This is a genomic window from Alkaliphilus peptidifermentans DSM 18978 (genome assembly GCF_900101495.1).
GTDB lineage: Bacteria > Bacillota > Clostridia > Peptostreptococcales > Natronincolaceae > Alkaliphilus_C > Alkaliphilus_C peptidifermentans.
Genome location: NZ_FMUS01000023.1, coordinates 1 through 86,602, shown reverse-complemented (window position 1 = coordinate 86,602; position 86,602 = coordinate 1). Strand labels below are relative to the sequence as shown.

The window sequence follows — 86,602 nt, the reverse complement described above, 5'->3', positions numbered from 1 at the left end:
TAAGGCTAGAAGATTTATGAAAACTGAAAAAGGTAAGCGTTACTATAAACGCAGAAAAGAAACCGTGGAAAGAATCTTTGCTGACGCAAAGGAATTGCACGGCCTTAGGTATGCCCACTATCGTGGACTCCATTTAGTTCAGATGCAGTGTTTAATGACTGCTACTGCACAAAATATCAAAAAAATAGCCACTAAGCTATCAAAAGTCCAGGAATAATCTTGGGTTTTTGATAGTTTAGTAGCAGAAACAATTAAAAATTTCATTTAAATCAATTTACAAAGAATTTAACCACCAGATTAGATAAAATCTGGTGGTTTGTAATCAACCTCAGGAATCCTATTATAGATAGGATTCCTTTTGTATCTAGTAGACTTAATACTGAAACCCAATTTTCCCATACAGGAGTCTGTAAATAACTTCGTCCTTAAAAAATAGAAACTTTCTGAGAAGATATACTGATGAGTTTGTTTAGAAAAATATTTGATTTTATATTTGAAGTTTTTAAATTTCATGTTCTCTCACCCGTGAAGTTTCAATGGCAGCGTTTAAGGCAAATAGCAAGGCATTCGTAACAATAAAGTTAATATAACATAGATTTACTATTAAAATATTTATAATTTTCAGATAATAATGTTGAAAATTGTACTAATTTGTCGTAAAATGTAAATATAGGATAAATTGAAAAAAATAAGTATTCCTGTAAGTACATATATAATAAAAAAGCGTCAAAACATTTGTATGAAGCAGAAAGGAGGGTTTTTAGGTTAATATGATTTAATGTATATAATAGTATGGAGGGAGGAAAAAATATGACTAATAGGCTTAAAGGATTGACTGCTAAATTATCTATAATCATTATAATTGTACTAATTATGTCTTTTTCTATTACTTCGTATATTGTAAGAGATACTATAAGGGACGAGGTATTGAATCAATGGAAGGCCCATAACTTAAAGCTAGTTAATGTTTATTCCCAGATGCTTGATGAAAATAATATTCAAGGCTTAATAAATAAAATTGATAGTGAGAATAATTTAGCTTATGCACTATTTATCGACTCTAACTTAACTGCTGTTGCCCATAGTAATGTAGATAGAATAGGTATAAAATTGGATGATGAAGGAAGTATAGCTGCAGCACAAAAAGGACAGGAATATGCCGATTTCTTCCATTACTCTGTGACAGATTCTCTTGTTTTAGATATATTAACTCCAATATATATAAATAATGAATTAATTGGAGCCTTGAACATAGGGGTAGCTGTAGATGTTGCTACTTTAAACAACATATTAAAGGATAGTTTACTAAGAGTTGTTATAACATTTGTTTTAGTAGGTATTGTTTGTATAGTAGCTTTAATTATTGTATTTAGATATTTGCTTACAAGGCCAATAATTAGCCTAGCGGATATTCTATTGAAATTATCAAACTACGATCTATCCTTTGATGAAAGTGAGGCTATTAAATACATAAACAGAAAAGATGAAATAGGAACTATAACAAAGGCTCTAATGACTATGCAAAAAAATATGATATCACTTATAAAGCAAATCACTGATACTTCACATCAGGTGGCAACTTCATCTGAGGAATTGACTGCAATTAGCCATGAGTCTTCAAAAGCATCTGAGGAGGTTGCTAGGGTAATTGAAGAAATTGCTAAAGGGGCAACTGATCAAGCTAAAGATACTGAGCAAGGTGCAGGACACATTGTTATACTAGGTGATATTATTGGAAAAGAGCAAAAGCTTGTGGAAGAGTTGAATGTTTCTGCCAGTGATGTAAATAGGTTGAAGGACGAAGGGTTCCAAATACTTGAGGAACTTATCGAAAAAAATAATGTTAGTAATACAGCATCTAAAGAAATCAGTCAAATAATTGTCGAGACCAATGAAAGTGCTGAAAAAATATCCACTGCCAGTCAAATGATAAAGAGCATTGCAGAGCAAACTAATTTATTGGCTTTAAATGCTGCAATAGAAGCCGCTAGGGCTGGTGAAGCGGGAAGAGGCTTTGCTGTAGTAGCAGATGAAATAAGAAAGCTTGCAGAACAGTCCAATGGTTTCACTGAAGAAATCGAAAAAATCATAGGTGAGTTAACACAAAAAACAGGCTATGCTGTGAATACTATGGGTAAAGTTGAGAAGCTGGTGACATCTCAAACGGAAAGTGTGATAAATACTAACAACAAATTTAAAGGTATTTCGCAGTCAATAGAAAGCATGAAAATGATTTTAGAGGACTTAAATTTATCAGGTAAGAGGATGGAAGAAAAAAAGGACGAAATTATTCAAATAATAGAAAATCTATCTGCAATATCTGAAGAAAACGCTGCAGGAACAGAAGAAGCATCTGCTTCTGTTCAAGAACAAACTGCATCTATTATTGAAATTGCCACTTCATGTGAAGATTTAGTAAAGCTAGCTGAGAATATGAAAAACAGTGTTAATAAGTTTAAAATATAGGCGTTATTGCCAGTGGGCTGATACTACAGAAAAGATTTATAAATATAAACACAAAGGGAATCCTATTATAAGCTAGGATTCCCTTTGTGTTTATAATCTGGTTTATGCTACTAAAATGGTCCATAATTAATCATTACTGAAAGTGCTACTAAACTCATCCCAATCACAGTCCATATTAAAAACAAGGGGAGCATAAACTTAACCCATTTTTCCCATTTGATTCCTCCAATTGCCAATGCAGCCATAAAATATCCAGAGGTGGGGCTAATAACATTAGAAAAACCATCTCCAAACTGAAATGCCAATACAGCTGTTTGTCTAGTTATACCAACTACATCTGCCATTGGAGCCATAATAGGCATTGAAACAGCAGCCTGACCACTACCAGAAGGAACAATGACATTTATTATACTCTGTACAAAAAACATTCCAATTCCGCTCAATACTCCAGGCAGACCTTGAACGATCCTTGCCATACTATATATTACTGTATCTAAAATTGCTCCCTCATTCATTACAACCATAATGGAGGTTGCTAATCCAATGATTAAAGCTCCATACACCAACTCTTGAGCACCCTTGATAAATTCTTCAGCAATGCGGTCAGCTTTTAATCCTCCAACTATTCCCGCTGCTATTCCCATTATTATAAATAATGCAGTTAACTCAGTAATATAGAATCCTAACTTGGCTACACCAAGGCCTAAAATCACTAACCCTAATACCAAAACTAACATAACCATCTTATGCCTTTTAGTCATTTCTGTTAACTGACTTATATCTATATTTTTTTGTCGCTTTTTATCCTCTTCATATGTTAAGCTTAGCTCAGGATTAGCCTGGATTTTAGCAGCATATCTATAAACATAAATGATTGCACTGCCCAAAATTAGAACGTAAGCAAGCATACGAAAAACAAATCCTGAGAAAAGAGGGAGTCCAGCAATTCCTTGGGCTATTCCAACTGTAAAAGGGTTAGCAAAAGCTCCGGCAAAGCCAGCTCCAGCCCCTAACAATACCAAGGCAGTTCCAGTTATAGAATCGAAGCCCAGTGCAATAGCTAAAGCTATTACAATAGGGTAGAAGGGTAGGGCCTCTTCGGCTGTTCCTAGAGTTGCACCTGCCAATGAAAAAACCAACATTACAACAGGAATAATCAATTTCTCACGACCTGACATTTGTTTTACGGTAGAGCCGATCCCTGCATCAATAGTACCTGTTGCCTGTATAATACCAAAGGCACCTCCAATCATAAGAACAAAAAATATTATGTATCCTGCCTCATTCATCCCTTTGGGTATGGATTGAAAGAGTCCAAAAATTGATACTGGGCTTTGTTCTACATAATGGAAACTTTCGGGAACTACAAAAATTCTACCTGTTGCAGGGTCCTCAGCTCTATCAAATTGACCAGCTGGAATGATATAGGTTAATGCCGTCATAATAATAATTACACAAAATAGTAAAACATAAGTATGAGGTATTTTAAATTTTTTCATTATATCTCTCCTTAATTTTTAATTTATTTATGTTTAATTTATTTCTTTGTATTGAATGATTTAACTACATAGATTTTTAATAAGATTAAAATAAATTTCTGTCGCCATGATAATTTCATCAATACTACAAAACTCATCATTTGCATGGGCTTGATTAATATTACCAGGCCCTAATACAATACAATGAGTGCCTAAATTATTACTAAGAAGTGCTGCATCACTCCAACCCGGAAAATCCTTAGGCACCTGATTTTTTCCTGTAATGGACTGAACTATCATTAATGATTCTTTAACTAAAGTTTCTTCAATATCGATGCAGTGGGGCGTGTTGCCTAAAGAAGCAGTAGCATCACTCATTCTCCTCAGTTCAAAGCTTCCTCCTGTTACCTCAATAGCATTATTTGCAATAACTTCTATTTCTTTATGGATATCTTCTAATGTTTCATTTGGCAAGTACCTTCTGTCGATCCTTACTATACATTCATCAGGTATAATATTGGGGTCATTTCCACCCCTTACTATACCTACATTTATGGTGCCACTGCCTAATTTTTCATATAGTCTATCTTCTATTTTAGGTGCTAGTTCATTCTTTATTAGTTGAATAAATTCTGCTGCAATATATATAGCATTAATTCCTTCATGTGGCCTACTACCGTGACCAGATTTTCCCTTGAAGACTACTTCTATCCATTCCATTCCCTTGTGAACTACTGAGACATTTAACTCAGTTGGTTCGCCAATGACAGCCATCTGGGGTCTTATATTAGTTGATTTTATAATAGATTCTGTACCCTTAGAACATTGTTCTTCATCGATAACACCAGCAAAAATGACTCCCTTTGATAGCTTAAGATTGGATCTTTTAACCGCAATCATAGCAGCCAACATTGCAGCTATTCCTCCCTTCATATCGACACTACCTCTACCATGAAGCTTATTGTCCTTTATAAAGGGTTCAAATGCTTTGTAGTCCATATTGAAACCAGGAATTGTATCGGTATGGCCATTGAACATTAACGCCAGCTGCTTGTCTTGTCCATCTATTTGTGCATATACGTTAGGTCGATCTTGTACAACTTCCTCTGTCCATGATTGGATGCCCTCATCAGTCATTTTTTCTTGAATCCATTGGGCGATATTGTATTCTTGTTTTGTTACATCTTTGTGACTTTCAATTGATATAAGCTTTTTAGCTATTTCTATTACCTCTTCATCAGATACTAAATCTTTAATATGCATTTTTTCACTCTCCTTCTAAATATGCTCCACTTAAACATATGTTTATATGTTTAAGCATATAAACATATAAACCAAGTGAGTTTCTGTATTATCAACATAAAATATCACCTCCTTAAATAATATTTAGTTATAACTTATATTTATGTTTATAAGTTTAAGATTATCAACGCATTAGATAAAAATATACATATTCCAAAACTACCATCCAACAAAATACAAAATTGATTCTGCTAATGATGTTAGCTTATACATATTAGTCGAATAATAAATCTCTTTGCCCTCTTTCCTAGAAGTAAGTATACCAGACCTTTTCATGATCTGTAGATGATGGGAAATTGTAGGCCGGGAGACTCTGCAATTATTAGCTATTTCATTTACATTCATCTCATTTTTCCCTATTAAAAATAGAATTTCTAACCTGGTTTCGTCCGATAAAGCTTTTATTACTTCAATATCAAATCTATTTTCATTAATTCCTGACATATTTCACCTCTATATTTTCAAGGAAGAATTGTTTTGTTTCAATACAAATATAATGTTATAGGTTAAGAAGTTTTTTAAATCACTAATATTACTACAAGATTAATAGGGTCCATATTCGATGATAGTAGCAATAATTAGTAATACGCCTCCTAGTATACACCAAATTGCAAATAAAGGAAACATCCACTTAGCCCATTTTTTCCATTGAATTCTGCCGATTGCCAATGCTGCCATAAAATAACCTGATGTAGGGCTGATAACATTTGAAAAGCCATCTCCAAATTGAAAGGCTAATACTGAAGTTTGACGTGTTACGCCAGATAAGTCTGCTAGAGCAGTCATAATAGGCATTGATACTGCTGCTTGACCACTTCCGGAGCTAATAAACAGGTTTATGACACTTTGTGCAACAAACATAGCTACTGCACTAAACATAGGTGGTAAACCTTCAATCCCTTTAGATAATACAAAAATAAAGGTGTCCATAATATTTCCATACTCCATTACAACCATAATGCCTTTAGCCAAGCCAATGATAAGGGCACCATAAACTAAGTTTGATGACCCTTTAATGAATTCCAACGCTATTCTACCAGAACTCAGATTGCCTGCTATACCACATAGGATACCCATAATCAAGAATATGGTGGAAATTTCAATAACGTAGAAGTCTTTTTTAAATACTCCATATACTAAAATACCCAAAAAAAACAACATAATACTTACTACTATTAGGTCCCGCTTTGTTAAAGAGGGTAAACCATCAGTACTAAAGCTTCTTTTTCTTGACTTATCCTGTTCAAATGTTGGACTAAGACTTGGGTTCTTTTTTATTTTTATTGAATAGTAATATACGTAGAGAATTGTAGTGCTTACAATAACTAAATAGCATAGCAAGCGAAATAACATACCAGAAAACAATGGAATATCAGCTATTCCTTGGGCTATTCCGGTAGTGAAAGGATTTAAAAAGCCTGCTACAAAACCTGAGCCAGTGCCCAATAGTATCATTGCTACTCCTGTAATGGAATCAAAGCCTAAGGCTAATGCTAGTGTAATAAAAATGGGGTATAATGGTAACACTTCTTCTGCCATGCCCAGTATAGCACCAGCCAAAGAGAAAACTATCATTACCATAGGAATAACTCTTGTCTCTTTACCTATGTTTTTTCTTACTACAGCACTAATTAATTTATTTATGGTTCCAGTAGCATTGATAATACCAAAACTACCACCAATGATTAGAACAAATATAACGATATCCCCTGCCTGCATCATACCATCGGGGATTGCCTGAAAGAGCTTAAAGGGTGAAACTGGCGATGCTTCTACAGATCTATATGTACCGGGAACAACATATTCAATTCCTGTATCTAAATCTACTTGCCTATTAAAATTGCCGGCTGGAATAAAATACGAAGCTAATCCTAAAGCAATTATGATATAGAATATCAATACATATGCATGGGGAATTTTAACCTTCATGAAGAACCTCCATTTACCCAATTCATTTTGTTATGTTTAAACATTTCAACATGTTAATTAAAATTCCTTCTAATTTATAAAAAAACTTTTTATATTTTCATGAAGTAGATATAATATATAGAATTGAAGAAAAAAAATATCTTATAAGGTTCGTATGGAAGAACTCAAGAATTTAAAATTCAATTGGTTTGGATTTATACAAGTAGGGTTTCGTATTAAAAAAAAGAACTGAGGCGAATAGTTTAAGGATGTAGAAAGAAAGACAATGAAAAGAGGTACTATAATTATTAATAGATAATTATAACATTTAATGGTATATTAATACTAAAAAAAGGTATAAACATAAATAAAAGGAGGCTATAACATGATTGATATTAATTTAAAGGAAGGTATGAGTCATTCTATACAAAAGAAGGTTAAGTATGACGATAGCGTTACCTTTGGTAGAACCGGAATGGAAACATTATTTTCAACTACTGAACTTACTACAATGATGATAGAAGCAGCTGTTCAACTTGTAGGTAAAAATATACCCGAGGGCTTTGTTTCGGTGGTTAAAAAAATTGAAGTATTCCATGAAAAGCCGACTTTACAGGGAGTAACAGTAACAATAGAGGCAAAGATTGATGAAATTAAAGGAAATACATTATATATCTCTACACATTGCTTTGATGAATTAGGAGAAATAGCCCAAGGTATGCAAGAACGACACATTGTAAATAAAAAAGCACTCATCAATAGAGCTCATGAGAGAGCAGAAGTTCTTGAAGGGAAAAAACGCTAAATTAAAAAGGGGATCCATCTTAGATCCCCTGAGGTTTTATTCTGTTTTGATAGCTTCAATGGCACTGAGCTTCATGGCTCTTCTTGCGGGATAGAATCCCGAAATAATTCCCACCAAGGTTGTAAAGAGGATGGTGGAGAGGCTAAGCCATAGTGGAATGATGGAAATACGACTCCCATGCATAAAATCTATCACTTGTGATCCCACAGTGTTTAATAAATAAGAGGCAAGATAACTAAATGCTATTCCAATAATCCCCCCCGAAAATCCAATTAGGGCAGCCTCCAGTAAAAAAAGTCTACGAATATCTGAAAGGGAGGCTCCGATTACCTTCATAATGCCTATTTCTCTAGTTCGTTCATAGATTGACATTATCATTGTATTGGTAATTCCTAAGGCGGCAACCAGGAGTGAAACAGCACCTATACCCCCCAGCACAGCCTGAATTACTGAGGCTGTGTTTTGCATAGACTCCAAATAGTCCGTTAAACTATAGGCATTGTATCCCATGTCTTTAATTTGATTTTGAATGTTTGTTACATCTTTAATATCCTTAACCTTAATCATAATACCTTCATAGCCTTTATTCTGATTGGATTGACCAGAATTTCGATTGTTTTTCTGATTACGATTGTTTTCATCTATCATCTTTTTTAACTGATCAATTGACATGAAGGCATAATAGTCATTATTGTAATCTCCTTCTTTAAGTATACCTACTCCATTAACTCGATAGCTTTTTGTAGGTTTAGCATCCTCTGAATAATCATCGAAGCTTAATTCTAATCGATCCTTAAGACGGTCTACATTAGATTCATTTGAATCATGGTAACGATAGGAGTATCTTGAACGTTCATCTTGAAATCTCCAGGGAGCATTGACTCCAAATACGATGGCATATGTATCACCTGTTTCCAACAATCTTCCTTCACTGGCTTCAAACTCAAAGATCTCCATGGTCTCTGGTCTAATCCCCTTAACCGACATATAGGAATAATACCTGCCGGATGTTATTTTAAGATGGGTTTCTAAAACCGGTGTAACTGCCTCAACTCCAGCAATAGATGAAAAGGAATTTACAGCTTGATCATCTAATTCTTTTGGTTGGTCTCTTCGTTTAGTAGGACTGTCATCCCAGTAATAATCGTAGGGAGGATTTACATTAATAATATTTAAACTGCCCATACGACTTATTTCTTCTTTAAAGCTTTCATTCATTCCGAAACCAAGAGACACCATAATTACAATGGATGAGGTACCTATTATAACCCCAAGTATAGTTAGGAAAGTACGGAGTTTTCTGCGCCATAGATTTTTAAAGCCCATAATAATTAAATCAATAGACTTCATCAGCTTCCATACCTTTCTTCTTTTTTATTCTCTTTCTGATTAAAAATCCTCCAACAGCTATTAGGATTATTACTAAAGCCCATACAAATTTATTTTTTAATATTATTTTAAACCATGGTTCATCATTAAACTCCGGAGGAAAATCCATCCAATCTTCAGGAAATTGCTCCATCTCCATTATATTAATAGATAGTTCCTTTATTACCTCAATATAATCTCCTGCTGAATCTTCATATGAAAATATGATATTTCCCTCCAGCAGCCCTGGGTTAATTGGAGTTATATATGTATCATAATAATCACTACGACCAGATTCAAGGTTTCCAACAAAATATTGACGACTTTGGGTTTCAAACTCACCCTCCAGTTTAATCATTAAATTATTTAAAGTAACCTTGCCTGTATTATAAAACTCTAAAAATATAGTTATAGAATCTCCGACGAAGGCCTCTGGGGGAAGACTAATAGTACTTACCTCCAGTCGAGAGGGTTGAACCACTGGTATACCAATAAGCTCCGTTGCCTCATATTTATTTCCATCACTATCTTCATATTCAAAGTTTGCTGTAATAGTATAGGTTTTAGCCTTTGCATCGGGTATTGCATAAAGAGTTAGATTTTTTTTAACCTTACTTTTTGGTTGAATAGAGTCTATATAAAAGGTATTGCTGCTGTTAACAGGTGTAAAGACATTGCCGGTTTTGCCATCTTTTTCCGTTTCTTCATCTGCTGTCAAGAATACTTTAATGTTTTTAATAGATCTTGTTGCGTTGGTATTTAAAAAAGAAACTGATAAATCAAAGTTGTCACCAGCTTTGATAATATTTGGCTTAAATACATACTGATCAATAATTATTTTGGGAGTAGTGTTATCACTGCTGCTTCTATCAACATTAATTCCTACATATTGCTGAATTGATTGAGTTTCGCCATCTGTTCCCTCATCATATTCCACCTTAATTAATAGGGGATGATTTTGCTTCGAAGCCTCCGATGAAACATAAAAATTAAACTGCTGGCTTCTGGTTTCATTAGAAGCCAAAGATTGAATTACTCTGATGTTTTGACTTTTGGGAAGGAGAACTTCTTTTCCGTCAACAGAAACTCGTACATTCCGTGCAGTAGTTTCACCTGTGTTGGTGACATCGAAGCTAATCAAAAAGGAATCGTTGGGGTCTAAGCCATCGGTGGGGGCTTCTATGTTGATTATTTCTATTTGAGGGCCTCGTCCCAACTCATTACCTACTGGAATAAAAAATATGTGCTCATCACTTTGAGTTCCATTTTTTGTATCCTCGTACTTTAATTTTAAGGTTAAAGGATGGTTACCATCTGTTATTCGTGCAGAAGCATGCAAATCAAAAAAGACAATAGTATCCTCTCCACCCTTTAGCTCTTTAACATATCGGTTATTGGTATTATTAACGACGGTGATACCGTTATTTGTCAAACCCACTAAGGAAACATGAATATTTTTTGCTTCTAAGGATCCACTATTTTTTAAGTGGACAGTCATTTCGGTACTTCCACCAGCTTCAAGCTTCTCAGGAGAAAACCTCATTCTGTTAATCATTACCTTTGGCTGTACTTTTTCATTAGTTACATTGACGTAAATTGTCTCTGTTGTACTAAAGATATCTCCTTGAGAATTGACAAAATCAAATTTGAATTTTACAGCATAGGTATCAGCTGCAGCAGTGTCCTTAACCCTAAGCTTGTACATAATTTCTTCGCTTCTGTTTACTGAAAGGCTAGAAATAGAACGTCTTAAATTAGCTTCTTCTATAGCAAAGGGTTGATTTTCTATTTCATCTAACAGAAGGGTGACGATTATGTCCTTTGCAAAATAATTACTGCTATTTTTAACTGTTAGGTCTAAATCAAAGCTTTCACCTGCATCAGCAGAGGGTATCTCCAGGTTTTCAATAACTAAACGTGGAACATCCTTTTTCGAGGTTGCAGGTGGGTCAGTGTCGGATGTATCTCTGACATTGGTTATATTGCTATAATAACTGGGAGAAGTAACTTCAACTCCGCCTTCATTGTATTTTAAGAGAAATGGAAAGTGATTATCTCCACCAAAATAGAGCATATCGACGGTAATAGAAAAGGAATCACTATCTGCAACTGAACCTTTATAGATTGGTTCTGGCACCTCAAAATAGGCAAAGGAAGATGTCCCATCAGGCACAAGACGAATGTTGCTGATGGTGTCACCTGTATTATTAGTAATATCAAATCTTTGTTTAAATCTGTCGCCTTTGTAAATAGGGGTATTTATTCTAGTGTGATACTCATTGACCTGATATGAATCTTTAATTACAAAATCTTTGCTGTTGCCAAAGCTAAAGGATAAACCTTGAGTACTGAGGATTACTGTTATTAATAAAAAACTAAGTATTTTTTTCACTTACAAAGCCTCCTTATTTTCTGTTGTATCTTCTATTTTTTCTATGTTACCGTCTCGGATATAGATAATTTGATCTGCATAGTGGGCAATTTCTATATCATGGGTAACAATTACTAAGGTTTGATTATTTTTTCTTGCCATAAAAGTAATGAGGTCCATTACTTCTTGTGTGGTTTTTGTGTCAAGGTTTCCAGTTGGCTCGTCAGCAAAAACTATTTCAGGAGAAGCAATAAATGCCCTAGCAATACTAACACGCTGTTGTTGACCACCACTCATCTGATTCGGCCTATGGTTTAATCTGCCTTCTAAGCCCACTGCCTTTAAAAGATTGGAGGCCCTTTGATCTCTAACCTTTCTTCGTACACCCTTAAAGGTTAATGGAATACTTACATTTTCCAGAGCTGTTAACATAGGCATAAGATTATATGATTGGAAGACAAAGCCAATATTATTCTGTCTAAATTTAGCTAATTTTGATTCGCTCATTTTTCCAATCTGTGTATTTTTTATTATTATCTGGCCTCTGCTGGGCTTTTCGAGGCCAGCCAGCAGGTTTAACAGGGTACTTTTACCAGAACCAGAGGTACCAAGTAAACAATAAAACTTTCCTTTTTCCATAGTTAAACTTATATTTTCTAAAGCAACAATTTTTTCTTCACCCATCCTGTAATATTTACTAACATTTTTTACTTCTATTAAACTACTCAACGTATTCACCCCCTTTTGTCACATGCGTATGTATTGCGCACTTAAATAGTTATTATTTGAAATAGATAATAAATATGTTAAGTGTACTATTGGTTATCACATATACAGTATACATAAATATTCAATACTAGTAAATATATAGCATATTGAGATAAATATGGAAACATATATATTTAATACTTAATTGAATCTGCTAATATTAGGAATAATCTATGGTGGATAGAAGATAGATATTTCTCTATACTATTAATATACATAAAATAGTTGGGAAAGGAGATTCGAATGATAACCAGACTATTCTTAATTGCAGTTACACCAAGCATTGCATTAGGCGCTGCTATTTATCTTACAGACCGTTATGATCGAGAGCCCTTATCATTACTAGCAAAAATATTTGTTTATGGGGCTCTAACGGTTATACCAGTTTTTTTTGTAGAAAAAGTGTTACTTATGTTCAATATATTTCCTGGTATATTTGGAATCGCATATTCAGCATTTATCGTAGCTGGTTTTACAGAAGAATATTTTAAAAGGTGGGTTGTATTAAAGGGTGCATTTAATAGTAAGCATTTTAATGAAAAATTAGATGGTATTGTGTATTGTGTATTTTCAGCTTTGGGCTTTGCAACCATAGAAAACATTATGTATGTTGTTTTTAGATTTACAGGTAACTATTATGTAGGTGTTATGAGAGGAATACTATCAGTGCCTGCCCATACGCTATTTGCAGTTACAATGGGATATTATTTGTCCTTGGCAAAATATACTGAGGATCCAAAGCTTAAAAGTGTTTATTTTTCAAGGTCCCTAATTATTCCCATATTACTTCATGGGTTATTTAATTTCATTTTAATGGCTCAGGTGCCCTATCTTATGATTTTGTTCATTCCATATGTAATATATCTGTGGAGAATGAATTTAATTAAGCTCAATAAATATACAAAAGAGAGTCGAGATGAATTTAATAGAATTAACGATGACGAAATATAATGTAAAAAATAACTATCTCTGATAAGATAATAAGTATGTAAATAAATCTTCATAAAGGGGGCTTTTAGATGCTTAATAATATAAAAGCAGCTATTTTTGATTTAGATGGAACTCTTATTGATTCCATGTTTGTATGGGAAAAGATAGATGTGGATTTCCTAAGTGAAAGGGGTATTGATGTACCCGATAATATAGGGAAGATAACTGAAGGGAAAAGCTTTACTGAAACTGCAATGTATTTTAAGGAAACCTTTGCACTAAGTGAATCTGTGGAAGAGATTAAGAATCAATGGATAAAGATGGGTCTAATCTATTATCAAAATAATGTTGAAATGAAACCAGGAGCAAAAGAGCTTTTAGAGACTCTAAAGGATAATGGAATAAAAATGGGCATTGCAACAAGCTGTAGTCGAGATTTATTGGAGGCAGTTTTAGATCAGCACAACCTACATAAATATTTTCAATCTATTGTAACCTCATGTGAGGTGAAGAGAGGAAAGCCTTATCCAGATGTTTTCTTAAAGGTTTCAGAAGAATTAAATATCCATCATAAACATATTTTAGCCTTTGAGGATACAGTGGCAGGTGTATTAGCAGCTAAAGCCGCTGGGATGAAGGTGGTGGCTGTTTATGATACCCACTCAGAAAAACATACACATGAGTTAAAGGAAACAGCTGATTACTATATAATATCGATGGAAGAACTTTTAACAGTAGAAAGTAGTGTTGGATAATAAAGGATTCATTCCAGGCAATAAAAAAGCAGAGAGATAAACTTCTCTCTGTTTTATGTATGTCTTTATTGAGAATTAATTAGTTTTTGCAATAATTTTAACCATTTCTTCAATCGTTGCATTTGTTGGAATTAAAAAGGTTCCAGATTTAAGCTTAACATCAAGGTTTAAATCTTCAGCCTTCTTTATAAAATCGCCAGTATTTTCTATTAAGCCGTTATCATGGAGAAGTTTGGCGATACCAACGCCAGGAGTTCCATTGGGAATAGTAATTTCTTTAACTTCAACTACAGTAATTGGAGATGAAGTATCTTCTACTTCAGATTCCACTTCTACTACCTCAAATTCTTCATTGGCTTCCTCTTCAGCATCAATTTCTTCTACATCTTCTACATCTTCTTCATCTTCAGTGATAATTACTACAGGATCATCAGACTCTAGTTTTGACTCGGTATTTTCTTCAATTACATTTTTAGGAATTTCAGCTGCAGAAACATCCCTACTGAAATTAAACCAATCGCCTAAATTAAAGGCAACAACTGCAAACATAGCCAGTACAATTACAAAAGCTAATAAAACATCTGTAAAATCATGTATCCAATCCTTAAATTTTTCCATTTTTGCTTCAATCCTTTCTGCAGTCCCTTATAGTCTAAGAATACCATATAGAAACTAATGATTTCAACTGGAGACCAATGTAAATTTGATATTTATAAAACCAACAATAGAAAAAGAGTAATTATTTGTGGATATTAGAGTGCTTGTAAACAATAATAATGATAAAAAAGAGATGAAATTAAAGTGAAGTTTTTTTGATTAAGGAAAAATATTAATGTATTTCCTTAACAATCATTTATTACAATGTTGAAGGTATGTAAATTTATAACCTCAAGTAATTACATATTATTTATTCAAACAGTTATAATATCGAATAAAGGGTAATATACAATTAGTAATAATATTGTTTAGGAGGGATAATTATGGCAAAGAAAGTAAAGAAAATAGCTGATATAACAGAATTAGAAAAAATAATAAAAAGATCCAACAAAAAGCCGGTTTTCATATTTAAGCACGATGATAAGCTACAAGATAGTGAAGATGCTTATCAAGAATACATCAATTTCATAGAGGATACAGAAGATGATATTGTTTTTACAGTAATATATGTTAGGGAGGAAGTAGAGGTTTCTGAAGCAGTGGAGGAGCTTTTAGAGGTAACTCATGATGTTCCACAGCTTATACTGGTGATGGATGAAGAAGTAGTTTGGGATGATATAAAGGATAATATTAATTTTGATAATCTTATTGAGGTTATTAATGAATTTATCATGGTTTAGTTAATCAATATCCCCTGATTAAGAACACCCTTAGACTTAAATAGTTGCTTTCATATTATTGCAGTGTTAAAATATATAAAGGAGCAAAAAGAAAGGCGTCAGGGGGATTAATTGTGAAAAACGAAATAATTGAATGGATTAAAACCATTGTGCTGTCGGTAGTAATTGCATTATTAATAACAGCTTTTATAAAACCAACCATAGTAAGGCAGCATTCCATGAGCCCTACACTTCAGGAATATGACTTTTTAATTATTAATAGACTTTTATATAATAGAACTGCTCCTCAAAATGGTGATATTGTTGTATTTCAATCGACACTGAAGACAGCTATGGGTAAAGATAAGCTTCTAATAAAACGAATAATAGCAGTTCCGGGAGATGAACTCCTAATAGAGGATGGAATAGTCTACTTGAATGGTAGGATTTTGGATGAACCTTATTTAGTGAATGGTTATACTGAAGGAAAAGCAACCGAAGGAAACACTATATTAATACCTGAGGGTAAATTATTTGCAATGGGAGATAATCGAAATAATAGCATGGATAGTCGTGATGAAGTTATTAGCCTAGTAGATATCGACGATATTGTGGGTAAAGCTTTTTTAAGACTTTATCCCTTAAATAAAATAGGGTTTTTAAAATAGGTAAATCTCCTAATAGTTTAGGAGGTTTATTTGTTACAATGATAAATATGAGATAAAATTACCTATGTTGCAAAAAAAATGCAGGATATAATAAAAAAAGGTCGAAACTCCATATAAAGTATAAAAGCCAAAGGTGATGAAAATGAAAAGAAAAGTGCTTATTATAAATGACTCTAAATTTGAAGCACTGGTTTTATTAGACCTACTTACTAAGCTTGGATATAGTGGAGAGATTGCTGACGAATACAATGCCCTAAAAATTATTGATAAATTTAAACCAAATTATATTTTTGTAAACTACATAATGAAGGAAACAACTGGAGATAAGTTTATTAGAAGTATAAAGGCTAAGTATAAAAACATCAATTGTTACCTATCCTCCTGTAATCAGCTGGAATTGTCAAATTTCAAAGACTCTATAGATATAGATGGAGTTATTCAAACACCTGTAACCGTTAAAAATCTATTAAACATGATTGAAACAAAATCAAAGGATATCTTGTGTAGAGTCTGTAGTAAAAAAATAGAACCTAGTTTTCTACATTGTCCTTATTGTGGAGAAAAGGTGTAATGATTAGATAAACTTTTTGTTTAAACCAACTCATAAAAAAAGCTAAAAAAACAAAAGCTATATTTGAAAAAACATGAGGAGGTTATAATTATATGAAGGTTAGAGATGTTATGACAAGTAATATAACAGCTGCTGATTCTAACACATCAATATCTGAGATAGCTAAAAAAATGAGAGACTTAAATATTGGTGCTATTCCCATTTGTGATGAACAAAATTATCCAATAGGCATTGTGACAGATAGGGATATAGTAATAAGAGGTGTGGTTGAAGGACTCACCAGCAATGATAATGTTGCACAGATAATGTCTAAACAGGTAATATACGTTACTCCCGACATGCATGTTCATGAAGCAACAAGACTAATGGGAGAGAATCAAATTAGAAGATTACCTGTAGTAGAAAATGGGAAAATTATAGGAATGGTTTCCATAGGAGACTTAGCAGTGCAAAACATTTATGAAGATGACGCTGGGCATGCCTTAAGTGAAATTTCGACACCAAGTAGACCTATGATGTAGGTTAAAAAGTTCCTGTAATAAGCAGGAACTTTTTCATTATATAGCGAAAGAATTATGAATATATAATTAATAGAATAAGTAATTAGACAAAATTATAGGGGGATATTTATGTCAAATAAAAACTCATTTACTAATAATAGCCATAGTATAAAGGCAATGATAAACAACGATTTACTGGAATTACCAAAAGGTACAAAATTAGAAGAAATAGCAAAATCATTTAATGAAAGTGGTAAAAATAAGTTAGTAGCTGCTTTAGTTGATAACGAGCTGAAGGAATTAAATTATGCTATAGATGAAGACTGTGAGATCAAATTTTTATCAATTATGTCAACTATAGGTTCACGTATCTACCAAAGAAGTTTAGTTTTCGTTTTTATTCGATCATGTATGGAGCTTTTTTCAGGCTGCAAGGTGTCGGTAGAGCATTCCATAAGCGGTGGTCTATATTGTGAGGTACACTATAAGCGTACTATAGATGAGAAGGATACGGAAAGAATTAATGAGCGTATGAAGGAAATAATTGCTGAGGATGTTCCATTTATGAAAACTAGAATCCCTGTTGATGAGGCTAAAGAGATTTTTAGAGACTATGGACAAACTGGTAAAGTAAGATTATTAAAGTATAGAGAAAAGCCATATATAAATCTATATCAGAATGGTTGGCTAAAGAACTATTTTTATGGATATATGGTGCCATCTACTGGATATCTTGATGAGTTTAATTTACATTATTATAAGCCCGGTATAGTAATTCAATTTCCGAAAATTGAGTTAAAGGGTGAAATTGGAGAATTTAAGGAGCATCCTAAATTATTTAAAGTTTTTCGAGAAGCAGAAAAATGGGGTGAAATACTAGAAATCGATTATGTTGCCTCTTTGAATGATTTAATTGTTTCAAAAAAAGAAGGCGAATTTATTCGTATTGCTGAAGCTTTACATGAAAAGAAAATTGCAGAAATTGCTGATATGATTTCAGAGCATCCTGATAAAAAAAGAGTTATTTTGATTGCAGGACCCACTTCCTCTGGCAAAACTACATTTGCCCAAAGGTTAATGATTCAATTAAAGGTAAATGGAATAAAACCTGTATCTATTTCACTTGACGACTACTTTGTTGATAGAGAAAAGACACCACTAGATGAATATGGAGAGTATGACTTTGAATCTTTATACGCCATCGATCTAGACAGTTTTAATAGAGATCTTACTGCATTGTTAAGTGGCGACGAGGTGAAACTTCCACATTTTAATTTTCATACAGGAAAACGCGAATATAAGGGCAATACATTGAAGATTATGGAAAACCAACCAATAATTCTGGAAGGAATTCATGCCCTAAATGATGAGTTAACAAAATCGATTGAAAAAAGTAAAAAATTTAAAATTTATATAAGTGCATTAACTCAGTTGAACGTTGATGAACATAACAGAATTCCAACAACCGACACCAGATTAATTAGAAGGATAGTAAGAGATTTTAAATATCGATCTAATGATGCCGTTAGAACTCTCTCGCTTTGGGAATCTGTTAGACGAGGAGAAGAAAAGAATATCTTTCCATTCCAAGAGGACGCGGATGTAATGTTTAATTCAGCATTATTTTATGAATTGAGTTTACTAAAGAAAAGTGCAGAGCCTTTATTAAGACAGGTTGATTCAACAAATCCATATTTTTCAGAGGCAAAACGTCTATTGAAGTTTTTAAGCTACTTTGTAGCACTTGAAAATGAAATAGATATTCCACGAACCTCCATATTAAGAGAGTTTATTGGAGGTAGTGCTTTTAATTAAAAATATTTGACTTTTATCTTATTATTCTATATCGTTATCCTGTAAATAAAAATATGGATGGTGAGAATGTGGAAAAAAGAGTAAAGGAAATATTAGATAAAAACAAGAAATACATTGAAGGGGGTAATTTACCTACATATATTCCTGAGTTAAGAAATGCCAATAAAGATGCCTTAGGTATATATATTTCAAGTCTAGATGGAACAGAGTGGGGTGCAGGTGATTATATGTATCCATTCACAATACAAAGTATTTCCAAAGTTGTAACCCTACTTATTGCTCTTCAGGATAGAGGGGTGGAAATATTTGAAAAGGTAGGAATGGAACCTACTGGAGACGCATTTAATTCTATGATGAAGCTAGAGCTTATCCAACCGTCAAAGCCTTTTAATCCAATGATTAATGCAGGGGCAATAGCTGTTACCTCGATGATTTTTGGTAATTACGAAGAGCGCTTTGATAAAATATTAGGTTTTTTCAGGAAAATTACTAATAATCCTAAATTAGATATAAATCAAAAGGTATATTTATCTGAAAAAAGAACTGGTGATAAAAATCGTGCAATGGCTTATTATATGAAAGATGTCGGGGTGTTACAGGGTGATGTTGAAGAGCACTTAGACATATATTTCAAACAATGCTCTATTGAAGTAACCTGTCGAGATATTGCAAATATTGCTGCATTTATAGCCAATAAAGGGGTATTACCAAAAACAAATGAAAAATTAATATCAGATGAGTATATTAAGATTGCAAAAACCTTTATGTTTACCTGTGGAATGTATAATGCTTCTGGCGAATTTGCAATCAATGTCGGGATACCATCTAAAAGTGGTGTTGGTGGAGGAATTATGTCAGTGGTTCCAAATAGGATGGGAATTGGAGTTGTAGGGCCTGCATTGGATAGTAAAGGAAATAGTATCGCTGGAATCAAAATCTTAGAGGACTTATCCAATGAATATGATTTATCCATTTTTTAAAGTATTACATTTTTTTAATATAATTTTTGACAAGAAAATCAAAAACCAATATAATTAGATATAGATGTAACAAAAGTGTAATATTAAAATAAAAAGGGGAAAACAAACATGAAGGATATACTTGTCTTAAGAGAGTTAGAACAAATCAAAGCAATTTCTCATCCCTATAGAGTTGATGTGTTTGAATGCTTTGAAGGTGATCAACCACAATCTGCAAAACAAATTGCCGATAAACTAGGAGAGCCTCATGCTAAGGTTAATTACCACATTAAGAGTCTGCTGAAGGTTGGTATACTGGAACTTGTAGATGAAAAAGTAAAATCAGGGATTATTGAAAAATATTATCTTCCAGCTGCAAAAATGCTAGTGATTGATAAGAACTTTATGCAACAAATGGATGATGATGTTGTACAATCTTTAAATCAAGCGATACTTTCAATTTTCGAAAAAATTAGTGACGATTTTTATAAAGCAGCAGAAAATCCAATGGAATACAAGAAATTTATTGTACATCATAATGAGATATATATGACACCAGATGAAATGAAGGAAATAATAGGAAAAGTAGACGATTATGTAGCTGAGCTTATAAAGGATAAAAAGGGTGAAAAGGGAGATAAAAATCTTCAACCCTATAATTTTGCACTTCTTGCAACACCAAGAGTGATGAAAAAGCGTGGATAATCCACGCTCATTTTTTTAATGCATGAAATGCTTTTATTATTGTAAAGGAATCGATAATAAGTCCTATGCAATAGAGGGATAAACTCCATGTTCTATTTAGAAAAATATAAGAATACCATTTTACTAAATTAAAATCCCATAAGGGTGATAGTATGCAAAATGTATATATTTTAATAAGTATTGTTTTAATATTATTTGGGACAGTTGGAATTTTCACTGCAATGTTACCAGGTCCAGTATTAGTATTGTTAGGTGTTGTCATATACAGTTGGGCTACTGGTTTTGCTATAATTTCCATGAAGGTAATTATATTTTTTGCACTATTAACATTAATTGGTATATTAGCAGATTATCTAGCCTCCTTCATTACGGCAAAGAAGTTTGGAATAAGCCGATTGGGTTTCATCGGAATGATGATTGGTGGAATTGTTGGTCTTATTATATTTAATATTTTGGGTTTGCTTTTAGGGCAATTTTTTGGTGCTATATTAGGAGAGCTATTATCAGGTAAATATTTTTCAAAGGCGGCACTTAGTGGGAGTGCTGCTATTATTGGCTACTTCATTAGTGTACTTATCAATATTACTGTGGTAGGGATAATGCTGGGATTCTTTGTTTATCTCATTGTAAAGGGTGGGGTCATATGAGTAATATTAATACAAAAAGAGTATATTCTATTTTATTATTAGGGGTTATAGGAATCTCTTTTTCAGCTATACTAATTAGAAATGCCACTGCACCTGCAAGCATTATTGCAATGTATCGGATGATAATTACATTTTTTTTATTTATACCAGTTGCTCTTGTAAAAAGCAGGAATGAACTTGCTAAGACAGAGATAAAGGATTACATACTATGCTGTATTAGCGGGATTTTTTTAGCACTACATTTCATCTCCTGGATTACATCACTATCTTATACAACTGTAGCGTCATCTACAGTTCTAGTAAGTATGCAGCCTATTTTCACCTCATTAATTGCATACTTAATTTTTAAAGAAGGTTTGAGTAAAAAAGGTGCTATTGGGATGACCATTGCTATCTTTGGCAGTGCAGTAATAGGAATTTCAAATTTTCACTTAGGTGAAGGCAGCATCTATGGAGATACTCTCGCCTTAATGGGAGGGCTATTTGGAGCTTTATATATTACCATTGGAAGAAGCATGAGAAAAAAGATTTCAAATTTAACCTATGGTTTTCTTGTATATGGAAGCTGTGGTCTGGTTATATTGATTATTAACTTAACATTAAAGGTACCTTTGATAGGCTATCCTGAGAAAGATTATATGCTATTTGCATTAATGGCTATTATATGTACCATCGGAGGACACACTGTTTTAAATTGGGGATTAAAATACGTTGAAGCCAGTAAAATATCAACCTTTATGCTGGGAGAACCTGTGGGAGCAACTTTGTGGGCAATTCTTCTTCTTCGAGAGTATCCAAGCTCAATGCAAATTATTGGTGGAATTATTATTCTATTTGGCTTGTATATTTTTATAAGTACATCCTTGAGGGAGGATAAAAGCAAAAAGAAAATAGTGAAGGAAGGACTTGAATTGGAAAGTTAAACAAAAATCTCTTGTTTGTGACAGTCACTTTGAGTATGTTTTTAAAAATATCAAAACAACGATAAAAAATAATCGTTGTTTTTTTTGTGTCTTATTTTGGAGATTAAAAGAGCATAAAAATAATCATACTATAGCAAAGGGGCCAGTATATTTAATAGAGTTATCCAACAACAGAGAAGCTCTTAACAATAAAAGGCTACAGAGCTATAGGAGATGTGTTATAATGAAAAAAATAAAAAGCATTATATTAGAATGGATAGAAATTATTGCTATAGCATTTATTATTGCATTGGTGGTTGAAACCTTCTTTTTTAGTTTTGCAGTGGTACAAGGTCAATCGATGGAGCCTACCATTAGTAATAAGGATAGGTTGCTTGTAGTGAAATACCCTTTCTTTAGGAACTCAATAAAGGAAGGAGATATAGTTGTTTTCAACCCACCAGGGACTACTGATGAAATATTTATAAAACGAGTGGTTGCAAAGGGAACCGATTCATTTACTATCTCAGATGGTTGTTTATTTATTAATAATGAAGAAGTAGCAGAAGATTATATTTATGAAGATGAATATTTAGAGAGATCGTATCAATTTATTAATGGAGTGATACCTAAGGATGCAGTTTTTGTTCTTGGTGATAATCGAAATGATAGCAATGATAGCAGAAGCTTTGGATATATACATAAAAATCAGATAATAGGTAAGGCAGCCATAAAAATTTGGCCCATTAGAGAGGTACGTGTGTTTTTAAATCCCTAAGAGACGGAGGGATACTTAATGAATCTAAAACAAGATATTATAACATTTAGTAAAACAATTGGAGTGGACTTAATTGGTTTTACATCTGCAGAACCCTTTGAAGAGATAAGAGCAACTCTAGAAGATAGAAAAAAGAGAAATTTACTATCGGGCTTTGAAGAACAAGATTTAGAGAAAAGAATAGACCCACGGAGGACCATGGCTAATGCAAAATCCATAATTGTAATAGGACAATCCTACTATTATAATTCTCAGTATGAGGAGACTAAATATTATGGAGACTTAGCAAGGACAGCATGGGGAAGGGATTATCATTTAGTATTGGCTGGAAAATTAGATGAAATTTCTAACTTCATTAACAGTCGAGTAAGGGACTTTCAATACAAAGGATATGTCGATACTGGGCCTTTAGTAGATCGTCATTTGGCCTATAGGGCAGGGCTAGGCTGGTATGGTCATAATGCTACATTAATAAATGATGTCTATGGCTCGTGGTTTTTTATAGGGTATTTGATAACAAATATTGAATTAGAATCAGATAAACCTCTGGATACAAAATGTGCTGGCTGTAACATCTGTATAGAGCAATGCCCTGGAGGCGCAATTGAAGAACCCTATATAATTAATGCAAAAAAATGTCTTTCTAACATTCTGCAGCAAAAAAGTGACATACCTATTGAGAAAAGAAAGATTCTTGGAAGGCGTCTTTATGGCTGCGATATATGTCAGACTGTCTGTCCTCATAATAAAAATGCTAAAGAAATGACAGGGGAGGATTTTATACCCTCTATTCTGCCCAATAAAATTGATCTAATAAAATTGTTAAATATATCAAATAAAGAATATAAAGAATTATTTGAGACAAATGCTTCTGGATGGAGGGGGAAAAGGGTACTACAGAGAAATGCTATAATTGCCCTTGTGAATTATGGGGATAGAAATATTGTTCCACACTTAATAAAGCTTCTAAAAGATAACAGACCAGAAATTAGAAGATACGCCCTATGGGGAATTATTCATCTTGATAGGAGTATAGGCATAGAATTGGCAAAAGACTTGTATACCATCGAAACCGATGAAAATAATAAAAAAACTATTGAGGATTACTTTTTATTATAAATTCATAGTGTAATAAACTGTCCCTTTTGAATAGGATGATAATAGATTTATTTATTATCATTTAAGTCAGGAGGGATTTGCTTTTGAAAAAATTTCCTGAATTGTCCCATGGGCAGTTAAAAAGAAAATGCGACATAGAAATATTTAATTTTAATACCACTGATGAGCTAGAAGAGCTACAAGGAATAATGGGCCAAACCAGAGGGGAACAGGCCATGAAATTCGGGCTATCCATTGAAGAAAATAGCTATCATATTTATATGAGCGGTTCAAAAGGCACCGGCAGAACCACCTACGCTAAATCGATTATTGAGAAGGTGTCGAGAGAAAGGCCAGTTCCTGACGATTGGTGTTATGTTTATAATTTTAATCAACCAGATAAGGCATTAGCCTTAAATATGCCAGCTGGTATGGGAAGGGATTTTCAAAAAGATATGGAGGAAATGCTTGGAGAGTTAGTAATACAAGTTTCACAAGCCTTCAATAGTGATGATTATGATAGACAAAGAAATGAGATATCAAAAATATTCCAGGAAGAAAAAAATCGTTACCTTTCATACTTGACCAATTATGCCAAGGAAAAAAATTATGTAATAAAATGGAGTAGCACAGGCTTTATATTCAAACCTCAATTAGGAGAAGAGGAATTGATGGAGGATGAGATAGCTCAATTAGATGAGTCAGCTATAAGTGAATTAGAAAAAAACAAACAGGAGGTTGAAGAGGTAGCTTTAGAGGTTTTATTAAAAATAAAAAATCTGGAGCGTACAGCAAAGAAAAAACTATTGCTCTTGGAAACAAGAGTGGGTTTATTTGTTGTAAAGCCCATTGTTAGCTTGTTAATAGAAAAATATAGTCAGTGTAATAAAGTTGTTAATCACCTTCAAAAAGTAGAAGCAGATCTTGTGGAAAATATTTATCAATTTGTTTTAGATGAAGATGAAGAAATAACTTCTGATTCACAAAAAGTTATTAATGACGGATTTTTGAAGAGATATAAAGTTAATCTTTTCATAGATAACAGTAAAACTGCAGGGGCTCCAATGATTATAGAGTTTAATCCTACTTTGAACCGTTTGACTGGGAGTGTTGAATATAGTAATGAAAATGGAATTATGAAAACAAATTTTCTACAAATAAAGCCTGGTGCAATACATCATGCAAATGGAGGGTATTTAATACTGGAGGCTCATAAACTTTTATCTAATCCGTATTCATGGGATACTCTGAAAAGAATTATACAAACAAAGGAGATAACAGTTGAAAATGCAGCAAGTCAATTGGGAATTATAGATGTTACCTCAATAAAGCTAGAACCAATTCCAATACACCTTAAGGTAATACTTATAGGAAGCGAATACCTTTATTATCTGCTAACACATTATGATGAGGATTTTCAAAAACATTTTAAAATACTAGTTGATTTTAATGATGAAATGGAGAGAAATAAAGAAAATGAATTAAAAATGGCACAATTCATACGTAGCTATACTAAGGCAAAAAACCTAAGACCCTTTGATAGAGAAAGCGTCGGGAGATTGATAGAGTATAGTTCGAGACTTGTAAGTGATCAAAGAAAAATGTCAGCAAAATTCAATAAAATTCTAGAAATAATTGTTGAGGCCAATTCATGGGCAGCAGTCAATGGTCATAAAATCGTCAGTAAAATAGATATGGAAGAAACAATAAAAAACAAATACTATCGAATAAATAAGCATAAGGAAAAAACGGAAGAAGCCTTTGAAAGAAAGACAATTTTAATAGATGTAAAGGGAGAAAAAGTAGGTGTTATAAATGGGTTGTCGATAATAAATGTAGGAGACTATTATTTTGGTAAGCCTAGTGTTATAACAATAACATCCAATCCTGGTAGGGAGGGAATTATAAATATTGAAAGAGAGGTAAATTTAAGTGGAGATATCTACGATAAAGGGGTTTTAATTTTATCAGGATATCTTTCAGAAAGATTTGCTCAAGAGGGTCCATTAACCTTATCGGCGAGAATATGCTTTGAGCAATCCTATGGAGGTGTAGATGGTGATAGTGCCTCTAGTGCAGAACTATATGGTTTGTTATCCAGTATTGGAGGGATTCCCATTAAACAGTATATTGCTGTTACTGGCTCCGTAAATCAAAAAGGTTATATTCAACCAGTGGGAGGTGTGACTGAAAAGATAGAGGGATTCTATAATATTTGTAAAAATAGAGGGTTAACAGGAAGACAAGGAGTTATTATACCTTATCAAAACATAGAAAATTTAATGCTTTCCGATGAAATAGTTGAGGCAGTAAGGGAAAATCAATTTCATATATATGGAATTAAACATGTAAACGAAGGTATGGAAATAATTATGGGGGAAGAAAATGAAAAAATTATAGCTAAAGTCAAGAAAAAGCTAGATTTTTTCAGAAAAGCCACTGATGAGAAAAACATGAATGTTAAATAAATAACGAAAAAGTCCTTGGTGTGAGGGCTTTTTTCTTTTGTGAAAAGAATTCAATTTAATTGGAGATGATCTCTATAACTATTGAAATAAATTCAATTTTACAATTTTTTATAGGAAGAAGGATTTTTAAAATTTATGTAGTATTCTTATAATATGTACTTCACAGAAATACAATCAAAGAAATAAGTTAATGATATAAACTATAAATCTTAGGGAGGTTTTAATAATGGAAGGACAAATGAAAGTAATTATTAAGGCAGAAGCAGGAGAAGGTGCTGAATTATCGGAAATGAAAATTCCACAAATAGGACCAAAGGATGTTTTGGTAAAAGTGCTGGCAACATCTATATGCGGTACAGATTATCATATTTATAGCTGGGATGAATGGTCTAAAAAACGTATAAAGCCTCCATATGTTATGGGTCATGAATTTGCTGGTGAAGTAATAGAAATAGGAAAAGATGTAACAGCCATTAAGGTTGGAGATATAATTTCTGCAGAAACACATATAGTATGTGGTGTATGCGATCTTTGTACAACTGGAAATGCACATATATGTAAGGATACAGCTATTTTAGGTGTAGATACCAATGGTACATATGCTGAGTATGTGGCTATACCTGAAAGCAATGCATGGAAAAATCCTAAGGGTATAGATCCTGCATATCTTGCTGTACAAGAACCTCTTGGAAATGCTGTACATACAGTTATGGCTGGTGAAATTATTGGTAAAACAATAGCAGTAGTTGGTTGTGGCCCTATAGGCATTATGGCTGTTGCAGTAGCCAAAGCAGTAAGTGCAGCAAAGGTAATTGCTATTGAGGTAAATGAATATAGACTTGATTTGGCAGGTAAGCTTGGAGCCGATATTCTAATTAATCCTTTAGAGGAAGATCCAGTTAAAAGAATTTTAGAAGAAACAAATGGATTGGGAGTAGATGTTGTTGCAGAGATGTCTGGAAATGCACTTGCAATTCAACAGGCATTAAAGTACATTAAGCTGGGAGGAAGAATGTCTCTACTGGGAATTCCAACAAAAGAAGTGTCTATAGACCTTGCCAATGACGTGGTTTTTAAGGGAATTACAATGCAAGGAATAGTTGGAAGAAAAATGTATGATACATGGTTCCAGGTGAAAGGATTAATTGAATCTGGCAATTTAAATTTAGAACCAATAATTACCCATAGACTTCCCATGGAAGACTTCAAAGAAGGATTTGAACTGATGAAGCAAGGAAACTGCGGTAAAGTTGTTTTATACCCAAACAATGAAATATTAGATAATTTTAGAAAATAATTAAAGAAAGTAAATGTGGGTAGATTATATTATGATATACTTTCGTAAATAATGTTAATATACAATAAAGATTTAAGGAGGAGAGAAAATGGAGAATATACATGAACTAAATTTCTTAAAGGAAAAAATACAGGAATTGAAAAATGATGGTGTATACCGTAAGCTTCCTATTTTAGAGGGAGCTAATGAATCTGAGGTTATTTTAAATGGGAAAAAGGTAGTTAACCTTTCTTCTAATAACTACTTAGGTTTTGCTAATCATCCACGATTAAAACAGGCGGCCATTGAGGCAGTACAGAAATATGGAGTAGGTGCTGGTGCCGTACGTACTATTATTGGTAATATGGATATTCACGAGGATATGGAGAAGCTTTTAGCAGAATTTAAGCGTGAAGAAGCAGTTATGGTTTTTCAGTCGGGCTTTAACTGCAATGCTGGTACTATACAGGCGGTTACAGAAAAGGGAGATCTTATTATTTCAGATGAATTGAATCATGCCAGTATTATAGACGGTGCTCGCTTAAGTAGAGCTGATAAAACTGTTTTTAAGCATGCCGATATGAATCATCTAGAGGAAGTATTAAAGGAAAAACGAGATAATTACCGAAACATACTTATAATAACCGATGGAGTTTTTAGTATGGACGGAGACATTGCACCTCTACCTGATATAGTAAAGCTAGCAGAAAAATACAGAGCTATGACTTATGTAGATGATGCCCATGGTTCTGGTGTGCTGGGGGAAAGTGGTCGTGGAACAGTTGATCACTTTGGTCTTCATGGTAGAGTCGACTTTACTATTGGAACATTGTCAAAGGCAATTGGTGTTATTGGTGGATATGTTGCTGGAAGTGAAACCATGAGAGATTGGTTAAGCCATAGGGGTAGACCTTTATTATTTAGCACATCCTTACCACCAGCAGCCGTAGGCCCAATTATGGAGGCTGTACGTTTATTAATGAGCACTACAGAATATACCGATAGACTTTGGGATAATGCAAAGTATTTTAAAGAGAAAATTAGCAACTTAGGCTACAATATTGGTAAGAGTCAAACACCCATTACTCCTGTAATTATTGGAGAAGAATCAAAGACTATGGAATTTAGTAAAAAGCTATTTGATAATGGGGTATTTGTCTCAGGTATTGTATTCCCTACAGTACCTAAAGGAACTGGGCGTGTAAGATGCATGGTTACTGCGGCACATTCAAAGGAACAGCTGGATCGTGCAGTTGAGGTATTTAAAAAGGTTGGCGAAGAAATGAAGGTAATCTAAAGGGGTGAAAAAATGGTTAGACATATTACTTGTCTAACCATTTTTTATTCTATTCCAACTGATTTTTTAAAGGCATTAATATCTGTATCAGGATAAACAGCAATTCTTTTAAGTCGTAGTAAATCATCATTTAAGTATACTCTGCCTGATTTTGTTGTAAAAGCCATTCTAATACCTTGGGATTTTAATAGTTCTATAGTATCTTCATTGTATTGACCGTAAGGATATGCAAAATAAGGGCTTAAAGTAACCTTCATATTGGTTTTTATATCTTCCTCCAGCTCCCCATCTTCCTTTAACAGAAGATAGCTTTTCTTATTATCTATGTAATGTAGATTATGGGTATGGTTAGCATACTCGAAAACATCCAGCATAGATATCAAATTATCTCTACTTAAATACTGTAAGGTTTTAGGGTTAAAGCCTTGATCATACTCTTCAATCAAGCCTGTAATTAAAAAGATAGATCCCCGTAATCCATAACTCTTCATAATAGGGTAGGCATACACATAATTACTCAAGTAACCATCATCAAAGGTAATAACTACACTATTTTTTGGTAGTTCAATTTTTCCCAATAAAAACTGCTCAAGCTCGTATAGGGTTGGAGTATAAAAATCATTATCATGTAATATCTGCATTTGAGCCTCAAAGGACTCAACACTGATTATTGATGGGTTCTTACTTGTAATATCAGAAGCCTTCAATAAATGATGATACATCAGTACTGGTATTCCATCATCGGTTGAAGCTTGAGAAATTGGATTTGCTCTAAAAACAAAGAATAACAAAATAATACAAACAGATATAATGGATAGCTTCATATATTTTCTCATAAAAAGATCCTCCATTTACTAAACTTGATGTAATTATATGAAAAAATACAAAAAGTGTCAATCTATAAAAAAATATGTAAGGTTACCAATTATTTAGGCGGCTTATCATAAAATCTATTGGAAAATTTTAAAACTAGAAGAATAACGCTGTTTCGTTTAATTCCCAAAGAAGTTGGAGATATTTTAAAGATATAGTAAAACATCTGGAGGGGTTTTATGGACAGCAATTTCAAAAAGAAAATAATAATAATTATCATAGTATTGGGGATTTCCTCTATACAAATTGGGTGTAGAAATCAAGAAAATGAATCACAGGAAACAAAGGTAGCTATAGAAGTAATTGAACTAACAAAAGGCCAAATTAAAAGCTCTGTTACTTTATCAACTCAGCTTATGCCCATTGATAGTGTTATGATAGTGGCAAAAACTCCTGGACTTAAGGTAACGAGACTAGGGGTTAAGGTGGGTGACATTGTAACAGAAGGAAGTTTTCTGTTTGAACTAGATAAGACTATGGCAAGAAAGCAGGTTGATCAAGCAAAGACAAACTATGATATGGCAAGAAAAAATTATCAGCAACAAAAACAATTCATTGATTATGAGAATGAAAAGCTAGAGGAACAGATTCAGGTATATTTGGACTATAGCAATAAAATGAAGCCCTTCATGAATGTCGAAGATACCATTCCTCAACACACTGTACCAAATGAAGTGCCTCTGCAAGGGGCAGAAATACAATTAGATCAGGCCAGAGCAGGTTACTCAAATGCCCTTCAGCAGCTGGAAGAATTCGATTATTATTCCCCCATAGAAGGTGTTGTTTCACAGCTAAATATTACTGAGAATCAGGTCGCCTTAGGTGCTCAGCCAGCTGTTATTATAGCAAATACAAATTCATTGAAGGCAATGCTGCAGGTAAATAGTAGCTTACTTAGTAAATTGAAGGTAGGCCAAGAGATTATAGTAAAATTCAAAGAGTTGGAAAATATTGGTAAAATAACTTCAATAAATTCCATTGCTGACCAACGTCATGGACTTTTTACCGTTGAGATTGCAATAAATAATACTGAGGGAATCTACACTTCTGGGACATTTGCTACTGTCGACATTATTTTAGATGAAAAGGAGGAGGCCATTATAATTCCAAAGGAAGCAATGAAAATGGAAGAAGAGCTTGCCTATGTATTTATAGTAGAAGAGGGTAAGGCGAAAAAAATACATATTAAAACAGGTATAGATGGCGGAGATGTGATAGAGGTGGAAGAAGGATTATCTGTTGGAGATAAGGTGGTAATAAAGGGACAGCATTATGTAGAGGATAAGACACCAGTTATGGTTAGAGGTGATGTAGATGAGGATAATTAATTGGGCCGTTGAAAAGTATGTTTCGGTAATTATGTTGATGGCATTAATCATTCTAATGGGATCCGTTTCAATGTTTAAATTATCACTTGATTTATTACCAAGGATGAATGTACCTGTAGCAGTTGTGAATGTTCAATATCCAGGAGCAGGTCCATTGGAGATTGAGAATATGGTCACAAAGCCATTGGAGGAAGCAGTTGCAATGGTACATAATGTAAAGAGAATTACTTCTACCTCTATAGAAGGTAGTTCCAGTATCATTGTAGAATTCAATCAGGGGACTAATATGGAATTTGCCACATTAGAAATACGAGAAAAAATAGATTTGATTAAAAATTATTTACCAGAAAATGTGTCAAGTCCAATGGTTTTAAAAATTGATCCAAATGCATTACCAATTATGCTTATAGGAATAACTGGCAATTATAATCTAAATGAGCTACAGCAATTATCAGAAATACATATTAAACCACGATTAGAAAGATTAACTGGCGTGGCTGCAGTTAATCTTTCTGGCGGCGTAGAGGATATAATCGAAATTAGAGTGAATTCTCTTGCATTAAATAATCTAGGGCTAGATATTCGTCAGCTTACAGGGTTAATAAGAGGTGAAAATATTAACCTGCCAATAGGGGAAATAGGTGATGGTAAAGGAACTAAGCTGGTAAGATCCATAGGAGAATATAATGACCTAGAGGAAATTAAAAATTTAGCTATACCCTCTCCTACAGGAACAACTGTACCACTTAAGGAAATAGCAGCTATTACTTTATTGAATAATGAATCAATGGAAATTGCTAGGTTGGATGGAAAACCTAGTATAAGAATTACTCTACAAAAACAACCTGTAGCTAATACTGTTAAGGTGGCAAATGATGTAAATAGCGAGCTGGAAAAGCTAAGGGATCTTTTGCCCGGTGTGACCATAGAGCCAATTATAGATCAATCAGTTTATATTAAAAAGGCAATTGGAAATGTTGGTAAAACAGCTATTTATGGAGGTTTTCTTGCTGTATTAGTTCTTTTTTTATTTTTAAGAAATGGAAGAAGTACAATGGTTATTGCTTTAGCAATTCCCATTTCAATACTGGCCACCTTTGCATTAATGTACTTTTCTAATTTAACCTTAAATTTACTATCCCTTGGAGGCTTTGCGTTAGGCATTGGTATGCTTGTCGATAACGGTATTGTAGTTACAGAAAACATTCATCGATTTAGAGAAGAAGGTAATAGCAGTAGTGAGGCAGCCATCAATGGAACAAAGGAAGTTGCTATGGCTGTTATAGCCTCAACCTTTACTACATTAGCTGTTTTTTTACCTATTGTATTTGTTGAGGGAATGACAGCCGAGATTTTCCGTGAACTGGCTCTAACAGTTGCATTTGCATTACTTGCTTCACTGTTGGTATCTCTTACACTAGTCCCAATGCTGGCATCACGGATGCTAAACAATAGAGTAGCTAAAAACCAGAATAATGAAACATGGTTTAATAAAATATTTAATGGGGTAATTAAGAAAATAAACAGCATATATCTAAAAGTATTAAAGTGGAGTATTTCTCATAGATTAATAGCAGTACTATTAACGCTATTATTTTTTTTAGCAACAATTTCTTCATTATATTTTGTTGGAGCTGAGTATTTTCCAGAGTTTGATGAGGGTACTTTTAATATTGATATAAGGCTACCTCAAGAAGCAACTATAAATGATACTGTTGAGATTGTAAATGAGATTGAAGGCATATTGAGAAATAATGAAGAAGTTGAAAGTATTTTTACCAATATTGGTGGTGGAGATATTTTTCATGCTTCCAAATTAAGAAGAAAGAATAGAGCATCCATCGATGGAAAACTAGTATCGACTCCAAAACGGAAGGATACAACTGCTGAGGTTGTCGATAAAATTAGGAGGAATATTAATTCAATTGCTGGAGCAGAAATAAAAATTTCAGCATCTTCATCAGTAATGTCATTTGGCTTCGGAGGTGCTCCTGTTGAGGTGGAAATTAGAGGGGATGATATAGAAACTCTACAAGATATTTCAAAGGATATTGTAGAAATAATTGAGGGAGTAGATGGAACAAGGGAAGTATCATCAAATTTTCAAGAGGGAAATCAACAGCTGGCGGTAAAAGTAAATAGAGATATTGCAGCAAGATATGGTTTGCAAGGAATTCAGGTGGCATCAACTGTTAAGCAATTAATAGAAGGCTCTACAGCCACAATGCTAAAAAACTCTGGAAAAGAGATTAAAATTATTATAATGGGAGAAGAATTCTTGCGTGATAGTATAGAAAACTTTGTTAATATACCCATATCAACACCCTTAGGAATAAGTATACCTTTGCAACAGGTAGCTGAATTTGAAATGGTAAAGGGCCCCAGTACCATTAGGAGGAGGGATCAGGTCAGAACGGTTACAATAAATGCATCTATCCTACAAAGAGATCTTAATAGTATAATAAAAGATATACAAAGTAAGCTAGAGAGCTACTCTTTTCCACCTGGCTACTCCTATCAATTTAGAGGACAAAGGGAGCAATTAGAAGAGGCCTTTTCTAGTTTGATTTTAGTCGTTATTTTAGCTATATTATTGGTATATATGATATTAGCATCACAATTCCAATCTTTTTTACATCCATTCACCATAATGATGTCTGTACCATTGGCCTTTTCTGGAGGGGCGCTGGGACTATTTCTCACGGGAAGGGCCTTAAGTGTTCCTGCCCTTATAGGGGTTATTGTTTTGGCAGGCATAGTTGTAAATAATGGAATTGTATTAATAGATTATATAAATGTATTAAGAAAAAAAGGATTGGAAAGAGAAAAAGCTTTAATAGTAGCTGGAGAAACACGTCTAAGACCAATTCTTATGACAAGCTTTACAACGATACTTGGTGTTTTGCCTTTAGCACTTGGGTTAGGAGAAGGTGCTGAGGCTCAAGCTCCTATGGCAACTGTAGTAATTGGTGGACTCTTCGTATCAACATTATTAACCTTGGTAATGATACCAGTGATCTATTCCTTACTTGATGATCTACAGGTGAAATTTAAAGTAAATTGAAATTGATATGACACAATATAAGGATGTGGGGGAATTGCTAGTTGGTGTTTGTAATTTAAGATTAATGTTATTTGAGGTAAATTCATTGAAGGAAAAACGACATATAATAAAAAGTGTAATAGAAAGGGTAAAGACAAGGTTTAATGTTTCCATTGCTGAGGTGGGAGAGATGGATAAATGGCAGGTGGCAGAGATCGGGTTTTCCTGTGTAAGCAATAGCAGGAAACATGCAGATGAAGTAATTAATAGTGTAGTAAAATTTATTGAAAGAGATGGAAGATTTGACATAACCAACTGTGATGTTGAAATATTGTAAAATCTTTGAAACTCTGTTCTACTAGGGGGCAGGATATGCAGAAAAAAGCTTTAACTAAAGAAAAAATAAAAGTAGTACTTAAAAACCTTCATGACTTATATGCTGGGGCAGAAAGTGAACTTGATTTTAATAGTCCATTCCAATTATTAATTGCAACAATTCTAGCAGCTCAATGTACAGATAAAAGAGTGAATCAAGTTACTTCTAAGCTGTTTAAAGCATACGATAGCCCAGAGGATTTTTTAAAGCTTACAGAAGAAGAATTGGGAAATTGGATTCATAGCTGCGGCTTTTATAGAAGTAAAAGTAAAAATATATTAGCTACCTGTAGAATACTTGTAGATAGATATAATGGAGAAGTACCGGAGGAAAGAGAACAGCTTATGGAGTTGCCGGGAGTCGGTAGAAAAACAGCCAATGTTGTTATAAGCAATGTATTTGATAAAGATGCCATAGCTGTAGATACACACGTTTTTAGAGTTTCAAATAGGCTAGGACTAGCTAATGCAGATGATGTTTTAAAGACAGAGGAGCAGCTGATGAAAAATATACCTCAAAACCTTTGGTCAGAAGCACATCATTGGTTGATTTACCATGGACGAAGAGTTTGCAAGGCAAGAAAACCCCTATGTGGGAAATGCTTATTAAGTAATGAGTGCTTATACTATAGGGAAAATAATAAAGTATGAATATAAAATGGAAAAAAGGAGTTCATCACTTTCTTGCTATGTGTTAAAAAGTATATGTTTTTCCATGAATAAAAAGGAAAAAGCAAGTTTATGCAGAAATATGTCATATGGAATGTGAGCTTGGAAAGGATGTCGTTCATGGAAAAAAATAATTTAAATAGAGAATCAATGATTTTTGCCCTTGACATCGGAACTCGGAGCGTTGTTGGATTGTTGGGAGCGTATAAGGATCAAAAAATTACAATTCATCATAGTGCCATGGAGTTTCATCAAACTAGAGCTATGTACGATGGACAGATTCATGATATTGAGGGTGTTGTACAGGTGGCTAGAAACGTAAAGGAGCAGCTAGAAGATAAAATAGGTTATCAATTGAAGGAAGTAGCAATTGCTGCTGCTGGTAGAGCTCTTAAAACCTGCCGTGTTGAGGTGGAAAAGGAAATAGATGAAGGAAAAGCCATTGATAAACATTTAATTAATAGCTTGGAGATAGAGGCCCTGCAAATGGCCCAGATGATGCTTGAAGAAGAATCAAATGAATTGACAAATTATTTTTGTATTGGCCATACAATTGTAAACAATTATTTGAACGATGGACTTATAACGAATCTATTGGGGCATCGTGGGAAAAAAGTGAAAATAGATGTTTTAGCAACCTTCCTACCACACCTTGTAGTGGATAGCCTGTATACTGTTATGGCCAAGATAGGCCTTGAGGTAAGCTATATGACATTAGAGCCAATTGCAGCTATTGAAGTGGCTGTTCCTCAAAATGTACGGCTATTAAATATTGCATTGGTGGATATTGGAGCAGGAACCTCGGATATTGCCATCACTAAAGATGGAACAGTTGTAGCTTATGGAATGACTTCAACTGCTGGAGATGAAATAACTGAAGCCATAGCAAAGGCGTATCTTTTAGATTTCGATAGTGCTGAAAAACTAAAATGCAATCTTTATAAGGATGACATACAGCAGTTTACTGATATAATTGGAATAACCCATGAGATTAAATCAAAGGATATTCTTAGTACGATAAAGCACTCAATTAAGGCAATAGCAGAAGATATTTGTAATAATATAGTAATTCAAAATGGGAAGGCGCCAAGTGTAGTTTTCTTGATTGGTGGGGGAAGCCTGCTACCAGGCTTACCTGAAATTATAGCTGAAAAATTGGAAATACCTTTGGAAAGAGTGACAGTCAGAGGTGTTAAGATGATTCAAAACCTAGAGGCTAATGAACTAATAATAGAAGGACCAGAAGGAATAACACCTATAGGAATTTTAGCAAAGGCAATTGATAGTAAGTCAAAGGATTTTGTTGAAATAACTGTAAATGATGAAAAAATAAAGCTATTTCAGTCTAAACAATTAAAGGTTAGTGATGCTCTAGTTTTAACTGGATTTAGTCCTAGAGAGCTTATACCAAAGAGAGGTAAATCTATACAAATTATTATTAATGGACAAGAAAAACTTATAAGTGGTGAATATGGAGAAGTAGCAGAAATATTCATAAATAATAAAAAGGCTAACCTAGATGCAATAATTAGTAATGACGATAAAATCCGCATAGTATCAGCAAAGGAAGGCAAAGACGCATCTCCACTAATTAACGATGTAATAGACGTAACTAAAGCAATTAAGGTAAACGGGAAAAAAATGAGAAAAATTTATGAGATATGGGTAAATGACCAATTGGTTGATGAGCTGTATCATATAAAAAATAGTGACAGTATTATTACAAAAGAAATTAATTCGATTGCTGATTTATGTGAATACCTTAAGCTTGATATCGAAAAAAACAAGTTTTCTATAAATGGAACTTGTGCTTTAGCAAACGAAAAAATCACCTCCAATGACGCAATAATTATTGATGAAATAACTGATGAAATAAAACAATCTGACAATAATGATAATGTGCTTGAGGTAATTTATAATGGAAGTCCCCTTCAAATCATAAAAGATAAAAAAACGATGATCTTTGTTGATATTTTCAATTACATTGATTTTGATCGTAATAAAATAAAGGGAAAATTGGTGATCATGCTAAATGGTGAGTCTGCAATATATACTGCTCCAATAAATAACGGGGATGAAATAATAGTAAGATGGGAATAAATAGTCAGATGAATTATAGGACCTTTTTAAAAGAAGGTCTTTTTTTATGTAATTTATTATCGAATTAAATAATATAGAATAGCGAATAATTCATTTAGTTTGAAATAAACTGTAATAAGCAGTTATGATTTATGACATGCTATTTTCACGAGGGGTGAGGAATATGGAAACGATACTGGTAAAAAACAAAAGAAAGATTACAGTTATTGGAATAATATTAGTTTTTTTTGTTATTATGCTAATTTGGATGGCTACGCTATTATTAGAAAATCAAGAGATTTACAACAATATCTATATTGAATCTGTAGATGTTGGACAGCTTACAAAGGAAGAAGCATTAGAAAGAATAGAAGAGATTTTTCAAGAACAGCTGGAAAACTATAAAATTTTATTAGAATTCAATGAAAAACAATGGGAGTTTCACTACAGTCTATTAGGGTATCATTATGAATACGAGGAGGCTGTTGAAAAGGCATATAATGTCGGTAGAAGTGGGAGCACATGGGAGAGGCTAACTAAGATTTATAGCTTGCGTAGCAACCAAGAATTTATACAGTTAGAAGCATCATATAACCAAGAAGCTTTTGATAAAATTGTGTTAGAGGTTAAAGATGAAGTAAATATTAAACCCATTAATGCAGTAGTTAAGAGAAGGAATGGTAAATTCATAATAGAAGATGATGTTGTAGGGTATGAAATAGATGAGTTTTTACTAAAGGAAGAGATAAGAATAAGTATCGAAGCTTTTTCAACTGAATATATAGAGATACCAACCAATGTGATTAAAGCACAAGTTACTACAGCCGATCTAAACAACATTCAGAATGTACTTGGTGAATTTAAAACCTCATTTAGTGCCAATGATAAAGGCAGAAATACAAATATAGCTTTAGCAGCCAGTCAAATTAATGGCGTTTTATTAATGCCTAACGATGTGTTTTCCTTCAATAATCAGACAGGAGAACGGGGAGAAGATAAAGGATATCAAAAGGCTCCTGTAATTGTTAATGGTCAATTGGTGCAGGGGCTTGGTGGAGGTATTTGTCAAGTTTCTACAACACTATATAATGCAGTTGTACGTTCAAATCTAGAAATAATACAAAGACAAAATCATTCTCTGCCAGTTGCTTATGTTCCCCTTGGACACGACGCAACTGTAGCATTTGGACACATTGATTTTCAGTTTATGAATAATACCGAATATCCTGTATATTTAGAAAGCTATGTTGAAGGTAATCAAATACACATCGGCTTGTATGGAAAGAAAGTTGAGGATATAACTGTTCAACTTCATTCGGAGGTTATCGAAACAATTCAGCCTAGGATAACAACTAAAGAGGATCCATCACTGTATATTGGAGAAAAGAGAATAGAAAAGGAAGCTAAGCAAGGTTATCGTGTAAATACATATAAAATATATCTAAAGGATGGAAAGGAGCTCAATAGAGAGCTTATTTCAAATGATTATTATACACCAGTCCATGGTATAGTTATAGAAGGAAGAAAGCCAAAAGCTACAGCAGAATCAGAGGAAAAGCAAGAATTAGAAGAACTCATTGAAGAAGCTATAGAAGAAACGTCACATGATGATTAATAGATAGTTACATTTGAACCATAACCTAGTGAAAATCATTTTGAAATTCACTAGGTATTTTTATAGTTTTCGTAGATTATAGAGGGAAGTTTTGTTATAATAAATTCATCTAAATTTAAATACATATGGAGGCGAAGGTATGGATGTGTTACTGTATGATAAGAATGTATGTTGCCCAGTATGCAACTGTCAATTTACTACTAAAAAGGTAAGAAGCAGAGGGCTTAAAGTATTAGAAAAGCATGATGATTATAACATCGTGTATAAAGATATTAACCCAATCTATTATAATGTCTGGATTTGCCCTGAATGTGGATATAGTGCAACTGAAAGCGAATATATAGAGTTATCTAAACCACAAAAAAATATTATATGGGAGCATGTAAGAGCCCGCTGGTTAAAGAGAGATTTTGGTGGTGTGCGTAATGTAGCAGAGGCTATAGAAACCTATAAGCTGGCATTGGTTACAGCACAGCTTTTAAACAAATCAAAGGCCTATAGAGGTAATTTATGCCTTAGGCTAGCGTGGATCTACAGAGAACAAAAAAATTTAAATGAAATTGAATACTTAAAGCATGCCCTAAAGTATTTTATTGAATCCTATAGTCAGGAAAAGCTTCCAACTGGTGGGCTAGACGAAATAACAATGGCATACTTAATTGCAGAACTCAATCGTGGCCTTGGTTCTTATATGGAGGCCATCAAATGGTATAGTAAAGCCTTGGACAACCCAGAAATAAAGAAAAAGCGACAGATACAAATTAAGGCTAGAGAACAGTGGAGATTGGCAAAGGAGGAATATGATGCAGAAAGAAATAGAAAGAAAGCATAACAATGTGTATTATAGTATATTTACAATAGCAAATATCCATCTCAGCATAGCATCAATAAATGGTGGCTTAGCCATAATAGAATTTAATCAAGGGGAAGAAGAATTCCTAAATACATTGAATCGGTATTTTCCCACCTTTAAGCTAGTTATGGATGATGAGAAGAATAGCGACTATATTAATCAGATAACAGAATATTTCCAAGGAAATAGAACAGAATTCACTTGCCCAATACATTTTATTGGAACAGACTTTCAAGTTAAGGTGTGGAAGGCTTTAATGGAAATACCATATGGTGAAACTGCCAGCTATAAGGAAATTGCAGAAAAAATCGGTAACCCCAAAGCTATGAGGGCTGTGGGAATGGCAAATAATAAAAACAAGCTTCCAATTGTAGTACCATGCCATCGAATTATTGGAGCAAACGGTAAGCTGGTGGGTTATGGTGGAGGTTTACATATTAAGGAAATGCTTCTCAAGCTTGAAGGTATTAATATAATAGGAGATAAAGTAGCTTCAAATGAATAATAGAAATTATTAATTGTGATGAACACCTTATATTAGGCATAGATTATATAAAATCTATTTAAAGGTGAGGTGTTTATAGTGAAAGAGGCTGTAAAAAACCCAATTGTGTTTATTCCTGGATTAATGGGCTCCATTGGTGAGGAAATGATATCAGGTACTGGTTCTTGGCGGTTTGGTGTGGCAGGCTGGATCTATGAGCCCTTTATAAAGGGGCTTGAGGATCTAGGCTATCGAAAAGAGGATAACCTATTTATTTGCTACTATGACTGGCGTAAGAGTGCTAAGGAGATAGAAGCGCAGTATTTAAGACCAACCTTAGACAGAGCAAAGAAAAAGCATCCTAATGAAAAGATAGATATTTTGTGCCATAGCTATGGTGGAATTGTTGCCCGTTGCTATATTCAAGGAAGCGAATACAAAAATGATCTACAACGATTAGTGATGATGGGAACACCAAATCGTGGCTCAGTGGATGCCTATTATTTATGGTCTACGGGGAAACTAATGGATAAAGAAAAAAAAACATTTTATAATTACTTATATAAAGGATATTTATGGATATTATCAAAGCTCCTTAATATCCCTTTTGGAGCTGACAATATAGATTCACTACATGAACTTATGCCTTCTCTAGGCAATCTGATACCTACATATGACTATGGTGATTTCTTATGCTATAAAATATCTGAGAATGGATATGAAACAGTACCAAGAGGCCATCTAAAATACAAAAATCAATTATTAAATAGCTTAAATTATAGAGATGATATCCTCAGGAAAAGGGTACTTGAAGGCTATTGTATTATGGGGAGTTCATTTATAACTAATCAAATGCTTATAGTGGATAGAGAAAAGTTTAAAATAAATCAAGAGTACCTAAATGGTACCATAAAAACTATTGATGGAGATGGTACTGTAACATTGAATAGTACCCGATTAGATCCTTTTACAAACATCATACTTGAAGAAAGCCATCATGGAATATTAAAGGGAGCACTAAAGGAATTTGCAAGTATATATGGTGTAGAAGCTGATGAAATACAGGAGGATTTTACCACCCTACATATAATTTTCAATGGAAATATTGATTTTACCATTGAAGCTGAGGCTAGTAGGGTTTTAGTCTATAAAGAAGGCAATGTAATAACTGAACTTAACTATATACATCAGATACACGATAAAAACTTCTCTTGGATTGTTATAAAAAACATACCTAAAGGTGAATATGAAATCAATATGAATCAAGTAAAGAAGGAAAGTTTTAATTTATTAATAATGGGGGATGGAATTATAGATGAATTTGATGAAGAGGTGTTAATAAATAAAGAGCAAATCATTACTTTAAAGCTTTGAGTTTTACTTTAAAATCAATGTTCTCTATTGCGTAGTAATATATATTCTGATATGATTAGGTTAACTGAATACTGAAAAATGTAATGGTGCTTTATAGAGCTTAATAGGGAAAGTGGTGAAATGCCACTACAGCCCCCGCTACTGTAAGCAAGGACGAAGACAGCAAAACCACTGGATTTCTGGGAAGGTGCTGTCGATAGGTAGAATTGCGAGTCAGGAGACCTGCCAATACATTTAAAGGACAAACCTTCGGAGGGAAGGGGTGTTTCATGCGCAGGCAGAATACCCTTACCGTTTTCAATGGTAAGGGTTTTAATTTTACTCGAAATAAATTATTGTGGGGTGATTTATGAAAAATCAATCGATAATACTAATTACCGGCGGTGCCAGAAGTGGAAAGAGTAGTTTTGCTGAAGAGACACTTAAAGATATTGAAGGCAAGGTTTTATACATTGCTACAGCACAGGCTTATGATGATGAGATGAAGGATCGTATTGAAAAACATAAACAAAGAAGATATCCCCATTGGATTACATATGAAGGATATCAGAAGCTTCATGGTGTTATAGAAGACTATCAATCTGATGTTAAAGGAATCCTTTTAGATTGTGTCACTCTTTTGATCACCAATCTGATGCTGGAAAATAATACTGACTGGGATAGCATTACACCTAATGAAATTAATCAAATCGAGGAATCAATAATGGGGGAAATGAAAAAGCTAGTTAATATCATTAAAGAGGTTCCCTTAAAAACAGTTTTAGTTACAAATGAAGTGGGGCTTGGCATAGTGCCAGAATACAAAATGGCTAGAGTGTTTAGAGATATGGCAGGAAGAATAAACCAGTATCTTGCTAGGGAAGCAAATGAAGTTTATTTTGTTGTAAGTGGGATACCATGGAAATTAAAATAAGGGGTTGAAGTGTAATGAAAAAACAACTAGAGAAGGGTTTAATTCATATTTATACAGGAGATGGTAAAGGAAAAACCACTGCTGCTGTAGGACAAGGTACTCGAACTGCTGGTGGAGGCTATAAAGTGCTGATGGTTCAATTTCTTAAGGGAGATGACACAGGAGAAATACATAGTATTGAAAAGCTGGCACCTAATTTTAGTTTAATAAGATATGCTCCTCTTAATAATTTCTATAAATTTTTATCTGAAGAAGAAAAAAATGCTACTATAAGGGAAGTTGAAAGAGGAATAAAGGAAATAGGAACTTACCTAGAAAGTGAAGAGTACAATCTTATTATCCTTGATGAAATAATGGCAGTGCTATTTAATGAAATAGTAACAATTAAAGAAGTAGTAGAACTAATTGAGAAAAAACCACCCCTTGTAGAACTAATATTAACTGGTAGAAATGCTCCGGAAGAACTTATAAATTTAGCTGATTATGTTACTGAAATGAAGATGATAAAGCACCCATTTGAGAAGGGGATCTATGCCAGAAAGGGTATAGAAAGCTAATGAAAAGATTTATAGGTATTCTTCAGTTTCTATCTCGAATAACAGTTATAAAGGAACTACCCTATGATGATGAGTTTAAAAAGGGAATCATATTTTTTCCTGTTGTTGGCTTTATTCTAGGACTATTACTACTTTTTATTTTTAGACTAAGCAATATATTATTACCATATCAAGTAGTTATAATATTAACCCTAGGCAGCTATGTAATACTGACAGGAGGACTTCATCTAGATGGATTAGGAGACACCTTTGATGGATTATATAGTAATCGACCTAAAGATCAAATACTGGAAATAATGCGGGACAGCAGGTTGGGAACTAATGGCGTTTTAGCCATATTATTTATTATTTTCATAAAAGTTTTTGGCTTAATGAATTTAAGAAGCTGGGATATTTATGGAGCATTGGTAATGATGCCAGTTTTTGGTAGACTGTCTCTTGTGTTTGGCTGTTTCAATAGCCAATATCCAAGGGAGAAGGGCTTGGGGAATATTTTCATAGGTAAGGTTAATAACAAAGAAGTATTTATAAGCATAATTATTACTTTGTTGTTTACGATTTTACAACCCATAAGTATTTTCTATATACCAATTTTATGGGTCATAACAATATTTTTTAAGAGACATTGCAGCAATAAAATAGGTGGTATGACTGGCGATACTTTAGGTGCCCTATGTGAATTGGTAGAAGTAGCTTATATATTGTATTTACTAATTACGATAAAACTTTTTTAGGAGTGAAGTGATGACGAAGCTTTATCTTATACGGCATGGTGAAACCGACGATAACATAAATAAAAGATTGTGTGGTTGGTCTGATCCCCATCTAAATGCTAGGGGAAGAAGTGAAGCTGAAAAACTAGCCAAATCCTTAAAAAATCAACATTTTGATGTTGTATATCATAGTGGTCTAAAGAGAACAATAGAAACTGCTGAAGCTATTGTTAATGGTAGAAATTATACTGCTAAAGCATTGGAGTCTTTAAGGGAGCTTCATTTTGGACAGTTTGAAGGAATTTCTATGGAGGAAGTAAAGGAGAAGCATCCGCAGAAATTTTATGAGCTTCAAAGTGATTATATTGAATTCTGTTTTCCCGAGGGAGAGAGCCTTAAGGAGATGCATAGTAGAGTTGTAACTGGTGTTGAGGAGCTATTAAGAGTACATGAAGGACAAGAGATACTAATTGTTGCCCATAGTGGAGTAATTAGGAGCATCATAGCCCATTTAATTACAGGAGATATTAAAAAACACTGGAGCTTTAAAATAGATCATTGTAGTGTCTCAATTATTGAATCTACACCAGATTTTAATATATTAGTGAAGTTAAACGAAATAAAATACTAAGTTCAATTGGAGGAGTATAAATGAAAAGAAATCTGTTAGTTTTTTTTATGATAATAGCATTAGTTGTAGGAGCAATTTCCGGCTGTAGCGGAGGAGAAGTATCAGTAGAGCAACCAGATGATTCAGTGGCACAGCAGGAAGACTCCAGGTATCCTATGGTAATTGTAGATGGCCTTGGCTATGAAATTGAAATCAAAACCCAACCAGAAACGATTGTTTCAATTGCCCCAAGTCAGACGGAAATTTTATATGCCCTAGGTTTGGGGGATAAGCTTGCGGCAGTTTCAGATTATTGTGATTATCCGGCTGAAGCACAAACAAAGGATAAGGTTGGAAGCTCATGGTCAACAAATACGGAAAGAATTATAGAAATTTATCCAGATTTAGTACTTGTTTATGGCGAAGGTCAGCCAGAAGCGGTGGAGCAGTTAAAGGCTGCTGGAATAACTGTTGTGAAATTTATGCCTGAGACTATACAAGAAATATTAGATACCATTGCTGCTATTGGTTTTATAACAAACGAAGATGAGCAAGCTCAGGCTGTGATTAAAGAAATGGAAGAGAAAAGAGATAATATAATTGCCAAGGTAAAGGATCAACCAACAAGAAGAGTATTCTATCAAATCTGGGATGAACCTCTAAGGACAGCTGGCCCTGGCTCTTTCATTGATGACTTAATTCGACTGGCCGGCGGAGAAAATATTGCTGCTGATGCAGAAGGAGCTTATCCGCAGTTTAGTACCGAGTCATTGGTAGAGCGTGATCCAGAGGTTTACCTTGCACCGGCCCATACATCAGATAAAGATTTCTTAACTGAAGAAGAAGAGCTAAATTTAATAAATGCTATAAAGTCAAGACCGGGCTTTTCTGAAATATCAGCTGCTAAGAATGATAAAATAGAGCTTTTAGAGCCCAATATTGTTTCTAGGCCCGGAGCAAGAATTATAGAGGCATTTGAATTAATAGCAAAAGCTATTCATCCTGAAGTTTTTTAAAGTATAAATCCCGCCTGAGTAAGGCGGGCTTAAAATTATTTATAATGAACAATTTGCAGTATAATCTATTGGAGTTATTGTGTAAAGAATTTCAATAATTTTATTACCAGAATTGGTGGAGGAAAAATGAAAAAAGAGCTTAAGTTTGCTAATCAAATTGTATTATTATTGCTATTATTGTTTCTTGTTATTGCTGTAGCCTCTGTAATAGGAGCAGCGAATATTTCTATATTTAATAGTATAAAAATAATATTTAGTCAAATTCCCATACTTGGTAAAAATATTGATACATCGGGTATTCCTCAGCCTCATGTGGCGATTATTACCAATATTCGCCTTCCTAGAATTTTTCTGGCCTTTTTAGTTGGATATGGTCTGTCTATTGTAGGGGTAGCATTACAGGGACTATTGAAAAACCCAATGGCTGATCCTTACATAACAGGAACCTCATCAGGGGCTGCCCTTGGTGCTGCCATTGCTATTATGCTAAAATTAAACCGTGTAATATGGGGTTTTGGTATAGTATCAATATTTGCCTTCTTTGGAGCATTACTTGCTACACTAATTGTTTATAACTTAGCAAAGGTTAAATCTAAGGTGCCAGTAACGACACTTCTATTGGCAGGAATTGCAACAGGTCAGTTTTTTACTGCTATAATGTCCTTTATTATGGTTATCTCCTCAAAGGATGTAACAAGTATTGTGTTTTGGACAATGGGAAGCTTTTCTTCAAGGGGATGGAACCATGTCCAGGTGGCATTTCTTCCTATTATTATTGGATCAATTATCATTTATGTATTTGCAAAGGATTTAAATGTATTGTTACTGGGGGAATCTACAGCACAAAACACAGGAGTTAACGTTGAATGGGTAAAACGAGTAATTTTAATAACCAGTGCATTGTTAACAGCCTTTGCAGTCTCGGTTAGTGGAATTATTGGGTTTGTGGGGTTAATTATACCACATGTTATGAGGATGCTGGTGGGTCCAGATCATAGGATATTAATACCGGCAAGTGGCCTTATGGGAGGGATATTTCTTATCGCAGCCGATACTGTAGCCAGAACAGTTATAGCACCAACGGAAATTCCTGTAGGGATAATAACTGCTTTGGCAGGAGGGCCATTTTTTATCTATCTATTAAGGAAGACCAAAAAAGTAATATAGTATGGAGGATATTATGGCGAAATCACTTATAGCAAATAATTTAACCTTTAAATATGATGAAAGTACTATCATTGACAATATAAGCTTTGAAATTGAAAAAAAGTCATTTGTTACTATTATTGGGCCAAATGGATCTGGGAAATCCACGCTATTGAAGCTTTTAGCAGCCAATCTAGAACCAGAAAAAGGGACTATAATTCTAAATGATAATGAGCTTAATGACTACTCGACAAAAAGCTTAGCAAAGGAAATGGCAGTTGTTCCACAGGAGACAAATATATCCTACGATTTCACTGTCTATGATATTGTATTAATGGGTCGTAATCCTCATATAAAAAGATTTAAGAAGGAGAGCCCCCAAGATTTATCGATTGTAAAGGAAGCCATGGAGGCTACCAATACATGGTACCTTCGAGATAGAAATATTAATGAAATCAGTGGAGGAGAAAGACAACGGGTTATCATTGCTAAAGCAATTGCTCAAGAGCCAAAGGTAATTCTTCTTGACGAGCCTACGTCATCTCTTGATATTCATCATCAAATCGAGGTGTTGGACCTACTAAAGACTCTAAATAAAGAGAAGGGTGTTACAATTGTAGCAGTACTCCATGACATGAATTTAGCTGCTAGATATAGTGGGGAAATTATACTAATGCATAAGGGTAATTTGATAACCATGGGGAAAACTGAAGCTGTTATGACAGTGGAAATTCTTCAACAGGCATATGAGATGGAGATGGTAATTGAACGCAATAGTTATACGGGGTGTCTTCAAATCCATCCAATATCTCTGATAAAAAGACAAAAAGAACTCAAAAATGTAGGAGTACATATAATTTGTGGTGGTGGAACTGGTAAAGGACTAATCCAAACCCTTGTTGATAGAGGTTATAGAGTAACCCTTGGGGTTGTAAATAAAGGGGATAGCGATTGGGAGCTTGGATGTATGTATAACTTAGAAATGGCAGAGGAAATGCCCTTTAGTGAAATAAGTGATAATAGCCTGCAGGTAGCACATAAGTTAGCAAATAGTACAGATGTAGTTATAATGACAGAGGTGCCAATAGGGTGGGGTAATTATAAAAATCTAGATATTTTAGAGGCACAGCTAAATCAGGGAAAAAGAGTCTACCAGCTTTGTAGCAACGAAAATATCAAATTTGATTATACCGGCGGAAAGGGCTTAAATAAGATACAGCTTCTTAGAGAAAAGGGGTTAATTGTAGTTGAAGGAAAGGATAAAATGCTAGAGCTATTGGAGGAAATAAAATGAAAAAAGGAAAAGGTATTATGCTTCAGGGCACTGCCTCATCAGTAGGTAAAAGTCTATTAACTGCTGCCCTTTGTCGTATATTTGTAGAGGATGGCTTTAGTGTTACTCCATTCAAATCTCAAAATATGGCACTAAACTCATTTATAACAGAAGATGGACTAGAGATGGGAAGAGCACAGGTTATGCAGGCAGAAGCTGCAAAAATTAAGCCTTCTGTTTTAATGAATCCTATACTTCTTAAGCCTACAGCAGAAAAAGCAGCGCAAGTGGTTATGAATGGGAAGGTATATAAAAACATGACAGCAAGTGAATATCATCAACATAAACCAAAGCTAAAGGATATGATAGGAGAAATATATCAAAAGCTAATTGATAGCTATGATATTGTTGTTATTGAAGGGGCAGGAAGCCCCGCAGAAATCAATCTTAAGGAAAATGATATAGTAAATATGGGTATGGCTGAAATAGCAGACTGTCCTGTTATTCTCATTGGAGATATAGACCGTGGAGGGGTATTCGCATCTATATACGGAACAATTATGCTGTTGGATGAAAATGAGAGAAAAAGGGTTAAAGGACTTATAATAAATAAGTTTAGGGGTGACAGAAAAATACTGGAGCCTGGCTTAAAAATGATAGAGGAACTAACAGGAATACCAGTGATAGGGGTAATGCCCTATGGGAACTTAAATATTGAAGACGAAGACAGTGTAACCGATCGATTTAAGAGGGTAGTAGAGGGTGAAAACAGGGTCAAAATCGATATAATTCGCTTACCCTACATTTCAAATTTTACTGATTTTCATATTTTTGATACTATACCAGAGATACAGGTTCAATATATATCCCATACTGATTCAATTGATAATCCAGACATTATTATTATACCTGGCTCAAAAAATACTATATCAGATTTAAAATATTTACGGGATAGTGGATTAGAGGTCCAAATACTAAAGGCTTATAACAAAGGAGCGTTTGTTTTTGGCATATGTGGTGGATACCAGATGCTTGGTAAAAAGTTAACTGATCCTGACTCTGTTGAAGGTAGTATTAAAGAGATTGAGGGTCTAGGATTACTGGATATTGAAACAAACTTCGAAGGTAGTAAGGTAACAACCCAGGTGGAGGGGTTAATTGAAACTAAGGGGATTACCTTCAATAATGACGATACACCCATGAAGGTATCTGGCTATGAAATACATATGGGTCGAACTGTATTACATAAAAACGCCATTCCCTTTATTCGCATCACCAATAAATTAGGCACCGAAGCTGACTATTATGATGGAGCAATAGGTGAGTCCGGTAGAGTATTTGGTACATACCTACATGGAGTGTTTGATGAAATGGACTTTACTACTAAGCTTGTAAATTACTTTCTTGAAGTAAAAGGACTAAACAAAATAGAGTCTACTAGTACCCTTAATGAGTTTAAGGAAAATGAGTATAATAAGCTTGCTAATCTTTTTAGAGAAAATGTAGATATTAAGACTATATATAAAATTTTAGGGGAAGAAAGCCCATGCTAGTATTACTTGGAGGTTACTTTTTAGACCTGCTACTTGGTGATCCACAAAATTTTCCACATCCAGTGCGATTTATAGGTAAGCTTATTAGCAGCTTAGAAACATACCTTTATAATGAAAAATCAGAAAAGGCTCAACTATTAATGGGAGTCATACTAACAGTAATAGTAGTAGCCACAAGCTATATAACTACATATATCATTATCAAAGCCGCATATACCCTCCACTTTGCTTTAGGAATTATTATAACAATAGCTTTTTCCTACACAGTCCTTGCCACCAAAAGTTTAGGTGATGAAGGTAAAAAGATGCTACAAGCCCTCCAAAATAATGATATAGTAAAGGCAAGGCATCAGCTGTCATATATAGTAAGTAGAGACACAAATTCATTAACAAAGGAAGAGATCGTTCGAGGAACGGTGGAAACTATAGCAGAAAATATATCTGATGGTATCATTGCCCCTATGTTCTATCTTACAATAGGCGGAGCTCCATTGGCAATGGCATATAAAGCAATAAATACCCTGGATTCAATGGTGGGCTATAAAAACAGCCGATATTTATATTTTGGAAAAGCTTCTGCAATTCTTGACGATATAGTCAACTATATACCAGCCAGGCTAAGTGTTTTATTTATTGCTATAGGTGGGTTACTAACGGGAGAAAGTTACATTGACTCATTGAAAATGGCAAAGACTCAAGGTAGAAACCATAGCAGTCCTAACTCTGGGTATCCTGAAGCAGCAGTGGCAGGTGCTCTAATGATTCAACTGGGGGGACCCAGTAAATATTTTGGAAAGATTATAGACAAGCCTACGATAGGTATTAGGATAAAACCGTTAGAGCCTCATGTTATTTTAAAAACCATAAAACTAATGTACGCTGCCTCCTTTGTTGGGCTGGTATTTTTTTATTGCATAGGAAAGTTCGTTAATAGGTTCTATGCAATAGGGGGTTTTTAAGGGGGTCCCCCCATTATCTCCAATAAGGAGGATACAGCGAAGCGTCCTAGGGAACGCATGGGTTCCCTGGAAACAAAAGCATTTTATCCATAGATAATTAATGCAATAAATGCTTTTGATCATGTTAATAATCTTATTAGGTGGGATATAAATGACTCATGGTGGAAATATATACGAAATTGAAAAAAGAACCGGTATTGCTAAAGATAGTATACTAGATTATAGTTCAAATATTAACCCTTTAGGAGTACCAGATGGTTTGAAAAAGATTATATGTGACGGGATTGATGATTTAACAAAATATCCAGACATTAATTATCATGAATTGAAGGATTCTATAGCACAGTATTATAGATTAAGTGTAGAGGATATATTGGTGGGGAATGGCGCAGCACAAATTATATTTGATTTTATTAATGCTGTAGCTCCCCGAAATACTCTAATAGTACAGCCAACCTTCAGTGAATATGAAAGGGCCTTAAATATTGGAGGAAAAAATATTATTCACTATTTTTTAAGGGAAGAGGATTCTTTTCAATTAAATGTTGATAATTTGTTAAAATATTTAGCTGCTGATAAAAGTATTGATATGGTAATAATATGTAATCCAAATAACCCTACAGGGAGGTTGATCTCAAAGGGTGAGATGATGTGTATTATTGATTTCTGTGAGGAAAATAATATATTCCTGATAATAGATGAAGCTTTTATGGATTTTGCTGATGAAATGGGTATACATACATTGATGAATGAATGCAAAAAATATAAAAATCTAATGGTTGTAAGGGCCTTTACAAAATTTTATGGAATACCAGGTTTACGCCTAGGATTCGGTGTAACCAGTAATTTAGATATTAAAAATAGAATTGAATTGTTATCATTGCCATGGAATATCAACACTTTTGCCAGTTATTTTGGCAGAATACTTTTATCAGAGGATAAGTATGTAGCAAATAGCTTTAAATGGCTTAAAAATGAAAGGGTTAATTTTTTTAATAAACTAAATGAAATTAAAGTGCTAAAGGTTTTTTCCTCTGAAACAAATTTTGTGCTACTTAAGCTATTAGAAAATAATTATACAGCAAAAACCCTTCAGGCAAATTTACTTAAAAGGGGTATATTAATAAGAGATTGCTCTAGCTTTAAGGGATTAAATGAAAAATATATTAGATTAGCTGTTAAAGATGGAGCCTCAAATGAAAGGTTAATTAAAGAGCTAAAGAGTATTATAAAAGAAAAAAACACTTGGATTAACAAGTGTTAATGAGAGTTACATGCCGGACATAAACCATAAAAGGATAAATGCTGTTTGGTTATGGTGTAATTAGCGATGCTGGCTACAGTTGAAACAAGATCCTTAAAATAATCTTCAGATAGATCTTCAACCTTATTGCATTTTGTACAAATGATGTGAGGATGAATTTGAGGGTTAGGATCATATCTAAAGCTATTTTCCCCAAGATTTATTACTTGGATTAAACCGAGATCTGCAAATAATTCAAGTGATTTATACACTGTAGCTAAGCTAATGGTAGGATAACTAGGTTCAAGCATTTTAAAGATTGCTTCCGCATTAGGATGATTTTTGTTGTCCTTTAAAACATGATATACTGCTAATCTCTGTGGTGTAATTTTACACCTATTGTCTTTCAATGTTCTTACTAGGGTCTCCATCTAAACACCCCCCAAAATTTTGTAAAGCATCCATTATTCACCCTAATTATAAATTAACGTTAATAAATTGTCAATCCTTGTTAAGAAAGTTTATTAAATATTTACAAAATTAAACTTATAGGAGGAAGAAAAATTGTATAAACTTGTTGTTTTAGATATGGATGGTACATTGCTAAATAGTGAAAATGAGGTTAGCCAAGAGAATAAAAATGCATTAAAAAAGGTACAAGAGGTTGGAATTAAGGTAGCCATAGCAACAGGCAGGATATTTACTTCTGCACGGTTTTATGCTGAAATTTTAGGGATTCAAACTCCAATAATAGCTTGTAATGGCGCATTGATTCGAAATTACCACGATAACAAAGTATTATACTCAAATTCTATAGATTTGGAGGATGCCCTTAAGATAATTGAAATATGTAGGAAAAATGATATATATTTTCACTTCTATGATCAAGAAAAGCTATATGTGGATCGTCAAAAAATAAACTATCTCGACACCTATTATTGGAAAGGGAGAAAAAGAATCAATGAAGTAATCCATATAGAACCATTGGATGATGTTGTCTCTTTTATTACTAACAACAATCTGGAAATACTAAAATTTGTAATTGTAGATGAAGATAGAGAGAAGTTAGAAACTTTAAGAAAGGATTTTAATAGTATTCAAAACATTGAAGTTGATAAATCATGGTATAATAATTTGGAGATAATGAACCAAGGTGTTTCTAAAGGAAGGGCCATATCAAAGCTGGCAGGGGTTATGGATATAAAAAGAGAAGAGATTATTGCCTTTGGAGATAACTATAATGACCTATCAATGAAAGACCATGTAGCTGCTTTTGTAGCTATGGGCAATAGTGAAGAAGAAGTAAAAAATAAAGCCGATTACTTAACTGATTCAAATGATCAGCATGGAGTAGCCCGTGGTATAGAAAAACTTGTTTTATAGTTTAGGAGAGCTAAAATGAAAACTGTAGCTATTACAAAATCAATTGATTATGAGTACGATAATGTTAGAAGAGCCCTTGAGGAAAGTGTATTTTATTTAGGTGGACTAGATAAGTATGTAAAGAAGGGACAGCGGGTTTTATTAAAGCTAAATTTGCTGATGAAAAAAAAGCCAGAGGAGGCTGTAACAACACACCCTATTTTCGTAAAAGCTTTAGGAGACCTATTGACCGAGTTTGGATGCGAAGTTATTGTAGGTGATAGTCCAGCAGGACCATATACAGTAAAGCATCTGGAGGGTATTTATCGAGCCTGTGGTATCGAGGATATAGCTAATGAAGGTGGCTTTATTTTAAACAAGAATATTGAAGTAATTGAAGAGGATTATCCAGAAGGCGAAGTTATTAAAAAAATAGATTTAATTAAAATAGTTAAAGAGGTAGATGTTGTTATTTCAGTATCTAAACTAAAAACCCATGGAATGGCTGTGTTTACAGGAGCAGTAAAAAATATGTTTGGAGTAATACCAGGATTACAGAAAGTAGACTATCATTTTAAAATGCCTGATGTACATCAGTTTTGTAATATGCTGGTGGATGTATGTAGCTTTGTTAAGCCCACATTGTCTTTTATGGATGGGATAATTGGAATGGAAGGGGAAGGACCATCAGCAGGTAACCCAAGAGAAGTAGGACTAGTATTAGCTTCCGAAAGTCCATATCATCTTGATGCTGTTGCCGCCAAAATAATTGGAATTAACCCAGTTGATATTCCTTCTGTAAGAAGCTGTATAGAGAGGGGCTTTATTGATGAAAATCTTGTAGATTGTCAGATTAAAGGCTTATTAATTGAAGAATGCAAGGTTGAAAAATTTAAAGTACCAAGTATGAATAGCATACATTTTATCAAGGGCAGAGTGCCTGTATTCCTAGAAAATATACTAATGAACACACTTCAGCCTAAACCAGTATTTGTTCATAAGGATTGTATTGGTTGTAGAGATTGTGAAGTTAGTTGTCCGCCAGATGCTATAACAATGATAAACAATAAGCCCTATGTTGACCTAAAAAAATGTATTAGATGCTTCTGCTGTCAAGAATTATGCCCCAAAAAGGCAGTTCTAATAAAACGCAAAAAGTTAGTTGATCGGTTACTACGAATGTAAATAGGTAGCTGAAATGAATAGCATTTAACCAACTGGAAACCCTTAATATATAAAATATAGGGAGGGTTTCTGTGAAAAGTAAAAGGATATTAGAGCCAATTGTATGTATTTCAAGAAGTGCTATAAAAGGAGAAGCTATTTCTGAGGCGTTAAATGGATTACCAATAAATAATATTATTAAAGATGGAGATCATGTTGTAATTACACCAAATTGGGTGAAGGCAAAACCAGCTAATACTGGCACTGTTGTTGGACCTCAAACATTACGGGAATTAATAAAATACATAAAGAAGTTGAATCCCAGAAGGATTACTGTCGCATGTGGTTCTGGTGGGGATGAAACTCAAAATGTCTTTAATAAGGTTGGATATAAAAAAGTTATAGAAGAGGAAAAGATAGAGTTCATAGATTTAAACTATGGACCCTATGAGGAATTATTTCTAAAGCATAATATAATAAAAGCTACTAAAATAAATAGTCTTATCAAAGAGGTTGATGTTCTAATAAGCTTTAGCCAGCTAAAAGTCCATGAAGAAGCTACAATTAGTGGAACGGTTAAAAATATAGCCTTAGGTTGGCCACCTGCTGAGATTCACGGCTTTCCAAAGAAAAAATTAGGTATACATGAAGATCTTCACGGTTTTATTGCAGCAATTACTAAAGAAATACCTATTGATTTAGCTATTTTAAGTGTCGATAAGGCTATGATTGGTACTGGACCCTCTGACGGAAAACCAGTAAATACTCAAGGGTTAATTATAGCCTCAACAGATGCCATTGCAGCAGATGCAATTGGTGCGAGATTACTGGGATTTTTGCCTCAAGCTGTTAGTTATATATACCAATTACACAAGGAAGGTATAGGTGAAGCTGACCCTAAAAACATGCTAATGAAGGGGTTGAGCTTAGAAGAGGCTGAAAAGATATTTTCGTTGGCTGCCTATAATCAAGAGATAGTTTTGGATAAAAACAATCAAATTAAGAATTTACATGGTAATCAATAGGAGGACAGAGTTGTCCGCAGACTGATGAAAAACCCCCATCTTCTTCGTTGCTTCAAATACCTAGCACCCTTACGTATTTCTGTATACGCTGCCTTCGCTAGGTATTTTTGCGCCTCAAATCTGAGGATTTTTGATCAGTCTGCATTTTGATGGCTTTGTCATCAACTAGGGTTGTTCGCCCCAACAGGTATTATTTATTTCTTCAATTAATTACTCATTCAAATAGATCTTATTTGGTAAGATAAATAATACCAACTGTTTTAGGACCACAGTGACTGGAAATTACACAGCCTGCATTTGTAATTATTACATTTTTTATGGGCAACAGGCTCTGTAGTTCTTCCTTCAAGCTCTGGGCCTCTGCATCTGCCTCGGAATGAGTAATGAAAACTGTACTTAAATCTAGATTTTCCCTATCTTTTAGAAGGATCTCAAGAAGGGTTTTTAGGGCCTTATCCATTTTACCCCTGGTTTTATGACCAAGTATCATCTTACCCTCAACAACCTGAATAATTGGCTTGATTTTAAACATTCCCCCTACAAAGCTTTGCAATGCAGAGCATCTGCCACCCTTATGTAAATAATCCAAAGTATTTATAACAAAAGCAGTTTTAACCTTTGGTACACTTTCTTGTAGTATTGCAGAAATCTCTTGTAGAGATAATCCTTCCTTAGCATATTCTGCTGCCTTTAGCGCAAGAATACCAATTCCAGTTGATAGGTTAAATGAATCAACTATTTTAATGCGACCGTCAGGAAATTCATTTGCAGCAATTTTTGCATTTTGAATGGTTGATGATATCTTAGAGGATAAGCCGACGTACAAAATATCACTTCCATTATCAATATGGGGTTTAAAGACTTCATGAAAATCATTTGGTGAAGGAGCTGCAGTTTTAGGCAACTGTCCTAGCTTATTAACCCTAGAGTAAAGGTCAGTAGTATTAATATCAATACCATCCTTATAGCTATCTTCGTTAAATACAACATATAGTGGAACAATGGCAATATCTAGTTCCTTTAGTAAAGTTGGTGAAAGATCACAGGTGCTATCGGTTATAATTTTTATACTTGCCATTTAAAGTCCTCCCTTATAAATATACCTATAATATTTATATTACTCAAAAACAAAAAAATATCAAACTCCAAATAGTAAAAATATCCCTTTAAAAGCAAATACATCGTTAGTATATCAATATTCATGATGAAGTAAAAATAATATTATAGTATAATAAAATATACATGTATCAACTAATTATACAGTTTAATATCAAATAAATAAAATCTTATTATATAAGGAGGGGTTATAATTGTGTACTTATTCTGTTAGAGCTGCAACACAAAATGATATTGAAGAAATTACTAAGATATACAATCAAGGAATAGAAGATGGCTTAGCTACCCTAGAGACAAGACTAAGGACAGTTGAAGAAATGGACAACTGGTTTATACAACGAAATGATAGATATAGGGTATTGGTGATAGTAAAAAATGATAGAGTAGAGGGATGGGCTTCCTTGAATATATTCAGTTCAAGATCTGCTTATGATGGTGTGGCTGATATATCTATATACATAGATAGAGAAATGAGGGGTAAGGGCTTAGGAAAAGAGCTTTTAAAGCATCTGTGTATAGCAGCCACCACCAATGATTTCCATAAGTTGGTTTTAAGTACCTTCAATAATAATGAAGCTGGAAAAAATCTTTATAAGGCAATGGGCTTCAGAGAGGTGGGTACTTATCAGCGACAGGGAAAAATAAATGGTGCTTGGGTGAATGTTACAATTATGGAAAAGCTACTCATATAAAACTGTGGAACATCTCTAAGCACTAATGTACTTATCTTATACTTCAGTATAAAAATCCAGTTTGTCATATAAATCTTTCTTTGTCTTCAGTCTAGAATCTTCTTTATTATTAAAGTAGGTTCATTTTTGTAGAGGACATAAAAAACCTATAAAACTTTATCTATAGTAGGAGTACTTAGTATAAATAAATTCTATTATTAATATTGTTAAATATTTAATATAATCTAGATGAAATATATAGATTTTATAAAGGGAGGATGAAAATGAATACAGATAAAGGCAAGATTATTGCAACAGGTGGAATTATAGGTTTATTTGGAGCACTGTTGGTTAAATTTGGAAACCCAGTAAATATGGGGGTCTGTGTTGCTTGTTTCTTTAGGGATATAGCAGGTGGCTTAGGACTACATAGAGCTTCGGTTGTTCAGTACCTTAGACCAGAGATTTCTGGATTTATTCTAGGTGCCTTTGGAATGGCAAAGGTAAAAGGTGAATTTAAACCCCGTGGAGGATCATCTCCATTGCTGAGATTCATATTAGGCTTCTTTCTAATGATTGGCGCCCTCGTGTTTTTAGGATGTCCATTACGAATGATTCTAAGGTTAGCGAATGGTGATTTAAATGCTATTACAGGTATTATAGGGTATACAGCAGGTATTTGGGTAGGTATTCAATTTCTAAAAAGAGGATTTACTTTAGGAAAAAGCACCACTAATTCTACTGCAGCTGGTTACACTATGCCTATTTTTGCAGTTGCAATTCTGCTCTTATTAGTAGCAGCACCAACATTTATTTTCTTTAGCGAAAGTGGTCCTGGCTCTATGGCTGCGCCAGTAACTCTAGCATTAGGTGCTGGGTTGTTAATTGGAGCACTACTACAAAGAACAAGGCTCTGTACTGCGGGTGGCTTCCGTGATGCTATGTTAATTAAGGATTATCATTATATGATCGGATTAATAGGTATATTTGTTTTTGCTTTACTAGGTAATGTAATTTTTAACTTCGAAACCTTTAAGATTGGCTTCGAAGGGCAACCAATTGCACACAATGATCATTTGTGGAACTTTTTAGGTATGTCACTTGCAGGTATTACTGCTGTACTTTTGGGAGGGTGTCCATTAAGACAAACTATACTTGCTGGTGAAGGAGATGGAGACGCTACAATAACAATAATAGGGTTAATGGCAGGAGCAGCCTTTGCCCATAACTTTGGATTAGCTGCTAGCCCAGCTGGAGTAACTACCAATGGCAAAGTAGCGGTCATTATTGGTATTATTGTTGCGTTAGCAATTGGATTAAGTGTAATTGCTAGTGTTGCTAAGGAAAAGGCAGCTAGATTAAAGAAGAGAGAAGGAGGCGTTGAGGTTGGAATATAATATCATTGATGCACGAGGTAGATCTTGTCCTGAGCCAGTGATTATGACTAAACAGATCCTTGAAAACTACAATGGTGAAATCGTAAAGGTGTTAGTCGATACAATGGTGGCGGTAGAAAACATTAAACGCTATGCAGGAAATCAGGGCTTTTTAGTAGAAGTAGAAGAAGCAGAAGATGAATATGCACTAAAAATAAGAAAATAAAGGTGATATCTTGAATAATTACTATTGTGTTATGACATTTCACTCAACATATCATGCACTAAATTTCGAGAAAATTTTAAAGGAATTTAATTATGAGGTTAGGCTTATGCCTGTCCCTAGGCAAGTAAGCTCCAGCTGTGGAACAGCTGCAGAATTTCAATGTGAAAAAAAAGCAGATATTCTAAAAATCTGTTTAGATAATCATATTGAAATGGATGATATACATCGTATCGAGAACCAGAAAAAAAACAACTGGTTTGTAAAGCTATTAAATGACAAAGGATAAAAGGTAAAAAATAATAATAATTTTTATTTAGCATCAGCCTAAAAACTATAACGAGGGACATATGTCACTATAATAGGGACATTTAACAAATATCCTAATCCTATTTTTCATTGTATGATATTTTTATAACAACAACGTTGTTAATTTATCAACAAAATGAAAAGTATGGAGGGAAAATAATGAAGAAAAAAAGTTTAGCAATTTCTCTAGCATTAGTTTTAATTTTAACTGTTTTAGTTGGATGTACACAGAATGAAGTTAAAGTAGATACACCTGATAAAGCAACAGAAGTAGATGTTTTAGTTATCGGCGGTGGCGGAGCTGGTCTTGTGTCGGCAATAACAGCTGCTGAAAAAGGTGCAAATGTTTTACTTATAGAAAAGATGCCTATGCTTGGTGGAAACACAATGATATCTGCTACTGGTCTTACAGCTTCAGATACAAAAATACAAGAAGAAGCAGGTGTTACCTTCACAGTTCAAGATCATATTGATAGAACAATGAAGGAAGGTAAGGACTTACCAAATTTAGAACTAGTAACAATTTTAGCGGAAAACAGTAATGCGGGATTAGAATGGTTATTGTCTTTAGGCTTAGAATACAAGATGCATGCAACTGAGGCTTGGACACTTGTGCCTGTTGAAGGACACTTTGGATCATTAATGATTGCTGCTTATAGAAAAGAAGCAGAAAAGTACGACAACCTAGAAATCAGATTAAATACAAAAGCAACTGAATTAGTAATGGAAGATGGTAAGGTTGTTGGTGCGAAGGTAGAAGGTAAGGATGGAGAATACACAGTTAAAGCTAATGCAGTTATATTAGCTACCGGTGGATTAGGAAACGCTCCTGATGTAATTGCAGAGTACAATCCTAAGTATGGTGGTGGAACAGGTACAATGAGTACAGCTGGAGCCACTGGAGACGGAATAAAAATGGCTACTGCAATTGGTGCAGATGTTGTTGATATGGAGCACCACATGATGAGACCTTTAGCTACTCCAGGCTATTGGATTAGAGAAACAGTAGTAAGTGATGAAGAAATTGGCGGTATTCTAGTTAATAAAAGTGCAGTTAGATTTACAGATGAAACAGCCCACAGATGGGATATGGTACCAGAGGTTGCGAAGCAAGATGGTGGAGTTGCATATGTAATATTTGATGCAGATGTTGCAGAAACCGGCAATGGTAAAGCTGCAATTGATAAGGCTAAAATGATTTCAGCAGACACAATTGAAGAATTGGCAACTAAGTTAGGCTTAGACCCAGCAGCTTTAGTAGCTACTGTTGAAGCTTACAACAACGGTGAAGATGAGTTTGGTAGAAAGACTATGGGTAAAGTTACAGCAGCACCTTTCTACGGAGTACAAGCTGAAGTTGCTTCCCACTTTACAATGGGTGGTTTAGCCTTCAACAAAAATACAGAAATTCTAGATACTAATGGTAATCCGATTCCAGGACTATACGGAGTTGGCGAAGTTCTTGGTGGATTATATGGAGCTGGTCGTGTATATGGAAATGATACAATGGGTAATGTTGTATTCGGTAAAATTGCAGGTGAAAATGCAGTAGGTAAGTAATATTTCTCCCCCATAATATAATAAAGCCCATGCTCACGCAGCATGGGCTTTTATACTATACAAGTTTAACCTGATGATATACCTTCTTTCCCTTTCTGATCATTATTGTATCATTGTTAAATAGCGATTCACTAATTGTCATATTAAAATCAGTTACTTTTTCCTCATTAATCGAAATACCACCCTGTTGAACCAAGCGACGACCTTCACCACGGGAAGGAGACAAATCAGTAGTTATCAATAAGGCTAAAATATCCATATCCTTCAATTGATCCTTACTTATTTCTGTAGTCGGAACAGAACCACCGATAGCCCCTTGACCAAATAAAGCTTTGGCTGCCTCTTCGGCCTTTGTAGCTTCATCTGCTCCATGTACCAGCTTAGTTACTTCAAAGGCAAGAATTTCTTTAGCCTTATTAATTTCTGAACCCTGTAAAGCTCCAAGCTTTCTTACCTCATCCATTGGTAGGAAGGTAAGTAAAGATAGACAGTTTTCAACATCCTTATCATCTACATTTCTCCAGTATTGATAGAATTCAAAGGGAGATGTTTTTTCTGGATCAAGCCAGATTGCACCAGATTCTGTTTTACCCATTTTTTTACCTTCGCTGGTAGTAAGCAGAGTAAAGGTCATGCCATATGCAGATTCACCTTCAATCCGTCGAATTAAATCGGCTCCAGCTATAATATTAGACCATTGATCGTCGCCACCTAGCTGCATACGACAACCGTGTCTACGGTATAGCTCTAAAAAGTCATAGGCTTGCATAATCATGTAATTGAATTCAAGAAAGGACAATCCCTTCTCCATTCTGTTTTTATAACACTCAGCAGTTAGCATCCTATTTACAGAGAAATGCTTACCCACTTCCCTTAAAAAGGGAACATATTCTAACTCCATTAACCAATCTGCGTTATTGGCCAAAATCCCCTTATCCTCTGTAAAATCTAAAAAACCTTTTGTTTGTTGGATAAAACGATCTCCGTTATGATTTATTTCTTCGGGAGTTAGCATCCTTCTCATGTCTGTTCTACCAGATGGATCTCCAACCATAGCAGTACCTCCACCAATCAAAAAAATAGGTTTATGTCCTGCTCTTTGAAGATGAGCCATTGTAATAACCTGAAGGAAATGACCGATATGAAGACTATCGGCTGTTGGATCAAAGCCTATATAAAAGGTTACTTCTTCTTTTCCTAATAGCTCTCTAATCTCATCCTCGTGGGTTGCTTGCTTTATGAATCCTCTTTCTTTAAGAATATCAAAAACATTTGTCATTTTTATTACCTCCTAAGACTTATTTTTCAAAAATAAAGGGTCTTATCATCCAAAAAGGACGAGAAGACCCGTGGTACCACCTTTATTTACATGATTGTAATTACAATACATGCCTCTAATCACTATAACGGGTGAAACCGTTGAAGCTTTTACTTCAAAACTCTAGAGTGTATTTCATCTATCCATGTACTGTAGATTTTTCAGCAACCAACCTACTCTCTAAATTGTAACCATGGAGACTTATGTACTCCTTCATAGTCTACTATTTATATTATTTTGAATTATATTATCAAAAAAAACCATTAAATACAAGTGAATTACTAAAAATAAATATTTATTCTAATAAATTATATTATAGCTCTAAATATTAGTATGTCTTTTATTTCAGAACCTAAACATTACAACTATTACCAATATAAACTTTTCTATAACCATAGTAAAATAGAATTATGTAAAAAGCTAAAAAAGGGGATATTTTATGGGACAAAAAAAGTTTAAAATTACTACAATGGTTATACTAATTAGTTTTGTGCTATCGATTCTAACCTTAACTTCATATTACATATTCGCACAGAAGCATGAGGATTCAAGCTTGAATGATATAGCTGAAATAGAAGATGTTGAAGATGAAAAGGAAAGTATAGAAGAAAACTTAACAGATAATGAAAATATAATTGATGAAATTGAAAGTGAAGAAGAGGCTGCTGATGATATATCTCGGGACGAAGAGGCTATATCAGGGATTGAGGAAAATGTCAAAAATGATGAAAATAAGAAAGATAATAAAAATGAAGCAAACACAAAAAAAACAGAAGAAAAAGATAAGGCAGTAGAACATAATAATTCAACTGATTCAATCGATAGTAACAAAGAAAATAAAGAACAGGAACGGTTATTAAATGAAACCTTAAATAGATATGTTTTGGACATGATTAAGACATACCCCATTGGTACTCCATATTTACTTAATACAGACTATGCAAATTATAATGGAGTCACAACCAATCTGTATTATAAAGATACATTACTATTAAGAGCTAATCCAAAGGGAGATCGAGCTAGTCACTGTGTAGGAATAACCTTTGAAGTGTTTTTTAAAGCAATGCAAGAGCGTAACAGAGCAGTAGGACTATCGGCAGATGATTTAAATGGAATGAACTGGGATCAGCTGTATGATTTTGTTTTAACTTGGTATGTTGCAAGCAGTAATAAAAGCACCCATAATTTAACCGTTGCATTAGAAAAATATGGAGTGGGAAGACGTATAAATAATTTAGAAGATGCAAGGGCAGGAGATTTCATCGATTTTTCAAGAGAAAATCATACTGGTCATACTGTTGTGTTTCTTAACTGGATTAAGGATAACGAAAAAATTGTAGGGTTAAGATATTGGTCTAGTCAAAAATCAACTAATGGAATAAATTATAGGGAAGAATACTTTAATATATTAAATGAAGATGGAAAAAAGTATGGCAATATAATTATAGATCAGGTTTATATAGGCAGAGTTTCGTCAATCAATAGTTATAAGACTTATTAATAAAGACCTAAGCCTCCTTTGGTATGTTGTTGACTTAAACAACCTCATCATAAGGAGGCTTTAGCTTGTAGACGATTTTATTTTTTAGTAGCTTAAATAGGGAGGGTTTTACTAATATTTAAAGAATTACTTATCTATAAGTTTACTTAGGAGGGCGGAAAATGAAGCCAAAAAAGCTAAGGGATTACGGTATAATTATCGGAAAAATGAAACCAGGTAGATATAATGCTATAACTGATGTAGAAGGTGTAAAGGTGGGACACACTACACTGATGGATGGTGATATTAATACTGGTGTTACAGCTGTGCTTCCCCATGAAGGAAATTGCTTCAAAAAAAAGGTGATGGCAGCTTCCCACATAATAAATGGTTTTGGAAAAACCCTTGGTACTGTCCAGATAAATGAATTGGGAACTATTGAAACTCCCATAATTTTAACTAATACATTAAACATAGGTATTGCCTCCGATGCCTTAATACATTATATGATTGATAAAAATCCTGACATTGGTATAACTACCGGAACTGTTAATCCTGTTGTAGCAGAATGTAATGATGCTTATTTAAATGATATAAGAGGAGTACATGTTAGTAAAAAAGATGTAATTGATGCAATTAAAAATGCAAAAAACGAGTTCAGTGAAGGTTCTGTGGGAGCAGGCACAGGTATGTCGTGTTATCAGTTAAAGGGTGGTATAGGCTCCGCTTCAAGAGTAATTACCTTTAATGATATGGAATATAAAATTGGGGTCTTAGTGCTGTCAAATATGGGTAAAAAGGAAGATTTATTAGTCAATGGAAAAGCCCTTGGAAAGTTAATTGTGGAATTAGAAGGGAATGCAGAAACAGATGGCGATAAGGGATCAATAATAATTATTGTTGCAACCGATTTACCTGTAACAGAAAGACAGTTAAAAAGAATAGCCAAGCGTTCTGTTGTTGGATTAAGTAGAACAGGCGCCTACATTGGACATGGAAGTGGTGACATCGCCATTGCCTTTACAACTGCTAATAAAATAAATCATTATGAGGAAGATAAAATAATAAATATTCAAATGGTTAATGAAGCACACATAGATATGATTTTTCAAGCAACAGTAGAGGCAACAGAGGAAGCAATTTTAAATTCAATGATTGCAGCTGATACAATTTTTGGCCGCAATGGCCATTATAGAAAATCCTTAAAGGAGTACATACATTTATATTATAAGTAAAAAATGTCTAAATCATTGAGTCGTTGTAAAATTAATAAACTCCAGACTGTCAAAAATTTCTCAGTTTGGAGTCAAGAATAGTCAGACAGATATTTAATTGATTTTAATCTTGAATAATTTCAACAGCCCCAGCCTGCTCCATAGCTTCTCTTATACGGTTGGTAGCATGCTTTGAAGCTTCTACAGCAACTATAACTCCTTCCTTGCCCTTTAAACCGGGTATGCCAGCTGCAAAGGTGTCCAGCTCATTTAAGCTATCTCCCTCGGTTTTAATAAATGTAACTTCATCCACAGCATCTCTAAAGGTAAAGTGGGTTTGTTCCTTGGCTAAACTGCTTACAATCATATCCTTACGATGAAAACCAATGATTCGTAAGCTGTCTATCAATCCACTTGCTTGTTGTTCATCTATAAATCTAGCAATTAATCTCATAGATTTCACCTCCATGGTTTAGTATTACCTATAATAAGGTAATTAATAATACCTAATATAGCAAATTGACATGTAACACTTCTACAATTATATATAATATAATTTGTAAACCCTTAACAACTTTCAGATTATTAGTATTATTTTAATAATTACGCAGGAAAAAAAACTTATTATATTGAATAATATTATTGTATGTCCATAATCTATGATACATAAATTATGGACATACAGGGAGAAATATAAAAAAGGGAGGATGCAAATGTTGAGAAATGTAAAAAAACTTAGTGTAATGATGCTGGTAGTTGCTTTAGTAATTGGTTTGTTTTCACCGATAAACGTAGCCTATGCAGCAGAGAGAGTAACCATTACCGTTTTAGGTACCGCTGACATTCATGGAACTATCTTCAACTGGAGCTACGAAGATAATCGTGTTGATGATCGTGGAGGAATGGTAAAGCTTGCTACTATAGTAGAGCAAGTAAGAGAAGAAAACCCTAATACAATTCTTATCGACAATGGAGATACTATTCAGGGTACATTATTAACTGATGACTTATTCAATACTGTTTTAATTGACGAGCCACATCCAGTAATTAAATCAATGAATTTAATGAATTATGATGCTATGACTTTAGGAAATCATGAGTTTAACTTTGGCACAGACCTTATTAAAAAAATTGAAGCCGAGGCCAATTTCCCATTGCTTTCAGCTAACACATTCTATAAGGCTGACGATAGTTACTTTGTCGAGCCGTACACAATAGTAGAGTTAAATGGAATAAAGGTTGGAATCATTGGTTTAACTACACCAAATATTCCAGTTTGGGATGGACCTAAGGTTACAAACCTTAAGTTTAATGCAATGCATGAAGAGGCTGAAAGGCTATATAAAGAGTTAACTGAAGAAAAGGGTGTAGATATAGTTATTGCTACTGCCCATGCTGGTCTAGAGGGAAGATATGAAAATGAAGGTTCTAAAGCAAGTCTGATAACAGAAAAAGTGCCTCAATTGGCAATGATGCTTTTAGGTCATGATCATGACACTAAAAACATGGAGGTTAATGGGGTTCCTGTTGTTGCACCAAGGAATGCAGCAAGGGAAATTGCAAGAGTAGATATTACCCTAGAAAAGCAAGGAGATAAGTGGGTAATTGTAGATAGAAAAGCAGAAATAATAGTAGCTCAAGATTTTGAAGCAAATGCAGATTTAGCAGATGCTTTAAAGAGTGAGCAGCAAAGAACATTAGACTTCATAAGCAACACAGTAGCTACTGCAACTGCAGATTTTGTTCCTGAATATGAAGTTAAAAGCCTGTATCTTCCAGCAGCTCAATTGATGGATTCAGCTGTTATTGACCTAATTAATAATGTACAGCTTGAATATACAGGAGCAGATATAGCTGCTGCGGCGTTATTTGATAACTACTCAAATATTAAAGAGGGACCTGTTTCCTATGGAGACATATTTGGAATTTATAAATATCCTAATACACTATATGCAGTAGAGGTAACTGGTAGTGAATTAAAGGATTATATGGAATGGTCTGCTAGCTACTATAACACATATCAGCCTGGAGATATTACAATAAGCTTTAACCCAGAAATCAGAGGTTATAATTATGATATGTTCCAGGGAGTAGATTACAAGATAGACATTTCAAAGGAGCCTGGAAATAGAATAGTTGATTTAACCTTTAAGGGAGAGCCAGTAAAGGATGATCAAGTATTTAAATTGGCTATTAATAACTACAGATTTAGTGGATTAGAGAATTTAGGTATCATTAGTAATGATGCATACTTTGTTTCAGATCCTAAGTCATTAAGAAGCTATATTTTAGATTATATTAGCGAGAAGGGAATTCTTGAGCCAGAAGTTGATAACAACTGGGAGGTTATTGGTGCTCCATTAACCCATTGGGCAAGAGAAGATGCTGTAAACTTAATTAATAAAGAAATTTTTGAAATTCCTGCCCATGAACGTTCATGGAATGCCCATAGTATTAATTTAGAAAAGCAAACGACTAGAGGCGAATATGTAAAAGCTTTAGTTAAAGCTTTAGGAGCAGATTTACCTACTATACCAGATATCGAAGAATATAGGTTTTCTGATGTAGAAGCTAATTTAGCACCTTATATTGAAGCGGCTTATTTACTAGATATTACTGGTGGTGTAAGTGAAACAAGTTTTGCACCTAATGAAAAAGTTACAAGAGAGCAAGCCTTTGTATTCTTAATTAGAGCTTTAAACTTAGCAGATGAATATGACATAGCTGTTCTTGATCAATTCAATGATAAAGATAAAATTAGCCCATGGGCTAAAGAATCAATGGCGGCTGCTGTACAATTAGGCCTTGTAGGTGGATACAGTGATGGTACATTTAGACCTGATGCAGTAATCAAATGGGGAGAAATGGCCAAAATTCTTAATAGTTATTTAGTAGACTTTGATAAAATCTCTATCGTACACACAAATGATATGCATGGTAGAGTTCTATATAATCAAAGTGCTGGAGAAATGGGTCTTGCAAAAATAGCTACAATAGTAGATAACATTAAGAAAGACAATACAAACACATTATTGTTTGATATGGGAGATACTTTCCACGGTACTAATTATGTAGTATTTAATGATGGTGATGCAGCTGTCAAGGCTATGAACCTAATGGGCTATGATGCTATGGTTCCAGGTAACCATGACTTTAACTATGGTCAGAAAAGATTGTTAGAGCTGGTTGATGCAGCTAAATTTCCAGTTATAAGTGCAAATGTTGTTAAAAATAATGAAGAAACTTTGCTAAAACCATATGTAATAATTGAAGAAATGGGTAAGAAAATTGCATTAATTGGTGTTACTGCAACAGATACAGCTGTAAAAACTCATCCAAATAATACTGTAGGTATAACATTTGAGGATGAAGTAGAAGTAGTACAAAGCTATGTAAATGAATTAGAAGGTACAGTAGATCATATTATTGTTTTATCCCATGCCGGAAATGATACAGATGAGCGAATTGCGGCTGAGGTTTCAGGAGTAGACTTAATACTTGGTGGACATAGCCACAGCACGTATGAAAAGCCAGTAAGAATAGCTGATACATATGTGACACAAGCATACGAGCATGGAAAAGCAGTAGGAATTACAAATATACTTTACTATAATGGAAAGTTCATTGGAGTAAATGGCCATCTAGTTCGAGATAATAGCAACATAAAGCCAAAAGCAGAGGTTGATGCTCTTCTAAACATCTATAAGTCTGAAGTGGAAACAGCGTTACAGGAAGTAATTGCAGAAGTTGATGTTACTTTAGATGGAGCAAGAGAAGATGTACGAGTTAAAGAAACAAATCTAGGAAATCTTATTACTGATGCAATGCGTCAGGCTGTTGGAGCAGAAGTTGCCTTTACAAATGGTGGAGGAATCCGTGCAAGTGTTCCAGAAGGAGAAGTAACTCTAGAGCATATTATGACAGTACTTCCATTTGCAAATACTGTAGTTAAAATGGAAATGACTGGAGAGCAATTGCTAAAGAGTTTGGAATATAGCGTTAGATTATATCCAGAGCAAAATGGAGGCTTCCTTCATATTTCTGGAATGACATTCACCTACGACCCATCTAAACCAGAGGGAGAAAAGGTTGTTGAGGTCCTAATTGCTGGAGAAGCTTTAGTGCTTGATGAAATCTATACTGTTGCAACTAATGACTTTGTTGCAGCTGGTGGAGATGGATATGAGTGGTTAAAGGAAGCTAAAATCTTAGCAGATACTGGTGAAGTATTAAGCACAACAGTAATAAACTATTTACAGACTGGTGTTGAAATTCCAACGGTAGAAGGAAGAATTTCAATTGTTGAATAATTAAATATTATAAAAAGAAGCAGTTCCTTGGAACTGCTTCTTTTTATATGAAATTATTAACAGTGTTAAGTATGTTTTAAATTTTTAACTGGTAGACTTTTTTATGCATAAAATATAACTAGATTCCTATATTTGTATAACAACTTGTTAAATAGCAATAAATTTGGTAAAATTAGAAGTGTGAAAATTTAGCATATCGAAATAAATTGAAACATTTATATAATAAGGAGTGCTTGTATGGATGCATCAGCAGTAATAAGTATTGAAGCCAGTGATCGGAAAAAGCTAAGGAAAAATGTAATTCAAATAGCATGGCCTGCAGTAACAGAATTAATTCTAATATCCTTATTTGGAGCTATAGATATGATTATGGTGGGTAGATTAGGGGCAGCTGCTATAACTTCTGTAGGTTTAGTTAATCAACCAATATTTTTAATTATGGCTGTATTCCAAGCGCTAAATATCGGTGGTGCAGCAGTAGTATCAAGGGGAATTGGATCAAAAAAATATAGCGATGCTAATTCTGCCACAAGACATTTGATAATTATAACAGGGATGCTTTCAATCGTCATTATATTTCCTGCTATTTTCACTGTAGCAGGAATATATCGGTTTATGGGGGCAGAGTATGAGGTAATAAGTATTGGATTAAATTATTTTAAAATAGTCTTAGTTAGTGTAATATTTCAAAATATTGCTTTATCTATTGCTTCTGTATTGAGGGCAAGTGGAGATACCAAAACACCTATGATTATTAATGTAGTATCAAATATTATTAATGTGTTAATGAATTATCTACTTATCTTTGGCAGAATGGGTTTGCCAGAATTGGGAGTAACCGGTGCAGGAATTGGCACTTTTTTATCAAGAGTATTGGCCTTTGTGCTTCTAACCTATTTATTATGTAGTAGCAAAGGAGATATTAAGCTTAAATTAAAGGAAATATTTCACTGGGATATCAAAACCATAAAAAAGATAGTAAGAATAGGTATGCCATCGGCAATGGAGCAATTTGTTCTAAGAAGTGGTAACCTTATTTTTGTTAGGGTAGTTTCTGGCCTTGGAACAGCAGTATATGCAGCTCATCAAATTTCTGTAAGTGTTTTGTCACTGTCCTTCACTTCTGGAATGGCATTTGGGATGGCGGCATCAACCTTAATAGGGCAAAGTCTTGGTGCTGAAAAAAGAACACTGGCAGAGGAGTATGGTAAGGAAACTAGACATTTAGGAAGTATTATTGCTACAATAATAGGCGTGATATTTTTCATTTTTTCTAAACAAATAGCTGGTCTTTTTAGTAATGATATTGAGGTTATTCAAAATACCTCCGGTGTTTTAAAAGTAATAGCTTTAATACAACCATTTCAGTCATCTCAGTTAATTTTAGCTGGTGCACTTAGAGGAGCAGGAGATACAAAATGGCCCCTGTATTCAACAATAGCAGGTATTTGGGGTATTAGAATAACCGTTGCCTATGTTTTAGTTGTGGGCTTTAAGCTTGGGCTTATGGGTGCATGGCTAGGTATATGTGTAGATCAGATATTACGATACTTTATACTTTTTTGGAGATTCAAAGGAGGTCATTGGAAATATGTTAAGATTTAATGAAAACACGAAGATAGTAAAATAAGAACTCTAATTATATAAAAGCCAGATGTTCTTATTTGTTAAGTTTTCTATAGTTTAATGGAGTAAAGCTGGTAACCTCCTTAAATACCCTTCCGAAATGAGATATGTTTCCATACCCTATTTTTTCAGCTATGTCAATTACCTTATCGTCTGTTTCCCTAAGTAATCGTTGAGCCTCACGAATTCTAACACTATTTACATATTCAATAAAGGTAAAACCAGTTGTCTGCTTAAAAGCTCTACTTAAATAATACTGACTTATAAAAAACTTCTTCGAAATTAACGGCAAGGATAATGCACTGCTGTAATTATTATTTATATATTGCACTATTTCTAGTATTTTTTTATGCATTTGACTTGGCTGCTCAGCTGTATTATTTTCCTCTATAAATCTTCTAATATATACTAAAAGCTCCATTAAGAGGGATTGTAAATTAATCTCGAAACCAATGGACTTGTTTTCAATTTCATGAATCATTTTGATGAATAAAGCTTCCATGTATTGCTTGTCAATAGATAATAATGTAATAACATTATTTTTTTTTGTAAAGAGATCATTTAAGAGACTCATAATACTGGGAGAAAACTGAAAATAATCCTTACCGAAATTTATTAGAATTCTTTCATGATGTTGAGATGTAGCATCAGTTGTTTTATGGAGATCATGCTCGTTTATTAAAACTAAGCTACCTGGTCTTATATGGAAAACTCTATCTTCAATGAAATAATATCTTTCGCCAGATAAAAGATAATAAAGTTCAAACTGGTTATGAAAGTGGTTAGACAGCATTGTAAAATTTCCTACAACTTCTCTATATGAGAACAAAAAGGATTCATCTGGATAATGAAAATCAACATTTTTTTTCTCCATAATTTATCACCTCGAAATAATTATATCATCATTTATAATTAATTAAAGCAAAATATGCATATAAAAGCTAAAAATAAGCAAAATCTGTGCAGAATGTTATACGGTCTTAATTTATAATAAAGTATATTGCATGTTATTACTGAAAAGTAACTTGTATTAAATGACATAAGTGAGGACAATTACAATGAAAGCTATTTTAAGCAAGAAGGATAGTGAAAGAAGGCAATTCGTTTTAGCTGGTGATATGTGGAGGGTTGTGATGGCTATCTCACTACCGTTAGCAGTTTATAATGGTTTTAATCATTTATTTAGCTTTGTGGATACCATGATGGCTTCCCATATAAGCTCAGAGGTGGTTTCTGCCATAGCCTATCTTTCACAGATCAAGACCATGTTAGCTGCAATAGGTGCTGGCTTAGCGGTAGGTGGTGGAATAATTGTTGCAAGATATTATGGTGCTGGTGATATCAAAAATGCAAAAAAGTATGTAAATACAGTACTATTTCTTTCTATAGGTATTGGACTAACATTACTAATAGTAATGCTTCCCTTTATCACTCCTATTCTAAGAATAGCCAATACACCAGAAGATCTAATAAGTGCAGGTAGTAGTTATTTCAAAGTTGAGATACTTATGATTATTACCATATTTATTAATAATGTCTATATAGCGGTGGAAAAAGCAAAGGGAAATACAAAGAAGATATTATATCTAAATCTAATGGTTATCGGAGTAAAATTATTACTATCAGCATTATTTGTTTATGTCTATAATTTCGGTATTACAATGATGGCTGTAGCAACTCTGATAGCACATTTATTGCTAACGATAATAGGATTATCCAATCTAATGCATCGGGACAATGTATTTAGATTGTCCTTTAAAGAATTAGACCTATCAATGAAAACTTTAAAACCTATAATAACATTATCACTTCCAATATTTTTTGAGAGATTTACCTTTAGTCTAGGTAAGGTTATAGTAAATTCCATGAGTGCCTTCTATGGAAGTATGGTGGTTGGAGCCCTTGGAGTATCCAATAATATTGCCGGTATTGCTACAAGTGTTGCCAATGGATTTCAAGATGGAGAAGCTTCTATTATTAGTCAAAATTTAGGAAATGATAGTTTCGAGAGAGCTATTGATGCATTTAAAAAGACTGTGATTATTAGTTTGATAATAGGTGGAGTAGGTTTTTTATTTACAACTACATTTATTGATGGTATCATATCATTGTTTGCTAGAGGCGATGTGCTGTTTGCTGGGGAAATAAAAAACATATTAAAGTTTGAAATATATGCCTTAATTACACTAACAGTAACATCTGCGGCAATGGGTCTATTATATGGATTTGGATATACAAGATTATCCTTGATTATTAATTTTTTACGCTTATTTTTATTTAGAATTCCGCCCCTGTATATACTGCAAAACTTCACTAGCTTGGGAAGTGAAAGCGTAGGTATAGCCATGATGATAAGCAATAGCATGGTGGGAATAATAGCAATAACTATTTGTTTTATAGTCATTCAGAAGATGAGAAAAGAAGGACAATACAATCTTTTGATTGCTACTGAGTAATAATTGAATCATTGAAAAAATCTCCTGCTCTACTAGGTAGTGGTGATCAATGATACTATTATATTGGTAGTATTTATGTTCTGGCAATAATTTTCTCAGTCTAGCAGAAATTTAAGATAAAAACCATTATACATTAATGTATAAAACATTCATGGAGGATATCTATGTCAAAGGTATAGATTTAGGCAGTAGAAGGGATGAATTGATAGAAATATAGACATAAGTAAAATAATAAAAGCTAGTGTAAGGAAGCACTAGCTTTTATATTTATTTATAGTAAATCAGGTAAGTGGAACTACTTGGCCGGTTTTTTTCTTAAGTTCAATATCTTTTTGATTATTTGCTCTAAGATGTTCAATAAGGTTTTTAATAAGTAGTTCAGAGCGGCCAGCATGATTTTTATAGTCATCTAAAATTTTATCAGATAGACCGCTTATTTCTTCATTAGAAATTGGCATAACGCAATATTCTTTTATAGATTTGCCAAAATATGAACCATCCATAGCTTCAAGGTATTCATCTAATATGTAGCTACCATCAATATTTTTTGAATAAGTAATGGCTCCAGGAATAATTCCACCTCCCATTTCGTAGAGGGTTTTACCATAGAGCTTATACCTATTATAATAAACAGTAACAAATACCTTAACTTTATCTTCTTCCTGATAGACACCTAATATAGTCGGTGCAACAACAGTAAAGCCAGAGTTGGGTAAAGAGTATTGTTGAACTGTAGTATTATAAACAAGCTGTTCTAGTGAATCTGAAACATTTCCAATATAATCAGGAAGCTTTACATTTGCAGAGAGTTGTGAATACCACTGGGTAGGCAATAGACCTTCGTCTGTTATTCCCAATAGATCTTTAGAAAGTGACATAATAATATGGCCCCTAAGGTCATTACTGATATTGTCTGACTCAAATTGAGAAAGCAAATAAATAAGAGCTTCATCACCCATCTTTAAAATATTATCATATTCCCGTTGATGGGCTTTAATATAATCACGGGGATTTGATGATGTTTTAGGGGAAGACATAATTATTTCTAAATAATGCTCAATTTGATTATCCTTTGTGACATCCATAGTGTGAATTGTGTCTAACTGGTCAATAAGGCTTTTAAGGGTATGCTCATTTTCTCCATAGGAGCGAATATCTTCACCCATTAGGTCTACAACGTATTCTCTAGTATAGACTAGACTATATGGTTCTACAGCTGGAATCATATATTCAATAGTGTCAACATTATCTATTAAGCTAAAAAGTATTACAGAATTTCTATAAAAATCATTGGTATTAATGTTGTTAGGTACAGTATATGAATCATCCTTCGTTTTCAAATTAATTGTTATTCCATAGGGTTGGTTGGAAGTATGAAGCCTAACTGTATCGCGAATAATACCCTCTGGTAAAGGTAGAGCATCAATAAGGGCAACCACCTTGCTATTATCACCTACATAGGGAGTTTTGTTGGCTATTAAATTTTCGATAGTATACTCTACAGAGGAGGGGCGTTCTGCAGTGTAAGGTTCTTTTGGATTAGCTAAAAAGGTAACCATCAGCACTGCAGTTATAATAATTGTAAGGATTATAACTCCAAAAGTAGGTTTTCTATAGGATAGTATATTCTTTATCCTTGATTTAATATTGCTTTCTCCAAAGGCAAGGGGACTCCCCATCAGTAAACCACTTCTCTTAACTGAAAGTGAAAGTAGAGAATTTGAATAGTTTCCTTTAATTTCATTACCCATTTCTTTAAGAACACTTTCATCGCAGGACATTTCCATATCCTTACTCATTAAGGTAAATGATAACCACATTAGAGGATTAAACCAGTGGATAATTAGAACTAAAAATGAAAATGGCTTTATAAGATAATCTAATCTTTTTATATGGGTTTTTTCATGGGCTAGAATAAATGATACCTCATGTTTGCTTATACCAGTTGGTATATATATTTTGGGCTTGATAAATCCACATACAAATGGTGTGGTAATTTTATTGGTCTCAAATATATTGTCCCTCACCAGTACTGCTGTAGTTACATTTTTCATGACTCTTACATAAGAAATAATGCTGTATAAAAGTAAAACAGCAATACCGATAATCCAAATGAAGCTGGCAATTGTAAACATCAATTGAATAGGGTGCAGCCCTGCAGCTGGAGCAGCGTCTGGTAATGAAGTACTAATAGCATTATTAATTCTGTCAATACCAATATCAATTGCTGAATTCTCCATAAATCCAATATTTCTAGGCACATACTCTATCATACTAGTATTAATAGTAGTGTTTGTTTTAAAAAGACTTAAAAAGCTAAAGATAGAACTGAAGCTAAAGGGAAAGATTAGCCTTACCAATACTGGTAACCATAACACATAAGAAAAGATCTTAGGAGCCTTCTTAAAAAAGAGTCTTGCTGCAATAACTGCAACAGCAATATAGCTAGCAGTAATGCTCATGTTAAATATCGCTGTAAATAGGCTGGTCATTTTGTAGCCTCCTCTATAATGCGCTTCAATTCCTCTGCTTCCTTTTTGTTAATCTTCTTTTCTCCTAAAAAAGCTGTTAGAAAGCGTGGTAAAGAGCCAGCAAAGGTTTTTTCTACAATGGTTTGACTCTCATATTTTTCAGCATCCTTTTGTTTAACAATAGACGTAACTATTGCTTCTTTATTTCTTAGCACTCCACGGTCACAAAGCTTCCTTAAAACTGTATATGTAGTTGATTTCTTCCAACCCAGCTTTTCATAGCTAAGCTTCACAAGTTCCGTAGAATTAATAGGTTCGTTTTCCCATACTAAATTTGCAAATCTATACTCTGCATCAAATAATTTGTACTGCTCCACAGTAATCAACCTCCAAAGTTTATTTCAATAGACCTTTACTTTAAGTTTATTGCGATAAACCAATTTTGTCAAGGAGAAAATTACTTCGATAAAAAGCATGAGTCGAAGCTTTCCAGACTCATGCTTTGTTTAATTGAAACTTTATATTGTATATTCTATTATTTGACCTCGTCTTTCAATAATGGCCACTTTTTTATTATCATTAATTTTTTCTGCAAACACCTTCGTAATATTACAATTATCAGCAAAATGTATAGGTATAAGTAGCTTTGGTTTAATTACATTAATAAAATATTCTCCTGCCAAATAGTAAAGCTCTTCAAGTCTAGGGTCCACAGGTATAAAGGCTATATCGATCTTTTTTCCTATTAACTTATTAACTTCAGCCTTAAAATCAAGTTCTTCCTTTAATTGCTGTTCTCTACTAAATTCCTTCCAATGCCACCAGTTAAGATCTCCTCCGTGAAAAATAGTAACACCGTCAACTGAAACTAGGTAAGATACACCAAGGTCAGTGGAACCAAATGTACTTATCTCAACATTATTAATCTTTAAAGTTTCATATTTATCTAACTGAAAGTAATTATTTTTATATTCACCCAATTCAATATCGCTACTTAATATGTATTTTATATTACTGTGATTTTTGTCCCAATTAAAAATTATTGGATTAAAGTGATCCCTATGCTGATGAGTGACGAATACTAAAATTTGCTTATCGACAGGAAAGTCTGATGGACTTACCACACCATTAGATAGACTTCTTGCAGAATTATTAGGCGTATCATTAAAATAGTCGAAAACCAGAAAATGATTTTGCGTTTCTACTACAAACCCACTATGATACAAATATACAATTTTAATGCTTTTATCCTCCATAGTAATACTCCTTTGAAAGTTATTTTGCTTTATTATTATAATACCTTTATCAGTGGTTTTATAACATTTTTTAAATGTAATATTTCTAGAAATATGTATAACTTTAAAAGGTCTGAGATTAAATCAGTCTCTAGACCGCTGAGGATAATTTATAACATCAGTAAAATATAAATAGCACAAGCAAAAGGAGATGAAAAAATGAATACTTTAGTAGAGAAAATTAATCCAAACATAAGCCCCAGCAAAAGAAACTAATGCTAATATTCTTTATAAATAATAAAGAACTAAAGAAAATATAGAGTAGTATTGAAAATCAATATTTAGTTAATTGCAAAAAAATGGACTTTGTTTTAATAACAAAGTCCATTTACATTATACCTTAGGAATATTTCTTCCATAATAAATTTCAGACATTTCCTTCTTAAGACGTTGTTTAATTTTTTTTCGTTCACCAGGCTTTAAATCAGTTTTATGAATTCCAAAAAGGTAGTTGTCTAAATCGAATTCCTTCAACAGCATTTTTGTATGGAATATGTTTTCTTGATATACATTAACATCGATCATTTGATATCTGTTGCGAGTATCGCTTGAGATATAGTTTTGAATAGAGTTGATTTTATGATCGATAAAATACTTCTTGCCATTAACATCTCTTGTAAAGCCTCGAACACGATAGTCTATTGTCATTATGTCTGATTCAAAGCTGTGAATTAAATAGTTCAAAGCCTTCAATGGTGAAATATGTCCACAGGTTGACACATCGATATCAGCTCTGAAGGTACTAATACCTTCATCTGGGTGGCTTTCAGGATAGGTATGGACTGTAATATGACTTTTATCTAAATGACCAACAACTGCATCTGGTAAAGGACCCGGAGATTCTGTTGCTGCATCGTCATGAGCTTCTTGTGTGACTAATCCTTCTGAAACTAGCATTGTTACACTCGCGCCTTGAGGATCATAATCTTGTTTTGCTATATTAAGAATATTAGCACCTATGATATTGGCAACATCTGTTAAAATCTTTGTAAGCCTTTCAGCGTTATATTGTTCGTCAATGTATTCAATATATCCCTTGCGATCTTCAACAGTTTTAGCATAGCAAATATCATACATATTAAAACTCAATGTCTTTGTTAAGTTATTAAACCCGTAAAGCTTAAGCTTTTTTATACCTTTGATTTCCATTTTATGCTATCTTCCTCCTTTGTTTATCTTAATTAAACAGAATATTAGATAAAACCTCTGCGTTCAATTATAAACTTTGTTGAATCATATATCAAGTAAAAGCATCTTCTTTCTTAGATAAAGTTTAACCAGCTTTTTAATGAAAAATTTCTTATGTATTTTTTCGCTTTTTTATGGTTGGTATAAATTAAAACTATATAGTAAGAATAACCATTACATAAGCTAATTACTCATAAAAATATATAAAAAAAACTATATTCGACATTTATTTATGGTATAATCACACTATGATTATAAACTGGAGGAAGATGAATGAAGGCAGAACTAATAAATTCATTTCTTAAAGCCGGTCAAGATGTGGTTATGCAGATGACTGGAATTAAACTAGAAATTGAAAAAACCTATATAAAAAAACCACCCTTTGATAAAAATGATATTGCGATTGTTATTGGGGTAACGGGAGAACTTAATGGGTTAACAGCAATAAATATGAGTGAAGATTTAGCATTGAAGATGGCATCCACCATGATGGGGGGTATGCAGATTTCATCTTTGGATGAAATTTCTAAAAGTGCTGTTACTGAGCTAGGCAATATGATTCTTGGAAATGCCGCCAGTTTACTATACAATGAAGGTGTTAAGGTTGATATCACTCCTCCTCAGTTATTGGAAAATGAAGTTATAAATTATTCCAAAAACACTCCCATTATATCGACTTTATTGAAGGGGAATATAGGAACAATTGAAGTAGAGGTGGCAGTAAAGACATTATAACGGTTATATACTAAAGGAGAGAGGAATATATGTTAAATATTGTTTTACATGAGCCTGAAATTCCTCAAAATACAGGAAATATTGCAAGGACATGTGTTATTACTAATACTGTATTACATATTATTGGACCTACAGGCTTTTCAATGGAAGAAAAACATTTGAAAAGAGCTGGTCTAGACTACTGGCATCTATTAGACTTAAGATATTATGATAATTATGAAACGTTTTTAGAAAAGAACCAAGGTGCAATAATTTATTATGCGACTACAAAGGCAATTAATAATTATTCTGATGTAATCTATGATGATAATTGTTACATAATGTTTGGTAAAGAGACAGCAGGTATTCCAAAAGATATACTTAATCTAAATGATAATAAATGTATAAGAATCCCAATGCTAAACATTGAGAAGGCCAGATCCCTTAATCTATCTAATTCGGTTGCAATAGTGTTATATGAGGCCTTAAGGCAGCTTGACTTTCCAGGGATGAGATAAAAGCATATATCATATTACTCAATAACCAAGAATATCAGCAGATGTTATCTAAGCACATTTCATTTTCACGTGTAGGAATGACATCCTGATATTTTGTAGTTTTTGATATTATATTTTGCTATCTAGGTAAGGTGATTCACTTTTGGAATAATAACTAACATTTTTATATATTAGCAGGAATTCCCTTAATAATATTGAATTATATTTAAATAGAAAAAAAGGAATTTATTGTATATCGCAAACTATATTTATAGAAATAAGTTGGAAAAATACAAACCCATATCGGAGGAGGGTTTATTATGAAAAAAGTTCAAATAGTTACAGATAGTATGACTGATATACCAAAAGGATTAATGGAGAAGTATAATATTATAGTAGTCCCATTAACAATATATTTTGGTGATGCAGAGTTTAAAGATGGCGTGGATCTGACTAATGAGGATTTTTATCGAAAGCTCTCAAATGCAGTTGAATTACCCAAAACATCTCAGGTTCCACCAAAAACCTTCAATGATATTTTTGCACAAATATTAGAAGCTGGAAAAGAGATTATATGTGTAAATGGATCTGGTAGGGCAAGTGGAACATATCAGTCTGCAATAATTGCTAGGGAAGATTTAGCAACTGATAAAGTAGATATATTTGACTCGATGGCCCTCTCCTTTGGTGGAGGACTATTGGTTTATGAGGCAGCTAAAATGGCAGAAGATGGTGCTGAAAGAAGGGATATAATTCAACGACTGACAGAGTTAAAGCCTGAAATAGATCATATTTTTACGGTAGACACCCTAGAATTTTTACGAAGGGGTGGAAGATTGAATCCAATGAAGGCTGTTATAGGTGGCCTCTTAAACATAAAACCAATACTGACAGTCAGGGAAGGATTGGTGGAGCCTTTAGATAAAGTAAGAGGCAGTAAAAAGGTTATAGGTAAAATGGTGGACCTGGCAAAGGAACGTGGTGGAGACTTTTCTAACAAGACAATAGCCATTGCTCATGCAGATACTATAGAAGCATGTATTCAATTGAAGGAGAAAGTAGAGAAGGAGTTAAAACCAAAAGAGATAGTCATGACTGAGGTTGGATGTACCATAGGAACCCATGGAGGTCCAGGTACATTAGGAATGTTTTATTATAGATAATAAATATCAAATTGATAAGTCATTATGAAAAAGATTTAACGAAATATATTCTATTTTATTTAATTAAATAGAAAATTCAAACTAAATTTATAATTATTTATTTTGTTTTTTGCAAATAAAACTGTTGCCTTTAGGTTGTTCTATATAATATAATTAGTATTGAAGAAGGGCATGAAAAATTTAGTAATGATTGATATATTTTATACAATACAATTGAATAGTAACTGGAGGATAAATGCGGGAGAGACTTAATCCTAGTTAGATTGAGCGCCGAAGGAAGAAGCTTGGTAACACGCCATTACCTAGTGAATATCTCAGGCAAAAGGACCGTATTTGGACAGTACTCTGGAAAGCGTATGTGCACCGAAGGAGCAATTCCTATTTTAGGGAGAATCTCTCAGGTTAATAAACAGAGATAACTAATGGCAACAAGGCGTTGACATGAGTTTTCTCTGTTTTTGTTTGCATATTTTTATATATTTTAGGGTATATCTAACAGAAGGTATGAACTTTTATACATATCAAAAGAGGTGTTATTTTGAAAGCAATTATTTTGACCAACAATCCTATGATTCTAAATAAGTATAGCGACTTTTATTTAGTAGAATACATAGAAGAATCATTAATGACTGTATTAACTAAGGCACGAGATAAAATTCATGAAGGACACCTCCTGTTAAGTCATCCACTATCAGGAAGTGTAAAACCAAATGAAACCATATATAAAAGTGTTATCATTTCGCAGGAAAAGGGTACATTAGATATGAACTCTCTAATGATAATCGAATCTAGTATCGAAACTGCAAGAAAATTCATCGGAATGAAAGAGGCTCCATTATGGAATAAAAAGATATTAGAGGACTTTCAGGAAATCGATTACACATTAATTGCAAGTGCAATTGAAAGTATGAAGCAATTTAAATAATCAATTTGAGTTTTACTTATAATTTAATTATATATTATTAAAACTATAGCTAAGGAGTGATTTGGATGGAAAAGATTTATGATGTTGTTATCATTGGTGGAGGTCCAGCTGGTCTTTCAGCAGGCTTATACTCTGCAAGAGCTAAAATGTCTACACTAATCCTTGAGAAGAACAAAACAGGTGGCCAGATAGCTACAACGGAAGAAGTAGCAAATTATCCAGGTTCAATTGAACATGCTTCAGGACCTTCTCTTGTAGCAAGAATGGTAGATCAATGTAAGGAGTTTGGAGCAGCTATTGAAAAAGACACCATTACAGAAGTCAAATTAGATGATCAAATTAAGATTTTAGTAGGAGAAAAGAATACATATATGGCTAGAAGTATAATAGTAGCTCCAGGTGCAAGCCCAAGACTAATGGATGTACCGGGTGAAAAGGAGCTTACTGGCAAAGGAGTTTCCTACTGTGCAACATGTGATGCAGACTTCTTTACCGACTTTGAAGTGTTTGTAATTGGTGGAGGAGATTCAGCAGTAGAAGAAGCTATTTTCTTAACTAGATTTGCTCGCAAGGTTACTATAGTCCATAGAAGAGATGAACTTAAGGCAGCTAAGTCAATACAGGAAAAAGCATTTAAAAACAGTAAGATTGATTTCATGTGGAACACTACAATAGATGAAATAAAGGGTGATGGAATAGTAGAGGGAGTCGTTTTTAGAAACCTTCAAACTGGTGAAACACAAGAGCATATGGCCCACGAGGATGATGGAACCTTTGGTATATTTGTCTTTGTAGGTTACATTCCTCAAACTCAAATATTTAAAGGATTATTAGATATGGATGGAGCAGGCTACTTTATTACTGATGATAATATGAAAACCAATGTTCCTGGGGTTTTTGCAGCCGGTGACTGCCGCGTTAAATCACTAAGACAGGTTGTTACTGCTGTTTCTGATGGCGCGATTGCAGCTGTTCAGGCTGAAAAATATATAGAAAATAATTTTCATGAATAATGCACATAACTAATTTGTAAGGAGGTGAAAAGAATGCTAGCAGTTGACAAAGATACTTTTGAAGCAGAAGTACTTAATGCTGAAGGCTATGTATTGGTGGATTTTTGGAGTGATGGATGTGAACCTTGTAAAGCATTAATGCCAGATGTTGAAGAATTAGACAACCTATATGGTGACAAAATGAAATTTACAAAATTAAACACAACCCAAGCGAGAAGATTAGCTATCAAAGAAAAGGTCCTAGGACTACCTACTATATCTATTTATAAGGATGGAAGTAAAATCGACGAGGTTACAAAGGAAGAAGCTACTAGAAACAACATAGAAGCAATGGTTAAAAAATATGTATAGTTGTATTTGGCCTATGATAGGATCAAATCAAGTTGTAGGCCTTTTATAAAAAAAGGGAGGTGAAGCTTGTGCGATTAGAGTTAGGTAATATTTATATTAACGATGTTAAGCTAGCTGATACAACTAAGGTTGAAAATGGTGTGCTTTACGTTAATAAAGAAGAGCTGCTTCAAGAAATAGGCGGCGACGAGCATATAAAAAGCATTGACCTTGAATTAGCTCATCCAGGTGAAGAAGTTCGAATTACACCTGTTAAGGATGTAATCGAGCCAAGAGTCAAGGTTGAAGGACCAGGAGGCATTTTTCCAGGAGTCCTTAGTAAGGTTGATACTGTAGGATCAGGTCGCACACATGCATTAAAAAATGTTGCAGTGGTTACTGCAGGAAAGATTGTTGGTTTCCAGGAAGGAATCATTGATATGACTGGTCCTGGAGCAGATTACACACCTTTCTCCAAAACCCACAATGTTGTTCTTTTGATTGAACCAGTTGATGGTTTGAAACAACATGAACATGAAGCAGCATTACGTATGATTGGTTTTAAAGCAGCTGCATACCTTGGTAAAGTAGCTAAAGATTTAACTCCTGATGAAGTAAAGGTTTATGAGACTGAACCATTATTTGAGTCAGTAAAAAAATATCCTAATCTACCGAAGGTTGGATATGTTTACATGCTTCAAACACAAGGATTATTGCATGACACTTATGTTTATGGTGTAGATGCTAAGAAGATAGTACCAACAATTTTATACCCTACAGAAATTATGGATGGGGCCATTGTAAGCGGTAACTGTGTTTCTGCTTGTGATAAAAACCCAACCTATGTACATTTAAATAATGGTATTATTGAAGATCTGTATGAAAAGCATGGAAAAGAGATTAACTTTGTAGGTGTAATAATTACAAACGAAAATGTATATCTTGCAGACAAAGAAAGATCTTCAAATTGGACAGCTAAGCTGTGCAAATATCTTAGCCTAGATGGAGTTATTGTTTCTCAAGAGGGCTTTGGTAATCCAGATACTGATCTTATTATGAATTGCAAGAAAATCGAAAATGAAGGTATCAAAACTGTTATAGTGACTGATGAATATGCAGGACGTGATGGTGCGTCTCAATCATTGGCTGACGCTGACCCTAAGGCAGATGCAGTGGTTACAAATGGTAATGCCAACGAAACAATTGTATTACCTCCAATGAAGCGTATCATTGGTACTACAGAGCATGTTGATGTAATTGCTGGTGGATTTGCAGGAAGCTTAAGACCAGATGGTAGCATCGAAGTGGAAATTCAAGCAATTACTGGTGCAACCAATGAAACAGGCTATGTAACACTATCTACAAAAGGTTTTTAATCATTTAAAAATTATTTAGAAGGGTGGTAAGGATATGTCTTTATTTGACGGTAAAAAAATAATCGTTATAGGCGATAGAGACGGAATTCCAGGACCAGCCATCGAAGAATGCCTAAAGACAACTGGTGCAGAAGTAGTTTTTTCAGCAACAGAATGCTTTGTCTGAACGGCTGCAGGAGCGATGGACCTGGAAAACCAAAATAGAGTAAAAGGTCTTACTGAGCAATATGGTGCAGAGAATGTTGTTGTTGTTCTTGGAGCAGCAGAAGCAGAAACAGCAGGATTAGCTGCTGAAACTGTAACCAATGGAGACCCTACTTTTGCAGGTTCGTTAGCAGGAGTCCAGTTAGGACTTCGAGTATATCATGCAGTAGAGCCAGATTTCAAAGATGCAGTTGACCCAGATGTATTTGATGAGCAAATAGGTATGATGGAAATGGTTCTTGATGTTGATGCAATTGTAGCTGAAATGAACAACATCAGAAGCGAATTCACAAAGTATTAGTATTATGAATGAAAATATAATATTTCCCGTAAAAATTCCGAGAGGGGGGAAACTATGAGTAAAAAAATTGTCCATTATATAAACCAGTTCTTCGCCGGTGTAGGTGGAGAAGAAAAAGCTGATATTAAACCAGAGCTTAGAGAAGGTGTAGTAGGTCCAGGTATGGCTCTAAACACTGCATTAAAGGGCGAAGGTGAAATTGTTGCAACCATCATTTGTGGTGACTCATATTTTAATGAAAACCTAGAGGAAGCAAAAGCAACAATTTTAGAGATGGTGAAGAAATATAATCCCGATTTATTCATAGCAGGACCAGCTTTTAATGCAGGTCGTTATGGTGTTGCATGTGGTGATATTGCTAATGCCGTTAAGGAGGAATTAAATATTCCAGTATTAACAGGTATGTATATTGAGAATCCAGGTGCCGATATGTTTAAGAAGAGCTTATACATTATCGAAACTGGTAATTCTGCAGCAGCAATGAGAACAGCAGTACCAGCAATGGCAAACCTTGCGTTAAAAATGTTAAAGGGTGAAGCTATTGGTTCTCCAGAAGAAGATAAGTATATCCCTAGAGGCATAAGAAAGAACTTCTTTGCCAGTGAGAGAGGCTCTAAACGAGCGGTTAATATGCTGCTTAAGAAGCTTAAGGGAGAAGAATTTGTAACTGAATATCCAATGCCAGACTTTGATAGAGTAGAACCTAATCCAGCAGTTAAGGACATTTCAAAGGCGAAAATTGCCCTTGTTACTTCTGGAGGTATTGTACCTAAGCATAATCCAGATAGAATAGAATCTTCAAGTGCTTCAAAGTATGGTAAGTATGATATTTCTGGCTTTAATGATTTAACAGAGGCAGACCATGAAACTGCCCACGGTGGATATGACCCAGTATATGCAAATATCGATCCGGATCGTGTATTACCGGTTGATGTTTTAAGGGACTTAGAAAAAGAAGGTGCAATTGGAGAATTACACAAGTACTTCTATACTACAGTTGGTAATGGTACATCTGTTGGTAATTCAAAAGCATTTGCAGCTGAATTTGCAAAGGAATTAAAGGCTGATGGCGTAGATGCTGTTATCCTAACCTCCACGTGAGGCACCTGTACACGTTGCGGTGCAACAATGGTGAAGGAAATTGAAAGAGAAGGAATACCAGTGGTACACATTTGTACAGTTGTTCCAATTTCATTGACAGTAGGTGCCAATCGAATTGTTCCAGCTATTGCAATACCACATCCATTAGGAAATCCAGCATTAGATGCTGGTGAAGAAAAAAGCCTTAGAAGAAAGATAGTTATGAATTCATTAAAGGCTTTAACAACAGAAGTAGACGGACAAACTGTATTTGAAGGGTAAGCTTTTATAGTGCCAACTCTTCAACTCTGGTAACATTAATAAGCTAGATGGGCACCTTACGTGCCCATCTATTTAATTAAAAATAAAAATCTTGTTCTATTATTTGCGGGAGGTGCATTAAATGTCAAATGCAGTAGTAAAGGGTGCAGGATATATATTAATCCATACACCTGATATGATTCTACACAATGGTACGACTCAAACGATGGAAAGATTAGCTAATCCTGAATCTGAATATTTAAAAAAGCTACCAAATCATTTTCGTTCATATGAAGATGTTGTTAGCTATCCACCAAACCAAGCATATATAGGTACTATTAAGCCTGAGGATTTAAGGGGCTATGAAATGCCTTGGTATAAACATGCTGTTGCTGGAGCTGAAAGATATGGTAAGCTAGGTGAAATTATGCCTCAGGAAGAATTCATTGGTTTAATGAAGATTTCTGATGTTTTTGATCTTGTTAAGCTGGAAAAGGATTTTACAAAGGATGTTAAGGAGAAGTTAAGTAAGCATCCTTTGATGAAGGAGGAGCTTGTAGCTAAGCTTAAGGATGGGGATGATTTAGAGTCTATTGAAAAGGCTATTAAGGAATTCCATGCTGAAGCTCTTTATCATAATAACAAGCTTGTTGGTTGTGTAAAGAGGGCACATGATATTGATCCAAACTTAAATGCTCATATTATTCATGAGAATCTTATTACTAAGGCATCTGGTTTGTTAGCTTT

Annotated in this window: 78 protein-coding genes, 1 pseudogene, 3 riboswitches and 1 other annotated feature; of the genes and pseudogenes, 61 read left to right on the top strand and 18 right to left on the bottom strand. The window is 33.9% G+C overall.

Translation table 11 applies throughout. The features are described 5' to 3' along the window. The coding region (locus BLP68_RS15605) for a transposase (RefSeq protein ID WP_176759028.1) at window positions 1–217 on the top strand (217 nt) is incomplete at its 5' end. 593 nt (window positions 218–810) lie between these two features. Beyond that, window positions 811–2,466 (top strand): methyl-accepting chemotaxis protein, encoded by a 1,656-nt coding sequence (locus BLP68_RS15600; RefSeq protein ID WP_176759066.1) that lies wholly within the window; start codon window positions 811–813, stop codon window positions 2,464–2,466. 110 nt (window positions 2,467–2,576) lie between these two features. Here BLP68_RS15600 and BLP68_RS15595 read toward each other — a convergent pair whose 3' ends face one another. The 4 genes from BLP68_RS15595 to BLP68_RS15580 form a co-directional block, all read right to left on the bottom strand. Continuing rightward, complete coding sequence (locus tag BLP68_RS15595) at window positions 2,577–3,965, bottom strand: YfcC family protein (RefSeq protein ID WP_091545596.1); 1,389 nt, start codon at window positions 3,963–3,965, stop codon at window positions 2,577–2,579. Window positions 3,966–4,025: 60 nt separating this feature from the next. Further along, the gene (locus BLP68_RS15590; protein WP_091545594.1) at window positions 4,026–5,207 is read right to left on the bottom strand and encodes a M20 family metallopeptidase; all 1,182 of its coding nucleotides are present in this window, start codon (window positions 5,205–5,207) and stop codon (window positions 4,026–4,028) included. Between the two features lie 198 nt (window positions 5,208–5,405). Next, complete coding sequence (locus tag BLP68_RS15585; RefSeq protein WP_091545592.1) at window positions 5,406–5,690, bottom strand: ArsR/SmtB family transcription factor; 285 nt, start codon at window positions 5,688–5,690, stop codon at window positions 5,406–5,408. Window positions 5,691–5,789: 99 nt separating this feature from the next. Beyond that, the gene (locus tag BLP68_RS15580; RefSeq protein WP_091545591.1) at window positions 5,790–7,175 is read right to left on the bottom strand and encodes a YfcC family protein; all 1,386 of its coding nucleotides are present in this window, start codon (window positions 7,173–7,175) and stop codon (window positions 5,790–5,792) included. Window positions 7,176–7,539: 364 nt separating this feature from the next. Between BLP68_RS15580 and BLP68_RS15575 the strand changes: the two genes are divergently transcribed. Further along, a complete protein-coding gene (locus BLP68_RS15575; RefSeq protein WP_091545589.1) occupies window positions 7,540–7,959 on the top strand; it encodes a thioesterase family protein in 420 nt (139 codons plus the stop codon). A gap of 36 nt (window positions 7,960–7,995) precedes the next feature. Here the strand turns inward: BLP68_RS15575 and BLP68_RS15570 are convergent, their stop codons facing one another. From BLP68_RS15570 to BLP68_RS15560, 3 genes are read right to left on the bottom strand one after another with little or no spacing between them, the layout of a single operon-like run. Continuing rightward, window positions 7,996–9,309, bottom strand: a complete 1,314-nt coding sequence (locus BLP68_RS15570) for an ABC transporter permease (protein WP_091545588.1) — start codon at window positions 9,307–9,309, stop codon at window positions 7,996–7,998. Next, the gene (locus tag BLP68_RS15565) at window positions 9,296–11,719 is read right to left on the bottom strand and encodes a COG1361 S-layer family protein (protein ID WP_091545586.1); all 2,424 of its coding nucleotides are present in this window, start codon (window positions 11,717–11,719) and stop codon (window positions 9,296–9,298) included. Before BLP68_RS15565 ends, BLP68_RS15570 begins: the two co-directional genes overlap by 14 nt. Next, window positions 11,720–12,427 carry an ABC transporter ATP-binding protein gene (locus tag BLP68_RS15560; RefSeq protein WP_242877004.1) on the bottom strand — a complete coding sequence of 236 codons (708 nt, stop codon included), beginning with the start codon at window positions 12,425–12,427 and terminating at the stop codon, window positions 11,720–11,722. Between the two features lie 282 nt (window positions 12,428–12,709). Here BLP68_RS15560 and BLP68_RS15555 point away from each other — a divergent pair, with 282 nt between their 5' ends. Next, window positions 12,710–13,417, top strand: coding sequence for a PrsW family intramembrane metalloprotease (locus BLP68_RS15555; protein WP_091545584.1), 708 nt, complete (start codon window positions 12,710–12,712; stop codon window positions 13,415–13,417). Window positions 13,418–13,485: 68 nt separating this feature from the next. After that, window positions 13,486–14,151, top strand: a complete 666-nt coding sequence (locus tag BLP68_RS15550) for an HAD family hydrolase (protein WP_091545582.1) — start codon at window positions 13,486–13,488, stop codon at window positions 14,149–14,151. A 75-nt stretch (window positions 14,152–14,226) separates the two neighbouring features. Here BLP68_RS15550 and BLP68_RS15545 read toward each other — a convergent pair whose 3' ends face one another. Then, window positions 14,227–14,769: an MltG/YceG/YrrL family protein gene (locus BLP68_RS15545; protein WP_091545580.1), complete on the bottom strand. Its 543-nt coding sequence runs from the start codon at window positions 14,767–14,769 to the stop codon at window positions 14,227–14,229. A gap of 362 nt (window positions 14,770–15,131) precedes the next feature. Between BLP68_RS15545 and BLP68_RS15540 the strand changes: the two genes are divergently transcribed. From BLP68_RS15540 to BLP68_RS15475, 14 genes are all read left to right on the top strand, one after another. Beyond that, window positions 15,132–15,488, top strand: a complete 357-nt coding sequence (locus tag BLP68_RS15540; RefSeq protein WP_091545578.1) for a monothiol bacilliredoxin BrxC family protein — start codon at window positions 15,132–15,134, stop codon at window positions 15,486–15,488. A 113-nt stretch (window positions 15,489–15,601) separates the two neighbouring features. Next, entirely contained in the window at window positions 15,602–16,135 is a 534-nt protein-coding gene (lepB, locus tag BLP68_RS15535) for a signal peptidase I (RefSeq protein WP_091545576.1), read from the top strand. 142 nt (window positions 16,136–16,277) lie between these two features. After that, window positions 16,278–16,706 carry a response regulator gene (locus tag BLP68_RS15530; RefSeq protein ID WP_176759065.1) on the top strand — a complete coding sequence of 143 codons (429 nt, stop codon included), beginning with the start codon at window positions 16,278–16,280 and terminating at the stop codon, window positions 16,704–16,706. Between the two features lie 92 nt (window positions 16,707–16,798). Beyond that, on the top strand, window positions 16,799–17,227 hold the full coding sequence (locus BLP68_RS15525) for a CBS domain-containing protein (RefSeq protein ID WP_091545573.1): 429 nt from the start codon (window positions 16,799–16,801) through the stop codon (window positions 17,225–17,227). Between the two features lie 108 nt (window positions 17,228–17,335). Beyond that, on the top strand, window positions 17,336–19,021 hold the full coding sequence (locus BLP68_RS15520) for a nucleoside kinase (protein WP_091545571.1): 1,686 nt from the start codon (window positions 17,336–17,338) through the stop codon (window positions 19,019–19,021). Between the two features lie 68 nt (window positions 19,022–19,089). Then, window positions 19,090–20,001 (top strand): glutaminase A, encoded by a 912-nt coding sequence (gene glsA / locus BLP68_RS15515; RefSeq protein WP_091545569.1) that lies wholly within the window; start codon window positions 19,090–19,092, stop codon window positions 19,999–20,001. Between the two features lie 108 nt (window positions 20,002–20,109). Then, window positions 20,110–20,685, top strand: coding sequence for an ArsR/SmtB family transcription factor (locus tag BLP68_RS15510; protein ID WP_091545567.1), 576 nt, complete (start codon window positions 20,110–20,112; stop codon window positions 20,683–20,685). A gap of 152 nt (window positions 20,686–20,837) precedes the next feature. Next, window positions 20,838–21,332: a DUF456 domain-containing protein gene (locus tag BLP68_RS15505; RefSeq protein ID WP_091545565.1), complete on the top strand. Its 495-nt coding sequence runs from the start codon at window positions 20,838–20,840 to the stop codon at window positions 21,330–21,332. After that, entirely contained in the window at window positions 21,329–22,255 is a 927-nt protein-coding gene (locus tag BLP68_RS15500) for a DMT family transporter (protein WP_091545563.1), read from the top strand. The genes BLP68_RS15505 and BLP68_RS15500 overlap by 4 nt, the downstream gene beginning before the upstream one ends. A 223-nt stretch (window positions 22,256–22,478) precedes the next feature. Then, window positions 22,479–23,012, top strand: a complete 534-nt coding sequence (lepB, locus tag BLP68_RS15495) for a signal peptidase I (RefSeq protein ID WP_091545562.1) — start codon at window positions 22,479–22,481, stop codon at window positions 23,010–23,012. An 18-nt stretch (window positions 23,013–23,030) separates the two neighbouring features. After that, the gene (gene queG, locus BLP68_RS15490) at window positions 23,031–24,131 is read left to right on the top strand and encodes a tRNA epoxyqueuosine(34) reductase QueG (protein WP_091545560.1); all 1,101 of its coding nucleotides are present in this window, start codon (window positions 23,031–23,033) and stop codon (window positions 24,129–24,131) included. A gap of 83 nt (window positions 24,132–24,214) precedes the next feature. Continuing rightward, window positions 24,215–26,578 carry a Lon protease family protein gene (locus BLP68_RS15485; RefSeq protein WP_091545559.1) on the top strand — a complete coding sequence of 788 codons (2,364 nt, stop codon included), beginning with the start codon at window positions 24,215–24,217 and terminating at the stop codon, window positions 26,576–26,578. A gap of 226 nt (window positions 26,579–26,804) precedes the next feature. Further along, the gene (gene tdh / locus BLP68_RS15480; RefSeq protein ID WP_091545557.1) at window positions 26,805–27,875 is read left to right on the top strand and encodes an L-threonine 3-dehydrogenase; all 1,071 of its coding nucleotides are present in this window, start codon (window positions 26,805–26,807) and stop codon (window positions 27,873–27,875) included. An 88-nt stretch (window positions 27,876–27,963) separates the two neighbouring features. Beyond that, complete coding sequence (locus tag BLP68_RS15475; protein WP_091545555.1) at window positions 27,964–29,151, top strand: glycine C-acetyltransferase; 1,188 nt, start codon at window positions 27,964–27,966, stop codon at window positions 29,149–29,151. A 44-nt stretch (window positions 29,152–29,195) separates the two neighbouring features. Here the strand turns inward: BLP68_RS15475 and BLP68_RS15470 are convergent, their stop codons facing one another. Beyond that, the gene (locus BLP68_RS15470; protein WP_176759064.1) at window positions 29,196–29,987 is read right to left on the bottom strand and encodes a polysaccharide deacetylase family protein; all 792 of its coding nucleotides are present in this window, start codon (window positions 29,985–29,987) and stop codon (window positions 29,196–29,198) included. A gap of 216 nt (window positions 29,988–30,203) precedes the next feature. Between BLP68_RS15470 and BLP68_RS15465 the strand changes: the two genes are divergently transcribed. The 19 genes from BLP68_RS15465 to cobD all read left to right on the top strand — a co-directional run bounded on the left by BLP68_RS15465 (window position 30,204) and on the right by cobD (window position 51,848). Then, window positions 30,204–31,352 carry an efflux RND transporter periplasmic adaptor subunit gene (locus BLP68_RS15465; protein ID WP_091545552.1) on the top strand — a complete coding sequence of 383 codons (1,149 nt, stop codon included), beginning with the start codon at window positions 30,204–30,206 and terminating at the stop codon, window positions 31,350–31,352. Then, window positions 31,339–34,416, top strand: a complete 3,078-nt coding sequence (locus tag BLP68_RS15460; protein WP_091545551.1) for an efflux RND transporter permease subunit — start codon at window positions 31,339–31,341, stop codon at window positions 34,414–34,416. Before BLP68_RS15465 ends, BLP68_RS15460 begins: the two co-directional genes overlap by 14 nt. Window positions 34,417–34,450: 34 nt before the next feature. Next, window positions 34,451–34,732 carry a DUF503 domain-containing protein gene (locus tag BLP68_RS15455; protein ID WP_091545549.1) on the top strand — a complete coding sequence of 94 codons (282 nt, stop codon included), beginning with the start codon at window positions 34,451–34,453 and terminating at the stop codon, window positions 34,730–34,732. Between the two features lie 35 nt (window positions 34,733–34,767). Further along, the gene (nth, locus tag BLP68_RS15450; RefSeq protein ID WP_091545547.1) at window positions 34,768–35,421 is read left to right on the top strand and encodes an endonuclease III; all 654 of its coding nucleotides are present in this window, start codon (window positions 34,768–34,770) and stop codon (window positions 35,419–35,421) included. Between the two features lie 138 nt (window positions 35,422–35,559). Next, window positions 35,560–37,539, top strand: coding sequence for a cell division protein FtsA (locus BLP68_RS15445; RefSeq protein WP_176759063.1), 1,980 nt, complete (start codon window positions 35,560–35,562; stop codon window positions 37,537–37,539). A gap of 163 nt (window positions 37,540–37,702) precedes the next feature. Beyond that, window positions 37,703–39,133 (top strand): VanW family protein, encoded by a 1,431-nt coding sequence (locus BLP68_RS15440; RefSeq protein WP_176759062.1) that lies wholly within the window; start codon window positions 37,703–37,705, stop codon window positions 39,131–39,133. A 139-nt stretch (window positions 39,134–39,272) separates the two neighbouring features. Continuing rightward, entirely contained in the window at window positions 39,273–39,965 is a 693-nt protein-coding gene (locus BLP68_RS15435) for a DUF2225 domain-containing protein (protein WP_091545543.1), read from the top strand. Next, window positions 39,937–40,491 carry a methylated-DNA--[protein]-cysteine S-methyltransferase gene (locus BLP68_RS15430; protein WP_091545541.1) on the top strand — a complete coding sequence of 185 codons (555 nt, stop codon included), beginning with the start codon at window positions 39,937–39,939 and terminating at the stop codon, window positions 40,489–40,491. Before BLP68_RS15435 ends, BLP68_RS15430 begins: the two co-directional genes overlap by 29 nt. Window positions 40,492–40,569: 78 nt before the next feature. Beyond that, window positions 40,570–41,844, top strand: coding sequence for a lipase family alpha/beta hydrolase (locus BLP68_RS15425; RefSeq protein WP_091545540.1), 1,275 nt, complete (start codon window positions 40,570–40,572; stop codon window positions 41,842–41,844). Window positions 41,845–41,911: 67 nt separating this feature from the next. Further along, a riboswitch (cobalamin riboswitch) is annotated at window positions 41,912–42,088 on the top strand. A gap of 105 nt (window positions 42,089–42,193) precedes the next feature. After that, window positions 42,194–42,757 (top strand): bifunctional adenosylcobinamide kinase/adenosylcobinamide-phosphate guanylyltransferase, encoded by a 564-nt coding sequence (gene cobU, locus BLP68_RS15420; RefSeq protein ID WP_091545538.1) that lies wholly within the window; start codon window positions 42,194–42,196, stop codon window positions 42,755–42,757. 14 nt (window positions 42,758–42,771) lie between these two features. Further along, on the top strand, window positions 42,772–43,314 hold the full coding sequence (locus tag BLP68_RS15415) for a cob(I)yrinic acid a,c-diamide adenosyltransferase (protein WP_091545536.1): 543 nt from the start codon (window positions 42,772–42,774) through the stop codon (window positions 43,312–43,314). Beyond that, window positions 43,314–44,048 (top strand): adenosylcobinamide-GDP ribazoletransferase, encoded by a 735-nt coding sequence (cobS, locus tag BLP68_RS15410; RefSeq protein ID WP_091545534.1) that lies wholly within the window; start codon window positions 43,314–43,316, stop codon window positions 44,046–44,048. The genes BLP68_RS15415 and cobS overlap by 1 nt, the downstream gene beginning before the upstream one ends. A gap of 10 nt (window positions 44,049–44,058) precedes the next feature. Further along, window positions 44,059–44,658 carry a histidine phosphatase family protein gene (locus BLP68_RS15405; RefSeq protein ID WP_091545533.1) on the top strand — a complete coding sequence of 200 codons (600 nt, stop codon included), beginning with the start codon at window positions 44,059–44,061 and terminating at the stop codon, window positions 44,656–44,658. Window positions 44,659–44,678: 20 nt separating this feature from the next. Further along, the gene (locus BLP68_RS15400; protein ID WP_091545531.1) at window positions 44,679–45,653 is read left to right on the top strand and encodes an ABC transporter substrate-binding protein; all 975 of its coding nucleotides are present in this window, start codon (window positions 44,679–44,681) and stop codon (window positions 45,651–45,653) included. A 126-nt stretch (window positions 45,654–45,779) separates the two neighbouring features. Next, window positions 45,780–46,820, top strand: a complete 1,041-nt coding sequence (locus tag BLP68_RS15395; protein WP_091545529.1) for a FecCD family ABC transporter permease — start codon at window positions 45,780–45,782, stop codon at window positions 46,818–46,820. Window positions 46,821–46,833: 13 nt separating this feature from the next. Beyond that, window positions 46,834–48,093, top strand: coding sequence for a heme ABC transporter ATP-binding protein (locus BLP68_RS15390; RefSeq protein WP_176759061.1), 1,260 nt, complete (start codon window positions 46,834–46,836; stop codon window positions 48,091–48,093). Next, the gene (locus BLP68_RS15385) at window positions 48,090–49,625 is read left to right on the top strand and encodes a cobyric acid synthase (RefSeq protein ID WP_242877003.1); all 1,536 of its coding nucleotides are present in this window, start codon (window positions 48,090–48,092) and stop codon (window positions 49,623–49,625) included. The genes BLP68_RS15390 and BLP68_RS15385 overlap by 4 nt, the downstream gene beginning before the upstream one ends. Further along, the gene (cbiB, locus tag BLP68_RS15380; protein WP_091545526.1) at window positions 49,619–50,584 is read left to right on the top strand and encodes an adenosylcobinamide-phosphate synthase CbiB; all 966 of its coding nucleotides are present in this window, start codon (window positions 49,619–49,621) and stop codon (window positions 50,582–50,584) included. Before BLP68_RS15385 ends, cbiB begins: the two co-directional genes overlap by 7 nt. Window positions 50,585–50,735: 151 nt before the next feature. Then, window positions 50,736–51,848 carry a threonine-phosphate decarboxylase CobD gene (cobD, locus tag BLP68_RS15375; RefSeq protein WP_091545524.1) on the top strand — a complete coding sequence of 371 codons (1,113 nt, stop codon included), beginning with the start codon at window positions 50,736–50,738 and terminating at the stop codon, window positions 51,846–51,848. On the opposite strand, the gene BLP68_RS15370 is transcribed toward cobD, so the two are convergent. After that, complete coding sequence (locus tag BLP68_RS15370) at window positions 51,845–52,258, bottom strand: transcriptional regulator PerR (protein WP_091545522.1); 414 nt, start codon at window positions 52,256–52,258, stop codon at window positions 51,845–51,847. The two genes, cobD and BLP68_RS15370, sit on opposite strands and share 4 nt — an antisense overlap. Window positions 52,259–52,391: 133 nt before the next feature. Between BLP68_RS15370 and BLP68_RS15365 the strand changes: the two genes are divergently transcribed. The 3 genes from BLP68_RS15365 (at window position 52,392) to BLP68_RS15355 (ending at window position 55,378) form a co-directional block, all read left to right on the top strand. Continuing rightward, on the top strand, window positions 52,392–53,210 hold the full coding sequence (locus tag BLP68_RS15365; protein ID WP_242877002.1) for a Cof-type HAD-IIB family hydrolase: 819 nt from the start codon (window positions 52,392–52,394) through the stop codon (window positions 53,208–53,210). A gap of 15 nt (window positions 53,211–53,225) precedes the next feature. Then, the gene (locus tag BLP68_RS15360) at window positions 53,226–54,374 is read left to right on the top strand and encodes a DUF362 domain-containing protein (protein WP_091545520.1); all 1,149 of its coding nucleotides are present in this window, start codon (window positions 53,226–53,228) and stop codon (window positions 54,372–54,374) included. A 71-nt stretch (window positions 54,375–54,445) separates the two neighbouring features. After that, complete coding sequence (locus BLP68_RS15355; protein ID WP_091545518.1) at window positions 54,446–55,378, top strand: DUF362 domain-containing protein; 933 nt, start codon at window positions 54,446–54,448, stop codon at window positions 55,376–55,378. 229 nt (window positions 55,379–55,607) lie between these two features. Here the strand turns inward: BLP68_RS15355 and BLP68_RS15350 are convergent, their stop codons facing one another. After that, the gene (locus tag BLP68_RS15350; RefSeq protein WP_091545517.1) at window positions 55,608–56,456 is read right to left on the bottom strand and encodes a DegV family protein; all 849 of its coding nucleotides are present in this window, start codon (window positions 56,454–56,456) and stop codon (window positions 55,608–55,610) included. Between the two features lie 232 nt (window positions 56,457–56,688). On the opposite strand from BLP68_RS15350, the gene BLP68_RS15345 reads away from it, so the two are divergent. From BLP68_RS15345 to BLP68_RS15325, 5 genes are all read left to right on the top strand, one after another. Then, window positions 56,689–57,186, top strand: coding sequence for an arsinothricin resistance N-acetyltransferase ArsN1 family A (locus tag BLP68_RS15345; protein WP_091545515.1), 498 nt, complete (start codon window positions 56,689–56,691; stop codon window positions 57,184–57,186). A 263-nt stretch (window positions 57,187–57,449) separates the two neighbouring features. After that, window positions 57,450–58,562 carry a YedE family putative selenium transporter gene (gene yedE, locus BLP68_RS15340; RefSeq protein WP_091545513.1) on the top strand — a complete coding sequence of 371 codons (1,113 nt, stop codon included), beginning with the start codon at window positions 57,450–57,452 and terminating at the stop codon, window positions 58,560–58,562. Next, entirely contained in the window at window positions 58,552–58,767 is a 216-nt protein-coding gene (locus BLP68_RS15335) for a sulfurtransferase TusA family protein (protein WP_091545512.1), read from the top strand. The genes yedE and BLP68_RS15335 overlap by 11 nt, the downstream gene beginning before the upstream one ends. Before the next feature lie 10 nt (window positions 58,768–58,777). Beyond that, complete coding sequence (locus tag BLP68_RS15330; RefSeq protein ID WP_091545510.1) at window positions 58,778–59,053, top strand: putative Se/S carrier protein; 276 nt, start codon at window positions 58,778–58,780, stop codon at window positions 59,051–59,053. Between the two features lie 179 nt (window positions 59,054–59,232). Beyond that, window positions 59,233–60,633 carry an FAD-dependent oxidoreductase gene (locus BLP68_RS15325; protein WP_091545508.1) on the top strand — a complete coding sequence of 467 codons (1,401 nt, stop codon included), beginning with the start codon at window positions 59,233–59,235 and terminating at the stop codon, window positions 60,631–60,633. A gap of 55 nt (window positions 60,634–60,688) precedes the next feature. Here the strand turns inward: BLP68_RS15325 and tyrS are convergent, their stop codons facing one another. Then, a complete protein-coding gene (gene tyrS, locus BLP68_RS15320; protein WP_091545506.1) occupies window positions 60,689–61,912 on the bottom strand; it encodes a tyrosine--tRNA ligase in 1,224 nt (407 codons plus the stop codon). Window positions 61,913–61,963: 51 nt separating this feature from the next. After that, window positions 61,964–62,177, bottom strand: a binding site (T-box leader). 213 nt (window positions 62,178–62,390) lie between these two features. Between tyrS and BLP68_RS15315 the strand changes: the two genes are divergently transcribed. Together BLP68_RS15315 and BLP68_RS15310 are read left to right on the top strand one after the other, a co-directional pair. Continuing rightward, window positions 62,391–63,452: a hypothetical protein gene (locus BLP68_RS15315; protein WP_091545504.1), complete on the top strand. Its 1,062-nt coding sequence runs from the start codon at window positions 62,391–62,393 to the stop codon at window positions 63,450–63,452. Between the two features lie 161 nt (window positions 63,453–63,613). After that, window positions 63,614–64,666, top strand: a complete 1,053-nt coding sequence (locus tag BLP68_RS15310) for a DmpA family aminopeptidase (protein ID WP_091545502.1) — start codon at window positions 63,614–63,616, stop codon at window positions 64,664–64,666. A 103-nt stretch (window positions 64,667–64,769) separates the two neighbouring features. Here the strand turns inward: BLP68_RS15310 and BLP68_RS15305 are convergent, their stop codons facing one another. Further along, the gene (locus BLP68_RS15305; protein WP_091545501.1) at window positions 64,770–65,099 is read right to left on the bottom strand and encodes a hypothetical protein; all 330 of its coding nucleotides are present in this window, start codon (window positions 65,097–65,099) and stop codon (window positions 64,770–64,772) included. 259 nt (window positions 65,100–65,358) lie between these two features. Between BLP68_RS15305 and BLP68_RS15300 the strand changes: the two genes are divergently transcribed. Further along, complete coding sequence (locus tag BLP68_RS15300) at window positions 65,359–68,955, top strand: 5'-nucleotidase C-terminal domain-containing protein (RefSeq protein ID WP_091545499.1); 3,597 nt, start codon at window positions 65,359–65,361, stop codon at window positions 68,953–68,955. 237 nt (window positions 68,956–69,192) lie between these two features. After that, window positions 69,193–70,560 carry an MATE family efflux transporter gene (locus BLP68_RS15295; protein WP_091545498.1) on the top strand — a complete coding sequence of 456 codons (1,368 nt, stop codon included), beginning with the start codon at window positions 69,193–69,195 and terminating at the stop codon, window positions 70,558–70,560. 55 nt (window positions 70,561–70,615) lie between these two features. Here BLP68_RS15295 and BLP68_RS15290 read toward each other — a convergent pair whose 3' ends face one another. Beyond that, window positions 70,616–71,455, bottom strand: coding sequence for a helix-turn-helix transcriptional regulator (locus tag BLP68_RS15290; RefSeq protein WP_091545496.1), 840 nt, complete (start codon window positions 71,453–71,455; stop codon window positions 70,616–70,618). Window positions 71,456–71,639: 184 nt separating this feature from the next. Between BLP68_RS15290 and BLP68_RS15285 the strand changes: the two genes are divergently transcribed. Next, window positions 71,640–73,037: an MATE family efflux transporter gene (locus tag BLP68_RS15285; RefSeq protein WP_091545495.1), complete on the top strand. Its 1,398-nt coding sequence runs from the start codon at window positions 71,640–71,642 to the stop codon at window positions 73,035–73,037. Window positions 73,038–73,318: 281 nt separating this feature from the next. On the opposite strand, the gene BLP68_RS15280 is transcribed toward BLP68_RS15285, so the two are convergent. From BLP68_RS15280 to speD, 4 genes are all read right to left on the bottom strand, one after another. Continuing rightward, the gene (locus tag BLP68_RS15280; RefSeq protein ID WP_091545493.1) at window positions 73,319–75,529 is read right to left on the bottom strand and encodes a M56 family metallopeptidase; all 2,211 of its coding nucleotides are present in this window, start codon (window positions 75,527–75,529) and stop codon (window positions 73,319–73,321) included. Next, window positions 75,526–75,885: a BlaI/MecI/CopY family transcriptional regulator gene (locus BLP68_RS15275; RefSeq protein ID WP_091545492.1), complete on the bottom strand. Its 360-nt coding sequence runs from the start codon at window positions 75,883–75,885 to the stop codon at window positions 75,526–75,528. The genes BLP68_RS15280 and BLP68_RS15275 overlap by 4 nt, the downstream gene beginning before the upstream one ends. A 141-nt stretch (window positions 75,886–76,026) precedes the next feature. Then, the gene (locus BLP68_RS15270; RefSeq protein ID WP_091545490.1) at window positions 76,027–76,764 is read right to left on the bottom strand and encodes an MBL fold metallo-hydrolase; all 738 of its coding nucleotides are present in this window, start codon (window positions 76,762–76,764) and stop codon (window positions 76,027–76,029) included. A gap of 372 nt (window positions 76,765–77,136) precedes the next feature. Then, a complete protein-coding gene (gene speD, locus BLP68_RS15265; RefSeq protein WP_091545489.1) occupies window positions 77,137–77,952 on the bottom strand; it encodes an adenosylmethionine decarboxylase in 816 nt (271 codons plus the stop codon). A gap of 312 nt (window positions 77,953–78,264) precedes the next feature. Between speD and BLP68_RS15260 the strand changes: the two genes are divergently transcribed. From BLP68_RS15260 to BLP68_RS15215, 10 genes and pseudogenes are all read left to right on the top strand, one after another. Continuing rightward, window positions 78,265–78,726: a chemotaxis protein CheX gene (locus tag BLP68_RS15260; protein ID WP_091545487.1), complete on the top strand. Its 462-nt coding sequence runs from the start codon at window positions 78,265–78,267 to the stop codon at window positions 78,724–78,726. Window positions 78,727–78,755: 29 nt separating this feature from the next. Next, window positions 78,756–79,223, top strand: coding sequence for a tRNA (cytidine(34)-2'-O)-methyltransferase (locus tag BLP68_RS15255; protein WP_091545485.1), 468 nt, complete (start codon window positions 78,756–78,758; stop codon window positions 79,221–79,223). A 299-nt stretch (window positions 79,224–79,522) separates the two neighbouring features. After that, on the top strand, window positions 79,523–80,365 hold the full coding sequence (locus BLP68_RS15250) for a DegV family protein (protein WP_091545483.1): 843 nt from the start codon (window positions 79,523–79,525) through the stop codon (window positions 80,363–80,365). Window positions 80,366–80,593: 228 nt separating this feature from the next. Next, a riboswitch (glycine riboswitch) is annotated at window positions 80,594–80,705 on the top strand. Window positions 80,706–80,708: 3 nt separating this feature from the next. Further along, window positions 80,709–80,780, top strand: a riboswitch (glycine riboswitch). A 123-nt stretch (window positions 80,781–80,903) separates the two neighbouring features. After that, window positions 80,904–81,290: a GrdX family protein gene (locus BLP68_RS15245; RefSeq protein WP_176759060.1), complete on the top strand. Its 387-nt coding sequence runs from the start codon at window positions 80,904–80,906 to the stop codon at window positions 81,288–81,290. Window positions 81,291–81,355: 65 nt separating this feature from the next. Beyond that, on the top strand, window positions 81,356–82,303 hold the full coding sequence (trxB, locus tag BLP68_RS15240) for a thioredoxin-disulfide reductase (RefSeq protein WP_091545481.1): 948 nt from the start codon (window positions 81,356–81,358) through the stop codon (window positions 82,301–82,303). 33 nt (window positions 82,304–82,336) lie between these two features. After that, window positions 82,337–82,654: a thioredoxin TrxA gene (gene trxA, locus BLP68_RS15235; protein ID WP_091545479.1), complete on the top strand. Its 318-nt coding sequence runs from the start codon at window positions 82,337–82,339 to the stop codon at window positions 82,652–82,654. Window positions 82,655–82,722: 68 nt separating this feature from the next. Next, window positions 82,723–84,009: a glycine/sarcosine/betaine reductase component B subunit gene (locus BLP68_RS15230; RefSeq protein ID WP_091545478.1), complete on the top strand. Its 1,287-nt coding sequence runs from the start codon at window positions 82,723–82,725 to the stop codon at window positions 84,007–84,009. 34 nt (window positions 84,010–84,043) lie between these two features. Further along, the gene (gene grdA / locus BLP68_RS15225) at window positions 84,044–84,514 is read left to right on the top strand and encodes a glycine/sarcosine/betaine reductase complex selenoprotein A (protein WP_091545476.1); all 471 of its coding nucleotides are present in this window, start codon (window positions 84,044–84,046) and stop codon (window positions 84,512–84,514) included. A 54-nt stretch (window positions 84,515–84,568) separates the two neighbouring features. Continuing rightward, a complete protein-coding gene (gene grdB / locus BLP68_RS15220; protein WP_091545475.1) occupies window positions 84,569–85,876 on the top strand; it encodes a glycine reductase complex selenoprotein B in 1,308 nt (435 codons plus the stop codon). Window positions 85,877–85,997: 121 nt separating this feature from the next. Next, a pseudogene (locus tag BLP68_RS15215) lies at window positions 85,998–86,602 on the top strand (glycine/sarcosine/betaine reductase complex component C subunit beta); the annotation flags it as partial.

Coding starts and splice junctions, on each gene's coding strand:
- BLP68_RS15600 (WP_176759066.1), top strand. CDS start 811: ATGACTAATAGGCTTAAAGGATTGACTGCTAAATTATCTATAATCATT.
- BLP68_RS15595 (WP_091545596.1), bottom strand. CDS start 3,965: ATGAAAAAATTTAAAATACCTCATACTTATGTTTTACTATTTTGTGTA.
- BLP68_RS15590 (WP_091545594.1), bottom strand. CDS start 5,207: ATGCATATTAAAGATTTAGTATCTGATGAAGAGGTAATAGAAATAGCT.
- BLP68_RS15585 (WP_091545592.1), bottom strand. CDS start 5,690: ATGTCAGGAATTAATGAAAATAGATTTGATATTGAAGTAATAAAAGCT.
- BLP68_RS15580 (WP_091545591.1), bottom strand. CDS start 7,175: ATGAAGGTTAAAATTCCCCATGCATATGTATTGATATTCTATATCATA.
- BLP68_RS15575 (WP_091545589.1), top strand. CDS start 7,540: ATGATTGATATTAATTTAAAGGAAGGTATGAGTCATTCTATACAAAAG.
- BLP68_RS15570 (WP_091545588.1), bottom strand. CDS start 9,309: ATGAAGTCTATTGATTTAATTATTATGGGCTTTAAAAATCTATGGCGC.
- BLP68_RS15555 (WP_091545584.1), top strand. CDS start 12,710: ATGATAACCAGACTATTCTTAATTGCAGTTACACCAAGCATTGCATTA.
- BLP68_RS15550 (WP_091545582.1), top strand. CDS start 13,486: ATGCTTAATAATATAAAAGCAGCTATTTTTGATTTAGATGGAACTCTT.
- BLP68_RS15545 (WP_091545580.1), bottom strand. CDS start 14,769: ATGGAAAAATTTAAGGATTGGATACATGATTTTACAGATGTTTTATTA.
- BLP68_RS15540 (WP_091545578.1), top strand. CDS start 15,132: ATGGCAAAGAAAGTAAAGAAAATAGCTGATATAACAGAATTAGAAAAA.
- BLP68_RS15530 (WP_176759065.1), top strand. CDS start 16,278: ATGAAAAGAAAAGTGCTTATTATAAATGACTCTAAATTTGAAGCACTG.
- BLP68_RS15525 (WP_091545573.1), top strand. CDS start 16,799: ATGAAGGTTAGAGATGTTATGACAAGTAATATAACAGCTGCTGATTCT.
- BLP68_RS15520 (WP_091545571.1), top strand. CDS start 17,336: ATGTCAAATAAAAACTCATTTACTAATAATAGCCATAGTATAAAGGCA.
- BLP68_RS15510 (WP_091545567.1), top strand. CDS start 20,110: ATGAAGGATATACTTGTCTTAAGAGAGTTAGAACAAATCAAAGCAATT.
- BLP68_RS15505 (WP_091545565.1), top strand. CDS start 20,838: ATGCAAAATGTATATATTTTAATAAGTATTGTTTTAATATTATTTGGG.
- BLP68_RS15500 (WP_091545563.1), top strand. CDS start 21,329: ATGAGTAATATTAATACAAAAAGAGTATATTCTATTTTATTATTAGGG.
- lepB (WP_091545562.1), top strand. CDS start 22,479: ATGAAAAAAATAAAAAGCATTATATTAGAATGGATAGAAATTATTGCT.
- queG (WP_091545560.1), top strand. CDS start 23,031: ATGAATCTAAAACAAGATATTATAACATTTAGTAAAACAATTGGAGTG.
- tdh (WP_091545557.1), top strand. CDS start 26,805: ATGGAAGGACAAATGAAAGTAATTATTAAGGCAGAAGCAGGAGAAGGT.
- BLP68_RS15475 (WP_091545555.1), top strand. CDS start 27,964: ATGGAGAATATACATGAACTAAATTTCTTAAAGGAAAAAATACAGGAA.
- BLP68_RS15470 (WP_176759064.1), bottom strand. CDS start 29,987: ATGAGAAAATATATGAAGCTATCCATTATATCTGTTTGTATTATTTTG.
- BLP68_RS15465 (WP_091545552.1), top strand. CDS start 30,204: ATGGACAGCAATTTCAAAAAGAAAATAATAATAATTATCATAGTATTG.
- BLP68_RS15460 (WP_091545551.1), top strand. CDS start 31,339: ATGAGGATAATTAATTGGGCCGTTGAAAAGTATGTTTCGGTAATTATG.
- nth (WP_091545547.1), top strand. CDS start 34,768: ATGCAGAAAAAAGCTTTAACTAAAGAAAAAATAAAAGTAGTACTTAAA.
- BLP68_RS15445 (WP_176759063.1), top strand. CDS start 35,560: ATGGAAAAAAATAATTTAAATAGAGAATCAATGATTTTTGCCCTTGAC.
- BLP68_RS15440 (WP_176759062.1), top strand. CDS start 37,703: ATGGAAACGATACTGGTAAAAAACAAAAGAAAGATTACAGTTATTGGA.
- BLP68_RS15435 (WP_091545543.1), top strand. CDS start 39,273: ATGGATGTGTTACTGTATGATAAGAATGTATGTTGCCCAGTATGCAAC.
- BLP68_RS15430 (WP_091545541.1), top strand. CDS start 39,937: ATGCAGAAAGAAATAGAAAGAAAGCATAACAATGTGTATTATAGTATA.
- cobU (WP_091545538.1), top strand. CDS start 42,194: ATGAAAAATCAATCGATAATACTAATTACCGGCGGTGCCAGAAGTGGA.
- BLP68_RS15415 (WP_091545536.1), top strand. CDS start 42,772: ATGAAAAAACAACTAGAGAAGGGTTTAATTCATATTTATACAGGAGAT.
- cobS (WP_091545534.1), top strand. CDS start 43,314: ATGAAAAGATTTATAGGTATTCTTCAGTTTCTATCTCGAATAACAGTT.
- BLP68_RS15405 (WP_091545533.1), top strand. CDS start 44,059: ATGACGAAGCTTTATCTTATACGGCATGGTGAAACCGACGATAACATA.
- BLP68_RS15400 (WP_091545531.1), top strand. CDS start 44,679: ATGAAAAGAAATCTGTTAGTTTTTTTTATGATAATAGCATTAGTTGTA.
- BLP68_RS15395 (WP_091545529.1), top strand. CDS start 45,780: ATGAAAAAAGAGCTTAAGTTTGCTAATCAAATTGTATTATTATTGCTA.
- BLP68_RS15390 (WP_176759061.1), top strand. CDS start 46,834: ATGGCGAAATCACTTATAGCAAATAATTTAACCTTTAAATATGATGAA.
- BLP68_RS15385 (WP_242877003.1), top strand. CDS start 48,090: ATGAAAAAAGGAAAAGGTATTATGCTTCAGGGCACTGCCTCATCAGTA.
- cbiB (WP_091545526.1), top strand. CDS start 49,619: ATGCTAGTATTACTTGGAGGTTACTTTTTAGACCTGCTACTTGGTGAT.
- cobD (WP_091545524.1), top strand. CDS start 50,736: ATGACTCATGGTGGAAATATATACGAAATTGAAAAAAGAACCGGTATT.
- BLP68_RS15370 (WP_091545522.1), bottom strand. CDS start 52,258: ATGGAGACCCTAGTAAGAACATTGAAAGACAATAGGTGTAAAATTACA.
- BLP68_RS15360 (WP_091545520.1), top strand. CDS start 53,226: ATGAAAACTGTAGCTATTACAAAATCAATTGATTATGAGTACGATAAT.
- BLP68_RS15350 (WP_091545517.1), bottom strand. CDS start 56,456: ATGGCAAGTATAAAAATTATAACCGATAGCACCTGTGATCTTTCACCA.
- yedE (WP_091545513.1), top strand. CDS start 57,450: ATGAATACAGATAAAGGCAAGATTATTGCAACAGGTGGAATTATAGGT.
- BLP68_RS15325 (WP_091545508.1), top strand. CDS start 59,233: ATGAAGAAAAAAAGTTTAGCAATTTCTCTAGCATTAGTTTTAATTTTA.
- tyrS (WP_091545506.1), bottom strand. CDS start 61,912: ATGACAAATGTTTTTGATATTCTTAAAGAAAGAGGATTCATAAAGCAA.
- BLP68_RS15315 (WP_091545504.1), top strand. CDS start 62,391: ATGGGACAAAAAAAGTTTAAAATTACTACAATGGTTATACTAATTAGT.
- BLP68_RS15310 (WP_091545502.1), top strand. CDS start 63,614: ATGAAGCCAAAAAAGCTAAGGGATTACGGTATAATTATCGGAAAAATG.
- BLP68_RS15305 (WP_091545501.1), bottom strand. CDS start 65,099: ATGAGATTAATTGCTAGATTTATAGATGAACAACAAGCAAGTGGATTG.
- BLP68_RS15300 (WP_091545499.1), top strand. CDS start 65,359: ATGTTGAGAAATGTAAAAAAACTTAGTGTAATGATGCTGGTAGTTGCT.
- BLP68_RS15295 (WP_091545498.1), top strand. CDS start 69,193: ATGGATGCATCAGCAGTAATAAGTATTGAAGCCAGTGATCGGAAAAAG.
- BLP68_RS15290 (WP_091545496.1), bottom strand. CDS start 71,455: ATGGAGAAAAAAAATGTTGATTTTCATTATCCAGATGAATCCTTTTTG.
- BLP68_RS15285 (WP_091545495.1), top strand. CDS start 71,640: ATGAAAGCTATTTTAAGCAAGAAGGATAGTGAAAGAAGGCAATTCGTT.
- BLP68_RS15280 (WP_091545493.1), bottom strand. CDS start 75,529: ATGACCAGCCTATTTACAGCGATATTTAACATGAGCATTACTGCTAGC.
- BLP68_RS15270 (WP_091545490.1), bottom strand. CDS start 76,764: ATGGAGGATAAAAGCATTAAAATTGTATATTTGTATCATAGTGGGTTT.
- speD (WP_091545489.1), bottom strand. CDS start 77,952: ATGGAAATCAAAGGTATAAAAAAGCTTAAGCTTTACGGGTTTAATAAC.
- BLP68_RS15260 (WP_091545487.1), top strand. CDS start 78,265: ATGAAGGCAGAACTAATAAATTCATTTCTTAAAGCCGGTCAAGATGTG.
- BLP68_RS15255 (WP_091545485.1), top strand. CDS start 78,756: ATGTTAAATATTGTTTTACATGAGCCTGAAATTCCTCAAAATACAGGA.
- BLP68_RS15250 (WP_091545483.1), top strand. CDS start 79,523: ATGAAAAAAGTTCAAATAGTTACAGATAGTATGACTGATATACCAAAA.
- trxB (WP_091545481.1), top strand. CDS start 81,356: ATGGAAAAGATTTATGATGTTGTTATCATTGGTGGAGGTCCAGCTGGT.
- trxA (WP_091545479.1), top strand. CDS start 82,337: ATGCTAGCAGTTGACAAAGATACTTTTGAAGCAGAAGTACTTAATGCT.